This is a genomic window from Rhizorhabdus sp. P4_G5, from assembly GCF_056401065.1.
This window is the reverse complement of the sequence record NZ_JBFUKB010000011.1, coordinates 111,508-195,179: the sequence shown is the minus strand read 5'-3', so window position 1 is coordinate 195,179 and position 83,672 is coordinate 111,508. Positions and strand designations below refer to the sequence as shown.

Below are 83,672 nucleotides of genomic sequence, written 5' to 3'. Positions count from 1 at the left end.
AAGCTGCGCAATCGCATCGAACGGACCATCGGTAAACTCAAGCAGCTACGCCGTATCGCCACACGATACGATCGCATCCCGCAAAACTATCTCGCTAGCCTATGCCTCGCTGCCCTCAGCTTCTGGTGCTGAATGTCGATTCAGCCTAGTCCTGGAACCTGGCGGACTACATCCCGCCATGGCCCGGCGGCATCCCGCCCATCCCCAGAGCCTGCGGCGGCATGATCGCGTTCAACGTCACGTCGAAGCTGACCAGCGCGTTGCCGGGAATCTTCGGCGGCGCACCCGTCTCGCCGAAGCCGAGTGCCGGAGGCATCCAGAAACGATATTTGGAACCGGTGTTCATCAGCTGCAGTCCCTCGGTCCAGCCCGGGATCATGCCCTGAAGCGGCAGTGGCTGCGGGCCACCATGGCGGGCGCTCGAGTCGAACACCTCGCCGTTGGCGAGCTTGCCCTCATAATCGACGAGCACGACGTCGCTCGGACCGGGCTTGGGACCGCTGCCTTCCTTGAGAATCTCGTACTGGAGGCCGGAGGGGAGCGTCACGACGCCGCTCTGCTTGCCGTTGTTCGCGAGAAATTCGTCGGGCGACGTTGCCATCGCGACCTGCTTGGCCGTGCCCTGATAGGCCGCGAAAATGGCGATCGCGATCACTGCCGCTACGCCGATCCATAGCTTGACGAGCGAACCCTTCGTGATCGGACGAAGGGGAACGGCGGTCACTTCCGACATAGGCGGCTCGCTCTCTCTAGCATTTATGAACTGCCGCCGCCCGGCGGGCCCGGGCGCCGGTTACGCCACTATCTTACCGGACGCCGTCGCGCTCCATGCGCTTGCGCTCGAGCTTGCGGGCGCGGCGGATGGCGGCGGCGCGTTCGCGCGCACGCTTTTCCGACGGCTTCTCATAATGGCGGCGCAGCTTCATCTCGCGATAGACACCCTCGCGCTGCAGCTTCTTCTTGAGTGCGCGCAGCGCCTGGTCGACATTGTTATCGCGAACGATGATCTGCATAAAAAACCCAATTCTCCAATCATTTGCGGAGCCAACCATCCACGCCGCCGATCCGACGGTGTCTCCAGCTTCAACGCAAAACAGCGTGTCGCCGCGAAAGTCCTTCCGCGCCGTGAAGCGCCGCCCCTACCAGTGGCCCTTTGATTCTTCAAGCCTCGCTGCGTTTTTTTGCGCTGTGCAGCCGCCAGCTTCCGCTATGATGGGGCATGACAAGATTCACCGTCAACGGCCAGCCGATCCACTATAAGATGGACCCTGCGACCCCGCTGCTCTGGGCGTTGCGCGATGCATCGAACCTGACCGGCACCAAATATGGCTGCGGCGCCGGGCTCTGCGGTGCCTGCACCGTGCATGTCGACGGGGCGGCGGTGCGCTCCTGCCAGGTGCCGATCGGCTCGATCGAAGGCAGCTTCGTCACGACCATCGAGGCGCTGTCGCTCGATCGCAGCCATGCCGTGCAACAGGCCTGGGTGGCGGAAAACCTGCCGCAATGCGGATATTGCCAGTCCGGCATGATCATGGCGGCAGCCGCGCTCCTGGAAAAGAACCATAGCCCGACCGACGCCGAGATCGACGGGGCGATGACGAATCTCTGCCGGTGCGGCACCTATACGCGCATTCGCCGCGCCGTGCGGCGTGCTGGCCGCGTCCTTGCCGGCGGCGAGACGATAGCGGCGGCGCCGCCACCCGGCATCGATCCCGCCGACGCCGCGCGTGCCATACCGGCGCTTGCCGGAAAGGCTGGTGGCTGAGTTCCCGATTCTTTCTGGTTGCTGACGATCGGGTTCAGCCGGGACTCAGTCGACAAGGCGTAGCAACACGGAAAGAGGTCGGCATCTGGCCGCCCATGTGGAGAGTAGTTCCGATGCGTAACCTTTCGAGGACCATGATCGGCTTGTTGCTGGGCGCGGCGATGCTGACGCCGATTGCGGCACAGGCCCAGGAACGCGGCCGTGATCGCGGTGGCGAGCAGGGCGGTGGCTGGCAGCGCGGCGGCCGCGAGGGCGGCTGGCAACGCGGCGGCGGCGATCGGCCCGCGGCGGCACCGGCCGAGTCGCGCCGAGAAGTTTTCCAGCAGCGCTCCGAAGCGCGTGCCGTGGAGCGCCCAGCCGTCGAACGGCCCACCCTGTCGCCACGCGCGGCGGAGGCGCGGATCGACAACGTGGCGCGTGATCGCGCGGCCCGTGCGGATGGCGCGCGCGGATGGGAACAGCGCCGGGAGGCCATGGCCCGCAACAATGAGGTGGTACGAGGCAACGAGGTCGATCGTCGCAGTGTCGAACGCCGCGACTGGAACCGCGATGGCCGCCGCGGCGATCGTGATGGTGTCCGCACCGTCGATCGCGACCGCAACTGGGACCGGGACGGACGCTTCGACGGCAATCGCCGCTGGACGACCGACCGGCGGGACTGGAACGGCCGCAATGATCGCAGCTGGAACCGGGATTGGCGTAACGACCGCCGGTACGGCTGGCAGGATTACCGCAACCATAATCGCAACATCTACCGGCTGCCGCGCTATCAAGGCCATTATGGCTACAGCTATCGGCGCTGGTCGCCCGGCTATCGCTTCGATCCCTGGGTCTACAGCTCGAGCTACTGGATTGACGATCCCTTCTACTATCGCCTGCCCCCGGCTTATGGCGACTATCGTTGGGTCCGCTATTTCGACGATGTAGCGCTGGTCGATATCCGGACCGGCGAAATCGTGGACATCATCTACTCCTTCTTCTTCTAGAGGGTTCGGCAAGGAGAGTGGCCGAGGAGGCCCGGCGGCAGCGATGTCGCCGGGCCTTTCGGTTTAGACGAAGCCAGGGATTACGACACGGCCACCCCCATCCTTTCATTTCGCTGACAATCGCATTCCCGTCGGGTTCAGGCCGGCCATGCGACACCGGAACCGTCGCGGCACTGCCATGTTCGAACCGCGGCACAGTTTCGGAAGTGAAGGAGAGATCCGATGCGTAAACCGGTGATATTGGCCCTGATAGCAGCGGTCGCCATCCCGTCGATGGTTCAGGCCCAATCGATGGGCGAGGTCCGCCAAAGCCAGCGCGAGGTTCGTGAGCAGCGCCAGGATCTGCGCGATGCGCAGCGATACGGCGATCGACGCGATGTGCGCGAGGCGCGCGAGGACCTGCGAGATGCCCGCCGCGAAGCGCGCGAGGACTGGCGCGACTATCGTCGCACGCATCGCGAAGCCTATCGCCGGCCAGCCTATATAGGCCCCCGCGGCTATGTCTATCGCCCGGTCGCGGCCGGATATCGCTTCCAGCCGCATTATTATAGCGCCCGCTACGTGATTTCGGACCCGTGGCGTTATCGCCTGCCGCGCACGAGCGGCTATAATCGCTGGGTGCGCTACGGCAATGACGTGGTGCTGGTAAATGTTCGCACCGGTCGAGTCCTGGAAGTCCACAACGGCTTCTTCTGGTAAGAGCGGCACAGGCAGCCCGGGTGGAAACGCCCGGGCTTCTTGCATCAACTGTATTGGGAGAATAGTACAGGAACACCCCCGATCCAGGATGCTTTCTCCCCATGTCGATCAGATCGATTCTCATCGCCGCGACCGCCCTCGCTGCGATGTCCACGCCCGCCTTCGCCGCGCCTCCCGCGCCCTCCGCACAGCCGGTGATGCCGGCAGCATCCGCCGAGGACGCCGCCCTCCTCAAGCTATTCCACGACAGCGACGAGGGCTCGCTGAAGCGCAATCCGCTGAGCGCCATCTACCGCGGTGACATGCGCTATGCCGATCGCCTCGGCGACTTCGGCACCGATGCCTATTTCGAGGCCGAGCGCCTCGCCGGGGAAGCCGACCTCGCCGCGCTCAAGCGGATCGACCGCAAGCGTCTGACCGCTACCAACCAGATCGCCTATGACGTGTTCGAATGGCAGACCAGGCTCGGCCTCGAAGGGCTGTCGCCCGAACTGCTGGCCGTCACCGCAGTCCAGCCGGTCGACCATTTTTCCGGCTTCCACACCGCCTATCCGGGCTTCGCTTCGGGCGAAGGTGCCGCGCCGTTCAAGACGGTGGCGGACTATGAGAACAACCTGAAGCGGCACCGCGCCTATGTCGCCAAGATCGACCTGTGGATAGCGCGCTTCCGTGAAGGGATGAAATCGGGCGTCGTCGAACCGAAGCTGGTGGTCAGCAACATGATCGACCAGCTCGACCTGCAGATCGCGCAGGGGGTCGAAGGCTCGACCTTCTATGGGCCGGTCGCCAAATTTCCAGAGGCGATCCCGCCTGCCGACCAGGCACGATTGCGGGCCGAGACCACCGCCGTCATACGCGACGGCATCAGGCCCGCCTACATCCGCTTCCGCGATTTCCTGAAGAGCGAATATCTGCCGGTGGCGCGCGACAGCGTCGGGCTCTCGGGCATGAAGGGCGGCGACAAGCTCTATGCCTATCTGATCGAGGCCAATACGACGCTGCCGCTCAAGGCCGAGGATGTCCACCAGCTCGGACTCAAGGAGGTGGCGCGGATCACCGGCGAGATGGAGAGGATCAAGACGCAGGTCGGCTACAAGGGCAGTCTTGCCGCCTTCTTCATCTACCTCCGCGACGATCCCAAATTCCAGCCGGCCAGCGCGGCGTGGTTGCGCGACGAATATTTCCGGATCGGCAAGCGGGTCGACCAGCGCGTCCGCGAGCAATTCTCGCTGATCCCCAAGACCCCGCTCGAGATCAAGGCGGTCGAGCCCTATCGTGAAAAGACCGAAGCCGGCGGAAGCTACCAGCAGGGCACGCCCGACGGATCGCGGCCCGGCACCTTCTACTACAACACCTACGACCTCAAATCGCGCACCACGCCGGGCATGGAGACGCTCTACCTCCACGAAGCGGTGCCGGGGCATCACTTCCAGCTGAGCCTGGCGCAGGAGAATGAGGCGCTCCCGGCGTTCATGCGCTTCGGCGGCAACACCGCCTTCGTCGAAGGCTGGGCGCTCTATGCCGAGACGCTATGGAAGGAGCTCGGCATGGAAACCGATCCCTATCAGCGGTTCGGCGGCCTATCCGACGAGATGTTGCGGGCGATGCGGCTGGTGGTCGACACCGGCATCCACGCCAAGGGTTGGACGCGCGACCAGGCGATCGGCTATATGCTCAGTCACTCGAACATCGGTAAGAGCGACGCGACCGCCGAGGTCGAGCGCTACATCGCCATCCCCGGCCAGGCGCTCGCCTACAAGATCGGCGCGCTGACGATCCTCAAGGAGAAAGCGCTGGCGCAGAAGGCGCTCGGCGCCAAGTTCGATCCGCACGCCTTCCATGCCCAGGTGCTCGACAGCGGCGCGCTGCCCATGACCGTGTTTGAGGCGAAGATCGACGCCTGGATCGAGACCACTCGGTAGCCGCCTCCGCAGGAGGCTGTTATCCTCCTTCGTCATCCTGAACTTGTTTCAGGATCTACTCCTCCACTTGGGAGCATTCTCCTGTGGAAGAGTGGATGCTGAAATCAGTTCAGCATGATGGAACGGGAGGTTTTGTGTCCATCCTCCGTGGCCGCGCCGCATGATACGCAACGGCGCGACCGACATGCGCGTTGCCACGCCATGCCAGTCCGAAAGGGGATGGACCGGATGCGAAACGCTTAGGAAGTGCTAAGGGTTTCAACCTATACCAAAAATCTAGGCGAGGGCTTCGGCGATCAGCTTGCGGCTGTTGGCGATGCCGTACAGCGCTATGAAACTGCCCATGCGCGGCCCCTGCTCGGCGCCCAGCAAGGTTTCGTAAAGCGCCTTGAACCAGTCGCGCAATGAGGCGAAGCCAAAGGCCTCGTCCTTGCCGATCGCATAGACCTCGTTCTGGATATCCTCGGCGGATGCGGCGGCCGGCATCGTAGCGAGCTTCGTATCGAGCGCGCGCAGCGCCGCCGCTTCGTTGTCCGCAGGCTTGCGGCGCTTCAGCGTCGGCGCGACGAAATCGCGATGATAGGCGAGCGCATGGCCGATCAGCCGGTCGAGTTCCGGATATCGAGCCGAATCCGCATCGGGGACATAGTTGGCCAGATAGCCCCAGACCTGCTCCTTCGACGCATCGCCCATCACCCCGACCAGGTTGAGCAGCAACCCGAAGGTCACCGGCAGTTCACCCTCGGGTAATTGGCCATGATGGATGTGGTGGACCGGATTGCCGAGCTTCTGTTCGATCGGCTGGGCGGGATAATTGCCGCGGAACTGCCAATATTCGTCCACTGCGCGCGGGATCACCCCCATGTGGAGCTGCTTGGCCTTCTTGGGCTCGCGATAGGCGTAGAAGGCGAGGCTCTCCTGCGGGCCATAGGTCAGCCATTGGTCGAGGCTCAGGCCGTTGCCCTTCGACTTCGAGATCTTCTCGCCCTTCTCGTCGAGGAACATTTCATAGTTGAAGCCCTCGGGCGGCCGCGCGCCGAGCACGCGCGCGATCTTCGACGACTGGGTCACCGAATCGATCAGGTCCTTGCCCGACATCTCATAGTCGACGCCCAATGCGACCCAGCGCATCGCCCAGTCCACCTTCCACTGGAGCTTCGCCTTGCCGCCCAGGATCGACTGGGTGATGGTTTCACCCTCGTCCAGGAAGCGGATCAGCCCGGCCTCGGCGTCGACCACCTCGACCGGCACCTGCAGGACAATGCCGGTCCTCGGGCTGATCGGCAGCACCGGCGAATAGGTCGCCTGCCGCTCCTTGCGCAGGGTCGGCAACATCACGCCCATGATCGCGTCATAATGGCGCAGGATGCCCTTCAGCGCCTCGTCGAACGCGCCGCCCTCATAGGCTTCGGTCGAGGAGCGAAAGTCATATTCGAACCCGAACTGGTCGAGAAACTGCCGCAGCATCGCATTGTTGTGATGCGCGAAACTCTCATATTTCCCGAACGGATCGGGGATCTTGGTCAGCGGTTTGCCGAGATATTCGGTCAGCATCGCCTGGTTCGGGACATTGTCGGGCACCTTGCGCAGGCCGTCCATATCGTCGCTGAACGCGATCAGCCGGGTCGGTATGTCCGACAGCTCCTCATAGGCGTGGCGCACCATGGTGGTGCGCAGCACCTCGTTGAAGGTGCCGATATGCGGCAGGCCCGACGGGCCATAGCCGGTCTCGAACAGCACATGACCCTTGTCCGGCGCGCCCTTATCGTAGCGCTTGAGCAGCTTGCGCGCCTCTTCATAGGGCCAGGCCTTGGATATGAGCGCGGCTTCGCGCAGCTGGGCGGGAGTGATGCTGTCTGACATGATCGCGCGTCTGTAGCGGGATGGGCCGGCAAAAAACAACCATCATGCCAGCGGGAGGCCAGCTCCGGGACTTGCCGCCTTCGCGTGAAGGCCGACGTTGGATGCAGCAGGCCAGCGCGAGATCCGCGTTTTCGGACGAACGGGGCGTGACACCTGTTCCCCTATCGTTCCCGATCCCCTACATTCGCCGCGAATGTCCGCTCCCCTGCCCTATCCCGCGCTCCACGCCACCCATGGCGGCATATGGATCGCCTCTCCGGACGGCGAGGTTCGCGGGATCGGGCGGGGCGAGGCGGCGCGCGCGGCCGAGACGCCGATGATCGTGCTCAACGCCGCGGTCACCGCAACCCGGCTGGGAATCGCAGAGTTTTCCGGCCTCGATCTGCTCGAGCTGTTCGCCTTCGTGCATCCGGCGCGCTTCGCCGTACCGACTCCGGCCGGGCTCGCCCGCGCGTTGAACCTGCCGCCTCCGACCGACGATGCGCGCGCGCCGGCATTCCTGCTCGAAGCGGCCCGTGCCCTGCTCGCGCGGATGGCGGAGCCCAACGGCTGGGCCGAACGCAAGGGCGCCTGGAACAGCGCGCTGTCGCTCGGACGGCTGCGCTGGCCCTGGACGGCCGCGATAAGCCAGGCACTGCGCGCGCCGGCGAAGCCCGAGCGCGGCCTGTTCGCCCGGTTGCCCGAATGGGACGAGGCCGCGCCGCGCCCGCAGCCGCGCAACGTGATGCTGGGCGAGGAGGAAACGCTCGATCGGCTTGCCGCGCTGGTCGGCAACGGCGCGGAGATCCGCGAGGGGCAGCGCCATTATGCCGCCGTCAACGCCCGGGCCTTCGATCCGCGAACCGGTGATGGCCGCCCGAACATGGTGCTGGCCGAGGCCGGCACCGGCATCGGCAAGACGCTCGGCTATCTCGCCCCGGCCTCGCTCTGGGCCCAGCGGTCCGGCGGCGGGGTGTGGATCTCGACCTACACCAAGGCACTGCAGCGCCAGCTCGACCAGGAGACCAAGCGGCTGTTCCCCGACGCGCTGGAACGGCGGCAGAAGGTGGTGGTCCGCAAGGGCCGCGAAAATTATCTCTGCCTGCTGAACCTGGAGGATGCGCTGCAGGGCGGCTTCCAGAACCGGGCGGCCGTGCTGGCCCAGCTGGTCGCGCGCTGGGCGCAATATAGCCGCGATGGCGACATGGTCGGCGGCGACCTGCCCGGCTGGCTAACCACGCTGTTCCGCCGTGCGGGGTCCACTACGCTGACCGACCGGCGCGGCGAATGCGTCTATGCCGGCTGCCCGCATTACCGGAAATGCTTCATCGAACGCGCTGCGCGAGCGTCGGAGTCGGCCGAGATCGTCATTGCCAATCACGCGCTGGTGATGATCCTGGCCCAGCGCCGCACCGACGAAGGCCATCCGCTTGGCCGGATCATCTTCGACGAGGGCCATCACCTGTTCGACGCCGCCGATTCGACGTTCGCCGCCGCGCTGACGGGCCAGGAAGCCATCGAGCTGCGCCGCTGGATCATCGGCCCGGAGTCCAAGGCGCGCGGCCGGCGGCGCGGCCTCGCGGCGCGGTTGTCCGACGTGGCGAGCTATGATGACGAAGGCGCGCTGGCGATCGAGGTGGCATCGGCCGCCGCAACGCAGCTGCCGGCGGATGGCTGGCTGGGCCGGATGGCGGAAAATCTGCCGCTCGGGCCGGTCGAGCGCCTGCTCGCGGCGGTGCGCGCGACGGTCTATGCGCGAGCGAGCGCGCAGGACGCCGGCTATGGACTCGAAACCGACGTCGGGGAGCCCGGCCCCGAACTGATCGAGGCGGCACAGCCGGCGATCGAGGCGCTCGAATCGCTGATGCGGCCGATGGCGCGGCTGAAGCAGCGGCTGGCGGCCGTGATGGACGACGCGCCCGACTGGCTGGATGGACAGGCACGGGCGCGGATCGAGGGCGCCATCGCCGGCCTTACCCAGCGCGGCCAGTTGGTCGCCGCGTGGATTTCGATGCTTGCACGACTCGGTGGCCCGCTCGATCCCGACTTCGTCGATTGGCTGGCGGTCGATAGGGGCGAGGGCCGCGAATATGACATCGGCCTGCACCGCCACTGGCTCGACCCGGCCCGTCCGCTGGCGGAAACGGTGCTCAAGCCCGCGCACGGCGTGGTTGTCACGTCGGCGACGCTGCGCGACGGCGAGGACTGGGCGATTGCCGATGCCCGAAGCGGCGCCGCCCATCTCGACCATGCGCCCCGCCATGTCGCGGTGCCCAGCCCGTTCGACTATGCCAATCATGCCGAGGTGCTGGTCGTCACCGATCTGAAGCGCGGCGATGTCGCCCAGCTCGGCCAGGCCTATCACCGGCTGATCGCGGCAGCAGGCGGCGGCACGCTGGGCCTGTTTACCGCGATATCGCGGCTGCGCGCCGTCCACGCCCGCATCGCCGACCGGCTCGCGCGCGACGGCCTGCCGCTATACGCCCAACATGTCGATCCGATCGACACAGGTACGCTGGTCGACATCTTCCGCGACGATCCCCACGCGTCGCTGCTCGGGACCGATGCCTTGCGCGACGGGGTCGACGTACCCGGCGATTCGTTGCGACTGGTGGTGATGGAGGGAATTCCCTGGCCCCGCCCGACCGTCCTGCACGCGGCGCGCAAGGCCGCCGGCGGGGGGTCCGTTTTCGACGACCGGATCGTGCGCGCGCGGCTGCGCCAGGCGTTCGGCCGATTGATCCGCAGTGCCGCCGATCGCGGCCATTTCGTGCTGCTCGGCGCTGCCGCGCCGTCACGCCTGCTGGAGGCGTTTCCTGGCGGCGTGCCAGTTCTGAGGGTCACGCTGGACGAGGCCGTGGCGCGAGTCGCGGCCCGCGAAAATGCGCCGACGCCGCCCTTTCTTCCGTCGCATCTTTCGGGCATCACCTGATCGGGACCGAGGGAGGGCGCCGGAATAGTGAAGAAGCTTATGCTGTTGCGCCACGCGAAATCGGGCTGGGACGACCCGGTATCGCGCGATTTCGATCGGCCTCTCAATGCGAAGGGCAAACGTGCCGCCCAACGGGTCGGCGAATATCTCCGCACACATCACGTCTATTTCGATCATATCGTCGCCTCGCCGGCCATCAGGGTTGTCGAAACCATCGAGTATCTGGCCGAGGGCGCCGGTGAACTCCCCGCCCCGGCCTGGGACAAGCGCATCTATCTCGCCTCGGCCGTCTCGTTGCTGGACGTCGTTCACGAAGCCGACGACCGACATGACTTCCTGCTGCTGGTTGGTCATAACCCCGGCCTCGAGGATTTGGTGCTGATGATGGTGCCTGACAAGCCGGGCGACGACGCCCGCGATCAGGTCGAGGAGAAATTCCCTACCGCCAGCATCGCCGAGATCAGCTTCGACGTCGATCATTGGCAAGATGTCCGGCCGAACACCGGGCAGTTGTCGCTGTTCGTGCGGCCCAGGGATCTTGATCCCGCGCTGGGGCCCGACCGAAACTAGGCGTTCACGCCCCGAAATGGTCGCGGGGCAAGATCAATCCATATCCGCTGCCAGCGCCTGGATCAGCGATTCGCGAATCGCCATCAGTTCGGCTCGAACGGGGAACGGCAGGCTGGACTGGCTGACCACCAGCACCGGTTGCGGCGCTATGGGCGAAGGCGGCGCTGGCGCCTCGGGCTCGACGGACGACTTCTGGCCGAGCAGCTTCTGCACGCCGCGAATCGTGTAGCCCTGCTCGTTCAGCAGGCTGTGGATGCGACGGACCAATGCCGCATCGGCCGGGCGATAATAGCGCCGATTGCCAGCCCGCTGGAGTGGACGCAGTTGCGGAAAGCGCGTTTCCCAATAGCGCAAAATGTGCTGCTGGATGCCGAGCTCAGCCGAAAGTTCGCCGATAGTGCGGAATGCATCCTCGGCCTTATCTCCGCCCGAACTCATTGGAACGCCGCCTTAATTTCCTGCAACAATCCTATCGCGGAGCATCTGGCTGGCCCGGAAGGTCAGCACGCGACGCGGCGCAATCGGCACTTCGATACCCGTCTTGGGATTACGCCCGACGCGCTCTCCCTTTTCGCGCAGGATGAAGCTGCCGAAACCGGAAATCTTCACATTCTCGCCCTTGGCCAGCGCACAGCACATATGTTCGAGCACCTGCTCGACCACAGATGCCGAGTCCGCCCGCGACAAGCCGATTTCGCGATGCACTTCCTCCGACAGATCCGCGCGCGTCAATGTCCCCCGATCCAACGCCATACAGCCCCCAAACACAGTGAGTATCGCGTACCTTACGGTTAAGGCGAAGCGAATCAAAGGCGTTTTACAAGGGCTTCAATAGCGGATCGCGGCGGCGCCCCATGTGAAGCCTCCGCCCATCGCCTCCAGCACCAGCAAGTCACCCCGCTTGACCCTGCCGTCGCGGACGCCCGCATCGAGCGCAAGCGGTACCGATGCGGCCGAGGTGTTGGCATGCCTGTCGACCGTGACGATCACCCGCTCCGGGGCGAGGCCCAGTTTCCGGGCGGTGGCGTCGAGTATTCGGCGGTTGGCCTGGTGCGGGACCAGCCAGTCGATATCTGAAACCTCGAGGCCGGCTGTGGCCATCACCTCGCGCAGCACGCTGGCGAGGTTGGTCACCGCGTGGCGGAACACCTCCTGCCCCTTCATGCGCAGCTTGCCGACCGTCTGGGTCGTGGACGGCCCGCCATCGACATAGAGCAGCTGATTATGCCGGCCATCGGCGTGGAGCTTGGCGGAGAGAATTCCCCGCACGCCATCCTCGGCCTTCAGTACGACCGCTCCGGCGCCGTCACCGAACAGCACGCAGGTGGCGCGATCCTCCCAGTCGAGGATGCGGCTGAACGTCTCGGCGCCGATGACGAGCGCGTAGTCGGCCGCTCCGCTGCGAATCATGCTGTCGGCCACGGTGAGGCCGTAGAGGAAGCCCGAGCACACCGCCTGCACGTCGAATGCGATGCAATCGTTGATGCCGAGCGCCGTCTGCACGATCGTGGCCGATGCGGGAAAGGTCTGGTCGGGCGTCGCGGTGGCGAGGATGATCAGCCCGATGTCGGCGGGAGTGATGCCCGCCGCCTCGATCGCATTGCGCGCCGCTTCGGAAGCGAGGCTGGCGGTCGTCTCGCCATCGCCGGCGATATAGCGGCCATGGATGCCGGTGCGCTCGACGATCCACTCGTCGGACGTGTCGACCATCTCCGCCAGCTCGGCATTGGTGACATAGCGACGCGGCAAGGCGGAGCCGGTGCCGATGATGACAGCGCGGCGCATCGATTCCACGGTCACGCTACGTCTTCCCGTTCTATGGTACGGCTGCGGAAATGCTCGAGATCCTCGGTGATCCGACGGGTGATGTCGTCCCGCGCGATCTTGACCGCCACGCCGATGGCATTGGCGGTGCCGTTCGCATCGGCGCCGCCATGGCTTTTGACGACCAGGCCGTTGAGCCCGAGGAAGACCGCGCCGTTGTGATTATTGGGGTCGAGATGATGGCGCAGCAGCGCGAATGCCGGCTTGGACAGCAGGAAGCCCGCCTTCGACCGGATCGAGCTGGAAAAGGCGCGCTTGAGCAGATCGGTGATGAATCGCGCCGTGCCTTCGATCGACTTCAGCGCGATATTGCCCGAGAAGCCGTCGCTCACCACGACATCGACCTCGCCGCGGCCCAGCCTGTCCGCTTCGATGAAGCCATCGAACCGCCATTCGCCGCTGGTCTGCTCGCGCAGTGTCGCGGCGGCGTCCTTGAGCTCGCCTGTGCCCTTCAGCTCTTCGGTACCGATGTTCAGCAGCCGGACGCGGGGACATTGCACGCCCACCGCAACGCGCGAATAAGCCGCACCCATCACCGCGAACTCGACGAGGTTGCGGGAATCGCAGTCGGTGTTCGCGCCGAGATCGAGCATGACCAGGTCATTGTCGCCGAGGGTCGGCAACAAGGCGGCCAGCGCCGGCCGGTCGATGCCGTGCATCGTCCTGAGCGAGAGTTTGGCGATTGCCATCAGCGCACCGGTATTGCCCGCGGACAGCGCAGCAGAAGCCTCTCCCGCCTTCACGGCAAGGATGGCTGCGCCCATCGAACTGGACTTGGTCCGCCGGATCGCCTGGCTGGGCCGATCGTCCCCGGTGATGACATCGTCACAATGGACGACGATCGAGTCAGACAGGATAGGGTGGCGCAGCAATTCAGCCCGAATCGCAGCCTCATCCCCAAACAGCGTGAAGCTGAGCGCCGAATCGCGCTCACGGGCGATTGCAGCGCCGGCGATCATCGTCGCCGGCCCGCCGTCGCCGCCCATCGCGTCGAGTGCGATTCGCGGCGCCTTGTCCACAATCATTGCCCCCTATGGCCCGATCAGGCCTCGACGGAAATGATCTCGCGACCGTTATAATGGCCGCAGGCGTTGCACAGATTGTGCGGGCGCTTCAGCTCACCGCAATTCGGGCATTCCTGAAAGGCCTCGACCGGCAGCGCGTCGTGGCTGCGGCGCATGTTGCGCTTCGAGGGCGAGGTCTTTCTCTTGGGGACGGCCATGTCGGCACCTATTCCTAACTAGATAAATCAAAATAAATAAAGCGACGAGCGCCCGTCACGCTATGGCCGGGCTCGTCGCGAGCGCGCGACCTATAGCGATTTCGCTCCGCGTTGCAAGTATGGGTGCGACCTGCCAGATCAACCTCCGATCTATCACGGAGGGGAAGATGATCCTGCCTATCACACTGACTATCGCGGGCGCTGCCGCGATCGTGAACATCTGGCTTGCGGTACGCATCGTGGCGATTCGGCTCAAGGCCAAAGTGCTCACCGGCGACGGCGGGAATACGCTGCTGGTGGCCCGCATGCGCGCCCATCTCAACTTCGCCGAATATACACCACTGGTGCTGATCCTGATTGCCCTGATCGAACTCGCCCGCGGAACCCAGACATGGCTGTGGGCCGCAGGCATTATATATATACTCGGCCGCGTGCTGCATCCGTTCGGCATGGACAAGCAGACAGCGCATCCGCTCCGCGGGGTCGGCATCATGACCACCTGGATCATTCTGCTCGGGCTGGCCGGCTATGCGATCAGCATTCCCTATACCACGAAGAGTGGCACGATCACGACCGTCACGAGCGATTCGGCGGGGGTGGCGCAGTAGTTTTTTACCCTTAAGCACCGGGCGGGTGCCGCGTCTTATAACGCAAAGCCAAAATCAGCGGATGCTGGCCGCCCGGCGCTCGAGAACAGATATCTCAGGTGCCGACCGCCCGATCCCCCACGAAGGGATTACTCGCCCGCTCATGCGCAAAGGTCGACATGGCGCCATGCCCAGGCACGAAGGCGGTGTCGCCGCCCAGCGGCCATAGCTTCTTCGTGATCGACTCGATCAGGTCCCCATGGTTGCCGCGGGGAAAATCGGTGCGCCCGATGGAGCCCTGGAACAGCACATCGCCGACCAGCGCGAGCTTCGACGGTGCGTGATGGAAGATGACGTGGCCCGGCGTGTGCCCTGGGCAATGGATGACATCGAGCACCAAGTCCCCCACGGTCACCTGGTCGCCATCGTCGAGCCAGCGGTCCGGCTCGAACGGCCTGCCCTCGATGCCGTAGCTGCGGCCGTCATCGCCGAGCCGGGCGATCCAGAAACGATCCTCCGGATGCGGTCCCTCGATCGGCACGCCGAGTTCCTCGGCCAATATGCCGGTGCCGCCGCAATGATCGATATGGCCATGGGTCACGAGCAGCTTCTCGATCGTCACGCCATGCTGGGCAGCTGCAGCCTTGAGCCGGTCGAGATCCCCGCCGGCATCGACGAACGCGCCCTTCATCGTCTGCGTGCACCACATCAGGGTGCAGTTCTGCTGGAAAGCGGTCACCGGGATGATGACGGCTTTGAGCGGCGTGTCGGCGGGGCTGGTCATGGGCTCGACATGACGATTGCAACCCGCCATTGCAAGCCATGGCGCGTTGCGGGATTCGACGATCAACGCCAGAAATCCGGGAGATACTGGATTGATACATATTGCCGGGTCGCAACCAACCGGGCAGCATGGCGATAATTACGGCAGGTGGGACAGGGGCAGTTGGTCGCTATGGCGGCAGGGGCATTCGATCTGATCGAGACGATGCGATTCGAGGCGATCGACGGTTTCGTCGAACTCGAAGCGCATCTCGCGCGCATGAAGGCCAGCGCCGAAGCGCTTGGATTCGCATTCGATCGCCATGATTGCCGCAACGATCTCCAGGCGGCGACCTTCCGCCTGGTGGAGGACGCGCGGATCCGCCTGATGCTGTCGCCCAGCGGCGCCCGCGCGATCGAGGTGCGCGCCATGCCGCCCAAGGCGGAGGGGCCCGTCGATTGCGCCATCATGCCGCTGCCGGTCGCACCTGATGATCCGCGCCTGGTGCACAAGACCAGCGACAGGGCTTTCCTCGACGATGCCCGCCGCGCCGCCGGAACCTTCGAAGTGCTGTTCGTTCGCGAAGACGGGCGGCTGACGGAGGGCAGCTTCACCAATATCTTCGTCAAGCGCCATGGACGGCTCGTAACGCCGCCTACCGGATCGCTGATGCCAGGCATATTGCGCAACCGCCTTATCGAAAACGGCCATGCCGTAGAAGGCGATGTCCTCGTGGATGATCTGGCCGATGGCTTCTTTATCGGCAACTCGCTGCGCGGCCTTGTCGCCGCGAAGCTGGTCGCGGGACCGCACGACCAAGGTTGAGGGCTGGCGACTACTCGCCTATAGCGCGGCCGTTTCCCACATAGACCAATCAGGAAAGCGCTTCGCAATGAGCCTCATCGCCCCTGCCCTCAACCGCATCTCGCCCTCGCCCACACTCGTCATGACGAGCCGGGTGCTTGAGCTGAAGGCGAAGGGCGTCGACGTGATCGGCCTTTCCGCAGGCGAACCCGATTTCGACACGCCGGACTTCGTGAAGGAAGCCGCGATCGAGGCGATCCGCACCGGCAAGACGAAATACACCAACGTCGACGGTACCGCCGAGTTGAAGGCCGCGATTGCCGCGAAGTTCAAGCGCGACAATGGCCTGGACTATGAGGCCTCGCAGATCAGCGTCAACGTGGGCGGCAAGCACACCCTGTTCAATGCGCTGGTGTCGACAGTCTCGACCGGGGACGAAGTGATCGTCCCGGCGCCCTATTGGGTGAGCTATCCTGACATCGTCCAGTTCGCGGGCGGCACGCCGGTGTTCATCAAGGCCGGCGCTGCCCAGAACTACAGGGTCACGCCCGAGCAGGTCGAAGCGGCGATCACCCCGAAGACCAAGTGGCTGTTGCTCAATTCGCCGTCGAACCCGAGCGGGGCCGCCTATGGCGCGGACGAACTGAAGGCGATAGCCGAGGTGCTGCGCCGTCATCCGCACGTCTGGATCATGACCGACGATATGTACGAGCATATCCTGTACGATGGCTTCGAATTCGCGACGATCGCGCAGGTGGCGCCCGATCTCTACGAGCGCACGCTGACCATCAACGGCTGCTCCAAGGCCTATTCGATGACCGGCTGGCGGATCGGCTATGCGGGCGGCCCGCAGCCGCTGATCAAGGCGATGGCCAAGCTCCAGTCGCAGTCGACCTCGAACCCCTGCTCGATCGCGCAGGCGGCGGCCACGGCGGCGCTCAACGGCGACCAGAGCTTCCTGAAGGAGCGCAACGATGCGTTCCAGAAGCGCCGCGATCTGGTCGTGTCGATGCTCAATCAGGCGCGCGGCATCCACTGCCCGCAGCCCGAAGGCGCTTTCTATGTTTATCCGGATGTCTCGGCGCTGATCGGGCTGTCCACCCCGGCTGGCAAGGTGATCGCCAACGACACTGACCTGATCGACTATTTCCTCGACGAGGCGCGGGTGGCCGCGGTGCAGGGCGCGGCCTTCGGACTGGAGCCGGCCTTCCGGGTGAGCTACGCGACCTCCGAGAAGATCCTCACCGAAGCTTGCGAGCGTATCCAGACGGCAACGGCAGCCCTGCGGTAGGAGCGAGCATGGACGCGCGGAGGGCAGGCGCCGCGTCCATCGCGTAAAGCAACGGCAGGCGAAGGCCTGCCGTTGGACGCCGAGGCTTCATCAAAATCGCCTATCATTGATAATGATTGGCGCATGCCCATCTGTGTGACATAATCGACACAAGATGGAAAAAAAGGATGCCCCTTTGACGGACAATCCTAACCGGCCTTTGATCGCCGGGCTCTCGGCGGGACTGCTGCTTCTGGCGGCGGCCGGCACCATGGCCACCCGCAGCCCTGCCATTGCGCCCGCGCCCAAGGTCGACGCCGGGCCGATCGTCCGCGCACCTGCGCCCGCGATCGATCCGCCCGAGGCCGGCAATAGCGCCGTCGCGGTGCTTGCCGGCGGCTGCTTCTGGGGCGTGCAGGGCGTGTTCCAGCATGTCGACGGCGTAAAATCGGCGGTGTCCGGCTATGCCGGCGGCTCCGCCCAGAGCGCCTCCTATGAGACCGTCGGATCCGGTTCGACCGGCCACGCCGAATCCGTCAAGATCACCTATGATCCCAGCAGGGTGAGCTACGGAACGCTGCTGCGCATCTATTTCGCGGTCGTGGCCGATCCGACGACGCTCAACCGCCAGGGCCCCGACCGCGGCACCCAATATCGCACCGCGATCTTCCCCACCACGGCGCAGCAGAAGGCGGTGGCCGATGCCTATCTGGCCCAGCTCGCCGCGGCGAAGCTGTGGAAGACGCCGATCGTGACCAGGGTGGAGCGCTACCGCGGCTTCTACCCGGCTGAGAAATACCATCAGGATTTCCTGACCCGGAAGCCCGACTATCCCTATATCGTCTATAATGACCTGCCGAAGGTCGAGGCGCTGCGCGTGGCCTTCCCGAACCATTTCCAGAAGCAGCCGGTGACCGTCTACCCGATCGGGTAGCTCCGGATCACGCCGCCAGCGGGAAATCCAGCAGCTTTTCCTGGACCGCGATCAGCGCCCGGGCGTCGGCACCGACAGCGCGCAATATCGCGGGATCGGCAGCGTTCATGCCGCCGGTCAGCACCCCGAAGGAGGGCAGGATCAGCTTGCTCCGTCCGGCGACGAAGCAGGGCCGCGACACCCGCCGGCCGCGCAGGGTGACGTTATATTTCGGGTGATAATGGCCCGAAATCTCCGGCCGCGTCTCGCGCGGATCGGCCTCGTGGCGCAGCACCATGCCATCGAGTTCCACCACTGTCGCGATGTGCCCGCCGAGCGGATTGGACATCGCCAGGTCATGGTTGCCGACGATCCACACCCAGCGGGTCTTCGCCGTCAGCAGCCCGAGCAGGCCCAGCGCTTCGTCCGGCAGCCGTCCGGGGCCATCGCGATCGTGGAAGGAATCACCCAGGCAATAGAGCGCCACGGCGCCTGTGCGCTCGACCAATGCGGCGACCCGCCGCAGCGTCTCGATCGAATCATAGGGCGGCAGCATCTGCCCGCGCAGACCATAGCTGCTCGCCTTTTCGAGATGGAGGTCGGCGAGCAGCAGGCTGCGCGAGGCGCTATGGAACAGCCCGCCTTCAGGCAAGGCGCACATGTCGACCGCGCAGAACGAAAAGGGAACCATGGCCTAGCTATATCGCGACATGCGCTGTCGGCAAGGCCAATCCGCGCGCTCCGCAGAGGCAGGAGGAGGATATCTGCAGATCGTGCCCGCTTCCAAGCGTCATTCCGGCCTCCGCCGATATGACGGATTTTGCAAGCGGGCTTGCGCAAGGCTCCGTCCTCCGCCCGCATTTTCGATGAGCTCGCCCTTCCCTCGCGCGCCCAAAATGCTCTAGCCCTTGGCCATGGATCTTTACCTGCCCATTGCCGGCCTCTCGGTGAATATTCTCGTCATCATCGGCCTGGGCGGGCTGGTCGGCCTGCTGTCCGGGATGTTCGGCGTCGGCGGCGGTTTCCTGACCACCCCGCTGATGATCTTCTACGGCATTCCGCCCGCGGTCGCGGTCGCCTCGTCGGCGCCGCAGATCACCGGGGCCAGCGTCTCGGGGGTGCTGGCGCATGGCAGCCGCGGCGGCGTCGATTATCATATGGGGGCGGTGCTGGTGGCGGGCGGCGCGCTGGGATCGCTGCTGGGCGGCTTCCTGTTCCGCGTCCTCCAGAATGTCGGCCAGATCGATACGGTCGTCAACGTCATGTACGTGCTTATGCTCGGCGGCATCGGCCTCGTCATGGCGCGCGAAGCGATCCATGCCTTGGTCACTGAATGGCGGGGCGAGCGGCCGAGCATGCAGGGCAAGCGCCACAACCCGTTGATCGCGATGCTCCCGTTCCGCTGGCGCTTCTACAAGTCGGGGCTCTACATCTCGCCGCTCGCACCCTTTCTGCTCGGCTTCCTGACCGGCGTCATGACGGTGCTGATGGGGGTCGGCGGCGGTTTCATCCTGGTGCCGGCGATGATCTACATCCTGGGCATGTCGGCGCGGGTGGTGGTCGGCACCTCGCTGTTCCAGATCCTGTTCGTCACCGCCACGACAACCCTGATCCATGCCTTGACCACTCAGGCGGTCGACCTCGTCCTCACCGGCCTGCTGCTGGTCGGCAGCGTTACCGGCGCCCAGATCGGCGCGCGTATGGCGCAGACCATCAAGCCTGAATATCTGCGCCTCGCGCTCGCCTTCATCGTGCTGGTGGTGGCCATCCGGATGCTGCTCGGGCTAACCTGGCGCCCGCCGGAAATCTTCACGGTGCAGGGGCTGTGAGAAGGCCGCTGCTCCTGCTGCTGGCGCCGTTGCTGGTCTCCGCGGAAAGCCCGCGGCTGGTGCCCGATGTCTCGCAGCGCAAGATCGAGATCATCTACAGCTTCACCGGTGCCGAGCTTCTGCTGTTCGGGGCCATTCTATATCCGGGCGGACGGGCGCCGAGCGACGACGCCCAGATCGCTGTGGTGGTGAAGGGCCCGGCCGAGCCGGTGCTGATCCGCGAGAAGCGCAAGATCGCCGGGATGTGGATCAACGCCGACAGCGCCGACTTCCGATCCGTCCCCTCCTTCTACGCGCTCGCCTCGTCGCGGAAAATCGACAAGATCGTCGATAACCGCACCGCGGTGATCTACGAGCTCGGCATCGACAATCTCCAGCTGTCACCCGCGAGCGGCGGCGATCCGGCCGAGGACCGACGGTTCGAGCAGGGACTGATCGATCTCAAGCGTCGCGGCGGTTATTATTCGGAGACGGCGCGCGGCGTCGAGATCAGCGAAGGCGTGCTCTATCGCGCACGCATCGCGATCCCCGCGCGGGTACCGGTCGGCCGCTATACCGCCGAGACATTCCTGATCGAGAAGGGCCGCGTCATCGCTGCTGCAACGCGGGACATCGACATCGACAAGTCGGGCATGGAGGCCTTCGTCGCCCGCGCGGCGGTACGGCACAGCTTCCTCTATGGCCTGTTCGCGGTGCTGCTGTCGCTGGGCCTCGGCTGGGCGGCGAGCGCCGCGTTCAAGCGGCTGCGCGAGTAGCGAGCTGACTTCAGCCTTCGCGGAAGGGAAGAGTTAGAATAGGGCCGGATTTAGAGGAGAATTAACCCCGATCGACTAGGCAGCTCATGTCAGAGACAGGAAATGGCGGTCGGATGAACGATTTTGTCGGCGGAGCTTCGTTCGAACAGGCAGCCGGCCTCGCCACGGCCGCTTTGGGCCGGATCGAAACGGTCTCCGGCAGTGGCGCCGAAACGAGGCTCGATCCGGCGATGCTCCGGCTGATCGCCCAGGATTCGGACGCCGCAGTCGCCATGGCGGGCGAGATCGGCTCGATGCTCAAGATGACAGTAGCCGGACGTTGCGTGATCGCGTCGGTCCACGGCCTCGGCCATGAGGGCAACGAGGTAAGCGCGCAGATCGCCTTTCTCGGCGAAGGCATGCTCGACGCCGCAGGCAAAATCGCGGCCTTCCGTCGCGGTGTTACCCGCTATCCGCTGCCCGGCACCCCGGTGCACGCCGTGTCGAGCAGCGACATGAACGCGATCTTCAGCGCCGGCAGTGTCCCGCATGTCGAGATCGGCACCGTCCACCCGACCGGCTCGACCCGCGCAGCGCTGTTGATAGACGCTATGCTCGGCAAGCATTTCGCGCTGCTGGGATCGACCGGCACCGGCAAGTCGACCGCCACCGCGCTGATCCTCCACCGGATCTGCCAGTTGGCGCCCGCCGGCCATATCGTGATGATCGACCCGCACGGCGAATATGACGCCGCCTTCGCCAGCGTCGGCGCAGCCTATGACGTGTCGAACCTTGCCATGCCCTACTGGCTGATGAACTTCGAAGAACATTGCGAGGTGCTGCTGACCACCACCGGCGCCGAGCGCCAGACCGATGCCGACATCCTCGCCAAATGCCTGCTCGCGGCACGGCAGAAGAACCGCGCCGCCGAGACGGTCGCCCGGATCACCGTCGACAGTCCGATTCCCTATGTGCTGTCGGATCTCTGCAACATCATCCAGACCGAGATGGGCAAGCTCGACAAGGCGTCGAACAGCGCACCCTATCTGCGGCTCAAGCAGAAGATCGACGAAATCCGCTCCGATCCGCGCTACCATTTCATGTTCTCCGGCATGCTGGTCGGCGACAGCATGAAGAGCTTCATCAAGCGCATCTTCCGCCTTCCCGGCGAGGGCAAGCCGATCTCGGTAATCGACGTGTCGGGCGTGCCGTCCGAGATTACCTCGGTGGTCGTCTCGGTGCTGGCGCGCTGCGTGTTCGACTATGCGATCTGGGCGCGCGGCCAGGCGCAGCATCCGGTGCTGCTGGTCTGCGAGGAGGCGCATCGCTACGTGCCGTCGGATCGTTCGACCAACAATGGCCCGGTCCGCAAGATCCTAGAACGGATCGCCAAGGAAGGCCGCAAATATGGCGTATCGCTCGGACTGGTGACGCAGCGCCCATCGGACCTCGCCGAAGGCGTGCTGTCCCAGTGCGGCACGATCATCGCGATGCGCCTGAACAACGAGCGCGACCAGGCTTTCGTGAAGGCTGCGATGCCCGAAGGCGCGCGCAGCTTCCTTGATGCCATCCCGGCGCTGCGCAACCGCGAGGCGATCATCTGCGGCGAAGGTGTCTCGATCCCGTTCCGCGTTGCGTTCGACGACCTCGAGGAAGGGCTTCGCCCCGCGTCGAACGATCCGGTCTTCTCGGAGCTGTGGCGCCAGAGCGGCGACGAGGATGCGCTCGTCGAGCATGTCATAGGCCGCTGGCGCAACCAAGGGCGTTAACGGACGAGGACTAGCCGCCCATCTCGCCGGTGCGGAACCAGCGGCGAGATGCGCCGAGGCGCATCAATTCGCAGCCACAATGGCGGCAGGTGGCGTGAACGACACCGCCGATCTCGACCTTGCTGCTGCCGATCGCCGAGTGGCGGCCGTTCTCGCAGCCGGCGGCAGTGATCTTGAAGTGAGTGCCCGCGGGCAAGATAGTCGAAACCGGCTGGAGCGGCATAAGCGGAGTCCTTCCGCAGCTGTGGCGTGGCGCTCCTTTCGAACCCCTAGATTGCCCGAATATTTCATCGCTGAAACCTATCGGCATCCTTTCGAAAGTCCGGGTTCAGCTTCCGCTCGCGCTTTCGCCCCAGCCTTGTGCCTGCGCCCTTCGCTCCTGCTCCGCGTCCAGCGGCGTACCGGCCATCATGTTCTGCGCGGCGGCAAGGATTTCCGCGGACGGGCTTGCGGCCTGGCGATAGGCACCGCCCTGTTCGCGCGGCCGGCCGGCTACGAAGCGCTCCACCGTCCAGCCCGAACGGCCATGACAACCTAGTCCCGCACCGGCCGCACCGCTGAATGTGCGGCAATAGCGATTGTCGATGCTGCGGAAGCTGACGCCGATATGATAGGCCGTCGCCTGGGGCTCCGATGCGAGCTGCGTATCGAGGGCGCGGGCAAGTACGCCCTGCGCGACCACCGTGCCGTCGCGCTCCCCGAGCGGAGTTGCCCCACGATTCGACAGGAGCTGGCCCAGGACGAGGCCGGCCACAAGCGTCGCCGCCAGTGCGGCATAGCGGCCGCTGTCGCCGAACCGGCTGCGCGTGCGCTGCGGGAAGGCTACCACATTGTCGTCGATCATGTTCGTCAATCGCGCCGGCACCGGCTCGCTGGCGGCCGGCGCAAAATGGCTCTCGATCATGGCGCGCAGCCTGCGGTGGCGGCCGACCGCGGCGGCGATCGCAGGATCGCCCGCCATCGCGCGCTCGAAACGCAGTGCCTCGAGCGGCCCAAGCTCGCCGTCGACATAGGCGATGATCTGTTCCTCGGTCACGCCGCTTCTCCCAGCATCTCCATCAGCGCCTGCCGCCCGCGCACGAGCCGCGATGTCACCGTACCCATGGGCAAGTCGAGCAGTTCGGCCGCCTCGCGATAGGCCAGTCCTTCGACCAGGATCAGCGCAATGACTTCGCGCTGCTCGGGCGGCAGCGCTGCCATCGCCCGATCGACATTGCCGAGTTCGACCCGGGCCTCGATGCGGCGGTCGTCAGCCTGACCGACCCCGACGCCTTCCTCTTCTGCAACGAACGTCTGGCTGCGGCGCTTGCGGACGCGCACCTCATCGATCCAGCAATTGCGCATGATCCTGTACATCCATGAATCCAGTCTCGTTCCTCGCTCCCACCGCGCCTCGGCCTTCAACGCGCGTTCGAGCGCGACCTGGCACAGATCGTCGGCGTCGGCAGCATCGATCGCCAGCGCACGCGCAAAGCGCCGCAGCCGGGGCAGCAACGCCAGCAACTCGCGTTCGAACAGGGTCAAGCCGGCCCTCTCCTTCCGCCCATCGACAGCCCGCTTGCCGTGCGATGCCGTCCTCGAGGATGAAACGGATGACCTGACACGTTTAATCCCATGAAACCACCCGAGCTGAAATTCGTTGATCATAACGGTCCTGAAAGGAAGTCGATCCCATGCGCAGCCGCGCTACTGCCCTGGCCCTCGCCGCGCTGCTGACGATGTCGGGCGCAGCGATCGCCCAGCTGCTGCCCTCCCTCGGCGGCGGCCTCGGCCAGGCGGCTGGCGGCGTCGACCGGCTGGGCGGCCGAATCGGCGAGGCGGTTACAGAGGCGACCGAGCGAGCGGGCGGGCTGGTCGATCGGCTGGCGCGGACGCGGCTCGACCAGCTCGGCGCACTGGTCCGCCGCAATCCGCAGGCGCTCGAGTTCGATGCACGCGGCGATCCCGCCGTGAAAGGTGAACTGATCGCCCTCGATCCGACACCGGCCATGATAGCGGCGGCCATGGCAGCCGGCTTCGCCGTCATCGACCGCCCCGATGTCGAAGGGCTCGACATTGCCATGGTGCGGCTGCGCGTACCCCCCGGCATGCCGCTCGCAAAGGCCGAGAAGCTTCTCGCCAGGCTCGCGCCATCGGCAGTCGTCCAGTCCAATCCGCTCTACCGGCAAAGCGGCGCGCCGATGGTTGCGGGCGGTGGTTCGGCGGCGGCTTTGTCGACCGGCCCAGGCGCCGCGATCGGCATGATTGACGGCGGCGTTGCACAACACCCCGCCCTTCCACCCGGGATCGTTCAACGCGGCTTTGCCGAAGGGGCGCCGGCCCCCGACAACCATGGCACCGCCATCGCCTCGATCCTTGTCGGTCGCGGGGCGATCCGGGGAGTCTCGCCGCAGAGCCGGCTGCTCGCCGCTGACATCTACGGCCGCGATCCGCGCGGCGGCAACGCGGTGACGATCGCCCGGGCGCTGGGATGGCTTACGGCGAGCGGCGCGAAGGTGGTCAACATCAGCCTGGCCGGGCCCGCCAATCCGCTGCTGTCGCGCGTCGTCGCCGCGGCCGACCAACGCGGCGTGCTGATGGTCGCCGCGGTCGGCAATGATGGCGCTGCCGCCCCCGCCGCCTTTCCTGCTTCCTGCCCGCAGGTGATTGCCGTCACGGGCGTGGACGGGCGCGGCCGGGCGCTGATCGAGGCGGGCGAGGCGGCGCATCTCGACTTTGCCGCGCCGGGCGCCGACCTGCTCGCCGCCACCGCGGCCGGCGGGACGATCAAGGTGCGCGGCACCTCCTTCGCAGCCCCTTTCGTGACTGGGCGGCTGGCGCGCCTGGCCGTCTCGGGATCCCTGCCCCGAACGCGTGCCATCGCGCTGCTGACGGCCGAGGCGATGCCGCCTAAAAGCGGCTCGGCCCGACTCTACGGCCGTGGCGTGGTGTGCGGCTCCTGCGCAACGCGTTGATCTATAGGGAAAATAAAAAATCTCCGTTTTCAGGGATGAAAGGGGTGGGCCGTTCCGTTGCCTCATTGCACGGCGCATGACGCCGTCGACGGAATAGGATGAGAGCGATGAACAAGCTATTTTTGAGCAGCGCGGCGGCTACGCTCGCGATCATGACCGCTCCGGCGTCGGCCCAGTTGCTGGGCGGCGGCGGCGGTCTCGGCGGCGGTCTGGGCGGCATGATCGGCGGCAGCCTCGGCGGAGCGGGCAGCCTGGGTGGTGTCGGTTCGCTCGGCTCGGGTGTGACCGGTTCGCTGGACCATAGCGCCTCGGCCAGCGGTTCGCACAGCGTCGATCGTCACAGCGGCAAGGTATCGGGCAGCGGCAACGGCGCGGGCAGTGTCGGCGGTGCCCTCAACGGCGTCACCGGCAATGCGGCAGGGTCGGCTGGCGGCAGCGCCGATGCGCAACTGATCGGCACCGACGCGGTGCGTGGGGCGGCCGGCAGCGCCGCATCCGCTGCCCGATCGACGGCTGGTCAAGCCCGCTCGGCCGCCGGCTCGGCAGTCGGCAACGCCACCGGTGCGGCGGCGTCGAGTGGCTCGGCTTCGGGCAGCGCCGCCGGCGGCGCGGCGGGCAGCGTCGGCGAGCTCGCGCTGGCAGGAACCGCCGCCGCCAATGCGGCCGGCACCTTCGATGTCGCACCCGGCATGGTGGTGCGGGATGCCGGCGGCCGGGCGATCGGCACGGTGCAGGACGTCCGCTCCACCGCGAACGGCACGGTCCAGTCGGTCGTCATGAAGGTGGGCGACAGCACCGCCAGCCTGCCGGCCAGCAATTTCAGCGGTTCGGGCAATGTCCTGGTGTCGGCAATGGGCAAGGGCGAGGTCAAGGACACCGCCAAGTCGCAGAACCAGCATGCGGAAAACCAGAACGCCAAGGCTTCGGGACGGCAGGGCAAGACCGGAACCCGCTCGGGAAGCCAGTCAGCCGACTGAGCCCCGGCTAGGCGCTCGCCCGCTTCAAGGAGGCCGTGCTGCTCAAGGGCGGCACGGCCTTTCCTTGTCAGAAATCCCGCTCGCGCCGCAGGATGATGTAGAGCGCGCCGGCGCCGCCATGGCGGGGGTGGGCGTTGCGCACCGCCGCGATGCGGCCGGCGTGGCGCGACGACTGCAGCCAGCTCGCCACCGAGGCGCGGATCAGCCCGCGCCGGGGACGGCCGTCGATGTCATGGTCGCCGTCGCGCGGCGGCTTGCCGGTGATCAGCAACAACACCCGCACCCCTTCCGCCAACGCCTGGTCGAGCGCGGCGTCGAGCGTGCGGCGGGCGCTGTCGAGCGTGTGGCCGTGGAGGTCGATCGTCCAGTCGGGTTGGGTGACGCCGCGCCGGAGCCGCCGGTCCCAGCCGCCATCCAGACTGTCGGCGAGCGGCTTCTGCTGGGCGACCGGCGTTGCCGCGGGCACCCGGGGCGGGGGAACCCGGCCGCGCTTCGCCGCAGGCACTGCCGGCACTTCGGCAAGCGTCGCGGGGGTGGGCTTTGGCTGCCGCCGCGCGATCGGGCGCACCGTTGCGGTGACGCGCTGCCAGAGCGCGCTTTCCTCAGGATCGAGCCGCCGCCCCGCCATGGCCCTCCGCCAGCCGTGCCGCCGAGATGCGGGGGATCAGCAGCCAGGCCCGGCCTCGGCCGCTCATCCCGCCGGCGATGGTCCGGGCGTCTTCGCCCGCGCCCCAGAAGCTGTCGAAGCGGTTGGCGCCCTTGATCGCACCGCCGGTGTCCTGCGCTATCCACAGGCCGTTCGCCTCGGCGCGGTCCAGCTGGAGGACGACCGGCGCACCCAGCGGCACGAACGCCGGATCGGCCGCGACGCTGACCCGGCCGGTAACCGGCACGTTCATCGCGCCGATCGGGCCGGCACCGGTAAGCTCGCGGAAGAAGACGAAGCTCTTGTTCTCCCGCATGATCGCGTCGCCCTCGGCGGGATTGGCGCGCAGCCAGGCCATCACGCCCTGCATCGAGAGCTGGCCGGGGCCGAGCAGGCCGCGGTCGCGCATCAGCTTGCCGATGCCGACATAGTCGCGCCCGTTCTGACCGTCATAGCCGATCCGCATCACCGAGCCGTCGGGCAGCCGCAGGCGGCCCGAACCCTGGACCTGGAGGAAGAAGAATTCGACCGGATCGGCGGCATAGCCGATCTCGAGCGCCTTGCCCCTGAGCGCGCCGTCCTCGATCTCGCCGCGATCGGGATAGGGGACGAGCTTGCCGCCCTGCACCTTGCCGCGGATTTTCTTGCCCTTCAGCTCGGGAAAGAAATCGCCGAGATCGCCTTCGACCAGATCGGGTGGGCGCCTGTAGACCGGCACCTCATAGCCCGGCGCAGGCGTGCGCGAGCCGGCGATCTCCGGCTCGTAATAGCCGGTGACATAAGCCTGGCCATCGCCGACCTGCACCACCGCCAGCTGGTTCGCGAAGAAGCCGATCGCGTCGCCGTCGGGCCAGCCCGAGGCCTGCGCGCAGACCTGCGACCAGTCCCCCGCCAGGGTGAGGCCGCTGGCGTCGGTGCGGCGCTGCAGGCCAGGACAGGACAGGCGGAAGGCGACGAGCGCCGCCGTGGCCACATCGGGCGCGATCGCGAAGCTGGTGACGGACGGACCCTGCTGGACGCCGCTGGCAATGGCAGTCGCCGGTTTCGGAGCGGGGGCTGGCGTCGTCGGTGCCGGCGACGGCGACGGGGTCGCTACGCGCGGCGCATGATGCGGCGGCGGCGCGCGATCGGTACCCCCGGGGGTCGGAACGACGGTACAGGCGGAGAGCATCGCGAGGCCGACAAGCCCCGCGCCAACACGACGGATCACGCTGCCTCGTCGGTTTCGACCAATATCCAGTTCGGATCGTCGGCGCGGACGTTCCGGCTGAAAGTCCACACGTCGTGCGTCGGCACGGCGTCGGTCAGCGAACCGGCGATGACATTGCCTTCGGTGTCGCGGGTGACGGCGGCGATGTCTGCTTCGAAACGCACGGTGACGCTCGCGGTCTGGCCGGCCAGCCGCGCCTGCTCGATGACCGCGCTCTCGATCGAGACGAGGCGATTGTCGAGCACCTGCCCGCTCGCCTTGCGTTCGGCGATCGCGGCGGCGAAGGCGTCATAAACGTCATTGTCGGTCAGGCGCCGCAACGCGTCTTCGTCCCCGCGCCAATAGGCCTCGAGGATCATGCGATAGGCCGACCGCGCACCTTCCAGGAAATGGCCGGCATCGAAGCCGCCGTCGGCGATCGAGATCGCGCGCACCCCGGATTCGGCGCGCGCCTCGACCACGGGCGAACGGGCGGGAAGCGCCGGCGTCGAGTTGTCGGGCAGGGAGCGGCCGGCGCCGATCGGCGCGGGCGCAGCCTCGGCCGGACGCGCGATGGTCTGCTCATGCCCCGTGCGACGGCCCAGCACGCTCCAAAGGCGGAACGCCACGAAAAGAAACACCATCGCAAGAATGACAATCGTGGTCACCGGGCCTCCATGCGCCTGCCTATCCGCCAACATAGGGACAAAGGCTTCAATATTCAAATGCTGCTGGCGCGATTAGAGCACGGGTTGCTCCGATAAGCCGGCTGAACGCTCCGCCCTTGCCGGCCACCAACCCGCCATTGCTCCGTCCCGCCCCGCCTGCTAGGCGCGTGGCGCATCGCCCGGCGCGAGCGGATCGCTCGATTGCCCGGCCCCACGAGATGATGGAAAGAGTATAATGAGCGAAGAGACGGGCGCCGCCGAGACGATTGCCAACGGCGAGGACACCATGCCGCAGGTCGCCATGATCGCCCAATATGTGAAGGACCTCTCGTTCGAGAATCCGAACGCGCCCGGCATCTATCAGGCGCCCGAGCAGCCCCGCATCGACGTCCAGTTCAACATCGGCTCGCAGCCGGTCGGCGAGGACGTGTACGAGGTTTCGCTCAAGATCGACGTGAAGGCCGAGATGGGCGAGCTCACCGCCTATGCGGTCGAGCTGGTCTATGCCGGCGTGTTCGGCATCCGCAACGTGCCCGAAGAGCATATCCCGCCCTTCCTGTTCGCCGAAGCGCCCCGCCTGCTCTTCCCCTTCGCGCGCCGCGTGGTCGCCGACGCGATCCGGGACGGCAACTTCCCGTCGCTGGTGCTCGAGCCGATCGATTTCGGTTCGCTCTACATGCAGCAGGCCGAGCAGCAGGCGCAGCTCGCCGAGGCACAGCCGGCAGGCGAAGCCTGAACGTCTACAGGGTCCGTCATCCCGGCGGAGGCCGGGATCTCGTTCGTCGGGGACGGAGTTGATGTCGCGAACCTCTATTGAGATCCCGGCCTCCGCCGGGATGACGGCCTAGGGGTGACTCGATGAGCCTGCTCCGCGCCAGCGCCACGATCGGCGGGCTCACGCTGGTCAGCCGCGTGCTCGGCTTCCTGCGCGACATGCTGATGGCGCGGTTCGTCGGGGCGGGGTTCGCGTCGGACGCCTTCCTGATCGCGTGGCGGCTGCCCAACCTGTTCCGCGCGCTCTTCGCGGAGGGCGCCTTTTCGGCCGCCTTCGTGCCGATGTTCAACCGCACCGTCGCCCAGGGCGAGGCCGAACGGCCGGGCGAGGGGCTGGCGATCGCGCTGCGCTTCGCCGAGGACGTGCTGTCGGTGCTGCTGCCGGTGCTGATCCTGTTCACCGTCGTGATGATGCTGGCGGCGGGGCCGATCGTCTGGGCGATGACCGGCGGCTTTCCCGATGGCGGCCCGGAGAAGTTCGCGCTCGCGACCCAATATACGCGGATCACCTTCCCCTATCTGATGCTGATCTCGCTGGTGTCGCTGCTCGGCGGCATCCTCAATTCGCTCAACCGCTTCTGGGTCAATGCCGCGGCGCCGATCCTGCTCAACATCTGCCTGATCGTCGGCCTGTTGTTCTTCCGGGGCCATAGCGATGTCGAGACCGCGCGGACCCAGGCGATCGCGGTGACGCTGTCGGGCGCGATGCAGCTCGGCTGGCTGGTGCTCGCCTGCTGGCAGGCCGGGGTGCGGCTGCGCATCCGCCTGCCGCGGCTGAGCCCGGAGGTGAAGCGGCTGCTCGCGCTGATCGGGCCGGCCGCGCTGGGCGCCGGCGCGGTGCAGTTCAACCTGCTGATCTCGACCACGCTGGCGGCGCGCTTCCTGCCCGAGGGGTCGGTCTCCTATCTCTATTATGCCGACCGGCTGAACCAGCTGCCGCTGGGGCTGATCGGCATCGGCGTCGGCACCGCGATGCTGCCGAGCCTGTCGCGCCAGCTGGGCGGCGGCGATGCCCGCGCGGCGATGGACACGCAGAACCGCGCGATCGAGCTGGTGCTGCTGCTCACCCTGCCCGCCACCGCCGCGCTGATGGTATCGGCGACCCCGCTGATCCGCGCGCTGCTGCAGCATGGCGCGTTCGACGCGAAGGACACGATCGCCAGCGCGCGGGCGCTCGCGGCCTTTTCGCTCGGCCTGCCCGCCTATGTGCTGATCAAGGTTCTGACGCCCGGCTTCTACGCGCGCGCCGACACCAGGACGCCGGTGCGGATCGCGCTGGTGGCGATGCTGGTGAACCTCGTCCTCAACCTGATCCTGATCTGGCCGATGGCGCATGTCGGCCTGGCGCTGTCGACGGCGATCTCGGCCTGGGTCAACGCGATCCTGCTCTACTGGACGCTGCACCGCCGCGAGCATTTCGCGATCGACGACCGGCTGCGCCGCACCGGCATCCGGCTGATCGCGGCGACCCTGGCGATGGCGGCGCTGCTGTTCGCGCTCAACCCGTGGATCGATCCCTGGACCGGCCGCAGCCTGATCGAGCGCGTCGCGGCGCTGTCGGCGATGATCGGCGCTGCGGTGCTGGTCTATTTCGGGCTGGTGTTCGGGCTGGGCGCCTATTCGCTGGCGACGCTGAAGGGACAGATGCGGCGGCGGCGGTGAACCGCGCGGCTCCTGTCCGTCATCCTGAACTTGTTTCAGGATCCACGCATCCGCTTGGGCCTCGCTCCCGTGACGGGGTGGATGCTGAAACAAGTTCAGCATGACGGCCTGTGGGGCGTATGGGACGTGCGAGCCTTGACCTCCCCGCCCCCGCACCGCAAAAGCCCGCGCATCATGACCCACAAGCGCACAGTCTCGGGCATCCAGCCTACCGGCAACCTGCACCTCGGCAATTATCTCGGCGCGATCCGGCGCTGGGTGCAGATGCAGGACGAGGGCGAGTGCCTGTTCTTCCTGGCCGATCTCCACGCGATCACGGTCCACAATGATCCGAAGACGCTGTCCGCCAACATCCGCGAGATGGCGGCGGCGCTGGTCGCCTGCGGGATCGATCCCGACAAGGCGATCCTGTTCCGCCAGCGCGACGTGCCCGCCCATGCCGAGCTGTGCTGGCTGCTCAACGGCACCGCGCGGATCGGCTGGCTCAACCGGATGACCCAGTTCAAGGAGAAATCGGGCAAGAACCGCGAGGGCGCCTCGATCGGCCTCTATGGCTATCCGGTGCTCCAGGCCGCCGACGTGCTGCTCTACCAGACCACCCATGTGCCCGTAGGCGAGGACCAGAAGCAGCATCTCGAGCTGGCGCGGGACATCGCCACCAAGTTCAATACCGATTTCGGCGTCGAGCTGTTCACCCTGCCCGAGCCGGTGATCAGCAAGGCCAGCGGCGCGCGGATCATGTCGCTGCGCGACGGATCGGCCAAGATGTCGAAATCCGATCCGTCGGACATGAGCCGCATCAACCTGACCGACGACGCCGAGACGATCATGTCGAAGGTCCGCAAGGCCAAGACCGATCCCGAGCCGCTGCCCGACACGGTCGAGGGGCTGGAGGGGCGGCCCGAGGCACGCAACCTGGTCGGCATCTACGCGGCGATGACCGACACAACCCCGGCCGATGTGCTGGCCAAGTTCGGCGGACAGGGCTTCGGCGCGTTCAAGCCGGCGCTGGGCGAGCTGCTGGCCGAGAAGCTCGGGCCGATCGCCGAGCGGCTGAAGGCGCTCAACGCCAACCCGGCCGAGCTCGACGCGATCCTGGCGCGGGGGGCGGAAAAGGCGCGCGCGCTGGCCGCGCCGACCCTCGCCTCGGCGTACAAGGCGATGGGGCTGTAGCGGGGCGGACTCTCCCCTCCTCGATGTCATCCCGGACCTGATCCGGGATCCCGCTGCCTTTCGCCGAGCGCGCAGGCAGGGCACGCAAACAGAAGAAGCGGGATCCCGGATCAAGTCCGGGATGACGGGACATGGTTGGGATTCCGCTGCCGGCGGCGCGGCGGCGGCGGCGGCGGAGCCCGATTGCGCCCGAATTTCCGGGTGCATGGGGTTGTCTATGCGTTTTTTATATTTTTCGAAGGCGAGGCCGGCCTCCGCCAGCCTGCGCGCGGTCGCGGCGGGGCTCGTCGCGCGCACATAGCGGGCGATCTCCCGGAACCGGGCGGAGTAGACGCCATGCTTCCACGCATTGCGATTGCCGCGCGGCGCGCCGCTGCCCTTGCCGCCATGCATCCGACACCGCGCGCTGCCGCGCACGGCGGGAGAGAGGCACGGCGTGCCAGCGCGGGTGCGCGCTCCGCAGCGCGGGGCGCTCGCCAATATTTCGGGTTGGCGTGATTGTGCGGCAGGGTCGGCCGTTCCGCCGACTGGATCCGTAATGTTGCCGCTTGTTTTGTTCATTGAGGCCCCTGCCGATGGCATGGCCGATCTGCCGCAAAACCGGTGAAATGGCAAGAACAAAATAGGAACATATACCAATGTGACCTGTCCCCGCTTTTAGTGTCTCACCCATGGGGTGCACTTCAGGAACCCGGCATCCGGAACCCGTGGCCGATTGTGATGAAGACGTCGGCGCTCGACATGGAAGGCGATTTCCTTCACCCCCTTTGGCAGGAGGGGCGCATGGTAGCGATCGATATTGAGTATCTGGGCGACTTGCACTGTCGAGCGCGACACGGTCCGTCCGGCGTGGAAATCACAACGGATGCCCCGACCGACAACATGGGCAAAGGCGATGGCTTTTCGCCAACCGATCTCGTCGCAACTGCCCTCGGGACCTGCATTCTCACGGTGATGGGCACCAAAGCGCAGGCGATGGATATAGACATCACCGGCTCGACGGTGACTGTCGACAAGGAAATGGCAAGTGGGCCACGTCGGATCGGCCGCCTGACCACCCGCGTTCAAATCCCCCATCGCATAGCTGATCGCGACAGGAAGGTGTTGGAAGCCGCGGCGTTCACTTGCCCGGTTCACAAGAGCATGTCGTCGGATGTCGATATGCCGATCAGCTTTCATTGGGGAAAGTAGAGCGTCAGCAATTCAACCCCTGCCGAACAGTCTAAACCGTTCCGGATAGAACGGAACAAGGGGGCACGATATGTAACTGTGTCACGCGACATTGCGCCTTGGTGTAGGGCGAGCCTTGCACCGATGGGGCAAAGCCGGAGCGAGAGATAGGTATTGTGTTTCTGTTATTCCCGGGTGTGAAGCTCATATGCCCTTGCGAGACCGTAACCTTCGCGCGAGATAGCCAAGGGCTGCCAACGCGCCAATTCCGAGTCCGGCAACGGGCGCGGGAGTGCCTTTGGGGTCGCCGCTACCCCCACCGTTCGAGCCGACATCGACAGTGCTATAACCTGGAGCCGGTCCGACGCTGGCGGTAGGCGTGCCGCCCTTTTCAGCCAGGGCAGGGTGTGCGATAGCTAGGGAGACCAGTGCCGCCATCACAGTCGCTCCGCGGATGACCATCGACATCACCGTTCCTCCAAAAAATGGTTCTCTTGCATGAATACGCGCGAAGTGCCTTCGGAGGGTGAAACCCTTCATGTGTAACTCGAAAGCCTTAGTCGGTCTGGCGATGAAAGAGGTGATCGAGCAGCTCGCCTAGCTTGCTGGAGAGTGGGACCTGCAGGCGCCCGGCCTCTACAAACATGCCTGAAGCCGGCGCTGTTGTGTTGGCAACCGGGTCCGTATCAGCGGCAAGCCTTTGCCAGCAGAGTCACGAACTCTCGGTAGGCATAAGGGCTTCTCGACGACGGCATATGCTCCGTATGCGGCCGGGATTTCCGGGGAAACTATACTAATTGATTCCCGCGATCTAGGCTGCGCTTTGCGGACGTTTTTTGATGGTGGCCCATTCGCGGTACCTTGATCAGCGTTGCTTCCTGGCGATGGTCGCAGTGAAATCGGGATCCTTCTTAGCCACCCAGTCGACGAACTTGCGCACATTGGGATTGGCCAGCAGGCCCTCCACATCCATTCCATGGCGCTGCAATTCGGAATTGGTGAAATTGGCGATCAGCGTCTGCTGGCAGATGGAGTGCATCGGCACGACATCGCGCCCGCCCCGGCTCTTCGGCACGGGATGGTGCCAGACGATGACCTTGCCGGTCGGGCGGCCACAGAGCCAGCAGGGCACCACCTCCGCCGGAGGCTGTTCCTCGCGATGCGCGTCGCCATAGGGATCACGTCTCGAATTTCTGCGGCCCATGGGTCTGCCTGATTGCCTGATTTTGCGCTGCCCCCCTATCGCCATGCGGCCGGCATTACCACAGCGGCGGCCGCCGATCTGCCCGACCGGAGGAACGGCGGCGCGGGCGACGCCGTCCAATGTCCTCATCCGCCGATCTTCGGCGGCAGCTGGAACAGGGTCGCGAAGCGTTCGAAGAGCGTGCGGTCGCCGTTGATCGTGAGGCCCTGCGCTTCCCAGCGCTCGATCGGCTCATGACCATAGATCACGCAGAGGATCGGCCAGGCGGTGTCGGCCTCGATCGAGACATCGGCATCGTCGGCTTCGCCGCGCCTGACCTGAAACCGCCCGTCCGCCAGCGTGCCGACGAGGCGATCGGGCCCCAGCCGCACGGCGACCCGCCCCTTCATCCCGGCGGCGCGATCGGCGACGAGCAATGTCCGCATCGACATCATCAGCGAGGCGCCGCTCATGAACAGGCTTGGATCGTGCAGCGGAGAACTTGCCGCCCAGCGGCCAAGCGCCATGATGGCGGGCTCGCTCTCATAGCCCCAGGGGGTCAGCTCATAGACCTGAACCGAGGCGGGCGCGGGCAACATGCGGCGGCCGAGGATGCCGGCCGCTTCCAATGTACCCAGCCGCAGCGTCAGCGTGTTGGCGCTGATCCCCGGCAGGCCGCCACGCAATTCGGAAAAGCGGCGTGGACCGTACATCAATTCGCGCACGATCAGCAGCGACCAGCGCTCCCCGATGAGCTGCATCGCCAGCGCGGTGCCGCAGGCGTCGTCATACCATCGCAGCGGATTGGTTATCTTTTCTAACTCCATGGTTGTTTTTTCTAACTCACAACAGCATGATCCGCAAATAGTGATTCGACAGAGGAGTCCGAGCGATGGCCAAGATGATCTTCGTGAACCTGCCGGTGGCGGACGTGGCGGCCTCGACCGCCTTCTATGAAGCGATCGGCTTCGTGAAGGACGAGACAATCTGCAAGGGGCCGGAAGCGGCGATGCTGCGCTGGTCGGACGAGATCAACTTCATGCTGCTCGACCATGCGCGTTTCGCGGACTTCGCCCCCAAGCCGATCGCCGACAGCCGGAGCACCAGCGCGGTGCTGTTCGCGCTGTCGTGCGACAGCCGCGAGGCGGTGGACGCGATCACGGCGAAGGCGGTGGCGGCGGGCGGTCGCGAAGGGCATGCGGCCGAGGATCTGGGCTTCATGTACTCGCGCGCCTTCGAGGATCTCGACGGCCACGGCTTCGGGCCGATGTGGATAGACGTCGAGGCGGCGGTCGCCGCGATGAGCGCGCCCGAAGCCGCCGTCGCCTGAGCGGGAGGCGATCATGACCCCCGTCATCACCGCCTTTTCCTGGGTGCCGCCCTTCGCCCGCGGCTTCGTGCGCGATATCCGCGCGCGCTGGGCGTTCGAGGAGGCCGGCCAGGCCTATGCCGTCGAGCTGGTCGATTTCGCTTATGTGAAAAGCCAGGCGCACCGCCATTTCCAGCCGTTCGGCCAGATCCCGACCTATCGCGACGCGACGACCGAGATCTTCGAATCCGGCGCCATCGTGCTGCACATCTGCGAGACGGCGGGGGCACTGGTGCCGTCCGATCCGGCGGCGCGCATCCGCGCCACGCAGTGGCTGATCGCGGCGCTCAATTCGGTCGAGCCCTGGGTGATGCAGCTGGCCGTGGTCGACATATTCGAGGCGGATCGCGACTGGTCCACGGCGCGCCGCCCCAAGGTGGTCGACGATCTCCACGCGCGGCTCAAGGATCTCGCCGACGCGCTCGGCGACAAGGAGGTGCTCGATGGCGGCGATTTCACCTATGGCGACCTGATGATGGTCTCGGTGCTCGGTGGCCTGCGCGGGACCGGCGTGCTCGACGATCACCCCAAACTCGCCGCCTATGTCGCGCGCGGCGAGGCGCGGCCGGCCCATGCGAAGGCGATGGCCGATCATCTCGCCAGCTTCGAGGATGCCGCGCAGGGCGAAACCGCATGAGCGGGCTCGCCACGCGCCGAGCAGGATAGCAGCGGAGGATTGCGCGGCGGGCTAAAGTTGATTTCAGCTTGATGGAATCGTCACCCGCTCATCCTGAGTAGGGGCTGAGCTTGGCGAAGACCGGTATCGAAGGAGCCAATGGTGCGCGGGGCGCAGCTTGGCCTTCGATACGCCATTTCGACTTCGCTCAATGGCTACTCAGGATGAGCGGTTCAGTCTAAGTGGAACAGACTTTAATCCTTTGTCGCTGCGGCTTTTTTCGGCGCCGGTTTCTTGGCCGGTGCCTTCTTCGCAGCGGTCTTCCTGGCGGCGGGGGTCTTCGCGGCGGCGGCCTTGCGCGCGGGTTTCTTGCCCTTGGCCGGTCCCTTCGCCGCCCGCGCCTCGAGCAGTTCGAGCGCGCCTTCGGGCGTCAGCGTGTCGGGATCGGCAGTCTTGGGCAGGGTCGCGTTGGTGACGCCGTCGGTGACATAGGGGCCGAAGCGTCCGGCCATCAGCCTGACCTCCTTGCCGGTCACCGGGCTCTCGCCGAAGGTCTTGAGCGGCTCGGTGCCGCCGCGGCGCTGGCCGGCGCCGGCAGCCGCCTCGGCCAGCTTGACCACCGCGGCGTTCATGCCGGTCTCGAACACCTCGGCGGTCGAGCCCAGCCGGGCATATTTGCCGTCATGCGCCAGATAGGGGCCATAGCGGCCGATCGAGGCGGTGATCGGCTGGCCGCTTTCGGGGTGGGCACCGATGGTGCGCGGCAGCGACACCAGCCTGAGCGCCATGGCGAGATCGAGATCGTCGCCCGGCACGTCCTTGGGGATCGAGCCGCGCTTGGCGTCCTTGCCCTCGCCGAGCTGGACATAGGGGCCGAAGCGGCCCAAGCGCTTCGAGACTTCGAGCCCGGTTTCCGGATCGGTGCCGAGCACCACCGGCCCCGCATCCGCGCCTTCGTTGCCGCCACCGGCCTGGGCGAAGCGGCGGGTATATTTGCATTCGGGATAGTTGGAGCAGGCGATGAACGCGCCGAACTTGCCGCCGCGCAGCGACAGGCTGCCCTCGGCGCAGACCGGGCATAGCCGCGGATCGGTGCCGTCGCCCTTGTCGGGGAACAGATAGGGCGCGAGGAACTCGTCGAGCGCCTTGGTGACCTCCGACGGCTTCTGCTCCATCACCTCGGCGGTCTTGGGCTTGAAGTCCTTCCAGAAGGCTTCGAGCACCGCCTGCCAGCCGGCGCGGCCGCCCGACACGTCATCGAGGCTCTCCTCGAGCCCGGCGGTATAGTCATAGCTGACATAGCGTTCGAAGAAGCGTTCGAGGAAGCTCGTCACCAGCCGGCCGCTCTCGGCGGGGATGAAGCGGTTCTTCTCGACCGTGACATAGTCGCGGTCCTTGAGCGTCTGCAGCACCGAGGCATAGGTCGACGGGCGACCGATCCCCAGCTCCTCCATCTTCTTGACGAGGCTCGCCTCCGAATAGCGCGGCGGCGGCTGGGTGAAATGCTGCTCGGCGGTGACCGCCTTCCTGGCCGGCGCATCGCCCTCGCGCATGCGCGGCAGGCGGCGGGACTCTTCGTCCCCCTCGTCGTCGCGGCCTTCCTCGTAGAGCGCGAGATAGCCGGGGAAGAGCACCACCTGGCCGGTCGCGCGCAGGCCGTGCTGGCCGGTGCCGTCGAGCAGATCGACGGTGGTGCGCTCCAGCCGCGCCGACGCCATCTGGCTGGCGAGCGCGCGCTTGAAGATCAGGTCGTAGAGCCGGGCGTGATCGCCGCCGCCGGCGCGATCCCTGGAGAAATCGGTCGGCCGGATCGCCTCATGCGCTTCCTGGGCGTTCTTGGCCTTGGCGACATATTGGCGCGGCTTGTCCGGGACGTAGGACGCGTCGTAGCGCTTGGCGATGGCACCGCGCGCCTCGTTGATCGCGCCGCCGTCCATCTGGACGCCGTCGGTCCGCATATAGGTGATCGCGCCGTCCTCGTAGAGCGCCTGGGCGATCCGCATGGTGTGGCTGGCGGAAAAGCCGAGCTTGCGGGCGGCCTCCTGTTGCAGGGTCGAGGTGGTGAAGGGCGCGGGCGGATTGCGGGTGAGCGGCTTGGTCTCGACGCTGGCGACCGAGAAGCGGCCCGCCTCGACATCGGCCTTGGCGGCCTGGCCATCCGTGCCGTTGCCGATCGTCAGCCGCTCGATCTTCTGCCCCTTCCAGCGCACCAGCCGGGCGACGAAGGGGATGCCGTCATGCTCCATGTCGGCGGCGACCGACCAATATTCCTGGGGCTTGAAGAGCTCGATCTCGCGCTCGCGGTCGACCACGAGGCGCAGCGCCACCGACTGGACGCGGCCGGCCGACTTGGCGCCGGGCAGCTTGCGCCACAGCACCGGCGACAGGGTGAAGCCGACCAGATAATCGAGCGCGCGGCGGGCGCGGTAGGCGTCGATCAGATCCTCGTCGAGCGCGCGCGGATTGGCCATCGCTTCGAGCACCGCAGGCTTGGTGATCGCGTTGAAGGTGACGCGCTGGACATCCTTGGGCAGCGCCTTGCGCTTCCTGAGCACCTCCTGGACATGCCAGCTGATCGCCTCGCCCTCGCGATCCGGATCGGTCGCGAGGATCAGCGCGTCGGCGCTCTTGGCCTCGTCGGCGATCGCCTTGAGCTGCTTGGTCTTGTCGGCATAGGCTTCCCATTCCATCGCGAAGCCGTTGTCGGGATCGACCGAGCCGTCCTTGGCCGGCAGATCGCGGACATGGCCATAGGAGGCGAGGACGCGGTGCCCCGGCCCCAGATATTTTTCGATGGTCTTCGCCTTGGCGGGGGATTCGACGACAACGAGCTTCATAGGCTTTCCGACAATCCTCTTACGCGCATGTACACGTACGAGGGTGAAGAGGGGTTGCGACCATCGTCAAGGGGCTGTTTCGCGCCGCCTGCTATCGAAGCAGGCTGACCCGCCCGCCGGCATGGCGCTCGATGCGGCCGGCGAGTTCGAGTTCGAGCAGCACCGTCTGGATCGTGCCGGCCGGGATGGCGGCCTGCCGGATGAGTTCGTCGACCGGCAGCGGCACCGGCCCGAGCAGATCGACGATCGCGCTGCGCGCATGATCGTCGGCATCGCCCGCCGCGGCCGTCGACGCCGGTTCGAAGCCAGCGGGGCTGCGCGCGAAAACTCCGCCGATCGGCGCCAGCGCCTCGGCGATGTCGGCGGCGGACTGGATCAGCGTCGCGCCCTCGCGGATCAGCAGGTTGCAGCCCTGGGCGCGCGGATCGAGCGGCGAGCCCGGCACCGCCATGACCTCGCGGCCGAATTCGGTGGCTAGCCGGGCGGTAATCAGCGACCCCGATTTGGGCGCGGCCTCGACCACCACCGTGCCCGCCGCCAGCCCGGCGATGATCCGGTTGCGATAGGGAAAATGCCGCGCCCTCGGCTCGACGCCCGGCGGCTGTTCGGCGATCAGCAGTCCCCGCTCGGCGATGTCGCGCTGGAGCGCATCATTCTCGGGTGGATAGACCACGTCGATGCCGCCCGCGATCACCGCCGCCGTCCCCGTCGCGATCGAACCGACATGCGCGGCGGTGTCGATGCCGCGCGCAAGTCCCGACACGACCAGCCAGCCCTGCTCGCCGAGATCATGCGCCAGCATCCGGGCGAAACGGACGGCGGCGCCACTGGCATTGCGGGCGCCGACGATGGCCACCGCGCGGCGCGCGAGCAGGGCGGGATCGCCCTTGACGATCAGCATCGGCGGCGCGGCCTCGATCTGGTCGAGCAGCACCGGATAGGCCGCGCTGCCGCGAAACAGGCAGCGCGCGCCAAGCCGATCGATCCGGTGCAGCTCGGCCTCGGCGGCCTGCATCGGCGGCATGGCCGGCACATGCCCACCACCCCGCCGGGCGAGATCGGGCAGCGCCGCCAGCGCCGCCTCGCCGCTGCCGAAGCGGCGGAGCAGGTGGAGATAGGCGACGGGGCCGATGCGGGGCGTGCGGATCAGCCGCAGCCGGGCAAGACGCTCCGCCGCGGTCAGGTCGGCTGCGGTCAGCTCGATCGCGTCCAGCTCAGCTCTCGCCGACCCTGGGTTCGGTTCCGGCCATCAGCCGCGCGATGTTGTCACGGTGCTTCCAGACGACGAGCAGCGCCATCGCGAGCATCACCAGCACCACGGCCGATCGGCCATCCACCGCGGCGGCGATCGGCGCGGCCGTGGCGCCGGCAATCCCGCCGACCGAGGAACGGCGGCTGATCGCCAGCATCGCGATCCACACCAGCGCGAAGGCGACACCGGCCGGCCACCACGCCGCGAGCGACACCCCGAGCATGGTCGCCACGCCCTTGCCGCCTCGAAAATTGAGCCACAGCGGAAAAAGATGGCCGACGAACGCCGCCACGCCCGCCAGCAACGCAAGCTCCGGCTGCAGCTGGGCCGCGATCAGAACCGCAGCCGCGCCCTTGCCGCCATCGAGCAGCAGCGTCGCCGCCGCAAGCCCCTTGCGCCCCGTCCTGAGCACATTGGTCGCACCGATATTGCCGGAGCCAATCTGGCGCAGGTCGCCTGCACCGCCGAACCGCGTGAGCACGATCCCAAAGGGGATCGAGCCGAGCAGATAAGCGCCAAAAAGCACGAGGATTCCCGTGAGCGAAACCATGGATGAATGTTGCTCCCCTTAGCGCTGCCACAGCATAATCGATGCAATGTGCATGGCAACACACACAAGTGCACAGAAGGTTACGGGCACGACATGATAAAGGTTAAACCCCTGCACGCTTCGCCGCACCGGGAGAAGCGCATGGCGCTTCCACGACGCACGATCCGGCTCTATGGGGGTCGCGATGGCAGACGAACGCCCGATCCTGATGTTCGATTCCGGGGTGGGCGGCCTGTCCGTGCTGGCGCCGACGCGTGCGCTGCTGCCGCAATCCTCCTATGTCTACGTCGCCGACAATGGCGGCTTTCCCTATGGCATCCGCAGCGAGGCCGAGATCGCGGCCCGCGTGCCGGCGCTGCTCGGCCGGCTGGTCGAACGGCACCGGCCCCGCCTGGTCGTGATCGCCTGCAACACCGCCTCGACGATCGCGCTGGCCGCCGTGCGCGCCGCGTTGGACCTCCCGGTGGTCGGCACCGTGCCGGCGATCAAGCCGGCGGCGGAACGCTCGGCACGACGAGCGATCGGGGTGCTCGGTACCGATGCGACGGTTCGCCAGCCCTATGTCGATGATCTCTCCGCCCGCTTCGCGTCCGACTGCATCGTGCTGCGCCACGGCTCGGCGCGACTCGTCGAGCTGGCGGAGGCGAAGCTGCGCGGCGAGGCGACCGATCCGGCCGACTATGCCGCCGTGCTTCGCGGGCTGCTCGATCAGCCTGGCGGTGATCGGATCGACATGGTGGTGCTGGCCTGCACCCACTTCCCGCTGGTCGCCGACGAGCTCGCGGCCGCGGCCCCGCGCCCCCTCGCTTTCATCGACGGCGGACCCGGAATCGCCCGGCGCGTGGCATTTCTGACAGACGGACAGCAATGGCCGGCCGCGGCACGGGGCGAGGCGGTGTTCACCGCGCCGCTGCACATAGGCGACACGCTGCGCGCCGGGCTGGCGGCGCGCGGCCTCGCTGACATATCGATTTTATAGCATATCTAGCATATAAGGTTGCGAGAGGTTCGCTCTGGCATTTGCGCGAACGACATCTTAAAAGGCGGGCGATTCAGCCCCTTGGTAGAGCGGGCGGCGGGGAGCAGGGCTCTTGGACTATAATCGCGTTTTTACCCAGGCCATCGACCGTCTCCATGCGGAAGGCCGATACCGGGTTTTCATCGATATCCTGCGCAACAAGGGGATGTTCCCCAATGCGCGCTGCTTCGCCGGCCATAACGGCCCGAAGCCGGTTACCGTCTGGTGCTCGAACGACTATCTCGCCATGGGCCAGCACCCCAAGGTGATCGAGGCGATGGAGGAAGCGCTTCACGACGTCGGCGCCGGCTCCGGTGGTACCCGCAACATCGGCGGCAACACCCATTATCATGTCGACCTCGAATATGAGCTTGCCGACCTGCACAGCAAGGAAGGCGCGCTGCTGTTCACCTCGGGCTATGTCTCGAACGAGGCGACGCTGTCGACGCTGACCAAGGTGCTGCCCGGCTGCATCATCTTCTCGGACGAACTGAACCACGCCTCGATGATCGCGGGCATCCGCAATTCGGGCTGCGAGAAGCGGGTGTTCCGCCACAATGATCTCGAGCATCTCGAAGAGCTGCTGGCTGCCGAAGACTCCGAAGTCCCCAAGCTCATCGCCTTCGAGAGCGTCTATTCGATGGACGGGGACGTCGCCCCCATCCACGCGATCTGCGACCTTGCCGACAAGTATAACGCGCTCACCTATCTCGACGAAGTCCATGCCGTCGGCATGTACGGCGCGCGCGGCGGCGGAATCTCGGATCGCGACGACGCCGCCAAGCGGCTGACCGTGATCGAGGGCACGCTGGGCAAGGCGTTCGGGGTGATGGGCGGCTATATCGCGGCCGACCGGATGATCATCGACGTGATCCGCTCCTATGCGCCCGGCTTCATCTTCACGACGTCGCTGGCGCCGGTGCTGGTCGCAGGGGCGCTCGCCAGCGTGCGTCACCTCAAACAGTCCTCGGCGGAACGCGATGGCCAGCAGGCTGCCGCCGCGACGCTCAAGAAGATGTTCGCCGACGCCGGCCTGCCGGTGATGGACACCGCCACCCATATCGTGCCGCTCATGGTCGGCGATCCGATCAAGGCCAAGAAGGTGTCGGACATCCTGCTCGCCGAATATGGCGTCTATGTGCAGCCGATCAATTACCCGACCGTGCCGCGCGGCACCGAACGCCTGCGCTTCACGCCCGGCCCGGCGCACAGCGAGGCGATGATGCGCGAACTGACCCAGGCGCTGGTCGAGATCTGGGATCGCATGGAGATGCGCTTAGCCGCCTGAGGGCGGCTGCGCTTTTTTTGTTTGGCCCTCAAACGCCCGGCGCGAGGCATCCGCCTCGCTTGGCTTCCTCGCAATAAGCTCGGGCGGCCTTTGGCCTTGCGGGACACTGACATGTCCCGACGCAGATCTCATCGTCGAACTCGAGAGGTTCGAAGAGGCAAGCGCGTGCAACGCGTCCGAGCGCTAGCGAGGAAGCCAAGCAGCACGGATGTGCTGCGCCCGGCGCCTGAGGGCCTAAGACAAACTACCCTCTCTTCAGCTGCTGCACGAAGGTTCGCGTCGCTGCCTCCAGGCCCAGGGCATGGGCAACGAGGTCGCCCGCCGCGCCGCGCACCTGACTCGATAGCCGACCGGCTTCGTTGGCGACCGCTGCGACGGCACCGATACGTTCAGCCATCTCGTCGGCGCCCTGTGCCGTATGCTTCGCATTATCCTCGAGCAGCTGCGTCGTTCGCCGCTGTTCGGCAAGCATCTTTCTAATTCCCGTGGCGGCATCGGCAAGCTGGTCGACGACCGACGAAACATCATTGAGCGATCCCTCGGCCACGCGGGCGCCGGCATGGACGCCATCGATCAGCACGGTGATCTCGGCGGTCGCGCGTGCCGTCTGCGATGCAAGGCTCTTCACCTCGGCGGCGACAACCGCAAAGCCCTGGCCGGCGGTGCCGGCCCGCGCGGCCTCGATCGTAGCGTTGAGCGCAAGGAGGTTGGTGTGCGAAGCGATCGACTTGATCCGACCGGCGAACTCGCCGATGTCGGTCGCGCGGTCCGCCAATGTGCGGACCGCCTCGTCCCCGGTAGCCGAATTATTTCGCGCGCGGGCGCTCAGCGCGGCCTGCTCGTCGATGGTCGCCGCGATTCCGGTGATCGACTGCGACAGCTCGGCCACGCTGCTGGCCACCGCACGAGCCGCCTTGCTGGCACCATCGGCGCGCCTGGCGACCTCCGCACTCTGGCGGCCGCTGTCACTGGCGAGGTCGTTCAAGGCGGTAGACGTCGATTCGAGCTGGGTCGCTGCGGCCCCCACCGAGGTGACGACGCGACGGACCGAGCTTTCGAACTGTCCGGCGAGATGGAGCATATCGGCGGATCGCGCCGCCGCCGCAGCACGCTCGCCTTCTTCACGACGGCTGCGTTCAGCCGCGGCGCGCCGATCCGCATCGGCGGCCATTGCCAGCGCGCGTTCGGCATCCGCCTGCGCCGTGCGAGCCTCGACCATGGCGGCCTCGGCTTCGGCCGCCAGCCGTTCGCTGTTCGCCCGTGCGATAGCCTGTGCGCCGAGCAATGCCTGGAGCCGCAGAGTCATCAAGGTCAGGACCTGAAATTCACCGACCAGTGCGAGCGCGTGGACCAGCACCCGGGCAGGGGTGGCGGTTCCTGCGAAGACCCATTGGGGCGCCAGATAATCGAGCAGAAGATGATGCAGCGCCACGAGGACCGTCGTCAGCAGCATCGGCCGCCAGTCGCACAGCAGCATCAGCGCAGCGAGCGAGACCAGGAAGAACAGATGCATGTCCATCTGCCAGACATGCCCCTTGAACGAATAGGTCAACATCGCCGGAAGCGCCGCGGCAAGCACGCCCATCATGAGCCGGGCCTGCAGATCGTGGCGGCGCGCCAGCGCCATCCTGACGGGTAGAATATTCAAGAGCGCGGCCAGGACGACGAGCGGCCAGCCTCCGTTCATTACGCCAAAGGCGACCCCGGCCGCCAGCGACACGCCAAACAGGCAGCCGGCGCAGGCCATCATCCTTATGCTGCGCATCCGGACCTGATCGAGTTCGGCCATCCTCATGCTGGCTGCCCTTCGCCTGCCAGGACACCGCAGGATATTTCCGGCGCCGTGATCGGCAGGATCCCCCGGCGCAGCAGCGCACCCCCCAGAAGATTTCGATCTCCCCGCACGATGAGCGATCCTTCGAATCGCCCGCGGCCGATCAACAGCGCGCCGCGCTCCACGGCCAAAGCCGCAACATGCGCCCGCGCATCGCGACTGAGCGGCACAAGCAGGATGGCCCCATGCGCCGGCGGCGCGAGGAGGACGAACGTGAAGCCGATCAGCAACAGGGCCAGCTGGACTATCAGCGGCATGCCGGCTTGCATGATGTAAGACAATCTGCGGATCATGCCCTGGCTGTGCCGTCAACATGGTTAGGATATCGCTAAGGCCCACGCCCCGAGCACCACGGCCGGGAAAAAAACGGACCAATGTCTAAACATGTCCGATGCGCGGATCGCATATTGCCCCCCGGCGCAGCTTCGCCTATAGCGCGGACAATTCTCGACATTGGAAACTTTGCCGGGCTCGGGGGCGGAAGCCTCCGAGGCAACAACTTCTGTGTATCGTACGGGAGCGTGAATGGCGGACATCGCCGCCCTGACCAGGTTGATCGAGCCCGAGTGCCAGGCACTCGGGCTGGCGCTCGTGCGCGTCGCGTTCTTCGGCGGGAAGAGCGATCCGACCTTGCAGGTGATGGCTGAGCGCCCCGACACGAGACAGCTCGACATCACCGACTGCGAGGCGCTGTCGCGCCGGATTTCGGATAAATTCGACGAGTTCGATCCGATCGAGGAAGCCTATCGGCTCGAAGTCAGCTCGCCGGGCATCGACCGGCCGCTGACCCGGGTCAGCGACTGGACCGACTGGGCGGGTTTCGACGTGCGCGTGAAGCTTGCGGAAGCGCTCGCCCCCGGATCGGGGTCCGGGGCAGGCGGTCGCAAGCAGTTCGACGGGCGCATCATCGCCAGCGATGGCGACTCGGTGACGCTCGGTGTAAATAAACTCGGTGAGGTAGCGGTCCCGCTGGCACAGATCGCCAGTGCGAAGCTGATCCTGACCGATGCTCTCATCAAGGCCACCGCGCCACTCTCGATCGAGGGTGTCGACACGGTGATCGAAGATGCGCCGCCCAGCGGCGCCCGCAAGACTCAAGTGGAAGGATAAGTCCGTCATGGCCACCGCCATCACTGCCAATCGCGCCGAACTGCTCGCCATCGCCGATGCCGTCGCCCGCGAAAAGCTGATCGATCGCGAGATCGTCATCGAGGCGATGGAGGATGCTATCCAGCGCGCCGCCCGCGCCCGCTATGGCGCCGAGAACGACATCCGCGCGAAGATCGACGGCAAGACCGGCGACATGCGGCTGTGGCGCGTCGTCGAGGTGGTCGAGGAGGTCGACGACTATTTCAAGCAGGTTTCGGTCGCCGAGGCGCAGAAGCTGCAGAAGGGCTCCGTGGTCGGAGACTATATCGTCGATCCGCTGCCTCCGATCGAGTTCGGCCGCATCGCCGCCCAGGCCGCCAAGCAGGTGATCTTCCAGAAGGTCCGCGACGCCGAACGCGAGCGCCAATATGACGAGTTCAAGGACCGCGCTGGCGAGATCATCACCGGCGTCGTCAAGCGCGTCGAGTTCGGCCATGTCGTCGTCGACCTGGGCCGCGCCGAGGGTGTCATCCGCCGCGACCAGCAGATTCCGCGCGAAGTCGTCCGCGTCGGTGATCGCGTCCGCAGCCTGATCCTCAACGTGCGCCGCGAGAATCGCGGGCCGCAGATCTTCCTGAGCCGCGCGCATCCAGACTTCATGAAGAAGCTGTTCGCGCAGGAAGTGCCGGAAATCTACGACGGCATCATCGAGATCAAGGCCGCCGCGCGCGATCCCGGCAGCCGCGCCAAGATCGGCGTGATCAGCCATGACAGCTCGATCGATCCGGTCGGCGCCTGCGTCGGCATGAAGGGCAGCCGCGTCCAGGCGGTTGTCCAGGAGATGCAGGGCGAGAAGATCGACATCATCCCCTGGTCGCCCGACACCGCGACCTTCGTCGTCAACGCGCTGCAGCCGGCCCAGGTCGCCCGCGTCGTCATCGACGAGGAAGAGGAGCGCATCGAAGTTGTGGTCCCCGACGACCAGCTCAGCCTCGCGATCGGCCGCCGCGGCCAGAATGTCCGCCTCGCCAGCCAGCTGACCGGCAAGGCCATCGACATCCTGACCGAAGCCGATGCCAGCGAGAAGCGCCAGAAGGAGTTCCTCCAGAACAGCGAGATGTTCCAGAACGAGCTCGACGTCGACGAGACGCTCGCGCAGCTGCTGGTGGCCGAGGGCTTCGGCGCGCTCGAAGAGGTCGCCTATGTCGATCTCGACGAGCTCGCTTCGATCGAAGGCTTCGACGACGAGCTCGGCGCCGAGCTGCAGAACCGCGCGCAGGAAGCGCTGGAGCGCCGCGAAAGCGCCGCCCGCGAGGAGCGCCGCGCGCTCGGCGTCGAGGACGCGCTGGCCGAACTGCCCTATCTGACCGAGGCGATGCTGGTCACGCTGGGCAAGGCCGGCATCAAGACGCTCGACGATCTCGCCGATCTCGCCACCGACGAGCTGATCCAGAAGAAGCGGGCCGAGCAGCGCCGCCGGCCGAGCAGCGACAAGCCCGATCGCCCCGAGCGTGCGGAGCGCGAGGAGAACAAGGCGGGCGTGCTCGGCGAATATGGCCTGAGCGAGGATCAGGGCAACGAGATCATCATGGCCGCCCGCGCCCACTGGTTCGCCGACGAGGCCTGACACCCATGCCGTTCGTCGACATCCGGATCGCGGGCTCCGCCACGCGCGAACAGAAGGCCGCCATCGTCGCTGACGTGACGCGGTCGCTGGGCGCGCATCTCGGCAAGCCCGCGAGCGCGGTGCAGGTGAACATCACCGAGATTTCGACGGAGAATTATGGCTCGGGCGGGCTGCTGATCGCCGACCGTCCCGCCACCGCCACGCAGGAGGTCGCTCCCGCGAATGGCACACGATGACCATCAGGACGTTCCGCTAGCACCGGATCAGGACTCGGAGGATCGGCCTCCGCGGCGGGAAAAGCATGTTCCCGAACGCAAGTGCATCCTGACCGGGGAGCATGACGCGCGCGGCAAGCTGATCCGGCTGGCGATCGGGCCCGACGGCACCGTCATGCCCGATCTTCGCGCCCGGGCCGGCGGGCGCGGCGCATGGATCGGCGTCGACCGCGCAACGCTCGAGACCGCCATCGCCAAGGGCAAGCTCAAGGGCGCGCTCGCCCGCGCCTTCAAGGACGGCTCTTTCACCATTCCCGCCGACCTCCCCGAGCGGATCGAGGACGGCCTGCGCCGGGCTGCGCTCGACCGGCTCGGCCTGGAAGCGCGGGCGGGGGCACTGCTCACCGGGTCCGACCGGATCGGCGATGCCGCCCGGCGCGGCCAGCTGCATCTCCTGCTGCACGCCGCCGATGCCTCGGAGGACGGCAACCGCAAGCTGGACCAGGCGCTGCGGATGGGCCGGGACGCCGAAGGATCGGACCTTCGCGGGGTAGTAATCCCGGCCGAACGCACCATATTGTCGATGGCGTTAGGCCGGGACAATGTGGTACATATCGGGCTGACCGTGCCGGCATCTGCCGTGCGCGTGGCTGACGCTTTGAGCCGCTGGTGCGGCTTCATAGGACGTTCTGAGAGCGCTTCAGCCTTGCGGAGTCGATCCGCAGGGTCCATCGGCGCTACAAATTCGTGAAGTGAAGGGTTCGGTTACCAGATGAGTGATAACGACAAGCCGAAGCTGGGAATGCGCGCGCCACTGGGCCTCAAGCGCACGGTCGAGACGGGCCAGGTGAAGCAGAGCTTCAGCCACGGCCGTTCGAACACCGTGGTCGTCGAGGTCAAGCGCCGCCGCGTGCTCGGCGGACGCCCGGGCGAGGCCGAGCCCCAGGTGATCGATGAACCGACGCCTGCACCCGCCCCCGTCGCACAGGCCGCGCCTGCCCAGCCCGCGCCCGCGGCAGCAGCACCACGCCCTGCCCCCCAGCCCACGCAGATGCGCCCGATGACGCCGCTCGAGCGCCGTGAGCAGCAGGAGCGCCTGCTGCGCGAGGCCGACGAAGCACGCATGGCCGCGCTCGAGGAAGCGCGCCGTCGCGATGAGCGGCTGAAGATGGAAGCGAGCGAGGAAGAGAAGCGCCGCGCCGACGAAAAGCGCCGCGCCGAAGAGGAGGCCGAACGCGCTCCTGCCCAGCCGGCGGCGCCGCCCGCCGCCGCTCCCGAGCCCGAGGCGACTGCCGTCGCCGAGGCACCCGCGGTCGCCGAAGCCGCCGCCGCGCCGGAAGCGGAGAAGCGCAGCGACGGCGTACCGCCGCCGCGCCGGTTCACCCCCGTTGTCAGCCCGAAGCGTCCCGAGCCCAGCCGTCCGCTGCAGCGCGACCGCAAGGGCGACGATCGCCGCCAGTCGGGCAAGCTGACCGTCACCAAGGCGCTCGATGACGATAGCGGCGCCCGCGCCCGTTCGCTCGCGGCGCTCAAGCGCGCCCGTGAAAAGGATCGCCGCGCCCATCAGTCGGGCTCCGTGCAGCAGAAGCAGGTCCGCGACGTCGCAGTGCCGGAGACGATCACCGTCGGCGAGCTTGCCAACCGCATGGCCGAGCGCGGTGCCGACCTGGTCAAGTCGCTGTTCAAGATGGGCATGCCCGTCACCGTGAACCAGGCGATCGACCAGGACACCGCCGAGCTGCTGGTCACCGAGTTCGGCCACAACATCAAGCGCGTGTCCGACAGCGATGTCGATCTGGTCGCCTCCGACGATGTCGATCTGGACGAGACGCTGGTAACGCGTCCGCCGGTCGTGACGATCATGGGCCATGTCGACCATGGCAAGACCAGCCTGCTCGACGCGCTGCGCGGCACCGATGTCGCCAGCGGCGAAGCCGGCGGCATCACCCAGCACATCGGCGCCTATCAGGTGCAGGTGAAGAGCGGCGCCAAGATCACCTTCCTCGACACGCCGGGCCATGAAGCGTTCAGCGACATGCGCGCGCGCGGCGCCAACATTACCGACATCGTCGTGATCGTGGTCGCCGGCGACGACGGGCTGCGTCCGCAGACGATCGAGGCGATCAGCCACACGCGCGCGGCGGGCGTGCCGATGATCATCGCGATCAACAAGATGGATAAGCCGGGCTCGAACCCGCAGAAGGTGCGCGAGGCGCTGCTCCAGCACGACGTGCAGGTCGAGAGCATGGGCGGCGACGTCCAGGAGGTCGAGGTTTCGGCGCTCAAGAAAACCGGCCTCGACGAACTGATCGAGAAGATCGAGCTTCAGGCCGAACTGCTCGAGCTCAAGGCCAATCCCGATCGCGCCGCCGAAGGCAGCGTGGTCGAGGCGACGCTCGACAAGGGCCGTGGCGCGGTCGCCACCGTGCTCGTCAGCCGCGGCACGCTCAAGGTCGGCGACATCTTCGTCGTCGGCGCCCAGAGCGGCAAGGTTCGCGCGCTGATCGACGACAAGGGCCGCAACATCAAGGTGGCGGGTCCGTCGCTTCCGGTCGAGATCCTCGGCCTGACCGGCGTTCCCTCGGCCGGCGACCAGCTTTCGGTGGTCGAGAACGAAGCGCGTGCCCGCGAAGTCGCGGCCTACCGTGCCAGCGTGATCCAGCAGAAGCGGACCACCTCGGCCCCGGCCAGCCTCGAATCGATGTTCTCGGCGCTGCGCGAGCAGCAGGCGCAGCAATATCCGGTGGTGGTCAAGGCCGATGCCCAGGGCTCGGTCGAGGCGATCGTTGGCTCGCTCAACAAGATCTCGACCGATCTCATCCAGGTTCGCATCCTGCATTCGGGCGTCGGCGGCATCACCGAGAGCGACGTCAGCCTGGCCGCGGCCTCGAAGGCGCCGATCATCGGCTTCAACGTCCGCGCCAACGCCAAGGCGCGCGAGATCGCTACGCGGGACGGGGTCGCGCTCAAATATTATGACGTGATCTACGACCTGCTCGATGAGATCCGCGCCGCGATGGCGGGCCAGCTTGGTCCCGAATATCTCGAGCATGTCGTCGGCCGCGCCGAGATCCGCGAAGTGTTCTCGGCGGGCAAGCACGGCAAGGCCGCCGGCCTGCTCGTGGTCGATGGCTATATCCGCCAGAAGCTGCGTGCTCGCGTCCTGCGCGACGACGTCATCATCTACAACGGCCAGATCGCATCGCTGCGCCGGTTCAAGGACGACGTTCCCGAAGTTCGCGCCGGGCTCGAATGCGGTATCACGCTGGAATCGACGACCGACATCAAACCCGGCGACATCGTCGAGACGTTCGAAGTCGAGGAGCGCGAGCGCACGCTGTAACGCTTTCCCTCTCCCAGTTGGGGAGAGGGATACGAGACTTGGCGCGGGACGCGCCTAGTCGCAGTTGGGTGAGGGCACGACATTGCCGCAAGGCGTGCCCTCACCCCCTCCCATTGCTTCGCAATGGGCCCCTCCCTCTCCCCTAAGGGAGAAGGTCTTGGAGGCAGAATGCGCCGTAACGAAACCGCCGAAGGGAAGTCCGTCCGCCTGCTCCGCGTAGGTGAGCAGGTTCGCCATGCCCTTTCGGACGTCCTGATGCGCGGCGACGTGCATGACGAGACATTGGCGAGCCACATGGTCTCGGTGACCGAGGTGCGCATGTCGCCCGACCTCAAGCACGCCACGGCGTTCGTGAAGCCGCTCCTCGGCGCGGACGAGGAAGCCGTGATCAAGGCCCTCCGCACCAACACCGCCTATCTGCAGAGCGAGGTCGCCCGGCGGGTGAACACGAAATATGCCGCCAAGCTCAAATTCCTCGTCGATGAGAGCTTCGACGAGGGCAGTCACATCGACACGCTGCTGCGCAATCCCGCCATCGCGCGGGATCTGGGCAAGGACGACGGCGAAGAAAGCTAGCGCCCCCGGGCGCGCCGGACGATTGCATTATGCTCGGCGGCGCGGAGAAGTTCCTCGAGATCCTCCATCGCCACATCGAGGATGTCGGGATAGTCGGCGACCGCCTTGGCCAGATCCTCGCGCAAAAAATCGGCCGCGGCTGGCTCCGTAATCGGCTTGGCGATGTGCGGATAGCTATGGCCCGAGAAGCGATGAAAGCCCCACGCCATCGCCAGCAGCAGCACGGTATCGACGGCGACGGGCGCTATCACGAAGTCATAGCCGCTGGCCTGGATGGCGGGGCCGCCGAGCACGGCGGTAAGCGCGACCGCGCCGCCGGGCGGATGGAGGCAGCGCAGCAACGCCATCGCCACGATCGCGCAGCCCACGGCGAGGCCCGCCGCAACCATCGGGCCGGCGCCGATCCGGGCCACGCTGACGCCGACGATGGCGGAAACGACATTGCCCGCGATGACGGGCCAGGGTTGCGCCATCGGGCTGGCCGGCACAGCGAACAACAGCACCGCCGCAGCGCCGATCGGCGCGATCAGCAGCGGCATATGGGCGCCGACGCCGGTGAGGCTGCCGACCAGCAGGCCGGTGGCGATGATGCCGACCAGCGCGCCGATGCCGGAGATGATCCGATCGCGCATCGCCTTGTCCGCCGGCACCGCGATCGTCATTGCGTGGTAGCGCGACCAGCGGAAGCGGACGCGCGGCGCGTTTTCGGGAGGCATCTTCATCGCCGCCGCTATCGGGGAAGATAGCCGCCGCCGCCAGAAAGATGTGGTTGTCGCGCGGCAATATTGTAGCGTCGGACTCGGCGGATGTCGGGGGAACAGGCCAGCGATGGCGAAGCTCTATTTCTATTATGCGGCGATGAACGCGGGCAAGTCGACGACGCTGCTCCAGGCCGATTTCAACTATCGCGAGCGCGGCATGCGGACGCTGCTGTTCACCGCGGCGTTCGACGACCGATTCGAGCCCGGCAAGATCACCTCGCGCATCGGGCTGGCGTCGCATGCCACGGCGATCGACTCCGACACCGACCTGTTCGAGGAAGTCGCGATCGAACTGGCCGAGACGGCGGTGCATTGCGTGCTGGTCGACGAGGCACAGTGGCTGACCCGCGCGCAGGTGTTCCAGCTCGCGGCGGTGTGCGACGAACTCGATATTCCCGTGCTGGCTTATGGCCTGCGCACGGACTTCCAGGCCCAGCTGTTCCCGGGCAGCGCGGCATTGCTGGCGATCGCCGACAATCTGATCGAGTTGAAGGCGATCTGCGCCTGCGGCCGCAAGGCGACGATGAACCTGCGCGTCGACGATGAAGGCTTCGCGGTCAAGGAGGGCGCTCAGATCGAAGTCGGCGGCAACGAGCGCTATGTCGCGCTGTGCCGGCGCCACTACACCGAACAGATGGGATGGCGGCGCGGGGCGCATATCTGAAGCCGCCTGCTTGCGCGGCGGGTCGCCCGAGAACAGCGTCTGCCAGGCTCGCGCGTCAGGGGATGCGCAGCACCGCGGTGGTGCCAGCACCGCCGGCCAGTCGGAAAGTACCGCCCAGCTGGCGGGCCAGCATCTGCGCGAGCTTCAGGCCGAGGCTGTCCGACGTCGCCAGATCGAAATCCGCCGGCAAGCCGGCGCCGTCATCGCTCACGCTGATCTCGACCATAGCGTCCACCCGTCGCACGGCGATCAGGATATGGCCGCCCTCTCCCTTCGCAAATCCATGCTCGATCGCGTTGGTGATGGCCTCAGCGATGATCAGCGCCATCGGCACCGCCGCATCCGCCGCCAGGTCGACGTCCTCCATCGCCTCCACGCGATAGTCGATGCCAGGCCGGCCGCTGGCATCGATCAGGTCGATGATCAACTGCTCGAGAAAGGCCGCAAGGCGGAGTTGCTCCCCATGCGGGCTATGGAGTTGGCGATGGATACGGCCGATCAGCGCGAGCCGCCGCGCCGCCTCGTCGAGCGCCAGCCGCGCCGCCGCATCGGACACGCCGCGCATCTGCAGGGACAATAATCCGCTGATGACCTGCAGGTTGTTCGATACCCGGTGCTGGAGCTCGCGAAACAGCAATTCGCTGCGCTCGGCGAGCCGGCGGCTGCGCTCGCGCTCTTCGGCGAGCCGCTCATTGATGCGCTGCAACCAATGAATCAGCCCGATGTTGATCGCTGCCACGCCCGTGTAGAAGGCCAGCGCGAATGCCGCCGCGCCCGACCATTTCACCGAAAAGGAGGGTGGGATGAAACAATACCAGGCAGCGATGCCGCTCACCACGCCCGCCACGATCCCGGCACGGATACCGAACAGGAAGGTCGACAGGATGACCGCCGGGAAGAAGCTGACAAAGGGATAGCCGCTGGGCATGAACGGCGTTGCCAGCCATCTCACCAGGAAGGACAGCAGGCAGATCGCAAGCGTGCATGCATATACCGGCAAAACCCGGTCGCGACCGAGCGGAAGACGTTCCAACATCTTTACGCCTGAACTCGCCAACCTGTTCCCCCGAATAGCCCGGCCAGACTTTCGCTGCTCTGCACAACGTCACATACCCATAAGCGAAGCGTCATGGCCATGGGTTAACGGGGTCGTAACAATCCTCGCGCGCGCAAATATAGTTCGACGCGGTAGGCGCTGAGCACGCCGGCGGCGAAGGCGATGGTGATGCTGCTCACCAGCATGGCGCCGAGATGCCAGTGCGCGTCGCTGACTTCCACCACCGACCGCAGGCCCCAGCGCAGCAACATCAGCAGGCCGAGAAACACCAGCGCGCCGCGCGAGCTGCGCTGGTTGAGCAGGCCCGTCCCGGGATCGACGGCGATCTCCACCAGCCGCCCGCGCTGCCAGCCGATCGCGCTCCCCAGGATGAGCGCGGTGCCTATCCACAGCCAGCCCCAGCCCGAAGGCGGGAACTGCACGATCACCGCGCCGGCGAACAGGAGGAAGATGGTGGGGATGATCCACAGCGTCGACAGCCGCAGGCGCTGCGACCTGCCCATGCGCCGGAAGCGGATGAACAGCGCCGCCGCGACGATCGGCGCGGCGATGGCATAGGCGGCGAGCTCGGAGGACTGCACGGCGGCACTGTAGCCGATGCAAGTGCCGGGGCCACAACGAAAAAAGGGGGAGCCGCGCGGGCTCCCCCTCTCTCCTGTTCGGATCCTCCCGCGCCGGGCGTGGGAGGATCGAGCGGTATCAGTCGTCGTCACGGGTCAGGAAGGCCGGCGCGAAATCGGGCGCGGGGCCGTCATCATTGCCGTCTTCGCTGCGCTCGCGACGCGGGCCACGATCGCCACGGCCTTCGCCGCGGGGACCACGATCGCCGCCTTCGCGACGGGGACCACGGTCGCCATCGCGGCGCGGACCACGGTCGCCGCCGTCGCGGCGCGGGCCGCGATCACCACGGTCACCACGCGGACGCTCCTCACGGGGCGGACGCGTGTCGGGCAGTTCCTCGCCGGTTTCCTGATCGACGACGCGCATCGACAGGCGAACCTTGCCGCGCTGGTCGATCTCAAGCACCTTGACCTTGACTTCCTGGCCTTCGGTCAGCGCGTCGGCCACCTTCTCGACCCGCTCGTTCTTGATCTCCGAGACGTGGACGAGACCGTCCTTGCCGCCCATGAAGTTCACGAACGCGCCGAAATCGACGAGATTGACGACCTTGCCGACATAGACCTTGCCCACTTCCGGCTCGGCGACGATGCCGATGATCCAGTTGCGCGCGGCTTCGATCTGCGCGGGATCGGACGACGAGATCTTGACGGTGCCGTCATCGTCGATGTCGACCTTCGCGCCGGTGGTGGCGACGATCTCGCGGATGATCTTGCCGCCGGTGCCGATGATGTCGCGGATCTTGTCCTTGGGCACCGACATCGATTCGATCCGCGGCGCGTGCGCCGACAGTTCGGTCCGGGTCGAGTCGAGCGCCTTGGCCATTTCGCCCAGGATGTGAGCGCGGCCTTCGCTGGCCTGGGCCAGCGCGACCTTCATGATCTCCTCGGTGATACCGGCAATCTTGATGTCCATCTGAAGGCTGGTGATGCCCTCCGACGTACCCGCGACCTTGAAGTCCATGTCGCCGAGGTGATCTTCGTCGCCGAGGATGTCGCTGATCACCGCGAAGTTCTTGCCTTCGAGGATCAGGCCCATCGCGATGCCCGACACCGGACGCTTGATCGGCACGCCGGCATCCATCAGCGCGAGCGAACCGCCGCACACCGTGGCCATCGACGAGGAGCCGTTCGACTCGGTGATGTCCGAGGTCAGGCGGATCGTGTAGGGAAACTCCTCCTTGGTCGGCAGCACCGCGTGCAGCGCACGCCATGCCAGCTTGCCATGACCGACTTCACGGCGGCCCGGCGCGCCGAAGCGGCCGACTTCACCGACCGAATAGGGCGGGAAGTTATAGTGCAGCATGAAATGCTCGTAGCGCAGGCCGGTCAGGCCATCGATCATCTGCTCCGATTCCTTGGTGCCCAAGGTGCAGGTGGAGATGCTCTGCGTCTCACCGCGGGTGAACAGCGCCGAACCATGCGCGCGGGGCAGGAAATGCGCCTCGGCGAGGATCGGGCGGACCGTCTTGGTGTCGCGGCCGTCGATGCGGCGGCCATCCTTGAGGATGGCGGTGCGGACGATTTCGGCCTCGAGCTTCTTGACGAGCTTGCTGGCGGCCATCTGGTCCTGCGGCGTGGCATCGGCGAAAGCCGCCTTCGCCTTGGCGCGCGCCTCGTTCAGCGCGGCCGAACGCGCGGACTTGTTGGTCAGCTTGTAGGCGGCTTCGATATCCTTGCCGACCAGCTTCTTGAGCTTGGTCTTGGCGGCGGACAGATCGGCCTGCGGGGCCATTTCCCACGGATCCTTGGCGGCCTTCTCGGCGAGCTTGATGATCGCGCCGATCACGTCCTGGCAGGCGCGATGCGCGAACATCACGGCGCCGAGCATGACCTCTTCCGAAAGCTCCTTGGCTTCGGATTCGACCATCATCACAGCGTCCTGGGTGCCGGCCACGACGAGCTCGAGCTCGCCCGCCGCAACCTGTTCGTCGGTCGGGTTGAGGATATATTCGCCGTCCTGATAGCCGACGCGCGCGCCGCCGATCGGTCCCATGAAGGGCACGCCCGAGATTGTCAGAGCGGCCGATGCGGCGATCATCGCCAGGATATCGGGCTCGTTCTGGCCGTCATAGCTCAGCACCTGGGCAATGACGTTGATCTCGTTGTAGAAGCCCTCGGGGAAGAGCGGGCGGATCGGGCGGTCGATCAGGCGGGAGACCAGCGTCTCCTTTTCGGTCGCGCCGCGCTCGCGCTTGAAGAAGCCGCCGGGGATGCGACCCGACGAGAAATACTTCTCCTGATAATGGACGGTCAGCGGGAAGAAGTCCTGCCCTTCCTTGACGCTGCGCGCCGCCGTGACGGCGCAGAGGACGACGGTCTCGCCGAGGGTCGCGAGCACCGCGCCGTCAGCCTGGCGGGCAACGCGGCCCGTTTCCAGCGTGAGCGTCTGACCGCCCCACTGGATTTCAACTTTCTTGGTATCGAACATCTGATTTCCTTGTCTCCGGACGCCCTATGCGGCCGGGGCCTATGCGGATGGCTGGGCATCGTCGCCGTTTGCCATCGCGTGGTGCAGGCCGTCCTTCGGCCTGCCGTGGCGGGAGCTTGTGCCCGCCCTCCTGCCCGGTACCGAATTGCACCAGGCCGGAAATGACGAACGGCCCCGCGATGCGGGGCCGTCCTGAAACTCTTACTTGCGCAGGCCGAGCTTTGCGATCAGCGCGGCGTAGCGGCTTGCGTCTTCCTTCTTGAGATAATCGAGAAGGCTGCGACGCTTGTTGACCAGCATCAGCAGACCGCGGCGCGAATGGTTGTCCTTCGCGTGGATCTTGAAATGCTCGGTCAGGTTGGTGATGCGCTCGGTCAGGATCGCGATCTGGACTTCGGGGCTGCCGGTGTCGCCATCGGAACGGGCGTTGTCGGCAATGATCGCGGTCTTGCGCTCGGCGGTAACAGTCATGCATCTTCCTTCGACATCAGGTTGAAACCGCGCACCACCCGGATCTCCTGATCCTCTGCTTCGACCAATGCGACAGGCACATCGCCTTCGAGCGCAAGGTTGAGGCCGGTGGGTGCGGCGATCCCGATCAACCGGCGCCCCTCGCGGAGTGCCCTTGCCTGATCGGGGGTGACGGAGAGAGCCGGGATGTCGTCCAGCCCTGCCGTCATCGGCAAAAGTGCCTTTTCAAGCCGGTGCGCCTTAGCGAATTCGTCCAGCTTGTCCAGTGAAATCGCGGCATCCAGCGTGAACGGCCCGGCCTTGGTGCGGCGAAGCATGGTGACATGGCCGACGGTGCCGAGCGCCTGGGCGATGTCGCGGGCGAGGCTGCGAATGTAAGTGCCCTTCGAGACACGGGCGGAGAGGGTGACCTCGTCGAGGCGGCCGCCGCTCGAACTTTCTTCCACGTCGGTCCCCATCGTCATCCCAGCGGAGGCTGGGATCTCGGCAGAGGTTCGCGACTCCGGATCCGTCCCAGCCGCATGAGATCCCAGCCTTCGCTGGGATGACGGCGGCTCGATGGCGAGCGCATGGACCGTCACCGCCCGGCGCTTGATCTCGAAGCTCTCCCCCGCCCGCGCCCGGTCATAGGCGCGCTCGCCGTCGATCTTGAGCGCGGAATAAGCGGGCGGCACCTGCTCGATCGCGCCGGTGAAGCGCATCAGCACCGCCTCGACCTGCGCCAGCGTCGGGCGCACGTCGGACGTAGCGACCGCCTTCCCCTCCGCATCGAGCGTGTCGGTCTCCGTCCCGAAGCCGATGGTGAAGTCATAGGCCTTGTCGGCATCGAGCATCCGGCCCGACAGCTTGGTCGCCTCGCCGATCGCCACCGGCAACACCCCCGAAGCGAGCGGATCGAGCGTCCCGCCATGGCCGACCTTATATTTGCCATAGCCGCCCGTCCGGAGCGCCCGCTTGACCGCCGACACCATCTGGGTGGAGCCGGGGCCGAGCGGTTTGTCGATGATGATCCAGCCATGCATGGCGCGCGCCTCTACTCTCCCCGCGCCATGGCTGTCGAGCGCGGGCATGGCGGGCTTACGCTCGGGGCGGCGGGAGGACGGCCGGCCTGACATTGCGATACGCCCCTGCGTCGGCGCGACGACAGGCCCGGATTCCGGACCATGGCTGCTCGCGTCACGAGCGCCACGGAGTCTCTTATATGTGACAAAATCCTGGGTGCATGGGGTTGATCGTGCGTTTTTTTGTTTTTCGATTCCGCGGGGGCTTCGGAGATAGGCCGCATGACCTGAAATCGCGCAGTCGCCCCGCCCACATCACTTGTCGCGTGCGCTTCGCAGATCAGCGTTGATCAGCGCCGAAAGGTCGGTAACCGGAATGCCCTGGCGATCGTTGAACGTGCCCGCCTTGGGCCAGGATACACCGCGACCGATCGCGAAGGCGGCGCGATACTTGCGCATCATGTTCTTCGGATCGTTCGCCAGCTCGTCCATCAGGAAGGGTACGCTCCAGACCGACCGCTTGAACGGACGCCCCAACGCTGCCTCCAGCTTATCCGCAACCCCATCGTAGGTGACGGTGTCACCGGCCAGGAACACGATCTCGTTGCGGATCGTGGGCTCGAAGAACAGGATTTCGGCGGTCAGCACGCCGATGTCGTCCGGCGTCGTCAGCGTCACCGCGGTGTCGAGGCTGCCGAGCGCGTGGACCTCGCTGTTTTCTAGATCGACGACGCCGAAGTCCGGCTCGAACAGGTAGCTCATGAACATGCCGGTGGAGATGATGACCCACTCGGTCTTGTCTTGCGAGCGCAGCAACTCGCGCACGTCGAGTTGGGCATCGAAGATGTCCTGCGGACCGCCGCGGCCGATCGCCTCGAAATCGACGCCGAACTGCCATGGGAAGTAGCGCGGAATGCCGGATTGCAGAGCCGCCTTGGCGAGCTTCATCGGCGTGTCGATGCCGGCCGCATAGCCCGCGCAGCCGATCACTGTATCATAACGCGTGAAGAGCGCCGCCAGCTCATCGATTGTGTCACTCACCAGATCGCCGAGGACGATCTCAATACCCGCCTCCCGGATTTCCGCGATGTCACGCTGCTTGGATGGATCGCCGGACTCGACAGCGCTCTCGCGGAGCAGGACGCTGATCCTGGCACCGTCAATAGCTGTCGCGCGACGCGCAAGATTGCGGAGAACCGGCATGCCGAGTTCGCCGGCGCCCAGCACCAGGATATTCCGGGACTTCACAGTGGAAATAGCATCATTCATCGTTCTAACTCGTTTAACCTTGGTGCCGGTGATCTGGCAACTCAGGGGAAAGTGCGAAAGATGGGTACATGCGTGATACTGCAGTCAGGTCGTTAAGCCGGGAGGACGTCCTCCAATATTCCCAGACCGTCTGCGATGGTCTCCGGGACGATGACGACGGGGTCCGCCGTGAGGTGCTGGCCCATGCCGGCAACCGCTGGTCGCTCGGGGTCATTCACACGCTCGGTGTATATGGCCAACTCCGCCATGCGGAGATCGGCCGGCGCATGCACGGGATCACGCAGCGGATGCTGACTCGTACCCTTCGCCATCTGGAGCGCGACGGGCTGGTCGTTCGTCACGATTTCGACGAGGTTGTACCTCATGTCGAATATGCCCTCTCGGAAACCGGCCTGGAGTTGCTGGTGCGGATGGTTCCCCTATGGACGTGGATCGTCGAAAACGTCGACAGCTTCAGGACCGCGCGCGAGACGTTCGACCAGCACCATATTGGCGGAGAGCCCTGACCGAAGCATTGAACCGCCGCCGGAGCTGTCCTCGAACACCATCGTTCCCGGCATCGTCGTGAGAGCCAGCCAGCTCCGGTTTCTCGGGGCTAGGTTCTCCACGGGAGCGCCCGCAGTCATTGCCTTCTGCACCAGCCTGACAAACAAGCAGAATATCAGCCGCATTGGTCCCCTTCACGTCAAACGGAGACAATGGCGATTGTCCTGACAGCATTACCCGCGCTAGCGCCTCGGATGACCTTTCAAGGAGAAGATAATGTCCGCCCCGAAGCTCAGGATTGAATCTGCCGGAATCAATGGCCTGTGGCCGATGTTACCCACGCCGGCGAAGGAAGGCGCTTCGGACTGGCGTAGCCGCGATACTGTCGACCTCGACGAAACAGCGCGAATGGTTGAGGCGTTGATCGAGGCGGGAGTCGATGGGCTTATGAGCCTGGGCACCTATGGTGAGTGCCATAGCCTGACCTGGGATGAGAAGCTGGCCTTCGTCGGCTGCGTCCTGGAGACCATTCGCGGACGCATCCCGTTTTTCGCTGGTACGACAGCACTCAATACCCGCGAGGTAATTGCCCAGACCCGGGCGATGCACGAGCTTGGCGTTTCTGGCACGATGCTGGGCGTGCCGATGTGGTGCAAGAACGATGTCGCGACAGCTGTTCAATTCTATAATGATGTTAGCGAAGCCTGCCATGACACGGCGATTATGATCTATGCCAACAGTGAGGCATTCAAGTTCGAATTCCCCCGTCCGTTCTGGGCGCAGGTCGGCAAGCTGCCGCAGGTCGTTGCTAGCAAGTACCTCGGAATCGGTTTGCTGGCAGCCGACCTCAACCTTGCTCCCGATATCCGCTTCCTGACGCACGAGGCGGACTATTACGCCGCCTCGCGTATTGCTCCGGACAGGATGACTGCGTTCTGGTCAAGCAGCGCGCTGTGCGGGCCACGCCCGGCGCTGGCGCTGCGCGACGCGGTGGCCAAGGCCAAAGTCAGCGGCGACTGGAGCAATGCCAAGGCGATCGCCGACCGTTTCCAGCAATGCGAACAGGGCTTGTTCCCGCGTGGTGAATTCACGGAATTTTCAAAGTTCGCCGTGGGGCTCGAAAGGGGGCGGATGAACGCTGCCGGTTGGGTGCGGGTTGGCGACCCTCGTCCGCCATATCATGTTGTCCCCGCGGAATATCTGGAAGGCGCCAGTCGCTCGGGACGAGCCTATGCAGCATATCATGCAGAACTCCAGCGATCAGGCCTCTAATGTCGAGCGGGGCACAGTCAATCCTCCAACTCGAATGGCCCCAATCGGCCTTCAGCGTGATGCTCTCGGCGAGCGGGTACATCGTGTCGCAGATCACCAGATCGGCCTTGCCGCAGAAGCTGTCGAAGGCCGTCTTGTCCTCGACATCCTCCATAGCGCATAGTCGCATTGAAAGGCCTTTCCGTAGACCGAAAGGATCGAGGCCGATTTCCAACCGACCAACATATTCGGAGAGATGCCTTGACCTTTTCCCTCTACGCCGCAGTCATACCGCCCTACCAGCGGACGCTCGGCAATCTCGCCGCGCTGCTCGACAAGGCGGAGGGCTGGGCGGCTGATCAGGGTATCGCTGAACAGGATATATTGGGCGCGCGGCTGGCGCCCGACATGTTCGACTTCGCCTATCAGGTGAAATCGGCGTCGGTCCACTCGATCGGCGCGATCGAAGCCGTCAAGCGGGGCAGCTTCTCACCCGACAGGACGCCGCCCGGCGAGAGCTTCGCGGCGCTGCGCGAACAGCTCCGGTCGACCCGCGCGGCGATCGACGCGATCAGCCCGGCCGAGATCGACAAGTTGGTCGGCCGCGACATGCGTTTCGTGATCGGTGAATATCATGTTGATTATTCGGCCGAGAGCTTCCTGCTCTCCTTCTCGCTGCCGAATTTCTATTTTCATGTGACGATCGCCTATGCGCTGCTGCGCGCGCGGGGCATGCCGATCGGCAAGCTCGACTATCTCGGCCAGCTGAACCTGGTGAAGGCCGGATAAGCGGGCGGCTTTTAATCTGGCGCACCCGACTCCGCTCATCCTGGAGGGACTGAGCCTGGCGAAGGCCTGTCTCGAAAGATCCTTCGAGACGCCATTTCGACTTCGCTCAATGGCACCTCTGGATGAGCGGTATTTGGATTCAACCTGGGCCCGTCATTCCAGCCCTTCGACTGCCCGCAAGGCAGGCGCTCAGGATAAACTTCAGCCAATGGCTGAAAGCTGGAATCTCTCTGTGCTCCCTTGTTGCGAAAAGGGCCAAGGGAGATCCCAGCTTGCGCTGGGATGACGGGCGGGAGGGACGTGGGTGAAGGCGGCCGCCTGAATCTCTCCGCCGTCACCCTGAACTTGTTTCAGGGTCCACCAGGAGCCTCGGCGTGCGGTTTGTGGCTGGGTGGATGCTGAAACAAGTTCAGCATGACCGAGGTGAAAGCGAGTGCGAACCGAGGCATGCGAAGGCGGGTTCGCGGCTGGGCCCAACAAGGGGCCCCTGTTGGGGACCTCCTTCGATACGCCATTTCGACAAGCTCAATGGCACCTCAGGATGACGGCATCTTGTCCAGCTTGAACAAACAGACGCCAGGCGTCGTCAGACCTCCAGCTCCAGGCTGTCATAGGAGCAGACGATCTCGAGCGGCCTGCCGCCACGGCGGCTGAGCGCCTCGTAGCGGATCGTCTCGTCGTAGAGGCGGTCGATGTCGGCGTCGGTGCTGGTCGGCTCGTGGTGGAACAGCACCAGCTTTCCGGCGCCGGCGCCATGGCACAGGTTGACCGCCATGACATTGCTCGAATGGCCCCAATCGGCCTTGAGAGTGATGCTCTCGGCGAGCGAGTACATGGTGTCGCAGATCACCAGATCGGCCTTGTCGAAGAAGGTCTCGAACGCCTTCTTGTCCTCGACATCCTCCATGCGATGCTCGGCATCGGTGGAGAAGACCATCGTCCTGCCGTCGCGGCGGAAGCGCCAGGCGTAGGAGACATGGCTGTGGTCCTGCGGCATCAAATCCACGTCGATGCCGTCGACATGATAGGTCTGGCCGGGGGTCAGCACCTTGAACTCGATCTTGGCGCGCAGCCAGTCGAAGGCGACGGGGAAGCTGATCTCCTCCTGCTGGCGGCGCAGCGCCTCCTCCGCGTCGGCATGGCCCGAATGGATCACGATCGTAGCGCCGGGATCGAAGGCCGGGCCGAAGAAGGGGAAGCCCATGATATGGTCCCAGTGGAGGTGGGACAGGAAGAAATTATAGGTGCGCGAGCGGCCGGCGGCGACGCGGCGGAAGGCGTCGTTGCCCAGCTCGCGCAGGCCCGAGCCCATATCGAGGATGAAGAAGCTGTCGTCGGCGCCCTCGATCTCCAGGCAGGTGGTGGCGCCGCCATAGGTGTGCGCTTCGGCGAAGCTCAGCTCGTCATTGACGAAGGCGCGCGCGGCCGCCTCGTCCGCGAAGGAGCGGCCCGAGGCGCGCAGCAGGGCACCGACGACCTTGTCCTCGATCGCGCGGGCGCGGGGGGCGACCGGCAAGGAACCCCGCGTTCCCCAGAAGCGCACGAGCATCGAGCCGTCCCCCTCAGCCGTCGTTGGGATCGAGATGATCGACGATGTCGAAGATCAGCTGATAGCGACTGATTTCAAGCACCTCGCGGATGGCGGGGCTGGGGCGGGCGAGGATGATCTTCACATTGCTGGTGATCGCCTCCTTGCGGGCAATCGTCAACGCCATCAGCGCGCCTGCCGAAATATGATCCACGCCGGCAAGATCCAGGACGAACTCGCCCCCATCGCCGGCAGCGCTCGCGACGCCGTCGCGCAGACGATCGAGGAAGGCTTCGCGCGCATCATCGCCGATTTCGCCCGCCGGTTGCCCTATCGGTCCCCGCGCAGAAGAGGACGCCGACCATATCATCGAAGCCCTCCCCCGATCTGTTTCGGAGGCGAGCTTAGGGCCTGATCGGATCGGCTGCAACGGCTCTGATTACCGCTGTGTCAGCAGGGGCTTAACCCGCGGCAATATGCCCCTGACGATCACGGAAACCCCGGCCCTGTTGGGATGGATGGCGTCGCCGATATGCAGCGAACGGTCGCCGATGATGCCCTGCAGGAAAAAGGGATAGAGCGGGACACGATATTTTTTCGCGAGACGCGGATAGATCATGTCGAAGCGGCGGGCATAATCGGGGCCGAGATTGGGCGCAGCCATCATCCCGGCGAGCAGGACCGGAATGCGGCGCCCGGTCAGTTCCGCGAGGACCGCGTCGAGATTCGCCTCGGCGTTGCCGGGATCGAGGCCGCGCAGCATGTCGTTGGCGCCGAGTTCGACGATCACGAGATCCGGCTTGGCCTTCAGCGCCGCGAGCACCCAGTCGAGCCGCGCCCGCCCCTGCGCCGTCGTATCGCCGGACACCGCGGCATTATGTACCCGTGCCGCGACTCCCTGCCGCCGCAACGTGGCTTCGAGCTGCGGCACGAATCCCTGGCCCGGCGGCAGCTGGTACCCCGCCATCAGGCTGTCGCCGAACGCGACCACCAGCTTGTCGGCCGCCTGGGCGGGTGCAGAGATGAGGGCGAGGGCGAGGAGGGCGAGGAGCCGGCGGATCAGCGTCATGCGCGGGATATTGGCACGACATGGCCGAATGTCACCCCTTACGCCTGAGTGCTGCTGCCTGCCCCCAACGCCGTCATTCCAGCGAAAGCTGGAATCTCTCTGCCTTGAAGGGCTGAGAAAAAGGCGAAGGGAGATCCCAGCTTTCGCTGGGATGACGGACAAAGGCAAAAGAAGCCCTCCGCCGTCAGCGCGACGGCGTGGGTTTGCGCCCCACCAACAGCGGATAGGGGTTGATCGCTTTGCCCTGATACCAGGCCTCTCCGGGGGCCATCGCGTTGATCGCATAATGGAGGTGCGGTGCCTCCACACTTGCATCGCCGGTCGAACCGACCGTGCCGATCGGCTGGCCGGGCTTCACCTTCTGTCCCTCGGCCAGGCCGGACGCATAGCCGTCGAGATGGGCGTAATAATCGATCCACTGCCCACCCGGCCGCCGCACATAGATGGTGAGGCCACCGCGCTCGCTGTCGAAGATCTTCTCGACCGTGCCCGCCGCGGCGGCGAGCACGGGCGTCCCGCGCGGTGCCATGATGTCGATCGCATCATGGAGGCGGCCCTCGCTGCGGGCATCGTCGAACGTATCGGAGAGCTGATCCGCCCGCACGCCCGCGACGGGGATCACGAGACCGCCGCGGCCGGCCTCGGCGACCGGCACCGCCTCGCGCTGCGGCTCCGTCCTGGATGCGACGGAACCGTCCTTCCCGTCCGACAGGTTGAGGATGATGACCCAGGCGACATAGCCGGTCGCCACCAGCAGCAACATCAACGCGATCCTGCGAATCATTCCGCTCGCCTCGATCAGTCCTGGAAGACAGCGGGGGTGCCCGGCTTCACCATCATCGCCAGCCGCGCCGCATCCCAATTGGTCAGGCGGATGCAGCCATGGCTCTCGGTCTTGCCGATATTGTCCGGATTGGGCGTGCCGTGGATGCCATAATGCTGCTTGTCGAGATCGATCCACACCACCCCGACCGGCCCGTTCGGCCCCGCCGGCAGCACCGCCTTCTGGTCCTTGCTGTCGGCATCCCAGAACAGCTTGGGGTTGAAATGGAAGACAGGGTTGTAGGAGCGGCCCTGGATCTTCCACGTGCCGATCGGCAGGGGATCATGGCTGCTGCCCATCGTCGCCGGAAACTGCGCGACGAGCTTGCCCGCGCTGTCGAGCGCGCGCAGTACGCCATCCGACCTGTCGACCACCACCTTCGCCACGTCCGGCTGCTGCGAACCGACATTCAGCGTCCACAGCGTCTTGCGCCAGTCCGGCTTGAGATCGGCGGCATAATCCTGCGCCGGTGGAATGATGTTGGGAACCTTGATCGTCACGCCGGGCACCAGCTGGGTCTGCGGCGAGTTGAGCGCAATCAGCGTCGCCTTGCTGGTGTGATAGCGCTCGGCCAGCTTCTCCATCGCGTCGGAATAGCCGAGCGTCCGCATCCTGGCCTGCTGCGTCTCGCTGGCGGGGATCGGCCCGACAAAGGGCCCTTCGAGGATCTGGGGGCTGAGCTTCACGTCGATGACGGTGGGCATCGCACGATAGGCATCGAAGCTGCTGACCGTTGCATCGTCGAGCTGCCCGGAGACGGTTAGGCCGTTGGCCTCCTGATAGCCTTTCAGCGCCTTGGAAAAGTTCAGCCCCCTGACGCCGTCGATCACGCCGGGGCCGAAGCCCAGCCGGTCGAGCAGCACCTGGGCCCCGAGCACGGCCGGATCGGGAGCCACCGCGTTCGCCATGGCAGGCAACAGGGCGGCGGCGATGATGATCGATTTTACGCTGCGCACAAAAACTCCTCTCGGTCGTAACGAGGGGAGAACGTGTGTCTCGCTATTTCTATCCGCTGAGGCTTACCGTCGAGGTTACCGCCGATCGCGGGTCGCGGAGAAGCGCAGGGCGGGGAAGCGCCCCTGGATATAGTTCAGTTCCCACTGATCCTTGGCCATGAATACCGGCGCGCCGTCGCGATCCTCGGCCATCGCGGCGCGGTGAAGCCCCTTGAACTCCTCGAGCGCCTTGTCGTCATCGGCGGCGATCCAGCGCGCAGTGTCCCAGGGCGAAGGCTCGAAGCCGGCCGCGACCTTATACTCGGCCTGGAGGCGCGAGATCATCACCTCCAACTGGAGCTGGCCGACCACGCCGACGATCCACTGCGACCCGATCGAGGGATGGAAGACCTGCATGATCCCCTCCTCCGCCATGTCGTTCAGCGCGTTGCGCAGCTGCTTGGTCTTGGTCGGATCGGCGAGCTTCACCCGCCGCAGGATTTCCGGCGCGAAATTGGGGATGCCGGTGAAGCGGATCATCTCGCCCTCGGTCAGGGTATCGCCGACCCGCAAGGTGCCATGATTGGGGATGCCTATGATGTCGCCTGGAAAGGCTTCTTCGGCGAGCTCGCGATTCTGGGCGAAGAACAGGATCGGGCTGTGGACCGCGATGGTCTTGCCGGTGCCGACCTGGTTCAGCTTCATGCCGCGCCGGAATTTGCCCGAGCAGAGCCGCATGAACGCGACCCGGTCGCGATGCTGCGGGTTCATATTGGCCTGCACCTTGAACACGAAGCCGGCGACATTGGGCTCGCCCGGATCGACGTCGCGCGGCTCGCCCGGCTGCGGCCGCGGCGACGGCGCGAAATCGGCGAGCGCGTCGATCAGCTGCTCGACCCCGAAATCCTTCAGCGCCGATCCGAAATAGACCGGCGTCAGATCGCCGTTGAGATAGGCGGTCTCGTCGAACGGCGCATAGCCGACCCCGGCCAGCTCGACCTCTTCGCGCAGCTGGGCGAGGCACTGCTCGGACAGCAGATCCTCCAGCTGGGAATCGTTGATGCCGGCGACCGAGACCGCGTCACCTTCATAGGCACCGGTCGCGTCCGACGCAGGGCGATAGAGCCGGTCGCGGGCGAGATCGTAGATCCCCTCGAAAGTGCCGCCCATGCCGGCCGGCCAGCTCATCGGCGATACGTCGAGCGCCAGCGCGTCGGCGATCTCGTCGAGAAGCTCGAAGGTCGGCCGGCCTTCGCGATCGACCTTGTTGACGAAGGTGATGATCGGCACCGAGCGGAGCCGGCACACCTCGAACAGCTTGCGGGTCTGCGGCTCGATGCCCTTGGCGGCATCGATCACCATCACCGCCGAGTCGACCGCCGTCAGCGTGCGATAGGTATCCTCGGAGAAATCCTCATGGCCCGGCGTGTCGAGCAGGTTGAAGGTGATGCCGTCGCGCTCGAAGGTCATCACCGACGAGGTGACGGAGATTCCGCGCTGCTGCTCGATCTTCATCCAGTCGGAGCGCGCCCGGCGGGTCTGGCCGCGCGCCTTGACTTCGCCGGCAAGATGAATCGCACCGCCGAAGTAGAGCAGCTTCTCGGTCAGGGTGGTCTTGCCGGCATCCGGATGCGAGATGATCGCGAAGGTGCGGCGGTCGGGGCGGTTCTGCTTGCTCATGATCGCGGCGGCCGATAGCAGCCTTCCAGCAAAAGCCCAACGCCGTTCGTGTCGAGCCCTTCGACTGCCTTGCAGGCGCTCAGGACAGGCTTCGGCCGGACGGCCGAAGTCGAGACACGGTTCCCCGCGCCAACGTCCCTCGACTTCGCTCGGGACGAACGGAGATCCACCATCCCCACCCCCTACGACATCATCATCCTTGGAGCCGGCGCCGCGGGCTTGATGTGTGCGCTGACCGCAGGACAGCGCGGCAGGCGCGTGCTGCTGCTCGACCATCTCGACCGGGTCGGCGCCAAGATCCTGATCTCGGGCGGCGGGCGGTGCAATTTCACCAATCTCGACGGGGGGCTGGCCGACCGTTACCTGTCCGCCAACCCGCATTTCGCCAAGTCAGCGCTGGGGCGCTACACGCCCGCCGACTTCATCGCGATGGTCGACGCGCACGGTATCGCCTGGCACGAGAAGACGCTGGGCCAGCTGTTCTGCGACGGATCGGCGAAGCAGATCATCGCAATGCTGGAAGACGAGTGCTCCCGGGGCGGCGTCGAGACAAGGCTGCTGACCCGCGTGACCAGCGTCTCGCACACCGATGGCCTGTTCCGCGTCGAGACGCCGCATGGCACCGAGCAGTCCCAGGCGCTGGTGATCGCCACCGGCGGTCCGTCGATCCCGAAGATGGGCGCCACCGGCTTCGCCTATGATGTCGCCCGACAGTTCGGCCTGAAGGTGGTCGAGCCACGGCCCGCGCTGGTGCCGCTGACGCTGGGCGCGGAGGATCGGCTGTTCGAGAGCCTGTCGGGCGTGTCGCTCGATGTGGTCGCGAGCCTTGGCAAGGCGCGCTTCCGCGAGGCGGCGCTGTTCACCCATCGCGGCCTGTCCGGCCCCGCGATCCTCCAGATCAGCAGCTATTGGCGGCACGGCGACAGCCTGTCGGTCGATCTGCTCCCCGGCGACGACGCCCGCATGCTGCTGACCGATGCCAAACGCGCGCGGCCCAACGCCGAACCGCGCACGATATTGCGCGAACGCTTTCCCGATCGGCTGGCGGACGTCCTCGCCGATCGGCTCGGCCTGTCCGGTCCGCTCGTCACCCACAAGGATGCGGCGCTGGCCACGGCCGGCGCGCGTCTCAACGGCTGGACCTTCACGCCGAACGGCTCCGAGGGCTTCGCGAAGGCCGAGGTGACCATCGGCGGCGTTTCGACCGACGGCCTCGACCAGCGCAGCCTGGCGGCGAAGCGCGTGCCCGGCCTTCATTTCATCGGCGAGGCCGTCGATGTGACGGGCTGGCTCGGCGGCTATAATTTCCAATGGGCATGGGCCAGCGGGCGCGCGGCGGGCGAAGCGATTTGATCGGACCGACCGCCACTGGTGTTTTGCGGCGTCTTTGCCTATAGGGGCCTTCAACATGGCCGCGCGCGCGAGGCGCCGGTACCTTTTGCAATCGGATATCAGATGCCCTTTTCTACCCTGCCCCGGCCGGTCGCCGAGGCAATCACCGAGCGTGGCTACACCGAGCCGACGCCAGTACAGGCCCAGGTGATCACGGCGGACGCGAGCGGCCGTGACCTGCTCGTTTCCGCGCAGACCGGTTCGGGCAAGACCGTCGCCTATGGCCTCGCCATCGCCGAAACCCTGTTGCAGGGCGCCGAGACGCTGCCCAGGCCCGGCGAGCCGCTTGCGCTGATCATCGCCCCGACCCGCGAGCTTGCGCTCCAGGTGCAGCGCGAACTGCAGTGGCTCTATGCCAAGCTCGGCGCGCGCGTCGCCAGCTGCGTCGGCGGCATGAACGTCCGCGTCGAACAGCGCGCCCTGTCCTATGGGTGCCATATCGTCGTCGGCACGCCCGGTCGTCTCAAGGATCATCTCGAGCGCGGCACCCTGCAACCCGGCTCGCTGCGCGCGGTGATCCTCGACGAAGCCGACGAAATGCTCGACCTCGGCTTCCGCGAGGACCTCGAGGAAATCCTCGACCTCACCCCACCCGAGCGCCGCACCCTGCTTTTCTCGGCGACGATGCCGAAGCCGATCGCCCTGCTCGCCAAGCGCTACCAGCGCGATGCGCTGCGCATCGAGACGGCCAGTGCGCGCGAGAGCCATGCCGACATCGACTATCGCGCTATGGCCGTGGCCCCCGCCGACATCCAGCATGCCGTCGTCAACGTGCTGCGCTTTCACGAGGCGAAGGGCGCGCTGGTATTCTGCGCGACCCGCGAGAATGTCCGCCGGCTGTCGGCGACGCTCACCGAACGCGGCTTCTCGGCGGTGACGCTTTCGGGCGAGTTGAGCCAGAACGAGCGCAACCACGCGCTGCAGGCGCTGCGCGACCGCCGCGCCCGCATCTGCGTCGCGACCGATGTCGCGGCGCGCGGCATCGATCTTCCCGGCCTCGAACTGGTGATCCATGCCGAGCTGCCGATCGATCCGGAGACGCTGCAGCACCGTTCGGGCCGCACCGGCCGCGCGGGCCGCAAGGGCACCTGCGTCCTCATCACCCCCTATCAGCGCCGCCGCCATGCCGAACGGCTGCTGCGCGCTGCGAACGTCAACGTCAGCTGGGATCCGGTCCCCACGCCCGACGACATCTATGCGCGCGACCAGGAGCGGCTGCTCGAGAGCCTCGCCGTCGGCGAGGTTTCCGAGGAGGATCTGGAGGTCGCCCGCAAGCTGCTCGAGACGCGCAGCGCCGAGGAGATCGCCGCCGCCTTCGTCCGCACCCAGCGGCAGAGCCTGCCCGCGCCCGAGGACCTGATCGATGCGTCTCCGGCTGCCCGCGGCGACCGCGATCAGGCACAGCGCGAGCAGGGTCCGCGTCCCGGATTCGAGGACACCGTCTGGTTCCGCATGAACGTCGGCCGCGGCGCCAACGCCGATCCGCGCTGGCTGCTGCCGCTGCTGTGCCGCCGCGGCCACATCACCAAGCGCGACATCGGCGCGATCCGCATCTTCCAGACCGAGACCCGCTTCGAAATCCCGCGCGCGATGGCGGGCAAGTTCCTCGACGCGCTGAAGCGCACCGCGGGCGAAGAGGATGGCGTTGTGATCGAGCCGGCCGGGGATGCGCCGACCCCGCCCGTCGCCCAGCTGCGCGACCGCCGCGGCCCGCCGCCGCGTGCCCAGCTGCGCCCGAATGGTCCGCCCCGCGGCGGGCCGCGTGGTCCAGGTGGGCCGGGCGGTCCCAAGCGCTACAGCCCGAAGCCGTTCGGCGGCGGGGGCGGACGCAAGCCGGGCTGAGCCCCTCCGCCGCCATCCTGAACCTGTTTCAGCATCCACTTATAATCAGGGGCGCTGCCCAAGTGGACGGGTGGATGCTGAAACGAGTTCAGCATGACGTTCACGATAAGTCAGGTCCTCAGAACGCCGCTTCGGGCATATCCATCATCGAACCCTTCCCCGCCTTGATCGCGGAGAACAGCCCCGCCGCCTGCGGCAGGATGCGTTCGTAGAAGAAGCGTACCGTGACCAGCTTGGCGGCGTAGAAGCCGTCGGGATCCTGCCCCGTCATAGCCTTCATGCCGGCGACCTTGGCCGATCGGGCAAAGAGATAGGCGATCGCCACGAGGCCGAGCAGCCGCAGATAATCCGATGAGGCAGCGCCGGCTTCCTCGGGATCGGCCATGCCCTTCTGCGCGATCGTCGCGGTCGCCAGCTGGAGCGCGCCGAATGCCTTCTCCAGTCCGCCGACCAGCTCGCCCATACCGGGCACCGCCTTGTGCTGCTCGATGAACTCGGACACGGGGTGGAAGAAGGCGCGCAGATAGCGGCCGCCGTGCGCCGGCAGCTTGCGGCCGACCAGATCGAGCGCCTGCACCCCGTTGGTGCCCTCGTAGATCATCGCGATACGGGCATCGCGGGCATATTGCTCGACACCATGCTCGCGGATGTAGCCATGGCCGCCATAGACCTGGACGCCGAGTTGCGCCGCCTCATGGCCGAAATCGGTGAGCAGCGCCTTGACCACCGGAGTCATCAGCGCGGTGAGGTCCTCGGCGCGCTGGCGCACGTCGGGATCGGGCGAATGACGCTCGGCATCGAGCGCGCGGGCGATCCAGATGCTCAGCGCACGCCCGCCCTCGCTATAGGCGCGCATCGTCATCAGCATGCGGCGGACATCGGGATGGACGATGATCGGATCGGCGGGGAGGTCGGGCCGCTTGGGACCGGAGAGCGCGCGGCCCTGCAGCCGATCCTTGGCATAGGCGACTGCACTCTGATAGGCGGCGGTGCCGATGCCCAATCCCTGTACACCGACCGAAACGCGCTCGGTGTTCATCATCGTGAACATCGCGGCGAGGCCCTGATTGGGTTCACCGACCAGCCAGCCGCTCGCATCGTCGAAGCTGATCTGGCAGGTCGCCGACGCCCTGATCCCCATCTTGTGCTCGATGCCGGTGCACGACACGCCGTTCGACGGCCCGACCGAACCGTCCGGCTTCGGCAGATATTTGGGGACGACGAACAGGCTGATCCCCTTCACGCCCTTCGGCGCATCGGGCAGGCGCGCGAGGACGAGGTGGATGATGTTCTCGGTCAGGTCGTGGTCGCCCGCCGAGATGAAGATCTTGTTGCCCGTGATCTTGTAGCTGCCGTCATCCTGCGGCACCGCCTTGGTGCGCAGCAAGCCCAGGTCGGTGCCGCAATGCGGCTCCGTCAGGCACATCGTGCCCGACCAGACGCCCGACACCATGTTGGGCAGGAAACGCTCCTGCAATTCGGGCGTGGCATGGCTCTTCAGCGCGGTGGCGCCGCCATGGGTCAGGCCGGGATAGAGGCCGAAGGAGACATTCGCCGCGCTGATCATTTCCTCGACCAGCTTGTTCACGGTCTCGGGCAGGCCCTGGCCACTCCATTTCGGATCGCTCGCGAGCGCGCACCAGCCGCCGTCGCGGAACTGGGCATAGGCTTCCTTGAAGCCGGCGGGCGTGCGCACCACGCCATTTTCCCAGGTGCAGCCTTCGAGATCGCCGCTGGCGTTGAGCGGAAGCAGCACGTCCTGCGCAAGCTTGGCCGCCTCGTCGATCACGGCGTCGATCAGATCGGGCGTGAACTCGGCATGGGCCGGAATGCCGCCGAAGCCGTCGGCATCGTCGAACAGCTCGTGGATGACGAAGCGCATGTCGCGCAGCGGGGCCTCGTAGACTTGCATCTGTCTTCTCCATCCTAACCCCCCTCCCCTTCAGGGGAGGGGCAGGGGGTGGGGCCTCACCCCAAGCACCAGTCCCGAGGAGGGTAGGCCCCACCCCAACCCCTCCCCTGAAGGGGAGGGGTTTTTTGTTGCTCAATTCCGCAGCGGCTTGCCGGTCGCGAGCATCGTCTCCACCCGGGCGATGGTGCGCGGATCGCGAATTCGCTGCATGAAGGCCGCGCGTTCCAGGCCCAGCATCTGCTCCTCGGTCACCACGTCTACCAAGTCGGCATCGCCACCGGTGAGCACGGTCGCCAGGGCGTCCGAGACCACCATGTCATAGTCGGTCGCCACGCCACGCTTGTGGAAGCCCTCTGCCGCCATGCCGAGCGCGACGCGGCCACTTTCGCCCGGCAGGCGGAACTCGGGCGGCTTCGGCGGTTGATAGCCATCGACGAGTGCCAGCGCCTTCGCCTTGGCATCGGCGAGCAGCCGGTCGCGGTTCATCGTGATGCCGTCGGACGGCCGCAGGAACAGAAGCTCCTTCGCTTCGGCGGCCGACTTGGCGACGGTGGCCGTCGAGATGATCTCGAAGGTCCTGGCCACGGCGGGCATCGGGCCCTTCGGCAGCACGCCCGCCTTGACCCAACGGTCGATCATCTCGCCGCAGCCGCCCCAGCCGGGGACGATGCCGACGCCGCATTCAACCAGGCCGACATAGGTTTCGGCGTGCGCCTGGATCGCATCGGAATGGAGCAATATCTCGCAGCCGCCGCCGAGCGCCATGCCGGCCGGTGCCGAAACTACCGGAAAAGGTGAGTATTTCAGCGCCTTATAGGCCTGTTGGCCGCCCGCGACGAGCTTGTCGATCTCGCCCCACGCGGCGATGTTCAGCGCGAACAGCGCCAGGCCGAGATTGGCGCCCGCCGAAAAATTGCTGCCCTCATTGTATACCACCAGCGCCTTCATCGAGCCTGCGACATGCGCGACGGATTGGCCGAGCAGCTTGAGGGTGTCGCCGTCGAGCGCATTCATCTTCGAGCTGAACTCGAAGCAGGCCACCCCGTCGCCGATGTCCCACAATGCCGCGGAGCCGTTCTTCATGATCGGCTTCGACGCACGCTTGACGTCCTCGAGGAGCACCACGCCCTCGGCTCGCACGACATCATGATAGTCGCCATCGAGCCCGAGATATTGGCGCCTGCCGCCCTCGATCCGGTAGAAGCTGCGATCACCGGCCAGCGCCAGGATCGAGGGCACCGGCCTGCCCTCGTCGGCGAGGCGCTTCGCGAAGGCCGCGGCGCCGAGTTGATCGATCAGCTCGAACGGGCCATATTTCCAATTGTAGCCAAGCTTCATCGCCGCATCGATCGCGACGATATCGTCGGCGATCGTGCCGGCGAGGCTCGCGGCATAGGCCAGCACCTGACCCAGTACGGCCCAGGCGAAATCCCCGGTCGGCCCGGGCGTGGCAACGAGTGCGGCGAGGCCGGCGCGCGGCACGCTGGCCTTGATCGCCGGACGGTATTGGCCGGTGGCGAGGTCGATCGCCTCTTTGCGCTTCCCGGCCTCCCGGTTGATCCGGTAGAAGCCGCCCTTGCCCTTGCGGCCGGTATAGCCGTCGGCGATCATCCTTTCGATCAACGGCGTCGGCCGAACGCTGGCATGGAAGGCGTCGCCGGCCGGCAAGGTCGCGCTCATGCTTTTCTGAAGCAGGGGCATCAGGTCGATGCCGACCAGATCGACCAGCCCGAAGATCGCCGTCTTGGGGACGCCCATCGGCTGGCCGCCGATGGCATCGGCCTCCTCGACGGTCAGGCCGAGATCCATCGCCGCGTTGATCGCCACCTGCAGCCAGTAGGTGCCGATCCGGTTGGCGATGAAGCCGGGCGTGTCGTGGGTGCGGACGACGCTCTTGCCCATGGCCCGGTCGACGAAGCCGGCGACCATGGCCGCCGTCTCCGCATCGGTCTTCGGGCCGGTGACCAGTTCGAGCAGCCGCATATAGCGCGGCGGGTTGAAGAAATGGGTGATCATGAAGTCGGCGGCGAACGCCTCCGACCGGCCGTCGATCAGCTGTGCGAGCGGGATGGTCGAAGTGTTCGACGAGATCGCCGTGCCGGCTTTTCGAACCTGCTCGAGCTTCGCGTAGAGGCCCTGCTTGATCTCGAGCCGCTCGATCACCGCCTCGACGATCCAGTCGCATTCGGCGACCCTGGCGAGGTCGTCCTCGATATTGCCGGTCTCGACCAGCTTCGCGGCCGCCTTCGACATGAACGGTGCGGGCTCGGCCTTCTGCATCTTCGCGACCGCGCCCTCGGCGATCGCGTTGCGATTTGCCCCATCCTTCGGGACGATGTCGAGCAGCAGCACCGGGACTCCGGCGTTCGCGACCTGCGCGGCGATTCCCGCGCCCATCGTGCCGGCGCCGATGACGCAGACTTTCCGGATCGGCTCCATGATCACACCGCCTCGAGGATGGTGGCGATGCCCTGCCCGCCGCCGATGCACTGGGTCGCCAGCGCATATCGGCCGCCCTCGCGCTTCAACAGCGACGCGGCCTTGCCGACGATGCGCGCTCCGGTGGCGCCGAGCGGATGGCCGATCGCGATCGCGCCGCCGTCGAGGTTGACGGTCGCGGGGTCGAGCCCGAGTTCGTTGCTGCAGGCGAGGGCCTGGCTGGCGAAGGCTTCGTTGAGTTCGACGACGCCGAGATCGCCGACGGCGAGGCCCGCCCGCTCGAGCGCCTTGCGCGATGCGGAGACCGGGCCGATGCCCATGATCTCGGGCTCGCAGCCCGACACCGCGACGCTCCTGATCCGCGCGAGGATGGCAAGGCCGTTGGCCTTCGCATAGTCCTCGCTCGTCACCAGTACCGCCGCCGCGCCGTCGGTCAGCGGCGACGAGGTGCCGGCGGTGACCGTGCCATTCTGGTCGAAGGCAGGCTTCAGGGCGGCAAGCGCCTCGGCCGTGGTGCCGGGGCGCAGCACGCCGTCCAGATCGACCAGGCCCTTCTTCGTCCTGATCGGGACGATCTCGTCGGCCAGCCTGCCGCCGTCGCGCGCGGCAGCGGCCTTCTTCTGGCTTTCGAGGGCGAAAGCTTCCTGGGTGGCACGCGGGATCTGGAACTGGGTGGCGACATTCTCGGCGGTGTCGCCCATGCCGATATAGGCGCCCGGCCGCTTCTTCGCGAGTTCGGGGCTGGGCAGCGGGTTATAGCCCATCATCGGCACCCGGCTCATGCTCTCCACGCCCGCGCAGATGAACACCTCGCCCGCGCCGATCGCGATCTGGCCCGCGGCGATATGGATGGCGCTCATCGACGATCCGCAGAACCGGTTCACCGTCATGCCGCCGACCTTGATCGGAAGATCGGCGAGCAATCCGATCAGCCGTGCGACGTTGAGCCCCTGCTCCCCCTCGGGGAAGGCGCAGCCCAGAACGATGTCCTCGATGTCGTCGGGCTTGATGCCGCTTCGCTCGATCAGCCCGCGAATCACCTGCGCGGCGAGATCGTCGGGCCGGACGCGGGCGAGATCGCCCTTGCCGGCAAGATGGAAGGGCGAACGCGCATAGCCTGCGATCACGGCACTTGGCATCGGACTCCGTCTCCTTGGCGCGGCTTTTCTGCAACAGCCGCAGATGAATTGCCTTATGGGTATGAAGATTACCCTATACGTTAATATCTTTTTGTGCAATCCATGTTGCACCACGAAGCACGACCCGATCGCAGCATCGGGCGGCTCGCAGGAGGATGAGCAGGGCAATGACGATCATGCTTATGGCGTTGGCCATGGCGGCGGGTGCGAGCCCGGACGCGGTGGTCGGCCGATGGAAAACCGAGACCCGCAACGGCATCGTGGAGATTGCCCGCTGCGGCACTTCCCTCTGCGGGAAGCTGGTGACGTCGGACGGCATCGCCGCCAATCCCGCGATAAAGGACGTCAACAACAAGGACGAGAAGCTGCGTGGCCGCGCGCTCAAGGGTCTCCAGATCCTGGGCGGCTTCAGCTTCAAGGACGGAGTCTGGAACGACGGCACGATCTACAATGCCGAGGACGGCAAGATCTATGATGCGCGGATCACTCCGGTGGACGCCAACACATTGAAGCTGAGGGGCTGCATATTCGTGCCCTTGTGCAAGAACCAGACCTGGACCCGCGTGCGCTGAGACGCACCGAGACAAGAGAGGAACGACACCCGATGACCATGTTTTCCCTTCGCCGTATCGCCCTGGCCGGTGCCGCATCGACCGTTGCGCTGGCGGGCGCCGGCGCTGCCCATGCGTCGGCCTTCTATCTGCAGGAACAGTCGGTGCGCGCCGCCGGCCGCGCCTTTTCGGGCGAAGCCGCCGACCAGGGCGCCGCTTCGCTGTGGTGGAACCCGGCCGCCGGCGCGGGCAACGCCACCAGCACCGTCTATGCCGGCGTCGCCGCGATCCTGCCCAAGGGCGATGTCCGCAACAACGGAACGCTGATCGTCCGCCCCGGCCAGGCGCCGGCACCGGTCGGCGGCGAACAGGTTTCCGTCAACCCGCTCAAGAAGGGCGTGCTGCCGTCGGGCGCGGCGTCGTGGAAAGTGAACGACCAGTTCGCCGTCGGCCTGGCCATCACCGCACCGTTCAGCTTCATGACCAACTATAATGGCACGAGCTGGGCGCGCTACACAGCCGACAAGACGCGGCTGACGACCTTCGACGTCCAGCCGTCGATCGCCTTTGCGCCGTCGCCCGTCTTCGGGATCGGCATCGCCCTCAATGCCGAGCACAGCAAGGCGTCCTTGTCGAACTCGCTGCCCAACCTGTCGCCGCTGCTTCCGGATGGGCACCAGACGCTGCGCGGCAAGGGCTGGGACTTCGGCTATAGCGTGGGCGTGCAGATCCACCCCAGCGAGATGATCGACCTGGGCTTCGCCTATAAATCCTCGATCAAGCATGTCCTGAAGGGCAATGTGACCACGGCTGGCCTGCTGGGCCCGCTTGCCGGATCGAACGGCACGATCAACAACATCAAGGCGAAGTTCCGGACGCCGTGGCAGGCGATCGCCAGCGTGCGCGTCCATGCGACCGAAGCGCTGACCCTGAACGGCCAGGTCGTCCGCGCCGGCTGGAACAAGTTCGATGCGATCCGGCTCGGCGCGCCGCTCAACGCTGCCCTGCCGCAAAATTACAAGAACAGCTGGAGCGTCGCGGGCGGCGTCGACTATGCGGTAACCCCGGCCTGGACGATGCGGACCGGCGTCCAGTGGGACGAGACCCCGACGCGCGACGGCTTCCGTGATGCGCGGGTGCCCGATGCCAGCCGCATCAATTTCGCGCTCGGCACCTCCTATGCGATCACCGAGACGATCACGCTCGACGCCGCGGCAAACTATGTCGATTTCAAGGACGCATCGATCGACCGCATTACGGCCGCTTATGCCGGCACACCCGTACAGACCCCGATCCTGACCAACGGCCAGCTGCACAACGCTCGCGCGATCATCCTCGCGCTGGGCGGGCGCATGAGCTTCTAAGATCGGCGGGGACGTGCCAGCGTCCCCGCCGATCCCCCCGCGCAGGCTGACCGAGCTTATCGAGGCCGCGGTGCGCGATCATAGCGCGCGGACCGCGATCGATTTCCTGGGCCGGCGCTGGAGCTATGGCGAGATCGGCGCGCAGATCGACCAAGTCGCAGCCGGCCTGCAGGCGATGGGCGTCAGCCCGGGCGTGCGGTTCGGCCTATGCCTGCCGAACACGCCTTATTTCGTGGTGCTCTACTTTGCCGCGCTGCGGTGCGGGGCGACGATCGTCAACTTCAACCCGCTCTATGTCGAGCACGAGCTGCGCCACCAGATTCGCGACTCCGGCACGACGATCATGGCGGTGCCGGACGTGACGGCGATACACGCGAAGGTCGCCGCCATCGCTGCCGAGTGCGGCCTGGAGAAGATCATCGTCTGCCCGATGGCGGATGTCATGCCGCCGCTGCTGTCGATCGCCTACCGGCTGGTCAAGCGCCGCGACATTGCGCGCTGGCCCCGTGACGCCCGCCATGTCGCGTTCTCAAGCCTGGCAACCAGCCGCGCCACATTCCGGCCGGTGCCGATTGCCGCCGATGACGTCGCCGTGCTTCAATATACCGGCGGCACCACCGGCGTGCCCAAGGCGGCGATGCTCACCCACGCCAACCTGACCGCGAACAGCCGCCAGATGGTGCTCCATGTCCACGACGACACCGAGCGGCAGGACCGGATCATGGGCGTGCTTCCCATGTTCCATGTCTTCGCGCTGACGACGGTGCTCAACTTCGGCGTCGACACCGCCGCCGAGATGATCCTGCTGCCGCGCTTCGAATTGAAGCAGTTCCTCAAGACGGTGAAACGGACCCGCCCCACCAAGCTGCTGGCCGTGCCGACCATGCTGACCGCGATCAACAAGGCAGCGGCGGAACAGCCCGTCCATTTCGAGGATCTCGATTATTGCGTCTCGGGCGGCGCCCCGCTGCCGTTCGACGTCCGCACGGAGTTCGAGCGGCTGACCGGCGCGCGCGTCGTCGAAGGCTATGGCCTGTCGGAGACCTCGCCGATCCTCACCTGCAATCCCGCCGATGGCGTCGTCAAGGACAACAGCGCCGGCATCCCCTTCCCGGCCACCGTCATCGAGATCCGTAGCCTCGAAGACCCGCACCGGCTGATGCCGACCGGCGAGCGCGGCGAGGTCTGCGCACGCGGGCCGCAGGTGATGAAGGGCTACTGGAACAAACCCGAAGAGACCGCGAAGGTCTTCGTCGACGGTGCGCTGCGCACCGGCGACATCGGCTATCTCGACGCCGACGGCTATCTGTTCCTGGTCGACCGGATCAAGGACGTCATCATCTGCGGCGGCTATAATGTCTATCCGCGGATGATCGAGGAAGCGCTCTACGATCATCCCGCCATACTCGAGGCGGTGGCGATCGGCGTGCCCGACGAATATCGCGGCCAGGCGCCCAAGGCGTTCGTCGTGCTGCGCCCCGGCCGGCAGGAGACGGCCGAGGCCTTGCACGATTTCCTTACGACGCGCCTTTCGAAGATCGAAATGCCGCGCGAGATCGAAATCCGCCAGAGCCTGCCCAAGACGCTGATCGGCAAGCTGTCCAAGAAGGAACTGGTGGCCGAGGAAGCCGCCAGGGCCGCCGGCGCCCGAACGACAGGCTGAGACGATGGCAAAGGGGGAATCGTCCGGCGACGACGACGGCCGGCAGCTTCGCGCCATCCAGGATGTCGCGACCGAGCTCGGCATAACGACCCGGACAATCCGCTTCTACGAAGACAAGGGCCTGCTGGAACCCCAGCGGATCGGTACGATGCGGGTCTATTCGCGGCGCGAGGTGGGGCGGCTCCAGCTGATCCTGCGTGGCAAGCGGCTCGGCTTCAGCCTGCGCCAGATCAAGGAGTTTCTCGACCTGTACGAGGTCGACAGCCGGCATCTTGAGCAGACGCGTCGGCTGCTGGCGCGGGTAAGCGAGCGCATGGAGGCGCTCGAAGCGCAGCGCGAGGCGCTCGACCAGACGCTCGGCGAGCTGCGGGACATTGCCAGCGAATGCCGGGAGCGCATCGCCCAGGCGGATTGAATCCGGTGCTGACCGAACCGGATGGCCGCATCTATCTTGCCGGCGAGGATATGCGCTATATCGCGGCTGGCGGGCGGACGCCTTCGAAAACGCGTGGCAGCAGGTCGAACGGCCCCGCGCAGGGGCGACCAAGGGATGATGATGCCGATGCGTTATGGGATTTGCCTGCCGCTGTTCATGGCCACCATCGCAGCGGCCGCCATCGCCCAGACCAGCCACGAACCGACAGTGGCGGCGCTCCCGGCCGCCGCACTCGATCCGACGCAGAGCTTCAGCGATAATTGCGCCGCATGCCATCAGGAAGACGGCAAGGGCATCGAAGGCGCCTTCCCGGCGCTGGCGGGCGACGCCTTCGTGCTCGGGCCGGCCGCCGCGCCGATCCATGTCATACTGGAGGGGCGGGGCGGCATGCCCTCCTTCAAGGCCGACCTGACCGACGCGCAGATCGCTGCCGTCCTGAGCCATGTCCGCACCAGCTGGGGCAACAAGGCCGCGCCGGTCGCTGCGGCCGAGGTGGCGCAATTGCGCAACCGCGAGGCGCCCAAGGCCGACGACGGCAAAATCATTTCCGCACACTGATCCGATACCAGGGCGATTGCCATGACGACCAGGATGCTCGCCGCCATGTGAGGGCGGCGAAATGGTCGCCATCGATCGCATCATCGGGAGGCGCTGCGGGGCGACGATGGAAAGGACTGGCGGTCAGGCAATCTCGACGGCATCCCCCGGCCCCAGCCGCGCAACCAGCGCCAGCAATTCCGCCTTGTCGATCGCCACGCAGCCTTCGGTCGGCCGCCCCTCCCCGCAATGCAGGAAGATCGCGCTGCCCCGCCCGTCGACCGGCGGGGCGTCGTTATGGCCGAGCACCATGATCACATCGTAGAGCCCATCCTCCCGCACGAGCCGCTCCGCCGAGAAGCTGTGCGGGTGCCGCACCGGCCGGTTATATTGCGGATCCCCGACCCCGTCCGACCAGCCGTCATCCTCACGCACCCAGCGCCACGGCAGCCGCATGCCATCCGGGGGCGTTGCCCGGCCCGGCCCGAACAGCACCGCCCGGATCGGCCATGTCCCGAGCGGCGTCATGCCGTCGCCCTCGCGCTTGTCCGCAGCCGGGCACGCCCCCGAGCGGCCGATCGTGCAGGCGACCGTCATGCCGGCCGGACCGGTGAGAGTCAGCGCGACGCTATCGACGCGGACGACGCTCACAGGACATGGCCGGTTCGATCGCGCTTGGTGGCGAGATAGGCGCTGTTATGGGGGTTTTCCCCCAGCTTGTGCGGTACCCGCTCGACCACCGCCACCCCAGCCGCTTCCAGCCCAGACACCTTGAGCGGGTTGTTCGTCATCAGCCGCACGCTGAGTTGGCCGAGCAGCGCCAGCATCCGTGCCGCCACCCGAAAATCACGCTCGTCGACGCCGAACCCCAGGCGCAGATTGGCATCGACGGTGTCGAAGCCCTGGTCCTGCAGCGCATAGGCCCTGAGCTTGTTGATCAGCCCGATGCCGCGCCCTTCCTGGCGCAGATAGAGCAGGATGCCCCAGTTCGCCTCGGTCATGGCCTGGAGCGCGCCCGCCAGCTGGGGGCCGCAGTCGCATTTGAGCGAGCCGAGCACGTCACCGGTCAGGCATTCGCTGTGCAGCCGCACCAGCGGCGGCGTGCCATCGGGCTTGCCGATGAT

At 66.2% G+C, this 83,672-nt stretch carries 81 protein-coding genes and 1 pseudogene (1 of these 82 running past the window's edge); 40 read left to right on the top strand and 42 right to left on the bottom strand.

Annotated features, from left to right (window positions below; translation table 11 throughout):
- Window positions 1-166 precede the first annotated feature (166 nt).
- Window positions 167-733, bottom strand: coding sequence for an FKBP-type peptidyl-prolyl cis-trans isomerase (locus AC1DQK_RS17705; protein WP_477872913.1), 567 nt, complete (start codon window positions 731-733; stop codon window positions 167-169).
- 73 nt (window positions 734-806) lie between these two features.
- Complete coding sequence (rpsU, locus tag AC1DQK_RS17700) at window positions 807-1,013, bottom strand: 30S ribosomal protein S21 (RefSeq protein WP_029548939.1); 207 nt, start codon at window positions 1,011-1,013, stop codon at window positions 807-809.
- Between the two features lie 206 nt (window positions 1,014-1,219).
- On the opposite strand from rpsU, the gene AC1DQK_RS17695 reads away from it, so the two are divergent.
- From AC1DQK_RS17695 to AC1DQK_RS17680, 4 genes are all read left to right on the top strand, one after another.
- Complete coding sequence (locus AC1DQK_RS17695; RefSeq protein ID WP_477872911.1) at window positions 1,220-1,765, top strand: (2Fe-2S)-binding protein; 546 nt, start codon at window positions 1,220-1,222, stop codon at window positions 1,763-1,765.
- 113 nt (window positions 1,766-1,878) lie between these two features.
- Window positions 1,879-2,751 (top strand): RcnB family protein, encoded by an 873-nt coding sequence (locus AC1DQK_RS17690; RefSeq protein WP_477872909.1) that lies wholly within the window; start codon window positions 1,879-1,881, stop codon window positions 2,749-2,751.
- Window positions 2,752-2,973: 222 nt separating this feature from the next.
- The gene (locus AC1DQK_RS17685) at window positions 2,974-3,450 is read left to right on the top strand and encodes an RcnB family protein (protein ID WP_477872907.1); all 477 of its coding nucleotides are present in this window, start codon (window positions 2,974-2,976) and stop codon (window positions 3,448-3,450) included.
- A gap of 101 nt (window positions 3,451-3,551) precedes the next feature.
- Window positions 3,552-5,372, top strand: coding sequence for a DUF885 domain-containing protein (locus tag AC1DQK_RS17680; RefSeq protein WP_477872905.1), 1,821 nt, complete (start codon window positions 3,552-3,554; stop codon window positions 5,370-5,372).
- Between the two features lie 276 nt (window positions 5,373-5,648).
- On the opposite strand, the gene AC1DQK_RS17675 is transcribed toward AC1DQK_RS17680, so the two are convergent.
- Window positions 5,649-7,235, bottom strand: a complete 1,587-nt coding sequence (locus AC1DQK_RS17675; protein WP_477872903.1) for a lysine--tRNA ligase — start codon at window positions 7,233-7,235, stop codon at window positions 5,649-5,651.
- 193 nt (window positions 7,236-7,428) lie between these two features.
- Here AC1DQK_RS17675 and AC1DQK_RS17670 point away from each other — a divergent pair, with 193 nt between their 5' ends.
- The gene (locus AC1DQK_RS17670; protein WP_477872901.1) at window positions 7,429-10,146 is read left to right on the top strand and encodes an ATP-dependent DNA helicase; all 2,718 of its coding nucleotides are present in this window, start codon (window positions 7,429-7,431) and stop codon (window positions 10,144-10,146) included.
- Between the two features lie 27 nt (window positions 10,147-10,173).
- On the top strand, window positions 10,174-10,716 hold the full coding sequence (locus AC1DQK_RS17665; protein WP_477872899.1) for a SixA phosphatase family protein: 543 nt from the start codon (window positions 10,174-10,176) through the stop codon (window positions 10,714-10,716).
- A 33-nt stretch (window positions 10,717-10,749) separates the two neighbouring features.
- Here the strand turns inward: AC1DQK_RS17665 and AC1DQK_RS17660 are convergent, their stop codons facing one another.
- From AC1DQK_RS17660 to rpmF, 5 genes are all read right to left on the bottom strand, one after another.
- Window positions 10,750-11,154: a MerR family transcriptional regulator gene (locus AC1DQK_RS17660; RefSeq protein ID WP_477872897.1), complete on the bottom strand. Its 405-nt coding sequence runs from the start codon at window positions 11,152-11,154 to the stop codon at window positions 10,750-10,752.
- A 12-nt stretch (window positions 11,155-11,166) separates the two neighbouring features.
- Window positions 11,167-11,469 (bottom strand): integration host factor subunit alpha, encoded by a 303-nt coding sequence (locus AC1DQK_RS17655; protein WP_340314674.1) that lies wholly within the window; start codon window positions 11,467-11,469, stop codon window positions 11,167-11,169.
- 75 nt (window positions 11,470-11,544) lie between these two features.
- On the bottom strand, window positions 11,545-12,501 hold the full coding sequence (locus AC1DQK_RS17650) for a beta-ketoacyl-ACP synthase III (protein WP_477872941.1): 957 nt from the start codon (window positions 12,499-12,501) through the stop codon (window positions 11,545-11,547).
- 11 nt (window positions 12,502-12,512) lie between these two features.
- A complete protein-coding gene (gene plsX, locus AC1DQK_RS17645; RefSeq protein ID WP_477872939.1) occupies window positions 12,513-13,559 on the bottom strand; it encodes a phosphate acyltransferase PlsX in 1,047 nt (348 codons plus the stop codon).
- A 23-nt stretch (window positions 13,560-13,582) separates the two neighbouring features.
- Entirely contained in the window at window positions 13,583-13,762 is a 180-nt protein-coding gene (gene rpmF / locus AC1DQK_RS17640) for a 50S ribosomal protein L32 (RefSeq protein ID WP_340314678.1), read from the bottom strand.
- Between the two features lie 167 nt (window positions 13,763-13,929).
- On the opposite strand from rpmF, the gene AC1DQK_RS17635 reads away from it, so the two are divergent.
- Window positions 13,930-14,370 carry an MAPEG family protein gene (locus tag AC1DQK_RS17635; protein WP_477872894.1) on the top strand — a complete coding sequence of 147 codons (441 nt, stop codon included), beginning with the start codon at window positions 13,930-13,932 and terminating at the stop codon, window positions 14,368-14,370.
- 94 nt (window positions 14,371-14,464) lie between these two features.
- Here AC1DQK_RS17635 and AC1DQK_RS17630 read toward each other — a convergent pair whose 3' ends face one another.
- Window positions 14,465-15,133: an MBL fold metallo-hydrolase gene (locus AC1DQK_RS17630; RefSeq protein WP_477872892.1), complete on the bottom strand. Its 669-nt coding sequence runs from the start codon at window positions 15,131-15,133 to the stop codon at window positions 14,465-14,467.
- 171 nt (window positions 15,134-15,304) lie between these two features.
- Between AC1DQK_RS17630 and AC1DQK_RS17625 the strand changes: the two genes are divergently transcribed.
- The 3 genes from AC1DQK_RS17625 (at window position 15,305) to msrA (ending at window position 18,120) form a co-directional block, all read left to right on the top strand.
- Window positions 15,305-15,937 carry an aminotransferase class IV gene (locus AC1DQK_RS17625; protein WP_477872890.1) on the top strand — a complete coding sequence of 211 codons (633 nt, stop codon included), beginning with the start codon at window positions 15,305-15,307 and terminating at the stop codon, window positions 15,935-15,937.
- 67 nt (window positions 15,938-16,004) lie between these two features.
- Window positions 16,005-17,207 carry a pyridoxal phosphate-dependent aminotransferase gene (locus tag AC1DQK_RS17620; protein ID WP_477872888.1) on the top strand — a complete coding sequence of 401 codons (1,203 nt, stop codon included), beginning with the start codon at window positions 16,005-16,007 and terminating at the stop codon, window positions 17,205-17,207.
- 175 nt (window positions 17,208-17,382) lie between these two features.
- Window positions 17,383-18,120, top strand: coding sequence for a peptide-methionine (S)-S-oxide reductase MsrA (gene msrA, locus AC1DQK_RS17615; protein WP_477872886.1), 738 nt, complete (start codon window positions 17,383-17,385; stop codon window positions 18,118-18,120).
- Window positions 18,121-18,127: 7 nt separating this feature from the next.
- On the opposite strand, the gene pdeM is transcribed toward msrA, so the two are convergent.
- Window positions 18,128-18,790 carry a ligase-associated DNA damage response endonuclease PdeM gene (gene pdeM, locus AC1DQK_RS17610; protein ID WP_477872884.1) on the bottom strand — a complete coding sequence of 221 codons (663 nt, stop codon included), beginning with the start codon at window positions 18,788-18,790 and terminating at the stop codon, window positions 18,128-18,130.
- 223 nt (window positions 18,791-19,013) lie between these two features.
- Between pdeM and AC1DQK_RS17605 the strand changes: the two genes are divergently transcribed.
- From AC1DQK_RS17605 to AC1DQK_RS17595, 3 genes are all read left to right on the top strand, one after another.
- A complete protein-coding gene (locus tag AC1DQK_RS17605) occupies window positions 19,014-19,928 on the top strand; it encodes a sulfite exporter TauE/SafE family protein (protein ID WP_477872937.1) in 915 nt (304 codons plus the stop codon).
- Window positions 19,925-20,683, top strand: a complete 759-nt coding sequence (locus AC1DQK_RS17600) for a TIGR02186 family protein (protein ID WP_477872883.1) — start codon at window positions 19,925-19,927, stop codon at window positions 20,681-20,683. The genes AC1DQK_RS17605 and AC1DQK_RS17600 overlap by 4 nt, the downstream gene beginning before the upstream one ends.
- 113 nt (window positions 20,684-20,796) lie before the next feature.
- Window positions 20,797-22,431, top strand: a complete 1,635-nt coding sequence (locus AC1DQK_RS17595; protein WP_477872881.1) for an ATP-binding protein — start codon at window positions 20,797-20,799, stop codon at window positions 22,429-22,431.
- Between the two features lie 10 nt (window positions 22,432-22,441).
- Here the strand turns inward: AC1DQK_RS17595 and AC1DQK_RS17590 are convergent, their stop codons facing one another.
- The 3 genes from AC1DQK_RS17590 to AC1DQK_RS17580 all read right to left on the bottom strand — a co-directional run bounded on the left by AC1DQK_RS17590 (window position 22,442) and on the right by AC1DQK_RS17580 (window position 23,955).
- Complete coding sequence (locus tag AC1DQK_RS17590) at window positions 22,442-22,654, bottom strand: hypothetical protein (protein WP_477872879.1); 213 nt, start codon at window positions 22,652-22,654, stop codon at window positions 22,442-22,444.
- A 105-nt stretch (window positions 22,655-22,759) separates the two neighbouring features.
- Entirely contained in the window at window positions 22,760-23,467 is a 708-nt protein-coding gene (locus tag AC1DQK_RS17585; protein WP_477872877.1) for an anti-sigma factor family protein, read from the bottom strand.
- The gene (locus tag AC1DQK_RS17580; protein WP_477872875.1) at window positions 23,464-23,955 is read right to left on the bottom strand and encodes an RNA polymerase sigma factor; all 492 of its coding nucleotides are present in this window, start codon (window positions 23,953-23,955) and stop codon (window positions 23,464-23,466) included. Before AC1DQK_RS17580 ends, AC1DQK_RS17585 begins: the two co-directional genes overlap by 4 nt.
- Window positions 23,956-24,104: 149 nt before the next feature.
- Here AC1DQK_RS17580 and AC1DQK_RS17575 point away from each other — a divergent pair, with 149 nt between their 5' ends.
- Window positions 24,105-25,385 carry a S8 family serine peptidase gene (locus AC1DQK_RS17575; RefSeq protein ID WP_477872873.1) on the top strand — a complete coding sequence of 427 codons (1,281 nt, stop codon included), beginning with the start codon at window positions 24,105-24,107 and terminating at the stop codon, window positions 25,383-25,385.
- A 107-nt stretch (window positions 25,386-25,492) separates the two neighbouring features.
- Window positions 25,493-26,362 carry a hypothetical protein gene (locus AC1DQK_RS17570; protein ID WP_477872871.1) on the top strand — a complete coding sequence of 290 codons (870 nt, stop codon included), beginning with the start codon at window positions 25,493-25,495 and terminating at the stop codon, window positions 26,360-26,362.
- 67 nt (window positions 26,363-26,429) lie between these two features.
- Here the strand turns inward: AC1DQK_RS17570 and AC1DQK_RS17565 are convergent, their stop codons facing one another.
- Genes AC1DQK_RS17565 through AC1DQK_RS17555 form a run of 3 tightly spaced genes read right to left on the bottom strand, consistent with a single transcriptional unit; the run spans window position 26,430 to window position 28,865 of the window.
- Window positions 26,430-26,990 carry a Smr/MutS family protein gene (locus tag AC1DQK_RS17565; RefSeq protein ID WP_477872869.1) on the bottom strand — a complete coding sequence of 187 codons (561 nt, stop codon included), beginning with the start codon at window positions 26,988-26,990 and terminating at the stop codon, window positions 26,430-26,432.
- Window positions 26,965-28,218: a murein transglycosylase A gene (mltA, locus tag AC1DQK_RS17560; RefSeq protein ID WP_477872867.1), complete on the bottom strand. Its 1,254-nt coding sequence runs from the start codon at window positions 28,216-28,218 to the stop codon at window positions 26,965-26,967. Before mltA ends, AC1DQK_RS17565 begins: the two co-directional genes overlap by 26 nt.
- Entirely contained in the window at window positions 28,215-28,865 is a 651-nt protein-coding gene (locus AC1DQK_RS17555; RefSeq protein WP_477872865.1) for a Tim44/TimA family putative adaptor protein, read from the bottom strand. Before AC1DQK_RS17555 ends, mltA begins: the two co-directional genes overlap by 4 nt.
- A gap of 235 nt (window positions 28,866-29,100) precedes the next feature.
- On the opposite strand from AC1DQK_RS17555, the gene secB reads away from it, so the two are divergent.
- The 3 genes from secB to trpS all read left to right on the top strand — a co-directional run bounded on the left by secB (window position 29,101) and on the right by trpS (window position 32,474).
- Entirely contained in the window at window positions 29,101-29,601 is a 501-nt protein-coding gene (gene secB, locus AC1DQK_RS17550) for a protein-export chaperone SecB (RefSeq protein ID WP_477872864.1), read from the top strand.
- A gap of 122 nt (window positions 29,602-29,723) precedes the next feature.
- Entirely contained in the window at window positions 29,724-31,301 is a 1,578-nt protein-coding gene (murJ, locus tag AC1DQK_RS17545) for a murein biosynthesis integral membrane protein MurJ (protein ID WP_477872863.1), read from the top strand.
- Window positions 31,302-31,475: 174 nt separating this feature from the next.
- Window positions 31,476-32,474 carry a tryptophan--tRNA ligase gene (gene trpS / locus AC1DQK_RS17540; protein WP_477872935.1) on the top strand — a complete coding sequence of 333 codons (999 nt, stop codon included), beginning with the start codon at window positions 31,476-31,478 and terminating at the stop codon, window positions 32,472-32,474.
- Window positions 32,475-32,885: 411 nt separating this feature from the next.
- Here trpS and AC1DQK_RS17535 read toward each other — a convergent pair.
- A pseudogene (locus tag AC1DQK_RS17535) lies at window positions 32,886-33,035 on the bottom strand (hypothetical protein); the annotation flags it as partial.
- A 222-nt stretch (window positions 33,036-33,257) separates the two neighbouring features.
- Here AC1DQK_RS17535 and AC1DQK_RS17530 point away from each other — a divergent pair.
- The gene (locus tag AC1DQK_RS17530; RefSeq protein WP_477872861.1) at window positions 33,258-33,665 is read left to right on the top strand and encodes an OsmC family protein; all 408 of its coding nucleotides are present in this window, start codon (window positions 33,258-33,260) and stop codon (window positions 33,663-33,665) included.
- A gap of 844 nt (window positions 33,666-34,509) precedes the next feature.
- Here AC1DQK_RS17530 and AC1DQK_RS17525 read toward each other — a convergent pair.
- On the bottom strand, window positions 34,510-34,848 hold the full coding sequence (locus AC1DQK_RS17525; RefSeq protein ID WP_477872933.1) for a hypothetical protein: 339 nt from the start codon (window positions 34,846-34,848) through the stop codon (window positions 34,510-34,512).
- Window positions 34,849-34,973: 125 nt separating this feature from the next.
- Window positions 34,974-35,654 carry a winged helix-turn-helix transcriptional regulator gene (locus tag AC1DQK_RS17520; protein ID WP_477872859.1) on the bottom strand — a complete coding sequence of 227 codons (681 nt, stop codon included), beginning with the start codon at window positions 35,652-35,654 and terminating at the stop codon, window positions 34,974-34,976.
- 65 nt (window positions 35,655-35,719) lie between these two features.
- Between AC1DQK_RS17520 and AC1DQK_RS17515 the strand changes: the two genes are divergently transcribed.
- Complete coding sequence (locus tag AC1DQK_RS17515) at window positions 35,720-36,157, top strand: VOC family protein (RefSeq protein WP_477872857.1); 438 nt, start codon at window positions 35,720-35,722, stop codon at window positions 36,155-36,157.
- A 13-nt stretch (window positions 36,158-36,170) separates the two neighbouring features.
- Window positions 36,171-36,833, top strand: a complete 663-nt coding sequence (locus tag AC1DQK_RS17510; protein ID WP_477872855.1) for a glutathione S-transferase family protein — start codon at window positions 36,171-36,173, stop codon at window positions 36,831-36,833.
- Window positions 36,834-37,066: 233 nt separating this feature from the next.
- On the opposite strand, the gene topA is transcribed toward AC1DQK_RS17510, so the two are convergent.
- From topA to plsY, 3 genes are all read right to left on the bottom strand, one after another.
- Window positions 37,067-39,649: a type I DNA topoisomerase gene (gene topA, locus AC1DQK_RS17505; RefSeq protein WP_477872853.1), complete on the bottom strand. Its 2,583-nt coding sequence runs from the start codon at window positions 39,647-39,649 to the stop codon at window positions 37,067-37,069.
- Between the two features lie 91 nt (window positions 39,650-39,740).
- Window positions 39,741-40,832, bottom strand: a complete 1,092-nt coding sequence (dprA, locus tag AC1DQK_RS17500; protein WP_477872931.1) for a DNA-processing protein DprA — start codon at window positions 40,830-40,832, stop codon at window positions 39,741-39,743.
- Between the two features lie 31 nt (window positions 40,833-40,863).
- Complete coding sequence (gene plsY, locus AC1DQK_RS17495; protein WP_477872851.1) at window positions 40,864-41,451, bottom strand: glycerol-3-phosphate 1-O-acyltransferase PlsY; 588 nt, start codon at window positions 41,449-41,451, stop codon at window positions 40,864-40,866.
- Window positions 41,452-41,635: 184 nt separating this feature from the next.
- On the opposite strand from plsY, the gene murI reads away from it, so the two are divergent.
- Window positions 41,636-42,430 carry a glutamate racemase gene (murI, locus tag AC1DQK_RS17490; RefSeq protein ID WP_477872849.1) on the top strand — a complete coding sequence of 265 codons (795 nt, stop codon included), beginning with the start codon at window positions 41,636-41,638 and terminating at the stop codon, window positions 42,428-42,430.
- Window positions 42,431-42,542: 112 nt separating this feature from the next.
- A complete protein-coding gene (gene hemA / locus AC1DQK_RS17485; RefSeq protein WP_477872847.1) occupies window positions 42,543-43,757 on the top strand; it encodes a 5-aminolevulinate synthase in 1,215 nt (404 codons plus the stop codon).
- A 244-nt stretch (window positions 43,758-44,001) separates the two neighbouring features.
- On the opposite strand, the gene AC1DQK_RS17480 is transcribed toward hemA, so the two are convergent.
- Both AC1DQK_RS17480 and AC1DQK_RS17475 read right to left on the bottom strand, forming a co-directional pair.
- Entirely contained in the window at window positions 44,002-45,546 is a 1,545-nt protein-coding gene (locus AC1DQK_RS17480) for a methyl-accepting chemotaxis protein (protein WP_477872845.1), read from the bottom strand.
- Between the two features lie 2 nt (window positions 45,547-45,548).
- Entirely contained in the window at window positions 45,549-45,821 is a 273-nt protein-coding gene (locus AC1DQK_RS17475; RefSeq protein ID WP_477872843.1) for a hypothetical protein, read from the bottom strand.
- Between the two features lie 295 nt (window positions 45,822-46,116).
- Between AC1DQK_RS17475 and rimP the strand changes: the two genes are divergently transcribed.
- The 6 genes from rimP (at window position 46,117) to rbfA (ending at window position 52,441) form a co-directional block, all read left to right on the top strand.
- Window positions 46,117-46,701, top strand: a complete 585-nt coding sequence (gene rimP, locus AC1DQK_RS17470; protein WP_477872841.1) for a ribosome maturation protein RimP — start codon at window positions 46,117-46,119, stop codon at window positions 46,699-46,701.
- 7 nt (window positions 46,702-46,708) lie between these two features.
- Window positions 46,709-48,307 carry a transcription termination factor NusA gene (nusA, locus tag AC1DQK_RS17465; RefSeq protein WP_477872839.1) on the top strand — a complete coding sequence of 533 codons (1,599 nt, stop codon included), beginning with the start codon at window positions 46,709-46,711 and terminating at the stop codon, window positions 48,305-48,307.
- A gap of 5 nt (window positions 48,308-48,312) precedes the next feature.
- Window positions 48,313-48,543, top strand: a complete 231-nt coding sequence (locus AC1DQK_RS17460; protein ID WP_477872837.1) for a tautomerase family protein — start codon at window positions 48,313-48,315, stop codon at window positions 48,541-48,543.
- On the top strand, window positions 48,530-49,273 hold the full coding sequence (locus tag AC1DQK_RS17455; RefSeq protein WP_477872835.1) for a DUF448 domain-containing protein: 744 nt from the start codon (window positions 48,530-48,532) through the stop codon (window positions 49,271-49,273). The genes AC1DQK_RS17460 and AC1DQK_RS17455 overlap by 14 nt, the downstream gene beginning before the upstream one ends.
- Before the next feature lie 21 nt (window positions 49,274-49,294).
- Window positions 49,295-51,865, top strand: a complete 2,571-nt coding sequence (gene infB / locus AC1DQK_RS17450; RefSeq protein ID WP_477872833.1) for a translation initiation factor IF-2 — start codon at window positions 49,295-49,297, stop codon at window positions 51,863-51,865.
- Between the two features lie 168 nt (window positions 51,866-52,033).
- Entirely contained in the window at window positions 52,034-52,441 is a 408-nt protein-coding gene (rbfA, locus tag AC1DQK_RS17445) for a 30S ribosome-binding factor RbfA (protein WP_477872831.1), read from the top strand.
- On the opposite strand, the gene AC1DQK_RS17440 is transcribed toward rbfA, so the two are convergent.
- The gene (locus AC1DQK_RS17440) at window positions 52,438-53,163 is read right to left on the bottom strand and encodes an HPP family protein (protein ID WP_477872829.1); all 726 of its coding nucleotides are present in this window, start codon (window positions 53,161-53,163) and stop codon (window positions 52,438-52,440) included. The two genes, rbfA and AC1DQK_RS17440, sit on opposite strands and share 4 nt — an antisense overlap.
- Before the next feature lie 106 nt (window positions 53,164-53,269).
- Between AC1DQK_RS17440 and AC1DQK_RS17435 the strand changes: the two genes are divergently transcribed.
- Complete coding sequence (locus AC1DQK_RS17435) at window positions 53,270-53,866, top strand: thymidine kinase (protein ID WP_477872827.1); 597 nt, start codon at window positions 53,270-53,272, stop codon at window positions 53,864-53,866.
- 55 nt (window positions 53,867-53,921) lie between these two features.
- Here the strand turns inward: AC1DQK_RS17435 and AC1DQK_RS17430 are convergent, their stop codons facing one another.
- The 6 genes from AC1DQK_RS17430 to AC1DQK_RS17405 form a co-directional block, all read right to left on the bottom strand.
- Window positions 53,922-54,902: a sensor histidine kinase gene (locus tag AC1DQK_RS17430; RefSeq protein ID WP_477872825.1), complete on the bottom strand. Its 981-nt coding sequence runs from the start codon at window positions 54,900-54,902 to the stop codon at window positions 53,922-53,924.
- A 104-nt stretch (window positions 54,903-55,006) separates the two neighbouring features.
- Window positions 55,007-55,504 (bottom strand): CcdC protein domain-containing protein, encoded by a 498-nt coding sequence (locus AC1DQK_RS17425; RefSeq protein ID WP_477872823.1) that lies wholly within the window; start codon window positions 55,502-55,504, stop codon window positions 55,007-55,009.
- Between the two features lie 118 nt (window positions 55,505-55,622).
- A complete protein-coding gene (gene pnp, locus AC1DQK_RS17420) occupies window positions 55,623-57,971 on the bottom strand; it encodes a polyribonucleotide nucleotidyltransferase (RefSeq protein WP_477872821.1) in 2,349 nt (782 codons plus the stop codon).
- A 201-nt stretch (window positions 57,972-58,172) separates the two neighbouring features.
- Window positions 58,173-58,442: a 30S ribosomal protein S15 gene (rpsO, locus tag AC1DQK_RS17415; protein ID WP_477872819.1), complete on the bottom strand. Its 270-nt coding sequence runs from the start codon at window positions 58,440-58,442 to the stop codon at window positions 58,173-58,175.
- On the bottom strand, window positions 58,439-59,464 hold the full coding sequence (gene truB / locus AC1DQK_RS17410; RefSeq protein ID WP_477872929.1) for a tRNA pseudouridine(55) synthase TruB: 1,026 nt from the start codon (window positions 59,462-59,464) through the stop codon (window positions 58,439-58,441). The genes rpsO and truB overlap by 4 nt, the downstream gene beginning before the upstream one ends.
- 294 nt (window positions 59,465-59,758) lie before the next feature.
- Window positions 59,759-60,691, bottom strand: a complete 933-nt coding sequence (locus AC1DQK_RS17405) for an aromatic alcohol reductase (RefSeq protein WP_477872817.1) — start codon at window positions 60,689-60,691, stop codon at window positions 59,759-59,761.
- A gap of 89 nt (window positions 60,692-60,780) precedes the next feature.
- On the opposite strand from AC1DQK_RS17405, the gene AC1DQK_RS17400 reads away from it, so the two are divergent.
- The 3 genes from AC1DQK_RS17400 (at window position 60,781) to AC1DQK_RS17390 (ending at window position 63,238) form a co-directional block, all read left to right on the top strand.
- On the top strand, window positions 60,781-61,218 hold the full coding sequence (locus tag AC1DQK_RS17400) for a winged helix-turn-helix transcriptional regulator (RefSeq protein WP_477872815.1): 438 nt from the start codon (window positions 60,781-60,783) through the stop codon (window positions 61,216-61,218).
- A gap of 256 nt (window positions 61,219-61,474) precedes the next feature.
- Entirely contained in the window at window positions 61,475-62,470 is a 996-nt protein-coding gene (locus tag AC1DQK_RS17395; RefSeq protein ID WP_477872813.1) for a dihydrodipicolinate synthase family protein, read from the top strand.
- A 240-nt stretch (window positions 62,471-62,710) separates the two neighbouring features.
- Window positions 62,711-63,238 (top strand): DUF1993 domain-containing protein, encoded by a 528-nt coding sequence (locus AC1DQK_RS17390; RefSeq protein ID WP_477872811.1) that lies wholly within the window; start codon window positions 62,711-62,713, stop codon window positions 63,236-63,238.
- 586 nt (window positions 63,239-63,824) lie between these two features.
- On the opposite strand, the gene AC1DQK_RS17385 is transcribed toward AC1DQK_RS17390, so the two are convergent.
- The 6 genes from AC1DQK_RS17385 to AC1DQK_RS17360 form a co-directional block, all read right to left on the bottom strand.
- Window positions 63,825-64,787, bottom strand: coding sequence for an MBL fold metallo-hydrolase (locus AC1DQK_RS17385; RefSeq protein WP_477872809.1), 963 nt, complete (start codon window positions 64,785-64,787; stop codon window positions 63,825-63,827).
- 13 nt (window positions 64,788-64,800) lie between these two features.
- Window positions 64,801-65,136 carry an STAS domain-containing protein gene (locus AC1DQK_RS17380; RefSeq protein ID WP_477872807.1) on the bottom strand — a complete coding sequence of 112 codons (336 nt, stop codon included), beginning with the start codon at window positions 65,134-65,136 and terminating at the stop codon, window positions 64,801-64,803.
- A 69-nt stretch (window positions 65,137-65,205) separates the two neighbouring features.
- A complete protein-coding gene (locus AC1DQK_RS17375; protein ID WP_477872805.1) occupies window positions 65,206-65,835 on the bottom strand; it encodes an arylesterase in 630 nt (209 codons plus the stop codon).
- Between the two features lie 184 nt (window positions 65,836-66,019).
- Entirely contained in the window at window positions 66,020-66,619 is a 600-nt protein-coding gene (locus AC1DQK_RS17370; protein WP_477872803.1) for a M23 family metallopeptidase, read from the bottom strand.
- Window positions 66,620-66,633: 14 nt separating this feature from the next.
- Window positions 66,634-67,566, bottom strand: a complete 933-nt coding sequence (locus AC1DQK_RS17365) for a L,D-transpeptidase family protein (protein ID WP_477872927.1) — start codon at window positions 67,564-67,566, stop codon at window positions 66,634-66,636.
- Between the two features lie 123 nt (window positions 67,567-67,689).
- Window positions 67,690-69,273 (bottom strand): peptide chain release factor 3, encoded by a 1,584-nt coding sequence (locus tag AC1DQK_RS17360; RefSeq protein ID WP_477872801.1) that lies wholly within the window; start codon window positions 69,271-69,273, stop codon window positions 67,690-67,692.
- A gap of 171 nt (window positions 69,274-69,444) precedes the next feature.
- Between AC1DQK_RS17360 and AC1DQK_RS17355 the strand changes: the two genes are divergently transcribed.
- Together AC1DQK_RS17355 and AC1DQK_RS17350 are read left to right on the top strand one after the other, a co-directional pair.
- Window positions 69,445-70,626 carry a BaiN/RdsA family NAD(P)/FAD-dependent oxidoreductase gene (locus tag AC1DQK_RS17355; RefSeq protein WP_477872925.1) on the top strand — a complete coding sequence of 394 codons (1,182 nt, stop codon included), beginning with the start codon at window positions 69,445-69,447 and terminating at the stop codon, window positions 70,624-70,626.
- Between the two features lie 102 nt (window positions 70,627-70,728).
- On the top strand, window positions 70,729-72,507 hold the full coding sequence (locus AC1DQK_RS17350; protein ID WP_477872799.1) for a DEAD/DEAH box helicase: 1,779 nt from the start codon (window positions 70,729-70,731) through the stop codon (window positions 72,505-72,507).
- A gap of 118 nt (window positions 72,508-72,625) precedes the next feature.
- Here AC1DQK_RS17350 and AC1DQK_RS17345 read toward each other — a convergent pair whose 3' ends face one another.
- The 3 genes from AC1DQK_RS17345 to AC1DQK_RS17335 all read right to left on the bottom strand — a co-directional run bounded on the left by AC1DQK_RS17345 (window position 72,626) and on the right by AC1DQK_RS17335 (window position 77,997).
- Entirely contained in the window at window positions 72,626-74,419 is a 1,794-nt protein-coding gene (locus tag AC1DQK_RS17345) for an acyl-CoA dehydrogenase C-terminal domain-containing protein (protein WP_477872797.1), read from the bottom strand.
- Between the two features lie 132 nt (window positions 74,420-74,551).
- Complete coding sequence (locus AC1DQK_RS17340; RefSeq protein WP_477872795.1) at window positions 74,552-76,858, bottom strand: 3-hydroxyacyl-CoA dehydrogenase NAD-binding domain-containing protein; 2,307 nt, start codon at window positions 76,856-76,858, stop codon at window positions 74,552-74,554.
- A 2-nt stretch (window positions 76,859-76,860) separates the two neighbouring features.
- Complete coding sequence (locus tag AC1DQK_RS17335; RefSeq protein ID WP_477872794.1) at window positions 76,861-77,997, bottom strand: thiolase family protein; 1,137 nt, start codon at window positions 77,995-77,997, stop codon at window positions 76,861-76,863.
- Between the two features lie 167 nt (window positions 77,998-78,164).
- On the opposite strand from AC1DQK_RS17335, the gene AC1DQK_RS17330 reads away from it, so the two are divergent.
- From AC1DQK_RS17330 to AC1DQK_RS17310, 5 genes are all read left to right on the top strand, one after another.
- The gene (locus AC1DQK_RS17330) at window positions 78,165-78,569 is read left to right on the top strand and encodes a DUF2147 domain-containing protein (RefSeq protein ID WP_477872792.1); all 405 of its coding nucleotides are present in this window, start codon (window positions 78,165-78,167) and stop codon (window positions 78,567-78,569) included.
- Window positions 78,570-78,601: 32 nt separating this feature from the next.
- Complete coding sequence (locus AC1DQK_RS17325; RefSeq protein ID WP_477872790.1) at window positions 78,602-79,912, top strand: OmpP1/FadL family transporter; 1,311 nt, start codon at window positions 78,602-78,604, stop codon at window positions 79,910-79,912.
- Window position 79,913: 1 nt separating this feature from the next.
- Complete coding sequence (locus AC1DQK_RS17320) at window positions 79,914-81,575, top strand: long-chain-fatty-acid--CoA ligase (protein ID WP_477872923.1); 1,662 nt, start codon at window positions 79,914-79,916, stop codon at window positions 81,573-81,575.
- Between the two features lie 4 nt (window positions 81,576-81,579).
- Entirely contained in the window at window positions 81,580-81,990 is a 411-nt protein-coding gene (locus AC1DQK_RS17315) for a MerR family transcriptional regulator (protein WP_477872788.1), read from the top strand.
- 147 nt (window positions 81,991-82,137) lie between these two features.
- On the top strand, window positions 82,138-82,569 hold the full coding sequence (locus AC1DQK_RS17310) for a c-type cytochrome (RefSeq protein ID WP_477872786.1): 432 nt from the start codon (window positions 82,138-82,140) through the stop codon (window positions 82,567-82,569).
- 123 nt (window positions 82,570-82,692) lie between these two features.
- Here AC1DQK_RS17310 and AC1DQK_RS17305 read toward each other — a convergent pair whose 3' ends face one another.
- Together AC1DQK_RS17305 and ribA are read right to left on the bottom strand one after the other, a co-directional pair.
- Window positions 82,693-83,199 carry a L,D-transpeptidase family protein gene (locus tag AC1DQK_RS17305; protein ID WP_477872784.1) on the bottom strand — a complete coding sequence of 169 codons (507 nt, stop codon included), beginning with the start codon at window positions 83,197-83,199 and terminating at the stop codon, window positions 82,693-82,695.
- Window positions 83,196-83,672, bottom strand: the final stretch of a protein-coding gene (ribA, locus tag AC1DQK_RS17300) for a GTP cyclohydrolase II (protein WP_477872782.1). The gene runs 585 nt beyond the window's last position; only the last 477 of its 1,062 coding nucleotides appear in the window; the start codon falls outside the window, past its right edge — the gene reads right to left on this strand; the stop codon is at window positions 83,196-83,198. The genes AC1DQK_RS17305 and ribA overlap by 4 nt, the downstream gene beginning before the upstream one ends.

Bases quoted from the DNA above. Each gene is read 5' to 3' on its own strand.
- plsY (WP_477872851.1), bottom strand. From the start codon at position 41,451: ATGGTTTCGCTCACGGGAATCCTCGTGCTTTTTGGCGCTTATCTGCTC.
- trpS (WP_477872935.1), top strand. From the start codon at position 31,476: ATGACCCACAAGCGCACAGTCTCGGGCATCCAGCCTACCGGCAACCTG.
- murI (WP_477872849.1), top strand. From the start codon at position 41,636: ATGGCAGACGAACGCCCGATCCTGATGTTCGATTCCGGGGTGGGCGGC.
- pnp (WP_477872821.1), bottom strand. From the start codon at position 57,971: ATGTTCGATACCAAGAAAGTTGAAATCCAGTGGGGCGGTCAGACGCTC.
- AC1DQK_RS17605 (WP_477872937.1), top strand. From the start codon at position 19,014: ATGGATCTTTACCTGCCCATTGCCGGCCTCTCGGTGAATATTCTCGTC.
- AC1DQK_RS17660 (WP_477872897.1), bottom strand. From the start codon at position 11,154: ATGAGTTCGGGCGGAGATAAGGCCGAGGATGCATTCCGCACTATCGGC.
- rimP (WP_477872841.1), top strand. From the start codon at position 46,117: ATGGCGGACATCGCCGCCCTGACCAGGTTGATCGAGCCCGAGTGCCAG.
- AC1DQK_RS17685 (WP_477872907.1), top strand. From the start codon at position 2,974: ATGCGTAAACCGGTGATATTGGCCCTGATAGCAGCGGTCGCCATCCCG.
- AC1DQK_RS17400 (WP_477872815.1), top strand. From the start codon at position 60,781: ATGCGTGATACTGCAGTCAGGTCGTTAAGCCGGGAGGACGTCCTCCAA.
- AC1DQK_RS17670 (WP_477872901.1), top strand. From the start codon at position 7,429: ATGTCCGCTCCCCTGCCCTATCCCGCGCTCCACGCCACCCATGGCGGC.
- topA (WP_477872853.1), bottom strand. From the start codon at position 39,649: ATGAAGCTCGTTGTCGTCGAATCCCCCGCCAAGGCGAAGACCATCGAA.
- murJ (WP_477872863.1), top strand. From the start codon at position 29,724: ATGAGCCTGCTCCGCGCCAGCGCCACGATCGGCGGGCTCACGCTGGTC.
- AC1DQK_RS17650 (WP_477872941.1), bottom strand. From the start codon at position 12,501: ATGCGCCGCGCTGTCATCATCGGCACCGGCTCCGCCTTGCCGCGTCGC.
- AC1DQK_RS17340 (WP_477872795.1), bottom strand. From the start codon at position 76,858: ATGGAGCCGATCCGGAAAGTCTGCGTCATCGGCGCCGGCACGATGGGC.
- AC1DQK_RS17430 (WP_477872825.1), bottom strand. From the start codon at position 54,902: ATGTTGGAACGTCTTCCGCTCGGTCGCGACCGGGTTTTGCCGGTATAT.
- AC1DQK_RS17525 (WP_477872933.1), bottom strand. From the start codon at position 34,848: ATGGGCCGCAGAAATTCGAGACGTGATCCCTATGGCGACGCGCATCGC.
- AC1DQK_RS17455 (WP_477872835.1), top strand. From the start codon at position 48,530: ATGGCACACGATGACCATCAGGACGTTCCGCTAGCACCGGATCAGGAC.
- AC1DQK_RS17380 (WP_477872807.1), bottom strand. From the start codon at position 65,136: ATGATATGGTCGGCGTCCTCTTCTGCGCGGGGACCGATAGGGCAACCG.
- AC1DQK_RS17655 (WP_340314674.1), bottom strand. From the start codon at position 11,469: ATGGCGTTGGATCGGGGGACATTGACGCGCGCGGATCTGTCGGAGGAA.
- AC1DQK_RS17345 (WP_477872797.1), bottom strand. From the start codon at position 74,419: ATGCAAGTCTACGAGGCCCCGCTGCGCGACATGCGCTTCGTCATCCAC.
- AC1DQK_RS17360 (WP_477872801.1), bottom strand. From the start codon at position 69,273: ATGAGCAAGCAGAACCGCCCCGACCGCCGCACCTTCGCGATCATCTCG.
- AC1DQK_RS17590 (WP_477872879.1), bottom strand. From the start codon at position 22,654: ATGCCGCTCCAGCCGGTTTCGACTATCTTGCCCGCGGGCACTCACTTC.
- AC1DQK_RS17440 (WP_477872829.1), bottom strand. From the start codon at position 53,163: ATGAAGATGCCTCCCGAAAACGCGCCGCGCGTCCGCTTCCGCTGGTCG.
- AC1DQK_RS17365 (WP_477872927.1), bottom strand. From the start codon at position 67,566: ATGGCGAACGCGGTGGCTCCCGATCCGGCCGTGCTCGGGGCCCAGGTG.
- rpmF (WP_340314678.1), bottom strand. From the start codon at position 13,762: ATGGCCGTCCCCAAGAGAAAGACCTCGCCCTCGAAGCGCAACATGCGC.
- AC1DQK_RS17625 (WP_477872890.1), top strand. From the start codon at position 15,305: ATGGCGGCAGGGGCATTCGATCTGATCGAGACGATGCGATTCGAGGCG.
- AC1DQK_RS17620 (WP_477872888.1), top strand. From the start codon at position 16,005: ATGAGCCTCATCGCCCCTGCCCTCAACCGCATCTCGCCCTCGCCCACA.
- AC1DQK_RS17680 (WP_477872905.1), top strand. From the start codon at position 3,552: ATGTCGATCAGATCGATTCTCATCGCCGCGACCGCCCTCGCTGCGATG.
- AC1DQK_RS17395 (WP_477872813.1), top strand. From the start codon at position 61,475: ATGTCCGCCCCGAAGCTCAGGATTGAATCTGCCGGAATCAATGGCCTG.
- AC1DQK_RS17515 (WP_477872857.1), top strand. From the start codon at position 35,720: ATGGCCAAGATGATCTTCGTGAACCTGCCGGTGGCGGACGTGGCGGCC.
- AC1DQK_RS17325 (WP_477872790.1), top strand. From the start codon at position 78,602: ATGACCATGTTTTCCCTTCGCCGTATCGCCCTGGCCGGTGCCGCATCG.
- AC1DQK_RS17370 (WP_477872803.1), bottom strand. From the start codon at position 66,619: ATGATTCGCAGGATCGCGTTGATGTTGCTGCTGGTGGCGACCGGCTAT.
- secB (WP_477872864.1), top strand. From the start codon at position 29,101: ATGAGCGAAGAGACGGGCGCCGCCGAGACGATTGCCAACGGCGAGGAC.
- AC1DQK_RS17530 (WP_477872861.1), top strand. From the start codon at position 33,258: ATGGTAGCGATCGATATTGAGTATCTGGGCGACTTGCACTGTCGAGCG.
- AC1DQK_RS17460 (WP_477872837.1), top strand. From the start codon at position 48,313: ATGCCGTTCGTCGACATCCGGATCGCGGGCTCCGCCACGCGCGAACAG.
- AC1DQK_RS17595 (WP_477872881.1), top strand. From the start codon at position 20,797: ATGAACGATTTTGTCGGCGGAGCTTCGTTCGAACAGGCAGCCGGCCTC.
- AC1DQK_RS17335 (WP_477872794.1), bottom strand. From the start codon at position 77,997: ATGCCAAGTGCCGTGATCGCAGGCTATGCGCGTTCGCCCTTCCATCTT.
- AC1DQK_RS17690 (WP_477872909.1), top strand. From the start codon at position 1,879: ATGCGTAACCTTTCGAGGACCATGATCGGCTTGTTGCTGGGCGCGGCG.
- AC1DQK_RS17385 (WP_477872809.1), bottom strand. From the start codon at position 64,787: ATGCTCGTGCGCTTCTGGGGAACGCGGGGTTCCTTGCCGGTCGCCCCC.
- rbfA (WP_477872831.1), top strand. From the start codon at position 52,034: ATGCGCCGTAACGAAACCGCCGAAGGGAAGTCCGTCCGCCTGCTCCGC.
- AC1DQK_RS17570 (WP_477872871.1), top strand. From the start codon at position 25,493: ATGAACAAGCTATTTTTGAGCAGCGCGGCGGCTACGCTCGCGATCATG.
- nusA (WP_477872839.1), top strand. From the start codon at position 46,709: ATGGCCACCGCCATCACTGCCAATCGCGCCGAACTGCTCGCCATCGCC.
- pdeM (WP_477872884.1), bottom strand. From the start codon at position 18,790: ATGGTTCCCTTTTCGTTCTGCGCGGTCGACATGTGCGCCTTGCCTGAA.
- AC1DQK_RS17705 (WP_477872913.1), bottom strand. From the start codon at position 733: ATGTCGGAAGTGACCGCCGTTCCCCTTCGTCCGATCACGAAGGGTTCG.
- AC1DQK_RS17630 (WP_477872892.1), bottom strand. From the start codon at position 15,133: ATGACCAGCCCCGCCGACACGCCGCTCAAAGCCGTCATCATCCCGGTG.
- AC1DQK_RS17695 (WP_477872911.1), top strand. From the start codon at position 1,220: ATGACAAGATTCACCGTCAACGGCCAGCCGATCCACTATAAGATGGAC.
- AC1DQK_RS17330 (WP_477872792.1), top strand. From the start codon at position 78,165: ATGACGATCATGCTTATGGCGTTGGCCATGGCGGCGGGTGCGAGCCCG.
- AC1DQK_RS17435 (WP_477872827.1), top strand. From the start codon at position 53,270: ATGGCGAAGCTCTATTTCTATTATGCGGCGATGAACGCGGGCAAGTCG.
- AC1DQK_RS17315 (WP_477872788.1), top strand. From the start codon at position 81,580: ATGGCAAAGGGGGAATCGTCCGGCGACGACGACGGCCGGCAGCTTCGC.
- AC1DQK_RS17520 (WP_477872859.1), bottom strand. From the start codon at position 35,654: ATGGAGTTAGAAAAGATAACCAATCCGCTGCGATGGTATGACGACGCC.
- AC1DQK_RS17575 (WP_477872873.1), top strand. From the start codon at position 24,105: ATGCGCAGCCGCGCTACTGCCCTGGCCCTCGCCGCGCTGCTGACGATG.
- infB (WP_477872833.1), top strand. From the start codon at position 49,295: ATGAGTGATAACGACAAGCCGAAGCTGGGAATGCGCGCGCCACTGGGC.
- AC1DQK_RS17375 (WP_477872805.1), bottom strand. From the start codon at position 65,835: ATGACGCTGATCCGCCGGCTCCTCGCCCTCCTCGCCCTCGCCCTCATC.
- AC1DQK_RS17565 (WP_477872869.1), bottom strand. From the start codon at position 26,990: ATGGCGGGGCGGCGGCTCGATCCTGAGGAAAGCGCGCTCTGGCAGCGC.
- AC1DQK_RS17635 (WP_477872894.1), top strand. From the start codon at position 13,930: ATGATCCTGCCTATCACACTGACTATCGCGGGCGCTGCCGCGATCGTG.
- rpsU (WP_029548939.1), bottom strand. From the start codon at position 1,013: ATGCAGATCATCGTTCGCGATAACAATGTCGACCAGGCGCTGCGCGCA.
- truB (WP_477872929.1), bottom strand. From the start codon at position 59,464: ATGCATGGCTGGATCATCATCGACAAACCGCTCGGCCCCGGCTCCACC.
- AC1DQK_RS17350 (WP_477872799.1), top strand. From the start codon at position 70,729: ATGCCCTTTTCTACCCTGCCCCGGCCGGTCGCCGAGGCAATCACCGAG.
- AC1DQK_RS17480 (WP_477872845.1), bottom strand. From the start codon at position 45,546: ATGGCCGAACTCGATCAGGTCCGGATGCGCAGCATAAGGATGATGGCC.
- rpsO (WP_477872819.1), bottom strand. From the start codon at position 58,442: ATGACTGTTACCGCCGAGCGCAAGACCGCGATCATTGCCGACAACGCC.
- AC1DQK_RS17310 (WP_477872786.1), top strand. From the start codon at position 82,138: ATGCGTTATGGGATTTGCCTGCCGCTGTTCATGGCCACCATCGCAGCG.
- AC1DQK_RS17510 (WP_477872855.1), top strand. From the start codon at position 36,171: ATGACCCCCGTCATCACCGCCTTTTCCTGGGTGCCGCCCTTCGCCCGC.
- AC1DQK_RS17675 (WP_477872903.1), bottom strand. From the start codon at position 7,235: ATGTCAGACAGCATCACTCCCGCCCAGCTGCGCGAAGCCGCGCTCATA.